The organism is Streptomyces sp. NPDC093600 (assembly GCF_044764755.1).
GTDB lineage: Bacteria > Actinomycetota > Actinomycetes > Streptomycetales > Streptomycetaceae > Streptomyces.
Map to the genome: position 1 here is coordinate 230,687 of NZ_JBIWIU010000007.1, position 114,164 is coordinate 344,850.

Below are 114,164 nucleotides of genomic sequence, written 5' to 3' on the forward strand. Positions count from 1 at the left end.
GCGTCGGGCTGCTGGCTCCCGACCAGGTACGGGCCGGGGTCCACCGCGGCCTGTCCGAGATCGCCATGCGCGCCCTGGTCAACGACGGCGCCACCGCCTCACGCCAAGAGCCTCCCTGCACCACCCCGGACGAACTCGCCAAGGCCGTGGCGGCGATGCCTCGCATCCGCCCGCCGGAGCCGGAGTTCCCCACACCGCCCGAGTACCAGCGCACCACTTACCAGCAGGGCACCTACGGCCGCCCGCAGCAGCGGCCGGGCACCGCGGCCACCCAGCCCGTGGTCGCCCCGCCGGCGCCCCTGGAGAGCCGTACCGGGCGGGCCCTGAAGTGGGCCGTCTCCGCGCTGCTCATCGCCGCCCTGGGACTGGGCAGCTGGCAGATCGCGGACCGGCTGCTCGACCAGCGGAACAAGGACACCGAGACCCCGCAGAACACGCAGCCGCAGAACACCGACGACGACAAGGAGAAGGTGGCGACGGGCAAGCCCATCGCGATCGTCGGTGCCCGCGACTTCGACCCGCTCGGTTCCGGCTCCGAGAAGCCACAGGGCATAAAGAACGCCTACGACGGCGACCCGAGCAGTTACTGGAACACCGACGGGTACTACAGCGCCGACTTCGGTCGGCTCAAGGAAGGCGTAGGCCTCATCCTCGACCTGGGCAAGGCCCAGCAGGTCGGCTCGGTCGAGGTCTCCTTCCTGGGGGACACCTCCGTGCAGCTGCGGACCGCCCCGGCGGACGCCTCGGCCGAGCCGACCACTCCGGGCGGCTTCGCCACCCAGGCGTCGGGCTCCGGCACCAAGGTGTCGCTGAAGCCCAAGAAGCCTGTGACGACGCGCTACGTTCTGGTCTGGCTGACCGAGCTGCCCTCCAGTAACGAGGGCGACTTCCGCGGCAAGGTCGCGGACATCAAGATCACCAGCTGACGGCCGAAGGGAGGGGGGTCACCGTTGGACGATGCGATACACGGCGACATCAGCGACCAGGAACTCCTGACGCGCCATGTGGCCGGTGACCCCGATGCCTTCGGTGAACTCGTGCGGCGCCACCGCGATCGCCTGTGGGCCGTGGCGCTGCGGACGCTGGGGGACCGCGAGGAGGCGGCTGACGCCGTCCAGGACGCCCTCGTCTCCGCCTTCCGCGCCGCCCATACCTTCCGCGGCCAGTCGGCCGTCACCACCTGGCTCCACCGCATCACGGTGAACGCCTGCCTCGACCGGGCCCGCAAGACCGCCTCCCGTAAGACGTCCCCCATGGACGACACCGCGCGCTTCGAGCAGCTCCTCGACCCGGTCGAGTCGGCCGAGGCGCCCGCCGAGCGCCACGATCTCCATCGGGAACTGTTGGCCGCGTTGGCCAAGCTCCCCGGGGACCAGCGGGCGGCCCTCGTCCTGGTCGACATGCAGGGCTACCCGGTCGCCGAGGCCGCCCGCATCCTGGATGTGCCCACCGGGACGGTGAAGAGCCGCTGTGCGCGCGGACGTGCCCGATTGCTGCCGATGCTCATCCATCTGCGCGCGGATACGGGGGGTAACGAGGGCTCCGACCGGGGAAGGAACCGGACGCCGGGGACATCCGTCCCACCGGTGTCGGGGCCAACGGATAACGGATCGAATGGTCCGGCTGCTGTGAAGGGCGGAGGTGGGCGCACGTGACTTCCACGACCGGCAGGGCCGACACAACACAGCACCCGGACGTCTCGGAGATCTCCGACCTCACGGAGGGGCTGCTCTCTCCGTCCCGCACCGCAGCCGTACGACGGCATGTCGACGGCTGCTCCTTGTGCGCTGACGTGCGGTCCTCCCTGGAAGAGATCCGAGGACTGCTGGGGACACTGCCCGGCCCGCCGCGCATGCCCGCCGAGATCGCAGGCCGCATCGACGCCGCTCTGGCAGCGGAAGCGTTGCTCCATGCCACCAGGCCTGAGGCGGACGCTCATGTTTCACGTGAAACAGTGACTGCCCACCGAGACACCCGCCCCTCCACCGCTCCCGAGCCGGCCGTGGACCGGCCCGCCGGCCGCTCCCGCGCCGCCACCGGCCCCGGCCGTCCCGGCAAGAACCACCGGCGCCGCGTCGCAGCCCTCGGCGCCGCCTTCGGGGCCGCCGCTCTGGGGCTCAGCCTGTTCTTCGTCCAAGGCGGCATCCAGACCCTCAGCGGCGACTCGGGGGAGAAGAAGAGCGACACGGCGGTCAGCGGTGCCGCCACGACCCGTTTCGAGGGCGAGACGGTCGAAGCCCGGGTCCAGGCCCTGCTGCACCAGGACGCGCCTCTCAAGGCTCCCAAGGAGAGCAGTCCCGAGTCGATGTCCGCCGAAGGGGGCGACACCCCGAACCGCAGCGTCGCCGAGGTCCTGCCCGCATGCGTCAAGGCCGGTACCGACCGCCCCGACGTGGTCATCGCCTTCCAGAGGGGCGACTACGACGGTCGGCCCGCCTATCTCCTCGTCCTGCCGCACCCCATCGAACGCTCTCAGGTGCAGGCCTATGTGCTGGACGCCTCGTGTGCCGAGCGCGGAGGAAAAGGCAAGGCCGAGGTTCTGCTGACGCTGTCCTACCCTCGCTCCTGACCTCGCTGCCGTGCCGCGCGGCGTTCTCGGGAATGCAGGCCCCGTAGGATCCGTTGGGTGGGGTGAGAGTCATCGACCGACCGCACCGTAGGCAGTAGGCAGTCTGCAGAGACGAGGAAGAAACCCGTGAGCGACGTCCGTAACGTGATCATCATCGGCTCCGGGCCCGCGGGTTACACCGCTGCGCTCTACACAGCGCGAGCGTCGCTGAAGCCGCTGGTCTTCGAGGGGGCGGTCACCGCCGGTGGCGCCCTGATGAACACGACCGACGTGGAGAACTTCCCCGGCTTCCGTGACGGCATCATGGGCCCCGACCTGATGGACAACATGCGCGCCCAGGCCGAGCGCTTCGGCGCCGAGCTGGTTCCGGACGATGTCGTCGCCGTGGACCTGACGGGCGACATCAAGACCGTCACCGACACCGCCGGCACCGTGCACCGCGCCAAGGCCGTCATCGTCACGACCGGCTCCCAGCACCGCAAGCTCGGCCTCCCCAACGAGGACGCGCTCTCCGGCCGCGGTGTCTCCTGGTGCGCCACGTGCGACGGGTTCTTCTTCAAGGACCAGGACATCGCCGTCGTCGGCGGCGGTGACACGGCGATGGAGGAGGCCACGTTCCTCTCCCGCTTCGCCAAGTCGGTCACCATCGTCCACCGTCGTGACACCCTGCGCGCCTCGAAGGCGATGCAGGAGCGCGCCTTCGCCGACCCGAAGATCAAGTTCGCGTGGGACAGCGAGGTCGCCGAGATCCACGGTGACCAGAAGCTCACCGGCCTGACGCTGCGGAACACCAAGACGGGCGAGACCAGCGAGCTTCCCGTCACCGGTCTCTTCATCGCCGTGGGCCACGACCCGCGCACCGAGCTCTTCAAGGGTCAGCTTGAGCTCGATGAGGAGGGCTACCTCAAGGTCGACGCTCCCTCGACGCGGACGAACCTTCCCGGCGTCTTCGGCGCCGGCGACGTGGTCGACCACACCTACCGTCAGGCGATCACCGCCGCCGGCACCGGCTGCTCCTCGGCTCTCGACGCCGAGCGCTTCCTGGCCGCTCTCGCCGACAACGACAAGCTCGCCGAGCCGGAGAAGACCCCCGCGGTCTGACCCACCCGGCATTCCTCACCCCACACCCGCGAAGTTAAGGAGGCCGCCGTGGCCGGCGCCCTGAAGAACGTGACCGACGCTTCCTTCGAGGACGACGTCCTCAAGAGCGACAAGCCCGTCCTGGTGGACTTCTGGGCCGCCTGGTGCGGTCCGTGCCGCCAGATCGCTCCGTCGCTCGAGGCCATCGCCGCCGAGCACGGTGAGATCGAGGTCGTGAAGCTGAACATCGACGAGAACCCGGCCACGGCTGCCAAGTACGGCGTCATGTCGATCCCGACGCTGAACGTGTACCAGAACGGCGAGGTCGTGAAGACCATCGTCGGTGCCAAGCCGAAGGCCGCGATCCTCCGCGACCTTGAGGGCTTCGTCTCCGACGAGGTCGCCAAGGGCTGACCGCCCTGCGCCTTGTTTCACGTGAAACAGCGATGGCCCGCCCCGAAAGAGGCGGGCCATCGTCGTACGGGCTCACACGCTTGAGGTCCGCTAGAGCGGCCGAAGAGCCGGCTCCTTCTGCACCGCGCCGAGGAGGCGATCCAGCGCCAGCTCCACGTCCTCCTTCCAGGAGAGCGTCGTCCTCAGTTCGAGCCTCAGCCGGGGATGCGCGGGGTGGGGCCGAACGGTCTTGAATCCCACCGCCAGCAGATGCTCCGCCGGCAACACACAGGCGGGTTCCTTCCACCGGGCGTCGCCGAACGCCTCGATCGCCTTGAAACCACGCCGCAGCAGATCCTTCGCAACGGTCTGCACCATCGTCCGGCCCAGTCCCTGCCCCTGGTATCCCGGCATGATCCACGCCGTCATCAACTGTACGGCGTCAGCGGAGACCGGACTGGTGGGGAAGGCCATGGAGCGGGGCACATAGGCCGGGGGAGCGTAGAGAACGAAGCCGACGGGCACCTCATCGACATAGACCACCCGACCGCAGGATCCCCATTCCAGGAGCACGGCGGAGATCCATGCCTCTTTCTCCAGCTCCGGTCGTCCTGCCTTCACCGCGGCCTCGCCACTGACCGGGTCGAGCTCCCAGAAGACACAGGAGCGACATCGTTTGGGGAGGTGCGGAAGGTTGTCCAGCGTGAGCGGTACAAGCCGACGCCCCACGGCTCTTCCTCGCTTCCCTCGGCCTACGCAGCACGGATACGCCCTCCCAGAATCGTATCGATGGGGCGATCGGGGCGATACCGTCCACAGCCAAAGGGCGGGCCGTGTCCCGGTCTTCACCGGATCACGGCCCGCCCTGGGGACAGGCAGCGGGGCGGTTCAGCCCTCGGCGTCTTCCTCGCCCTGCTCGGCGTTGCCGAGGTCCATGACGCGCCCCTCTCCGGGCGCCATGGTCGCGAGGATCCGGTCGAGATCCTCCACCGAGGCGAACTCGACGACGATCTTGCCCTTCTTCTGGCCGAGATCGACCTTCACCCGGGTCTCGAAGCGATCCGAGAGCCGGGAGGCCAGGTCGGTGAGCGCCGGAGAGACACGAGTCCCCGCGCGCGGCCCCTTCGGCTTGGTCGTGGAGGTGGGCTCCGAACCCATCAGCGTGACGATCTCCTCGACCGCCCGCACCGAGAGCCCTTCCGCCACGATCCGGTACGCCAGCTTGTCCTGGGTCTCCGGGTCGTCCACGGAGAGCAGGGCGCGGGCGTGTCCGGCCGACAGAACACCGGCGGCGACCCGACGCTGAACCGGGGGCGAGAGCCGCAGCAGACGCAGCGTGTTGGAGACCTGGGGGCGTGAACGCCCGATCCGGTCGGCCAGCTGGTCATGGGTGCAGTTGAAGTCCTTGAGCAGCTGGTCGTAGGCGGCCGCCTCTTCCAGCGGGTTCAACTGAGCCCGGTGCAGGTTCTCCAGGAGAGCGTCCAGCAGAAGCTTCTCGTCGTCCGTGGCGCGAACGATCGCGGGGATCCGCTCCAGACCCGCCTCACGACAGGCCCTCCAGCGACGCTCACCCATGATGAGTTCATAACGCTCGGGGCCCAACTGCCGTACGACGACGGGCTGCAGCAGACCGACCTCCTTGATGGAGGTGACCAGCTCCGCCAGCGCGTCCTCGTCGAAGACCTCACGAGGCTGGCGCGGGTTGGGCGTGATGAACTCCAGCGGCAGCTCGGCGAAGTGCGCCCCGGCGGGGGAGTCCAGCTCGGCAACCGGCTCCGCCTCGGCCGCCGGCGCCGGTACCGGCACTGCGGAGTCCGGGGACTGCGGGCTCTGCGGAAGGGCTGCCACCTTCGCCGCGGCCACGCCTCGATCCGACGGCAGTGCCGGAATGGCACCGGGCGAGGCCGATCCCGACCCCACGCCGACGGCCGGCGCCTGCCGCTCCTGGGGAGCAGCAGGGATCAGCGCACCGAGCCCACGCCCCAATCCCCTACGTCGCTCACTCACTGGATCCCCTCCGACATGCTTCGCTGGCTGTTCTGCTGACCCACATGGGCGTTCTGGGCGTCGTAGTGGATACCGACTCCACGGAACGCGATCTCACGGGCCGCCTCGAGATACGACAGTGAACCACTGGAGCCCGGGTCGTACGTCAGTACGGTCTGCCCGTAGCTCGGCGCCTCCGAGATCCGGACGGACCTCGGAATGCTGGTCCGCAGTACCTCTTCGCCGAAATGACTGCGGACCTCGTCGGCGACCTGGGACGCGAGCCTCGTCCGGCCGTCGTACATGGTGAGCAGAATCGTCGAGACATGGAGCGTGGGGTTGAGGTGCCCCCGCACCAGCTCGACATTCCGCAGGAGCTGGCCCAAGCCCTCCAGCGCGTAGTACTCGCACTGGATCGGGATCAGCACCTCGGCGCCCGCCACCATGGCGTTGACGGTGAGCAGGCCGAGTGAGGGCGGGCAGTCGATCAGGATGTAGTCGAGCGGCTGCTCGTACGCCTGGATCGCTCGCTGCAGTCGGCTTTCGCGCGCCACCAGCGACACCAGCTCGATCTCCGCACCGGCGAGATCGATGGTGGCTGGGGCGCAGAAGAGCCCTTCGACGTCCTGGACGGGCTGCACGACGTCGGAGAGCGGCTTGCTCTCCACCAGGACGTCATAGATCGAGGGGACGTCAGCATGGTGGTCGATGCCCAGCGCCGTCGAGGCGTTGCCCTGGGGGTCGAGGTCGATCACCAGAACCCGTGCGCCATGCAGGGCCAGGGAGGCGGCAAGGTTGACCGTCGTGGTCGTCTTGCCTACTCCGCCCTTCTGGTTGGCAACCACCATCACGCGGGTCTGGGGAGGCCGGGGAAGGCCCTCGCCGGCACGACCCAGCGCCTCTACTGCCAGCTGGGCAGCACGACCAATGGGGGTGTCGTCCATCGGGGGCGGTGTTTCACGTGAAACATCCTCCCCCACCGATTCGGTTCGGGGACCGGGGACCGGATCGGTCATCGGTCCCGCGATGTTGGCGTTGGACCGCAAGGATTCACTCTCCTCGGCTTCAGGCTCGCGATGAACAGAGCGTGCCATGCTTTCGGGGTCGTGAACCAGCGAGGCCCGTGGTTCTGTGGATGAATCCACCTCTGTGGACAAACCCCTCACCCTCGCGGGGGGCTTCACAGGCGGTTTGCGGTCCCGGGGCGTGGCAGCCGCGCGGCCGCGGCTGATGATCCCCTGCAGCAGTGAGCGACGTTTCACGTGAAACACGATGCACTCGCCGCAGACCCAGGACCGCTCGACACTCCGAAATACGTACGTATGGCAGCTTGTACGGCTCAGTGGTGTGGCGTTGACGGCTCAGCGGCGCCGACGGGTGCGGCTCGGGCGGGCGGCCTTGGCCCGCTTGGCGGCGAACCGCACACCACCCGGGCTCTCTCCGACCTCGACCCGTACGACGGTCGACAGCGGGTCCACGATCCCCTCGCCGACCTGGAGCACCGAGGTCTTCACCACACCGAGCTTGGAGAGCGCGGCACGGGCACCGTTGATCTCTTCCTCGGCGGTGTCGCCCTTGAGCGCCAGCATCTCGCCGTACGGGCGCAGCAGGGGAACGCCCCAGCCGGCCAGCCGATCGAGTGGAGCCACAGCGCGAGCGGTCACCACATGCACGGGGGGCAGCTTGCCCAGCATCTCCTCGGCACGGCCTCGGACCACCGTCACATGGTCGAGCCCCAGCAGCTCCACGACCTCCTGAAGGAAGTTCGTACGGCGAAGCAGCGGCTCCAGGAGCGTGATCTTGAGATCGGGCCGGACCAGGGCCAGCGGGATGCCGGGCAGCCCGGCACCCGAGCCGACGTCGCAGACGGTGACTCCCTCGGGGACCACCTCCGAGAGCACCGCGCAGTTCAGCAGATGGCGCTCCCACAGGCGGGGAACCTCGCGCGGGCCGATCAGCCCGCGCTTGACTCCCGCGTCCGCGAGGAGCTCCGCGTACCGGACGGCCTCCGGGAAGTACTCACCGAATACCGTCTGCGCCTGCTCAGGCGCAGGGGGGAGCTCCGCTGCCTCCGTCACGGGAACCGTCCTTCCGCACCGCACGCATACCGTGCGAGCGCACTGTCGTGGCTGACTATCAGGCTGACAAAGATCGGCCCCGCCTGCGAGCAGACGGGGCCGACACTGCGAGAGGGGTCAGGCAGGGAGGACGACGACGAAGCGCTGCGGCTCCTCGCCCTCGGACTCACTGCGCAGGCCGGCGGCGGCGACCGCGTCGTGCACGACCTTGCGCTCGAACGGGGTCATCGGGTCCAGCTTGACCGGGGCACCGGTGGACTTCACCTCGTCCGCCGCCTTCGCGCCGATCGCGGCGAGCTCTTCGCGCTTCTTGGCGCGGAACCCGGCGATGTCGAGCATCAGCCGACTGCGGTCACCGGTCTCCCGGTGCACAGCCAGGCGGGTCAGCTCCTGGAGAGCCTCCAGCACCTCGCCGTCGCGGCCCACGAGCTTCTGCAGATCGCGGCTGCTGGAGTCGCTGACGATCGAGACCGCGGCCCGGTCGGCCTCGACGTCCATGTCGATATCGCCGTCGAGGTCGGCGATGTCGAGGAGACCCTCGAGGTAGTCGGCCGCGATCTCACCCTCCTGCTCCAGGCGGGTCAGGGTGTCGCCACCCTCTACGGCGGCGGAGGTGGTGCCTTCCGTCACGGGATGGACTCCTTCTACTTCTTGGACGACGGGTGCTTGGGCCGCTGCTGGCCCTTGCGCTGACCGGACTTTGTCTGCCGGGAGGCCCCGGAGTTCGCCCGGCTCGGCCGCCCGGGCTTCTCGCCCTGCGCCGACTCCTTGGCGGAATCCTGAGCCGAACCCTGCGGCTTCTTCTCCAGCGAGGTGGTGGGCTCCTCGGCGGTGTCCTCCTCGGTGCCCTTCACCGTGGACTGCTGGCTCGTGGAAGCCTGGCGCTTCGCCTTGGTCTGACGCTTGGGCTGCTGCCGCTTGGCGGCGGCGCCGCCCTCGGCCTCGGCCGCGACGGTGTCGCTCTTGATCACGGTGCCGTCGGCCTGGGCGGCGAAGCCGGCCTTGGACAGACCCGCGAAGAAGCGGCGCTCGTTCTCGTTGCGGTCGCTGCCCTTGGCGACGATGGCCTTGACGACGCCCTTGCGGCGGCGGCCCCGGACCTCGCCGTGGGAGGTGATGCTCTTCAGCAGTCGCTGGAGGTAGGAGTCCTGCGCCTTGCTGCCCGGGGTCGGGTTCTGGCTGATCACGTACATCTGCTGACCCATGGTCCACACGTTGGTGGTCAGCCAGTAGACGAGAACACCGACGGGGAAGTTGATGCCCATGACGGCGAAGATCACCGGGAAGATGTACATGAGCATCTTCTGCTGCTGCATGTACGGCGTCTTCACGGAGAGGTCGACGTTCTTCATCATCAGCTGTCGCTGCGTGTAGAACTGCGAGGCCGACATCAGGATGATCATGATCGCCGTGACGATGCGGACCGAGGTCAGCGAGGCATCGAGCGCGGCGACGTGCTGAGCGCTGTCGGTGAAGGTCGCGGCCAGCGGAGCGCCGAAGATGTGCGCCTCTCGGGCGCTCTCGAGCAGCGTCCGGTTGATGACGCCGACCTCGTCGCCCTCGGCGATGTTGGAGAGCACGTGGTACAGCGCGAAGAAGAACGGTGACTGCGCCAGGATGGGAAGGCACGAGGAGAGCGGGTTGGTGCCCGTCTCCTTGTACAGCTTCATCATCTCTTCGGACTGACGCTGCTTGTCGCTCTTGTAGCGCTCCTGGATCGCCTTCATCTTCGGCTGGAGCGCCTGCATGTTCCGGGTGGACTTGATCTGCTTGACGAACAGCGGGATCAGACAGATCCGGATCAGCACCACCAGGGACACGATCGACAGGCCCCAGGCCCAGCCCGTGTCAGGACCGAAGATCGCTCCGTACACCTTGTGGAACTGGACGATGACCCACGAGACGGGCCAGGTGATGAAGCTGAAAAAACTGGCAATCGTGTCCACTAATCAGGCTCCTTGAGCATTGGGCGAGGTCTCTGCGGCCGGGCTCGTCTCGGCGGTGGACCCGCCCTTGTCGCCGCGCAGTGCGTTCCGCAGCATTTCGTGCCAGCGAGGACGCTTGCGCGGAGGCACGTGGTCCACGCCGCCGGGCGACCACGGATTGCACCGCAGGATGCGCCAGGCGGTCAGGGCTGTGCCCTTGATCGCGCCATGCCGGTCGATGGCCGTGAATCCGTAGTGGGAACACGACGGGTAGTACCGGCAGACGGGCCCGAGGAGCGGGCTGATCGTCCACTGGTACAGCTTGATGAGAGCCAGCAGCGGGTACTTCATCGCGTGCCCCCTCCCAGGAGCCGCTGAAGAGCGGCGTCCAGGTCTCGGGCCAGCTGAGAGTGGTCGGCGTCGCCGGCTCCGGGCAACGCCCGTACGACCACCAGGCTACCGGGGGGCAGCTCGGACAGCCGTTCGCGGACGAGATGGCGCAGGCGTCGCTTCACCTGGTTGCGTACAACCGCACCGCCTACGGCCTTGCTCACGACGAAACCCGCACGCGTCGGGGGAGCGCTCTCCCCAGGCGCGTGCGGGTCCGTTGCACCGCTGCGTAGGTGGACGACGAGGAGCGGGCGACCGGCCCGGCGCCCTCGGCGTACCGCGGTTGCGAAGTCCTCGCGCCGCCTCAGCCGATTCTCGGTAGGCAGCACGTCATGACCTGTTTGTTTAAGCGGATCAGGCGGACAGGCTCGCGCGACCCTTGGCACGGCGGTTCGCCAGGATGGCGCGACCGGCACGCGTACGCATGCGCAGGCGGAAGCCGTGGGTCTTGGCGCGACGACGGTTGTTCGGCTGGAAGGTGCGCTTGCTCACTCGGGGGCTCCAGAAATGATTCGTGTGGTGGCGGGACATCGCCTGGCTGTCACCGTGCGCCCACGAGTAGCTCGCAATACGCCCGAGTGCACCGCTTCACGATCACAGACCGTGATCTTTGCCCATCGGAGGCAGGCGGCAGCAGCCATCGACAACTCGACCTGGTTACGGTACGCGCGGCTACGCCATCCGGTCAAACCGGCCGATCGCCGGGGTCCATTGTGCACAGGCTGTGGACAACAACTTGAACGAGGTCATCCGCCGCGACTACCGTGGCTGGACTCCTAAATCTTTTTCCGTTCTGTCCTTACCTGTCCTGTCACCTGTTCTGACGGACTTCGACCAACCGTCCCGAGAACCACACATTCGTGGGACCTGCGAGGAAGCGTGCCCTGTGGCTGACGTACCTGCCGATCTTGCCGCAGTGTGGCCACGCGTGCTGGAGCACCTCCTCGGAGAGGGCCAGCAGGGCATCGAGCCCAAGGACAAGCAGTGGATCGAGCGCTGCCAGCCTCTCGCACTGGTGGCCGACACCGCGCTGCTCGCCGTCCCCAACGAGTGGGGCAAGCGCGTCCTCGAAGGCCGCCTGGCGCCGCTGATCAGCGAGACCCTGAGCCGCGAGTGCGGCCGGCCGATCCGGATCGCGATCACCGTCGACGATTCGGTCGGCGAACCCACGCCGCCGGCGCCGCCGATCCACCAGCAGCAGCACCAGCAGCCTCGGTACGACGACCGACCGTCACCGGAGTCGTACGACAAATACGACGGCTACGGGCACCGGCCGATGCAGGACGACGGGCTTCCGACCGCCCGCCCCGCCTATCCGGACTACCAGCAGCAGCGCCCGGACCCGGGTTCCTGGCCGCGCACCCAGGAGGACCTTTCCTGGCAGCAGCCGCGGCTCGGCGGTTTCCAGGAGCGCGACCCCTACGCCGGTCCCCGCAACCAGCAGTCCCAGCAGCCGCGGTACGACGAGCGCCCGTACGAGCAGCCGCAGCGCCCGGAGCGTGCGGACCTTCCCGAGCCGCAGGGCCCGGGCTCCGGCCAGGGGCACCGCCCCGGCGGCCCCGCGGGCCAGGCGGTGGGCGGCCCCGGGGTCGGACGTCCCGGCTCGCCCTCCGGGCAGGGCTCGTCGGCCGCCGCCCCCGGCGAGCAGCACGCGCGGCTGAACCCCCGGTACCTCTTCGACACCTTCGTCATCGGCTCCTCGAACCGCTTCGCGCACGCCGCCGCCGTCGCGGTGGCCGAAGCGCCCGCGAAGGCGTACAACCCCCTGTTCATCTACGGGGAGTCGGGCCTCGGCAAGACGCACCTGCTGCACGCCATCGGGCACTACGCGCGCAATCTCTACCCCGGCACGCGCGTGCGGTACGTGAGCTCGGAGGAGTTCACCAACGAGTTCATCAACTCCATCCGCGACGGCAAGGGCGACACCTTCCGCAAGCGCTACCGCGATGTGGACATCCTGCTGGTCGACGACATCCAGTTCCTCGCGAGCAAGGAGTCGACGCAGGAGGAGTTCTTCCACACCTTCAACACGCTCCACAACGCCAACAAGCAGATCGTGCTCTCCTCGGACCGCCCGCCGAGGCAGCTGGTGACCCTGGAGGACCGGCTCCGCAACCGCTTCGAGTGGGGCCTGACCACCGACGTGCAGCCGCCGGAGCTGGAGACGCGTATCGCGATCCTGCGCAAGAAGGCGGTGCAGGAGCAGCTCAACGCCCCGCCGGAGGTGCTGGAGTTCATCGCGTCCCGCATCTCGCGGAACATCCGTGAGCTGGAGGGCGCGCTGATCCGCGTCACCGCGTTCGCGAGCCTCAACCGCCAGCCGGTGGACCTGGGGCTCACGGAGATCGTCCTGAAGGACCTGATCCCGGGCGGCGAGGACTCGGCTCCGGAGATCACCGCCCCGGCGATCATGGCGTCCACGGCCGACTATTTCGGGCTCACCGTTGAGGACCTCTGCGGGTCCTCGCGCAGCCGGGTCCTGGTGACCGCCCGCCAGATCGCCATGTACCTGTGCCGTGAGCTCACGGACCTGTCGCTGCCGAAGATCGGTGCGCAGTTCGGCGGCCGCGACCACACGACGGTGATGCACGCGGACCGGAAGATCCGCGCGCTGATGGCCGAGCGGCGCTCCATCTACAACCAGGTCACCGAACTCACCAACCGCATCAAGAACGGCTGAGAGAGCCTCTCCGCCTCTGCCGGGCCCGCTGCCCGGCCCTCTGTCAGGCGGCTGTGAAGGGCGCTCCGGGGAACCTCCCGGGGCGCCCTTCGGCGTGCTCGGGCGCCTTCGTGGACGGCTCGGGGCGTGCCTCCGGGCCTTTCCACACGGTTGTGCACACGCGCGCTGTTCGAATACAGGGAGCGGTTGGCCACTTCTCCACAGCTTGGGGGATGATCTTCCGTCCACAGGGTGGGGACTGCGAAGTTATCCGGATCATGTCCACAGGCCCTCCCGGTGGAAGATCATCACACCAGGTCAGGGCCGTGTGGATTTGTTGGCAACCGTGATCCACAGCCTGTGGACGAATCTTTCGTCCACAGGGCCCCGATGGAGTTGTCCACCGGCGACCCACAGGCCACAGGCAGTTGCCCACAGCTTCTCCACACCCCTGTCCACTGTTCGGCAACGAAACGCCCGGCCTCCCCGCTCCGAGTGAAAGCGGTCACACCAAGGGAGACGATTGGCCTGTGGGGAACGTGGGTAAAGCTGGGGACGGCACTGGGGAGAACTCCCGGTTGCCTGTGTACCGGGTGTGCAGAACTTTCGGGCGTCCACAGAACGCCCCGGTTGTCCACGGGCTCCACCCACAGGGCCGGTGGACAAAAAACCGGTGTTGACCTGCGCAGATGACGTTATCCACGGTTTCCACAGGCCCTACTACTACTCCCACATAGAGTTAGCCCGGAATCTGCTTCGAAGTGGGACCTGTGCACAACTCGAGCCCGGACCGTCGGCGACCTCTTGTCGCGACTTGACCCCGAGCCGCACCGAGTGTCGGTGGCGTGCGTCAGACTGGTTCCCGCAGTCGACGAAGAGCCAGCAACAGCAGGAGGCGGTTCCGGTGAAGATCCGGGTGGAGCGCGATGTACTCGCGGAGGCGGTGGCCTGGGTGGCCCGCAGCCTTCCGGCCCGTCCGCCGGCGCCCGTACTCGCGGGCCTTCTGCTGAAGGCCGAGGACGGCGCGCTGAGCTTCTCCAGCTTCGACTACGAGGTCTCGGCCCGGGTCTCCGTCGAGGCGGAGGTCGAGGAGGACGGCACGGTCCTCGTCTCCGGCCGCCTGCTCGCCGACATCTGCCGGGCCCTGCCGAACCGGCCGGTCGAGATCTCCACAGACGGTGTACGGGCGACCGTGGTCTGCGGCACCTCCCGCTTCACCCTCCACACCCTGCCTGTGGAGGAGTACCCGGCGCTGCCGGAGATGCCCACCGCCACCGGCACGGTGCCCGGTGAAGTCTTCGCCTCCGCCGCCGCCCAGGTCGCCATCGCCGCCGGCCGCGACGACACGCTGCCCGTCCTCACCGGTGTGCGCATCGAGATCGAGGGCGACACGGTCACCCTCGCCTCCACCGACCGCTACCGCTTCGCGGTCCGCGAGTTCCTGTGGAAGCCGGAGTCCCCGGACGCCTCGGCCGTCGCCCTGGTGCCCGCCAAGACCCTGCTGGACACCGCCAAGGCGCTCACCAGCGGCGACACCGTCACCCTGGCGCTCTCCGGCTCCGGCAAGGGCGAGGGCCTGATCGGTTTCGAGGGCGCGGGCCGCCGTACGACCACCCGGCTGCTCGAGGGCGACCTGCCGAAGTACCGGACGCTCTTCCCGACAGAGTTCAACTCCATCGCGGTGATCGAGACCGCTCCGTTCGTCGAGGCCGTCAAGCGTGTGGCCCTGGTGGCCGAGCGCAACACCCCGGTCCGGCTCAGCTTCGAGCAGGGCGTACTGATCCTGGAGGCGGGCTCCAGCGACGACGCACAGGCTGTGGAGCGTGTGGACGCGCAGCTGGACGGCGACGACATCTCGATCGCCTTCAACCCGACGTTCCTGCTGGACGGTCTGAGCGCGATCGACTCCCCGGTCGCCCAGCTCTCCTTCACGACCTCCACCAAGCCCGCGCTGCTGAGCGGCAAGCCCGCGGTCGACGCGGAGGCGGACGAGGCGTACAAGTACCTGATCATGCCGGTCCGCCTCAGCGGCTGACCCTCGGCGGACAGCCGTCGAGTGAGCGGTTGACCCCACAGGTGTGCACCCGCGTCCGGGCGTAGGCTCGGACGCGGGTACGAACCGCACACGACGCTTAAGGAATCTCTGATGGAGCTCGGTCTCGTCGGTCTCGGCAAGATGGGCGGCAACATGCGTGAGCGCATCCGCCGCGCAGGCCACACCGTCATCGGATACGACCGCAACCCGGACCTCGCCGATGTCCACAGCCTGGAAGAGCTTGTGGGCAAGCTCAAGGGTCCGCGCGTCGTGTGGGTGATGGTCCCGGCCGGTGCCGCGACCCAGTCCACCATCGACGAGCTGGCCGAACTGCTCTCCCCCGGCGACGTCGTCGTGGACGGCGGCAACTCCCGCTGGACGGACGACGAGAAGCACGCCGAGGAGCTCTCCGCGAAGGGCATCGGCTTCGTCGACTGCGGTGTCTCCGGCGGCGTCTGGGGCCTGGAGAACGGCTACGCGCTGATGTACGGCGGCGACGCCGAGAACGTGGCGAAGGTGCAGCCGATCTTCGACGCGCTCAAGCCCGAGGGCGAGTTCGGTTCCGTCCACGCCGGCAAGGTCGGCGCCGGCCACTTCGCGAAGATGGTCCACAACGGCATCGAGTACGCGATGATGCAGGCGTACGCCGAGGGCTGGGAGCTCCTGGAGAAGGTCGACTCCGTCACCGACGTGCGCGAGGTCTTCCGCTCCTGGCAGGAGGGCACGGTCATCCGCTCCTGGCTGCTCGACCTCGCGGTCAACGCCCTGGACGAGGACGAGCACCTGGACCAGCTGCGAGGTTTCGCACAGGACTCCGGCGAGGGCCGGTGGACCGTGGAGGCCGCCATCGACAACGCCGTGCCGCTGCCCGCGATCACCGCGTCGCTGTTCGCGCGGTTCGCGTCCCGCCAGGACGACTCCCCGCAGATGAAGATGATCGCCGCGCTGCGCAACCAGTTCGGTGGCCACGCGGTCGAGTCCAAGAAGTAATCCACAGGCTGTGCACCCCGCGGTGCACAGCAGCCGGGGGAAGGTCGGCGCACACCATGCATGTCACGCATCTGTCGCTGGCCGACTTCCGCTCCTACGCCCGGGTCGAGGTCCCGCTCGACCCGGGCGTCACCGCTTTCGTCGGAGCGAACGGCCAGGGCAAGACGAATCTCGTCGAGGCCGTCGGCTATCTCGCCACCCTCGGCAGCCACCGCGTCGCGTCGGACGCTCCTCTCGTACGGATGGGGGCGGACCGGGCGATCATCCGGGCCGCCGTCACCCAGGGCGAGCGCTCCCAGCTGATCGAGCTCGAGCTCAACCCCGGCCGTGCCAACCGCGCCCGGATCAACAGGTCCTCGCAGGTCAGACCCCGTGATGTGCTCGGCATCGTACGGACGGTGCTCTTCGCGCCGGAGGACCTCGCCCTGGTCAAGGGCGATCCCGGCGAGCGCCGGCGCTTCCTCGACGAGCTGATCACGGCGCGCGCGCCGCGGATGGCGGGTGTGCGCTCCGACTACGAGCGGGTGCTCAAGCAGCGGAACACGCTCCTGAAGTCCGCGGCGATGGCCCGGCGGCACGGGGGGCGTGGCATGGACCTGTCGACCCTAGACGTATGGGACCAGCACCTGGCCCGGGCGGGCGCCGAGCTGCTCGCCCAGCGGCTGGACCTGATCGGTGTGCTGCAGCCGCTGGCGGACAAGGCGTACGAGCAGCTGGCGCCGGGCGGCGGACCGATTCTGCTGGAGTACCGGCCGTCGGCGCCCGGTCCCGGGCACACGCGCGAGGAGCTCTACGAGCAGCTGACCGCGGCGCTCGGAGAGGTCAGGAAACAGGAGATCGAGCGGGGCGTCACGCTCGTCGGGCCGCACCGGGACGAGCTGCTGCTCAAGCTGGGCGACCTGCCGGCGAAGGGGTACGCGAGCCACGGGGAGTCCTGGTCGTACGCGCTGGCGCTGCGGCTCGCCTCGTACGACCTGCTGCGGGCTGAGGGGAACGAGCCGGTGCTCGTCCTCGACGACGTCTTCGCCGAGCTGGACGCGCGGCGCCGGGAGCGGCTCGCGGAGCTCGTGGCACCGGGCGAGCAGGTCCTGGTGACGGCCGCGGTGGAGGACGATGTGCCCGGCGTGCTCGCGGGGGCCCGGTACGGGGTCGCAGGAGGTTCGGTGGAGCGGCTGTGAGCGAGAACGAGGGCGTCGAGGCGGGTGCCCAGGCCCCGGCGAAGGCGCCGGAGCCCTCCGGGGTCGATCTGGCGCGGGTCGCGCTGCGCGCCGCCAAGGAGCAGGCGCGGGCGCGGGGCGCCGCCGCGCAGCAGAAGAAGCAGGCCCGGCGGGGCGGCGGGCTGCGGTCCGGCGCGCACGCCGACGGCCGGGACCCCATGGCGCTCGGCTCCGCGATCAACAGGTTGATCACCGAGCGCGGCTGGGAGACGCCGGCGGCGGTGGGCGGGGTCATGGGCCGCTGGCCGCAGATCGTGGGCGAGGACCTGGCCAAGCACTGTGAGCCGCTGAAGTACGACGAGGACCCGGAGGAGCGGGTGCTCACCGTGCAGTGCGACTCGACGGCCTGGGCGACGCAGCTGCGGCTGCTCGCGCCGAGGCTGGTCGCCCGGCTGAACGAGGACCTGGGGCACGGGACCGTGCGGGTGATCAAGGTGCTGGGTCCGGGCGGGCCGCGGCGGGGGTACGGGCCGCTCAGGGCGCCCGGGTCCGTGGGGCCCGGGGACACGTACGGCTGACGAGGGCGGCCGGGGGCTGTCGGGGCGACGAGCCTGTCGGGGCGCCCCTCGGGGTGCGTGTGCCTCGGCTGCTCACGATTGCCACAGCTCGTTACAGCCCGAAGCGCTGGGTGGCCGTCAGAGCCCTTTGGAGCCCCTTCCCGGATATGGGGAGTCGGGACGGTCCCGCTCAGGGCGGCACATGCGTACTCAGGTACCGGCAAACCCCCATGACTGTCAGACCTACCGGTAGACTGGGAGGCAATCCCGCCACCCTGCGGAACATGTCGAACGACGCAGCCGCTCCCGTATGCCCGGAGAACGGCCTGTGCTGTGCCAGAAAGGGCGCTTCGTGGCCGATTCCGGCAACCCCAACGAGAACACCCAGTCCGCCAACGCTGCGTCGTACGACGCCAGCGCGATCACCGTGCTCGAGGGTCTGGACGCGGTCCGCAAGCGACCCGGCATGTACATCGGCTCGACCGGTGAGCGTGGTCTGCACCACATGGTGCAGGAGGTCGTCGACAACTCCGTCGACGAGGCCCTGGCCGGTTACGCGGACACCATCCACGTGACGATCCTGGCCGACGGCGGCGTCCGCGTCGTCGACAACGGCCGCGGCATCCCCGTCGGCATCGTCCCGTCCGAGGGCAAGCCGGCCGTCGAGGTCGTGCTGACGGTCCTCCACGCGGGCGGCAAGTTCGGCGGCGGCGGCTACGCGGTCTCCGGCGGTCTGCACGGCGTCGGCGTCTCCGTCGTCAACGCCCTCTCCACCAAGGTCTCGGTGGAGGTCAGGACCGACGGCTACCGCTGGACGCAGGACTACAAGATGGGCGTCCCCACCGCGCCCCTCGCCAAGCACGAGGAGACCGACGAGACCGGCACCTCGGTCACGTTCTGGGCCGACGGCGACATCTTCGAGACGACCGAGTACTCCTTCGAGACGCTCTCGCGCCGCTTCCAGGAGATGGCCTTCCTCAACAAGGGCCTGACGATCACGCTCACCGACGAGCGCGAGTCCGCGAAGGCCACGGTCGGCGCCGACGACCCCGACGCCGAGGCGGCGGAGGAGCTTCCGGCGAGGACGGTGAAGTACCACTACGAAGGCGGCATCGTCGACTTCGTGAAGTACCTCAACTCCCGCAAGGGTGAGCTGATCCACCCCACCGTCATCGACGTCGAGGCCGAGGACAAGGAGCGCATGCTCTCGGTCGAGATCGCGATGCAGTGGAACTCGCAGTACACCGAGGGCGTGTACTCCTTCGCCAACACGATCCACACCCATGAGGGCGGTACGCACGAAGAGGGCTTCCGCGCCGCGCTCACGGGTCTGGTCAACCGGTACGCGCGTGACAAGAAGCTGCTGCGCGAGAAGGACGACAACCTCACCGGTGAGGACATCCGCGAGGGTCTGACGGCGATCATCTCCATCAAGCTGGGCGAGCCGCAGTTCGAGGGCCAGACGAAGACCAAGCTGGGCAACACGGAGGCGAAGACCTTCGTGCAGAAGGTCGTGCACGAGCACCTCAGCGACTGGTTCGACCGCAACCCCAACGAGGCCGCGGACATCATCCGCAAGTCGATCCAGGCGGCCACCGCGCGCGTGGCGGCCCGCAAGGCCCGTGACCTCACCCGTCGCAAGGGACTGCTGGAGTCGGCGTCACTGCCCGGCAAGCTGAGCGACTGCCAGTCGAACGACCCGGCCAAGTGCGAGATCTTCATCGTCGAGGGTGACTCCGCCGGCGGCTCCGCCAAGTCCGGCCGGAACCCGATGTACCAGGCCATCCTGCCGATCCGCGGCAAGATCCTGAACGTCGAGAAGGCCCGGATCGACAAGATCCTGCAGAACACCGAGGTCCAGGCGCTGATCTCGGCCTTCGGCACCGGAGTCCACGAGGACTTCGACATCGAGAAGCTCCGCTATCACAAGATCATTCTGATGGCGGACGCCGACGTCGACGGCCAGCACATCAACACCCTGTTGCTGACCTTCCTCTTCCGCTTCATGCGTCCGCTGGTCGAGGCCGGTCACGTCTACCTCTCCCGCCCGCCGCTCTACAAGATCAAGTGGGGCCGGGACGACTTCGAGTACGCCTACTCGGACCGCGAGCGCGACGCGCTGGTCGAGCTGGGCAAGCAGAACGGCAAGCGGATCAGGGAAGACTCGATCCAGCGCTTCAAGGGTCTGGGCGAGATGAACGCCGAGGAACTGCGCATCACCACCATGGACCAGGACCACCGTGTGCTCGGCCAGGTCACTCTGGACGACGCGGCCCAGGCCGACGACCTGTTCTCGGTGCTGATGGGCGAAGACGTCGAGGCGAGGCGCTCGTTCATCCAGCGCAACGCCAAGGACGTCCGCTTCCTCGACATCTGAGTCGGTCTCAGCTGACCGCACGAAAGGACTGAAGACCAGCAATGGCCGACGAGAACACTCCTGCCACGACCGAAGAAGAAGAGCCGGTCGCCCTCCGTGTCGAGCCCGTCGGGCTCGAGACGGAGATGCAGCGCTCGTACCTCGACTACGCGATGTCCGTCATCGTGTCCCGCGCGCTGCCCGACGTACGGGACGGCCTCAAGCCCGTCCACCGGCGCGTGCTGTACGCGATGTACGACGGCGGATACCGCCCCGAGAAGGGCTTCTACAAGTGCGCCCGCGTCGTCGGTGACGTCATGGGCACGTACCACCCGCACGGCGACTCCTCCATCTACGACGCCCTGGTCCGTCTGGCCCAGCCGTGGTCGATGCGGATGCCGCTCGTCGACTCCAACGGCAACTTCGGTTCCCCGGGCAACGACCCGGCCGCCGCCATGCGGTACACCGAGTGCAAGATGATGCCGCAGTCGATGGAGATGCTCCGGGACATCGACGAGGAGACCGTCGACTTCCAGGACAACTACGACGGCCGCAACCAGGAGCCGACGGTCCTCCCGGCCCGCTTCCCGAACCTGCTGGTCAACGGCAGCGCCGGTATCGCGGTCGGTATGGCGACCAACATCCCGCCGCACAACCTGCGCGAGGTCGCGGCCGGTGCCCAGTGGGCGCTGGAGCACCCCGAGGCCACCCACGAGGAGCTGCTCGACGCACTCATCGAGCGGATCAAGGGCCCGGACTTCCCGACCGGCGCGCTGGTCGTGGGCCGCAAGGGCATCGAGGAGGCGTACCGCACCGGTCGTGGCTCGATCACGATGCGCGCGGTCGTCGAGGTCGAGGAGATCCAGAACCGCCAGTGCCTGGTGGTCACGGAGCTGCCGTACCAGACCAACCCGGACAACCTCGCGCAGAAGATCGCCGACCTGGTCAAGGACGGCAAGATCGGCGGCATCGCCGACGTCCGCGACGAGACCTCCTCCCGTACCGGCCAGCGGCTCGTCATCGTGCTCAAGCGCGACGCCGTCGCCAAGGTCGTGCTCAACAACCTGTACAAGCACACCGACCTGCAGACGAACTTCGGCGCGAACATGCTGGCGCTCGTCGACGGTGTGCCGCGCACCCTCTCCCTGGACGCGTTCATCCGCCACTGGGTGACGCACCAGATCGAGGTCATCGTCCGCCGGACGAAGTTCCGTCTGCGCAAGGCGGAGGAGCGCGCGCACATCCTGCGCGGTCTGCTCAAGGCGCTCGACGCGATCGACGAGGTCATCGCGCTCATCCGGCGCAGCGACACCGTCGACGTCGCGCGCGAGGGCCTGATGGGCCTGCTCCAGATCGACGAGATCCAGGCCAACGCCATCCTCGAGATGCAGCTGCGCCGGCTCGCCGCCCTGGAGCGCCAGAAGATCGTCGCCGAGCACGACGAGCTCCAGGCCAAGATCAACGAGTACAACGCGATCCTCGTCTCCGAGGAGCGCCAGCGCGCCATCGTCAGCGAGGAGCTCGCGCTCCTCGTCGAGAAGTTCGGCGACGACCGCCGCTCCAAGCTGGTGCCCTTCGACGGTGACATGTCCATCGAGGACCTGATCGCCGAGGAGGACATCGTCGTCACCATCACGCGTGGCGGCTATGTGAAGCGTACGAAGACCGAGGACTACCGCTCGCAGAAGCGCGGCGGCAAGGGTGTGCGCGGCACGAAGCTGAAGCAGGACGACATCGTCGACCACTTCTTCGTGTCCACGACCCACCACTGGCTGCTGTTCTTCACCAACAAGGGCCGGGTCTACCGAGCGAAGGCGTACGAGCTTCCGGACGCCGGCCGGGACGCGCGCGGCCAGCACGTGGCCAACCTCCTGGCCTTCCAGCCGGACGAGCAGATCGCCGAGATCCTGGCGATCCGCGACTACGAGGCCGCGCCGTACCTGGTGCTCGCCACCAAGGGCGGCCTGGTCAAGAAGACCGCGCTGAAGGACTACGACTCGCCGCGGTCGGGCGGTGTCATCGCGATCAACCTCAGGGAGACCGAGGACGGCGGCGACGACGAGCTGATCGGCGCCGAGCTGGTGTCGGCGGAGGACGATCTGCTGCTCATCAGCAAGAAGGCGCAGTCGATCAGGTTCACCGCGACGGACGACGCGCTGCGCCCGATGGGGCGTGCCACGTCCGGCGTCAAGGGGATGAGTTTCCGCGAGGGCGACGAGCTGCTCTCGATGAATGTCGTCCGGCCGGGTACGTTCGTCTTCACCGCCACCGACGGTGGGTACGCGAAGCGGACCAACGTCGACGAGTACCGCGTCCAGGGTCGCGGTGGCCTCGGTATCAAGGCCGCCAAGATCGTGGAGGACCGTGGTTCGCTCGTGGGCGCGCTGGTGGTCGAGGAGACGGACGAGATCCTCGCCATCACGCTCTCCGGTGGTGTGATTCGCACGCGAGTCAACGAAGTCAGGGAGACCGGCCGTGACACCATGGGCGTCCAGCTGATCAATCTGGGCAAGCGCGATGCCGTCGTCGGCATCGCACGTAACGCCGAGGCGGGCAGCGAGGCCGAAGAGGTCGTCGAGGCCGAGGACGTCGAAGGCGTCGAGGCCGCGACCGCGGCCGAGGCCGAGGCAGCCGAGGGCATCGAGCCCTCGGCCGGGGAGCACGAGGAGTAGAGCGTGAGTGGAGCCACGGGCGCCGGATCGGCGGCTGCCGGAGCTTCCGCCGATGCTGGAGCGGACGGTGCCCGTGGTTCCGCCACGGACTCCCAGGGGGTTGCGGTGACGGACAGTCGAGGGGCCAAGCCTTCGTACGACACGTACAACGGGCCGCTGCCGGGCGAGCGCGCGGGAGCGCAGCAGCCGGGCGGGCCGTACCACCCACCGCAGGCGTACGGCGCTCAGGCGCCGGCCGCCGGCGGTACGGGTGGCGCGGACGGCCAGAACGCGGCGGCGGTACGCCGGCCGCGTACGGGGGCACGCACCACGCCTCGCACGCGCAAGGCGCGGCTGCGGGTGGCCAAGGCCGATCCGTGGTCGGTGATGAAGGTGAGTTTCCTGCTCTCCATCGCCCTCGGCATCTGCACGGTCGTGGCGGCGGCGGTGCTGTGGATGGTCATGGACGCCATGGGTGTCTTCTCGACCGTCGGCGGCACGATCAGCGAGGCGACGGGCTCGAACGAGTCCAACGGCTTCGATCTGCAGTCGTTCCTCTCGCTGCCGCGGGTGCTCACGTTCACGTCGGTGATCGCGGTCATCGACGTGGTCCTGATGACGGCGCTGGCGACGCTGGGCGCGTTCATCTACAACCTGTCGGCCGGTTTCGTCGGCGGTGTGGAGCTCACGCTGGCGGAGGACGAGTAACCGATTTTGGGACTGGCCCCCACGTGCGCTAATCTTCAGGAGTCAGCGCGCGGGACACCCCGCAAGAGCGCGGCGGGGCTATAGCTCAGTTGGTTAGAGCGCATCCCTGATAAGGATGAGGCCACAGGTTCAAATCCTGTTAGCCCCACAGCGACGATCGGCCCGGACGGATTCTTTATCCGTCCGGGCCGATCGCTTTGTCGTTGGCACACGGCCGGGAAGACCGGGGAGTAGGTCACCGATCGGTATCGGTCGATGTGTAGAGTGGGCGTCAGAAGTCTCCTACGTCAACGAAAGACGAGGTCGCGCGGTGAAGAAGCTTCTCCTGGTCGCACTGGCCGCCATCGGCGGGCTCCTCGTGTACCGCCAGATCCAGGCGGATCGCGCCGAGCAGGATCTGTGGACGGAGGCGACCGACTCCGTGCCCGCAGGTTCGGGTGTGTGAGACGCAGACTGTCTGTGGGCGAAGCCCCGGCCGCGCTTGAGCGGCCGGGGCTTCGTGCTGTTCGGGGGGCGAGAGGGAGCCTCTGAGTTCGCTTACGTGAACTATTGTGTTGCTTTAGCAAATCGTCTGGATCGGAGCGCGTCGCCCGTGATCCGTCACCCGCGGACAGCGGAGTGAGCGGCGCGGCAGGATGGACCGCGCCCCCGCGCCGTGCGGTGCGGCCCGCCCGAGTCCGGCGGCGGCTTCCGACGGAGACGAGGAGAGGCGTGTGAGGACGCAGCGCGGGCGGGGCGTGCTCCGCATACGACGGATGGCGGGAGCCCTGCTCGCGGCGGTGTGCGCCGTCGGCGCGCTTCCCGGCCAGGCGTGGGCGGCCGACGAGAGCCCGTACACCTTCGACGGCACGGCGCAGCGGGTCAAGGGCGCCGTCACCAGCCTGGACGCCGAGCGGCTGGCGGCCGGTCGGACCTACCGGGACACCATCGAGAAGGACGGCAAGCTCTACTACCGCGTCGATCTCGACGCCGAGCAGAACGCGTACGTCTCCGTGGTCGCCGTCCCCAAGCCCGTCCGCGAGCCCGGACGCAAGGCCGAGTACGGCGACGGCATCAAGGTGAGCATGCGGGACGGCTCCAACTCCCCGTGCGGGTACCAGGACACGTCCTTCGGATCCGCCGGGTTCACCCGTCCCCTCACCGCCTACGCCCACCGCACGATCAAAGCCGGCAGCTCCACCTGCCAGCAGGCCGGCACGTATTACGTGCTCGTCGAGCGGACCTCCAAGTCCGCCTCCGCAGCCGAGGACTGGGACCTGGAGATCCGGTACCTCACCGAGCCGGGAGTGCGGCGGACCGGCCCCACCGCGCTGCCGGACGACTGGCCCTCGTCCTCACCCCCGCCGCCCGCGGGCGGCCCCCAGAGGCGGCAGGGCGGCGCCGGCTTCCATGACGCCACCTCGCTGCGCCAGGGCGAGTGGCGCACCGACATCAAGCCCGGCCAGACGCTCTTCTACCGGGTGCCGGTCGACTGGAACCAGCAGATCTTCGCCAGTGCGGAGCTGGGTACCAGCACCTCCGGTGACACGTACATCGGCAACGCGCTCGTGCTGTCGCTCGACAACCCGGCGCGCGGACACGTCGACCAGGACACCGTCAGCTACGCCGGGGACCCCGCGACGGTGGCGCTGGACCCGCACCGGCCGGTGGCCTTCGAGAACCGGTACTCCTCCAACAGCTACACGAACGCCCTCCGGTTCGCCGGCTGGTACTACCTGTCGGCCACGCTCAGCCCCGAGGTCGCCAAGGCGTACGGGGACGAGCCGGTGCCGCTGACGCTCCGGGTGAACGTCACCGGCACGCCGAAGGCCGGGCCCGCGTACGCCGGGGACGCCGGGCCGTTCCAGGTCACCGAGGACGACGAGGACGCGGCGGCCAGCGGTCACAGCGGACCGCAGGCGCAGAGGAGCGACTCCATGCGGCTCGTCGCCGCGGCCGGTATCGGGACCGGCTCCGTACTGGTCCTCGCCCTCGGCGTGTGGACGGTCACGGCGCGACGGCGGGCGGCCCGGGAAGCGCAGGGCGGTCCGGCGCGGCTCGGACCACCGGCGGCCTGGTAGGAAGGCCTTCACGGCCCGGGAGCCCGCGGCCCCCGGTCGTCAGGTCTGGGTGAGCGCCCAGATGCCGACCGCGAAGCAGATCAGCGCCACGATCAGCACCGGGACCGCCACCTTCGGGGGCGGCCCCGGCCGCTTCACCGGAGCGCTCATCGAGCTGTTCACCGGGACGCCGGTGGCCTGAGCGGTGTAGGGACGGGTGGCGGCATGTTCGTACGCGACGGCTTGCGCGGACGGAGCCGGGACCGGAGGCCGTGCGGGGCCGGCGGCGGGCTGACCCGGGGGCAGGGGGAGGTGAAAGCTCCCCGTATCGGACGGACGCGGCACCGGCCTCTCGGGGCCCTTCGGGCCGAAACCGGGCGGCAGCGGCCCGATCTGGTCGAAGACCTCGACCGGCTCCTCGTCCGGGCCCGTCTCGGGCAGCAGCTCGACCGCGGCGGTGAGCGCCTTGCGTACGCCCGTGGCCGTCCGGAACCGCGTCTGCGGATCGGGCTGCAGCAGACCCGCGAGCACCTGCCACAGCGGCTCGGGAATGCCCTGCGGGGCGCCGGGGGTGCCGTGCGCCATGAAGTACTCGATCAGCCCCCGGGAGTCGGGCTTCTGACCCTGCAGCAGATAGAGCGCCACCAGTCCGACCGCGAAAAGGTCGGCCGGGAAGTCCGGTTCCGCGCCCATCATTTGCTCGGGTGCGAAGTAACCGGGAGTGCCCACCACGTAGTTGGTCTCGGTCAGACGGGGTTCACCCTTGCGCATGGAGATGCCGAAATCGGACAGCCGCAGATGCGGCCGCCCGGTTCCGGTCACGTCGAGCAGGATGTTCGCCGGTTTGATGTCACGGTGCACGACCCCCTCGGCATGCACCGCGGCGAGCCCGGACAGCAACTGGTCGAGCAGCGTGCACACGAAGCGCGGCGGCAGCGGGCCGTAGTCGCCGATGAGATGCGCCAGGGAACCGCCGGCCACCAGGTCCATGGTGAACAGCACCTTGTCGTCGTCCGCCGCCCAACTGGCCGGGGCGAGGACATGCGGGTGGTCGATCCTCAGCGCCTGCTCGCGCACGAAGCGGAGCAGTGTGTGGGCGTCGCTCTGCTGGAGGACCTTGGCCGCCACATAGCGACGGCGCCGCTGGTCCCAGGCGCGCCAGACCGCGCCGACGCCACCGCGTCCGATCGGGTCGATCAGCTCGTACCGACCAGCGAAGACCTCACCCATCGCGCCGCGCCCGCTCCCCGTCGTGCCGAATCGGTTCCGCCATGCCGCATCGGTTCGCCGTGCCGAATCGCTCCCCGGCGTGCCGAATCGGTTCCGCCGGGCCCGTCCCGATCGTCGTGGCGGGCGGCCCGGCGGCTCCGCGTCAGTTCTGGTGCGACTCGTAGTGCGCGACCGCGTCCGCGGTGCGCCCGGCGCCGTACACCCGGAGGAACTCTGCCAGTTCCGGATGGGCCGGGGCGAGGGAGTCGGCCGCGTCGATGATGTCGCCGGCGGCCGCCACCGAGCGCAGCAGCGACTGGATCTCGCGGACCACCCGGCGCACCGTCGGCGCACCGGAGCTGTTGGTCGTCTGGCTGGTGCCGGTCAGGACGGATCCCCCCTGCGACTTCTTGATCTCGTCCATCCGGTCCGTGGCCTCGGCCGCGCTGACGCTGCCGTCGGCGACCTGGCTCGCCAGCTCCTGCAGCGCCTGCACCCGCTGCACCACCGCGGGGTTGCCGATCTTGGCCCGCTGGCCGCTCATCAGCTGGGAAAGCATGGGTGCCGACAGTCCGAGCACGGCCGCGAGCCTGGCCTGATTCAGCCCGAGATCGTCGATCAGCCGACGGAAGAGCGCCCCCAGCGGCTCTCCGTACCAACTGCGCTGAAGCTCCCTGGCTCTGGCCGTGGCTTCCTGCTGCGCTGCATCCATTACTTCTCCCCATCCCTGCGGTTCGCCACTGCGAACCTCGGTCAGCATCTTACGGAGCGTGGTCGCTGACCGGGAGTCCCAATCCTTTTGCGAGATCCAGGGGATGACCCGGTACTCTGTTCTCGTTCCGGGGCCTTAGCTCAGTTGGTAGAGCGCTGTCTTTGCATGGCAGATGTCAGGGGTTCGACTCCCCTAGGCTCCACCGGATGAGACCCCTCTGACCTGCCTTAATGCGGTCAGGGGGGCCTTTTTTGCGCTCTGCCCGCAGCCGTACGGGCCGCCCGTCGGCGCCCGCCGCCGCCTGCGGCCGCCTGGGGTGCCGAAGTGGCCCAGGTTCCCCGGCGGTCAATGGACCTGTCGGCCTGGGCCACCCGCTCCTAGCGTCGCCCCTATGGCGAACACCTCCTCCCGGGCTCCCCGAGCCGCCGGAGCGCCGCGAGCGCTCCTCCTCGCGCAGGTGAGCAACGCGATCGGCGACGGGGCCTTCTACGTCTCCTCGGCCCTCTACTTCACCCGGATCGTCGGCCTCTCCGCGCCCCAGATCGGCATCGGGCTCACCCTCGCCTGGGCGATCGGCTCCGTCGCGGGCGTACCGCTCGGGCATCTCGCCGACCGACGGGGGCCGCGCGGCACGGCGGTTCTCCTCGCGCTCACGACCGCGGCCGCCGTCGGCTCCTTCCTCCTCATCCGCTCCTTCGTGCCGTTCCTGATCGCCGCCACCGTCTACGCCACCGCCCAGAGCGGCCTAGCCGCCGCCCGCCAGGCGCTGCTCGCCGGGCTCGTTTCCCCCGCGGCCCGTACGGAGGTGCTTGCCAGGCTCCAGGCCACCCTCAACGGCGGACTCGGCGTCGGCGCGGGGATCGGCGGGCTCGCCCTGCACGCCGGAACCCCCACCGCGTACCTCTCGGTGTTCGCCCTGGACGCGCTGAGCTTCCTCGTCTGCGCGCTCGTGCTCCGCCGGCTGCCGCTCGTGCCCGGCACCCCCGCGACCGGCGGCGGCGAGCCGCGCCTGCTGGTGCTGCGCGACCGTCCGTACGCGCTGCTCACCTTCCTGAACGCGCTGCTGCTCCTGCGGCTGCCGCTGCTCAGCCTCGCCCTGCCGCTGTGGATCGTGGAGCGGACCTCGGCGCCGGGGTGGGTCGTCTCCGCGCTCTTCGTCCTCAACACCGGGGCCGTGATGCTCTTCCAGGTCCGTACGGCCAGGGCGGTGACCGGTCTGGCCGAGGCCACGCGCGCGGTGGGCCGCTCCGGCGTCATCATGCTGGCCGCGTGCGCGGTCTTCGCGGGGACGGCGGCCGGACTCGGGCCGTGGACGACGGTCGCCCTCCTCGTCCTCGCCGCCGGCCTCCAGGTCGCCGCGGAGATGCGTCACTCCGCCGGGTCCTGGCAGATCGGCTTCGACCTGGCGCCGGCCGACCGGATCGGGCAGTACCAGGGGTTCTTCGGCATCGGCGTCCCGGTCGCGCGGACCCTTGGACCGCTGCTGGTCACGACGCTGCTGGTGACCTGGGGCGTACCGGGATGGCTGGTGCTCGGCGGGGTCTTCCTGGCCGCCTCGGCGGCGACCAGGCCCGCCGTGCGGTGGGCCGAGCGAACGCGGGCCCACCCCTCCGGGGAGCGGCGGCACGGCGACCCCGTCGGGGCCCGCTGAGCCGGACGGGTGGTGTTCATCGGAAGAACTGCGCGCCGACGGCGTCGCTCCGTGGAATCCGGGAGTGCGTACACATCATGAGAAAGGTATGTAAAGCGCGCAACCCGAAATGATCCATCCGGGAACGCCAATCCGGGAACGTCACGAAAGCGAGGGGCCATGGCCACCGCCAAGGTCAAGCAGTTCTGGACCGCCTTCATCTCCGTACTCTTCGCGCTGCTCGCCTCCGTCGGCCTGGCGAGCAACGCCACCGCCGCGCAGGCCCCCTCCGTCCAGCAGCCGGAGGAGCCGGCCGCCCCCGGCAGCGCCGCCCACCGCGGCGAGCGTGCCTCGGCCTTCGTACCGGCCCAGCGGACGCATCGGTGGAGCCCGGTGCGTGACCGCTCGCTGCCGCCCACGATCAAGCAGCGCATCAGCGCCGAGGCCCACGGCTCCTCGCCCTCCGTACGCCACCGCCGCGCCGGCTCCCCGAACGAGACGGACACGGCCGACCACTCCGAGCTCTCCGGACTGGCGCTTGCCGCCGCGGCGTAGAGCGCGGGGAGTCACCGCGCTCCCCGCGCTCCACGCCGAGGCCGCTCAGCGACGCTCGTCGCGGTCCGTGGCCTCGGTCTCCTCAGCGGCCGCCGCATCGGCTTCGGCCTGCTTGGCCTCCATCTCGGCGTCGAGAGACCTGCTGCCGTCGACGGACGACAGCGGAACCCCCTCGTCGACCTCGGTGGGAGCGGGCGGTTCGACCAGCCAGTCCGGGTTGGCCTGCTTGTCCCACCACCTCCAGGCGGCGTACGCGCCGCCGGCCAGCACACCGAGGATCGCGAGTCGCTTTCCGAGACGTCCGGCCCTGGTCCGACGCTCGTGCTTCCTCACGATCTTCTGAATCTCCTTCGGCGTCACCTGACCGCGCAGCGCGGCCCAGGCGGCGGTGGAGCGCGATCCGGCCTCGTCGAGAACAGGACCGGTCGCGGCGACCGCGTGCTCGACACGCGGAACGGTGTAGTCGGCCGCCTGACGGGCGGCCTTGCGGGTCCGTACCGCGGCACGATGCGCGGCGGCGTCGACCCGCGGCGGTACATGCGGTGCGACACGGGAGTTGTACTGCACACGAGCTTGAGTACGGGCCTGAAGAGCGGCCTTCGAGACTTTCGGCGCGAGCCGGACGCGTGCCGCGTGCGCGTAGAGCGCGGCGTGGTCCTTGGCCGAGCCGGCATACAGCGCGGCGTGGTCCTTCGCCGTGCCGGCATAGGGCGCCACCACTTCCGCGGCGTGCAGCACGCTGTCCTTGGCCGAATCGGTCGCGGCGCGCACGCTGTCCATCCGGGTCACGGGATCCTCCTACTCGGTGGCGGTGTCGGTTTTTCGCCTTTCCACCCTTTTCGAAATCATGCCTGCCCGATCGCGGTCCGGCATGCGATGCGGGCATCCGGGGCATGCGAGGATCGGACCGCCAGGGGAGACCTCAAAGAAGAACTTCGGAGACGATCTTCGGAGATCACTCGGAGGAGACCCCAGAAGAGATCGAGGGAAGGCGGACCGTGGCCGAGCAGCTTTACGCCACTCTGAAGACCAGTCAGGGCGACATCGAGATCCGGCTGCTGCCGAACCACGCGCCCAAGACGGTCCGGAACTTCGTGGAACTCGCCGAGGGCGAGCGGGAATGGACCCACCCCGCCACCGGCAAGGTCTCCACGGACCGTCTCTACGACGGCACGGTCTTCCACCGCGTCATCAGCGGCTTCATGATCCAGGGTGGCGACCCGCTGGGGAACGGGACGGGCGGGCCGGGGTACGAGTTCCCGGACGAGTTCCACCCCGAGCTGTTCTTCGATCGCCCCTACCTGCTGGCCATGGCCAACGCCGGCCCGGGTACGAACGGCTCGCAGTTCTTCATCACGCTCGGCGCCACGAGCTGGCTCAACCGCAAGCACACCATCTTCGGCGAGGTGGTCGGCGAGGCGAGCAAGAAGGTCGTCGACGCGATCTCCACGACGGAGACCAACCCGCGCACCGAGCGCCCGGTGCAGGACGTGGTCCTGGAGTCCGTCGTGATCGAGAAGCGCCAGAGTTGAGCGCCAGCGCTGAGCAGCAGAGCTGAGCAGCAGAGCCGAGCATTGGAGCCGGCCGCCGGAGCGGCCGGGCACGGGCCCGGCCGAGCGCTTCGGAAACCGCGAAACCCGGTGACCAGGCCCCGGGAACCTTTTCGCCCCGCTCGTCCGTAGGGAGGGCGGGGCGGTGCCGTGCGGCCCTTCCGCCGCGGGTACGCAGACCCCAGCCGCCCCCTGAACCCGGGAGGGACCTCCATGGAGCCGGAGACCGGCCTGCCGCGCTGTTACCGCCACCCGGACGTCGAGACAGGCATCCGCTGCACCCGCTGCGAGAAGCCGATCTGCCCGCAGTGCATGGTCTCCGCGTCCGTCGGCTTCCAATGTCCCGACTGCGTGCGCACCGGATCCGGCACGGGCCACGCGCCCGACGCCAACCAGCCCAGGACCCTCGCGGGCGGCCGGGTGGCGTCCGACGGGCGCTTCATCACCAAGATCCTCATCGCGATCAACCTCGCCCTGTTCATCGCCGTCCAGGTCGCCGGCGACCGGCTCGTGGACGAGCTGTCGCTGATCGGCTACGCGTACAACCCGGTGCTCGGAGAGGTGGTGGGCGTCGCGGACGGCGAGTGGTACCGGCTGGTGACCTCCACCGTCCTGCACCAGGAGATCCCGCACTTCCTCTTCAACATGCTGGGCCTGTGGATCATCGGCGGAATCGTCGAACCGGAGCTCGGGCGGATCCGCTACACCCTGCTCTGCCTGCTCTCCGGGCTCTCCGGCTCCGTGCTGGCGTTCCTGTTCGCCGCACCGAACCAGCCCTCCCTGGGCGCCTCCGGCGTCGTCTTCGGCCTGATCGGCTCGTGGGTGGTGCTGGCCCGCCGGAAGCGGTACGACATGCGGCCGGTCGTCCTGTTCACCGCGCTGTCCCTGCTGCTGACCTTCACCCGCCCGGGGATCTCCTGGGAGGCGCACATCGGTGGCCTCGTCGGCGGCGCCCTGGTCGTCTACGCCCTGGTCCACGCCCCGCGGAAACGGCGGGCCCTGGTGCAGTACACGGCCTGCGGGCTGGTCCTCCTGCTCGACCTGGGGACGGTCATCGCCCGCACGGCCGCGCTCACCTGAGCGGGAGAGGCTGTGGACGAGCTCCTGGGGAAGCTTTCCCCAGAGTTATCCACAGTGCGTGGCGGATCGTGCACCCGTCCTGAGGAACAACTGTGCCCCTCGTCCCTGACCTGGGTCTTTCCAGGAGGGACAAGGGGCGGGCCGCGCCCTCGAAGAGACTGTCGCAGTCACACCGGCGTCAACCGAGCACCGGGTTATCCACAGATCTTCGTAAGTTATCCAGTGCTGTGCACAACGCTGTGGATAACTCGGGCGACCGACCAGGGGCCCAGGCGGGCCGCCGCGCCTCGGGAGGCTACTTCCACTGGGTGGAGACGCCGAACCCGGCCGCGATGAAGCCGAAGCCCACGACGATGTTCCAGTTGTTGAGGGACTTCACCGGCAGCGTGCCGTCGGTGACGTAGAAGACGACGATCCACACCAGCCCGATCAGGAACAGCGCCAGCATCACCGGTGCCACCCAGCTGCGGTTGGTCAGCCTGATGTTGGTGGCCTGCTTGGCGGGCGGAGGCGTGAAGTCGGCCTTCTTGCGGATACGTGACTTCGGCACGAGGGACTCTCCTGTCGATGCGCTGCGTGACCGCGCAGGGAACTGTGGCTGGCGCCGGGATGTGACGTAGGAGGACCACTGCGTCCCCCGGGCGTCCGTTAGCGTAGTGCTTCCGTGGCACCGAAGGGGATCAGGGTACGTTGAGCAATTCCGCCGACTCTCCCACCGGGCCGGGCCGAGCCTTCCGATGGCGGCCCGTCCGGCTCCTCACCGCTGCTGTTTTCGCCCTCGCCGGGCTGATCTTCGTCACCAGTTTCAACACCGCCAAAGGCACCAACATCCGTACGGACGCCTCGCTTTTGAGGCTCTCCGACCTGATCGAGGAGCGCAGCCACAAGAACGCCGGCCTGGACGAGTCCACCGCCGCGGTACGTCGGCAGGTTGACGCACTCGCCGCCCGCGACGACGGCTCCACCAGGGCCGAGGACGAGAGGCTCCGCGCCCTGGAGGCGGCCGCCGGGACCACGGAGACCTCCGGATCCGGGCTGACCGTCACCCTCAATGATGCCCCCGCGAACGCCCAGGCGGCCCCCGGCTACCCCGAACCTCAGGCCAACGACCTCGTGATCCACCAGCAGGACCTCCAGGCCGTCGTGAACGCCCTGTGGAAGGGCGGTGCCAAAGGGATCAAGGTCATGGACCAGAGGCTCATCTCGACCAGCGCGGTGCGCTGCGTGGGCAACACCCTGATCCTCCAGGGCCGGGTCTACTCACCGCCGTACAAGATCACCGCCGTGGGTGACCGCGGCAGGCTCACCAAGGCGCTCGCCGACTCCCCGGCGATCCAGAACTACCAGCTGTACGTGAAGGCGTACGGGCTCGGCTGGAAAGTCGACGAGCACGGGGCGGTGACTCTCCCCGGTTACTCGGGCACAGTGGATCTCCACCACGCGAAGCCTGTGAGCTAGGGCCTCGTAGTCGGAGCCGCGGGGAGGGCCGGGTGGGGCTGTCCGTACGACTGGTCGTGAGGACCCTCAGCGAGCTCTGCCTCACCGCCGGAACGCTGATCGTCCTCTTCGTCGTGTACGTGATCTTCTGGACGGGTGTCCAGGCCGACAGCGCCACCGCCGGCCAGATCGACCTGCTGCGACGGGAGTGGGTCGACCAGCCCCTCCCGGACGCCCCGGAGACCGCACCCGGGCCCGCTCCGGCTCCCCCGTCCCCGCCCGCGGCCGTATCCGCGTCGGACAAGCCGTACACGGCCGGCAAGGGCATCGCCGTCATGTACATCCCCCGCCTCGGCAAGGACTGGGAGTGGCCCGTTCTGGAGGGCACTGCGGCCGCCACCCTGAAGAAGGGCCTCGGCCACTACGCCTCCACCGCACGGCTCGGCGAGACCGGCAACTTCGCCGTGGCCGGCCACCGCCGCACCCACGGAGATCCCTTCAAGGACTTCCCCCGGCTCCGCCCGGGTGACGCGGTGGTCCTCACGGACGGGGCGACCTGGTTCACGTACCGGATCGCGCGCGAGCCGTACCGGACCGTGCCCACCGACATCGGGGTGATCGATCCCGTCCCCTCGCCCCTGCGGAAGAACGCCGCCGCATTCGACGGGCCGGGCCGCTATCTCACCCTCACCACCTGCGAGCCGGAGTGGGGCAGCAGCCACCGGCTGATCGTCTGGGCCCACCTGGACGCCACCCGGCCTGTGACGCAGGGCAAGCCCCCGGCTTTGGACAGTTGACCCCTCGGGAGGACATCGCCCCGTAGTCTGGACCCGTAACGAACGGAAGGGGCAGTGGACGTCATGTACGGCTGGATCTGGCGGCATCTGCCGGGCAACGCGTGGGTGCGAGGCATCCTGTCGCTCGTGCTGGTCCTCGGCGTCGTCTACGCGCTCTTCCAGTATGTGTTCCCCTGGGCGGAGCCTCTGCTTCCGTTCAACGATGTGACGGTGGACGGCCAGTGAGCGCGCGGATTCTCGTCGTCGACAACTACGACAGCTTCGTCTTCAACCTCGTTCAGTACCTCTACCAGCTCGGCGCCGAGTGCGAGGTGGTGCGCAACGACGAGGTCGCACTGAGCCATGCTCAGGACGGCTTCGACGGCGTCCTGCTCTCTCCCGGGCCGGGAGCGCCCGAGCAGGCCGGCGTCTGCATCGACATGGTGCGCCACTGCGCGGCCACCGGCGTGCCCGTCTTCGGCGTCTGCCTGGGCATGCAGTCGATGGCCGTGGCGTACGGCGGTGTGGTGGACCGCGCTCCCGAGCTGCTGCACGGCAAGACCTCCCTCGTCCGCCACGAGGGCAAGGGCGTCTTCGCGGGCCTGCCGTCGCCCTTCACCGCGACCCGCTACCACTCGCTTGCCGCGGAGCCCGCGGACCTCCCCGCCGAGCTGGAGGTCACGGCCCGGACCGAGGACGGCATCATCATGGGGCTTCGCCACCGTGAACGCGCCGTCGAGGGTGTGCAGTTCCACCCGGAGTCGGTGCTCACCGAGCACGGCCACCTGATGCTCGCCAACTGGTTGGAGCAGTGCGGCGACAAGGGGGCGGTCGGGCGGTCGGCGGGGCTCGCGCCGGTGGTGGGCAAGGCCGTCGCGTGACGGCGTCGCCGTGGTTCCGGGCGACGAACCTGGCGGAGGAACCAGAGCCTGTTCCCGCATCGGAGTACGGAGCGCCCGTGCCGCAGTCCGCCCCCCGATCCGTACCGCACACCGTGCCGCCGGCCTCCGCGCCGCACGCGGGGCCCCCGCCCTCCGCTCCGGAGCCCATATCCGCGCCCGGGTACGAGGAGACGGCGTACCAGCCCGCCTACGGGGCCGCGGCGGGGTACGAGCCGGCAGGGGAGCCGCAGGTGCCCCAGGCGCCCCACAGCCCCCGTGAGACGCCCTACGAGGCGCCGCACGAGCCGCACATGCCCCAGGATCCGTACGTGCCGCAGGAGCCGTACGAGCCGTACGACGAGCCGTACGACGAGACGATGGCCCTGCGGTCCGTGGAGCCCACCCCCACGCCCGCCCCCTCGCCCACGCCCGACCTCGGACCCGGCAGGGCCGAGCGCCGGCGTGCCGCCAAGGGCAAGGGCAGGCGCGGAGCGGCCCCCGCGACGTCGGCCGACGCACCCGCCGCCCCCCTGTCACGCGTCGAGGCCCGCCGGGCGGCCCGCGCCCGCAAGGAGAGCGTCGGCGTGGTCGCCAGCCGGGTGGTGGGCGAACTGTTCATCACCTTCGGCGTCGTCATGCTCCTGTTCGTCGCCTACCAGCTGTGGTGGACCAACGTCCGGGCCGGGCAGCAGACCGACAAGGCGAAGGAGCAGATCGAGGACGCCTGGTCGAAGGGCCGCGCACCCGAGGCGTTCGAGCCGGGACAGGGCTTCGGGATCATGTACATCCCCAAGCTCGACGTGGTCGTCCCCATCGGCGAGGGCGTCGACAAGACCAAGGTCCTGGACCGGGGCATGGTGGGCCACTACGCCGAGGGCACGCTGAAGACGGCGATGCCCTCCGACAAGCAGGGCAACTTCGCGCTGGCCGGCCACCGCAACACGCACGGCGAGCCGTTCAGGTACATCAACCAGCTGCAGCCGGGCGATCCCATCGTCGTCGAGACCCAGGACGCGTACTACACCTACGAGATGACGAGGCTCCTGCCGCAGACCCCGCCGTCGAACGTCGCGGTCATCGACGCGGTGCCCAAGGGGTCGGGCTTCACCGGACCGGGGCGGTACATCACGCTGACCACGTGCACCCCCGAATTCACCAGTACCTACCGCATGATCGTGTGGGGCAAGATGGTCGAGGAACGCCCGCGCAGCAAGGGGAAACCGGACGCGCTCGTAGGCTGAGACCTCCACACCTCCAGACGGGACGACGTAGTGGCACGTGTGCGCAACCGGATCGCCGGCATCATCAGCGTCTTCGGCGAACTCCTCATCACCGCGGGCCTGGTGCTCGGTCTCTTCGTCGTCTACTCCCTGTGGTGGACCAACGTCCTCGCCGACCGCGCCGCCGACCAGGACGGCGAGCAGGTCCGCGACCGCTGGGCCGACGGCCCGGGAGCCCTGGACACCAAGGACGGCATCGGCTTCCTGCACGTACCCGCCATGAAGAACGGCGAGATACTGGTCAAGAAGGGCACCGACAGCGACACCCTCAACAACGGCGTCGCCGGCTACTACACCGAGCCGATCAAGTCGGCCCTCCCGCAGGACAAGCAGGGCAACTTCACGCTGGCCGCGCACCGGGACGGGCACGGGGCGAAATTCCACAACATCCACAAGTTGAAGAACGGCGATTCGATCGTCTTCGAGTCCAAGGACACCTGGTTCATCTACAAGGTGTACAAGACCCTGCCGGAGACGACGAAGTACAACGTGGATGTCCTCCAGCCGGTCCCGGAGGAGTCGGGCAAGAAGAAGCCGGGCCGCTACATCACGCTGACGACGTGCACACCGGTGTACACCTCGGACTACCGCTACATCGTCTGGGGCGAACTGGAACGCACGGAGAAGGTCGACCAGGACCGCACGCCGCCGGCGGAACTGCGCGCCCAGTGAGACCGGGCAGGAAAGAGCCCCGGCATCCATGAGGATGCCGGGGCTCTTCCCGTAGTCCGTAGTGCACGCGCGGCGGACCGAGCTCTGCCGGCCCTGTCCGACTGACGGATCAGGGCCGGAGAGGCTCTAGTCGAAGAATCCGTTGCCGTCCTCGCCGCCCGCCGTGTAGACCGTGATCGTCTGGCCCTGGGTGACCGGGCTGCCTTCCGGCGGGTTGGTGCCCAGGACGGTCGCGTTCTTCTTGTCCGAGCCCTGTGCCGCCACGACCAGGCCCAGCGCCTCCAGCTGCTGCTTCACTTCCTCGAACTTCTTCCCGGCGAGGCCGGTCGGGAGCGTCGTCTGCTGCTGCTGCGGGCCCTTGGAGACCTTCAGAGTGATCTGGACGTCCTTGGACTGGTCGGTGTTGGCCCCCGGCGTCTGGCCGATGACCGTGCCGGCGGGCTGGTCCGAGTCCACGTCCTGGCGGGCGATGTTGGTGAAGCCGAGCGTGCTCAGCTGCTGCACCGCCGCGTCGTAGGACTTGTTGGTGACGTCGGGCAGCGGCGTCTGCTTCTTCTTCGACACCGTGATCGTGACCTCGGTGTTCTGCTCCGCCTTCGAGCCGCCGGTCGGGTTCTGACGCAGGACCCTTCCCGGCTCCTCCTCGGACTCCTCCTTTTCGACCTTCACCCGGAAGCCCTTGGCGCGCAGCTGTTCCTCCGCGCGCTCCTGGGACTTCTCGGTGACGTCCGGGACCTCGATCTGCGGCGCGCCCTCGGAGACGACGACCGAGATCGTCTCGTTGACGTTCATCTTCGCCGTACCGTCCGCCACCGGCGTCTGCCGGCAGATCGTGCCCTTCGGCTGGTCGCAGCGCTCCGAGCCCGCCTGCGCGACCTTCACCTGGGCGTTGGCCGCGAGCCCCTCGGCTTCCTGCAGCGTCTTGCCGACGAGCTGCGGCACGGGCACCTGCTCCGTGCCCTTCTTGTTGTCGAAGATCGAGAGGCCGATCAGGATCGCGCCGACGAGCACCAGGATGCCCGCGAGGACGAGCAGGATGGTGGAGGTGTTCGACTTCTTCTGGCGGCGGCGGTCCGGCCGGTCGTCGTAGCCGTAGCCGCCGTCGTCCGGGTTGATCGGAGGCAGCATGGACGTCTGGCCGGCCGGGTCGGCCTGGCGCAGGGCCGTCGTCGGCTGGTCGTCCGGCGGGTAGCCGCCGTAACCGCCGCCGTACGCGGCCGCTCCCATCGCCGCGGCCGCCGCGACCGGCTGACCGTCGAGGCACGCCTCGATGTCGGCGCGCATCTCGTCCGCCGACTGGTAGCGGTAGTCGGGGTCCTTGACCAGCGCCTTCAGGACGATGGCGTCCATCGAGGGCGTGATCTCGGGGTCGAAGTTGCTCGGCGGCTGCGGCTCCTCCCGTACGTGCTGGTAGGCGACCGCGACCGGGGAGTCGCCCACGAAGGGCGGCCGGACGGTCAGCAGCTCGTACAGCAGGCAGCCGGTGGAGTACAGGTCGGAGCGGGCGTCGACCTGCTCACCCTTGGCCTGCTCCGGGGAGAGGTACTGGGCGGTGCCGATGACCGCGGCGGTCTGCGTCATGGTCATGCCGGCGTCGCCCATGGCGCGGGCGATGCCGAAGTCCATGACCTTGACCTGCCCGGTGCGCGTCAGCATGACGTTCGCCGGCTTGATGTCGCGGTGCACGATGCCGGCCCGGTGCGAGTACTCCAGCGCCTGGAGGATGCCGACCGTCATCTCGAGCGTGCGCTCGGGCAGCAGCTTGCGCCCGGAGTGAAGCAGCTCACGCAGGGTGGAGCCGTCGACGTACTCCATCACGATGTACGGGATGGAGACCCCGTCGACGTAGTCCTCGCCGGTGTCGTAGACCGCGACGATCGCCGGGTGGTTGAGCGAGGCGGCGGACTGGGCCTCACGGCGGAACCGGGCCTGGAAGGACGGGTCACGGGCGAGGTCGGCCCGCAGCGTCTTCACGGCGACGGTGCGGCCGAGCCGGGTGTCGTGGGCGAGGTAGACCTCTGCCATGCCACCACGGCCGAGCACCGAGCCCAGCTCGTACCGGCCGCCGAGGCGACGCGGCTCTTCCATAACTGATCCAGCCCTCTCCGTCTGTCCCGACCGCACCCGTGTGTGGTCCGGCGGTGTGCTGTTCGCGCATACGCTACCGGCCTTACGGAAGGCGTTCCGACCGTGACCGGCACCTGATACCTGACCGGTACACGGCCGGTATCCGGCCGGTGCCCGGCCGGCGGGGTCAGCTCTTGTTCTTCAGTACCGCCTTCATCACGGCCTTGGCGATCGGGGCGGCGAGGCCGCCACCGCTGATGTCCTCGCGGGAGGTGCCCGCGGAGTCCTCGACGATGACCGCGACCGCGACCGGGGATCCCTGGTCGGTCTTGGCGTAGGAGATGAACCAGGCGTAGGGGCGCTTGGCGTTCTTCTCGCCGTGCTGGGCCGTACCCGTCTTGCCGCCGACCTTGACGCCGTCCATGTTCAGGTCGGCGTTGCGGCCGGTGCCGTTCTCGACGACGTTCTCCATCATCGTCTGGATCAGCTGGGCGTTCCGCTGCGAGACCGGGCGGCTCATCTCCTCGGGCTCGTTCCGCTTGAGCACGTCGAGGTTGGGGGCGCGCAGCTCCTCGATCATGTACGGCTTCATGAGCTTGCCGTCGTTGGCGATCGCGGCGGTGACCATCGCCATCTGGAGCGGAGTGGTGGCGGTGTTGAACTGGCCGATGGAGGAGAGCGCGTTTCCGCCGCGGTCCATCTTCTTGTCGTAGACGGAGGCGGCCGAGCGGACCGGGGTGAACTGCTCGGCGTTGAAGCCGAACTTCTCGGCCGTCTCGACCATCTTGTCGCGGCTGACCTCGTCACCGAGCTTGGCGAAGACGGAGTTGCAGGAGACTTCCAGCGCCCTGTTCAGGCTGGCGTTCTCGCAGTCCCGGGCGTGGTTGACCATGTTCCTGGTCGAGAGTGGGATCTTGTACGGCTCGGGGGTGTCCGTCGGCGCGTTGATGTCCGTGACCTTGCCGTGCTCCAGCGCTGCGGCCGCCGTGACGACCTTGAAGACGGAGCCGGGCGGGTAGATCTCGCGCAGCGCGCGGTTGAGCTTCGGCTTGTTCTTGTCCTTCTCGAGCGCGATCCACGCCTTCTCGTCCTTGCCGGAGTAGCCGGCGAAGGACGAGGGGTCGTAGGAGGGGGTGGACGCCAGCGCCAGGATCTTGCCCGTACTGGGCTCGATGGCGACGACGGCACCGGTCTTCTTGCCGAGCCCCTCGAAGGCGGCCTTCTGGGCGGCGCCGCTCAGGGTGGTGACGACGTCGCCGCCCTTCTTCTTGTCGCCGGTGAACATCGCCAGCGTGCGGTCGAAGAAGAGCCGGTCGTCGTTGCCGGTGAGGATGCCGTCCTCGATCTTCTCGATCTGGTTGGCGTCGTACGCCTGGGAGGCGTACCCGGTCACCGGGGCCCACATGGGGCCGTCGGTGTAGGTCCGCTTGAACCGGTAGTACGGGTCCTGGGAGTCGACCGAGCCCGTGATCGGCTTGCCGTCCACGATGATGTTGCCGCGGACGTTGGCGTACCGCTCGATCTGCACGCGCTTGTTGCGGGGGTGCGCGTTCAGTTCGTCGGCGCGGACGTACTGGATCCAGTTGTCGCGGATCAGCAGGGCGAGGACCAGCAGGCCGCAGAAGATCGCGACCCGGCGCAGGGGCTTGTTCACGGACGGACCACCTGGGTCATCTCGGCGTCGGGGGACGGGGCGGGGGCGGGCGCCGGGCGGCGCGCGGTGTCGCTGATCCGGATGAGGATGCCGATCAGGGCCCAGTTGGCGATCACGGAGGAACCGCCGTACGCGAGGAACGGCATGGTCATACCGGTCAGCGGGATGAGGCCCATCACACCGCCGGCGACGACGAAGATCTGCAGCGCGAACGCGCCGGACAGGCCCATGGCGAGCAGTTTGCCGAACGGGTCGCGCGCCGCGAGGGAGGTGCGGACACCGCGCTCGATGATCAGGCCGTAGAGGAGGAGGAAGGCCATGACACCGGTCAGTCCGAGCTCCTCGCCGACGGTGGCGAAGATGAAGTCGGAGTTGGCGGCGAAGCCGATCAGGTCGGAGTTGCCCTGGCCAAGGCCGGTGCCGAGGATGCCGCCGGAGCCGAACGACATCATGACCTGGGTCATCTGGTCACAGGCGGGGACCGTCTCGGCGCAGGAGAAGGGGTCCGCCCAGGCGTCGACACGAGCCTGGACGTGACCGGCGAAGGAGGCCACACCCACAGCGCCCGCGACGGACATCAGCAGACCCATGACGATCCAGCTGGTCCGCTCCGTCGCCACGTACAGCATGATCACGAACATGCCGAAGAACAGCAGCGAGGTGCCGAGGTCGTTCTCGAAGATCAGGATGAGGAGGCTGACGGCCCAGATCGTGATGATCGGGCCGAGGTCACGGCCTCGCGGCAGATAGAGCCCCATGAAGCGCCGGCTGGCCAGGGCCAGGGCGTCCCTCTTCACCATGAGATAGCCGGAGAAGAAGACCGCCAGGACGATCTTCGCGAACTCGCCGGGCTGGATGGAGAAGCCGCCGATGCGGATCCAGATCCTGGCACCGAAGACGTCCGCGCCGAGTCCCGGGACCAGCGGCAGGAGCAGCAGGACGAGCGCTGCCACCATCGAGATGTACGTGTAGCGCTGGAGGACCCGGTGGTCCTTCAGGATCAGCAGAACGCCCACGAACATCGCGATGCCGATGGCCGAGTACAGCATCTGGTTGGGGGCGTCAGGGGTGAAGGTCTTGTACCGGGCGATGATGCGCGGCGACTGGTCGAGCCGCCAGATCAGCACCAGACCGAGGCCGTTGAGCAGCGTGGCCAGCGGCAGCAGCAGCGGGTCCGCGTACGGGGCGAACTTCCGCACCACGAGATGCGCGACGCTCGCGAGCAGGCCGAGGCCCAGCCCGTAGCCGAGCATCCCGGAGGGCACCTCGCCGTCGATCGCGAGGCCGACGTTGAGGTACGCGAACACCGGGATGACGACGGCGAACGCGAGCAGCGCCAGCTCGGTGTTGCGGCGGCTCGGCGCCTCGATCGCGCCGATGGTGGTCGTGTTGGTGACAACGCTCATGGTGGTGAAAGGCCCCCCTACGGGTGCTTACTGCTTGCCGCAGTTCGAGGCCAGCTTCTGCTCGTCCTCCGAGAGGGTGGGGCCCGGGGAGGGAGCGGCTGTGGTGGGCTTGGTGTCGGGCGAGGCCGCGCCGTCGGCCGGAGGCTTGCTCGCCTGGTCCGCGGCCTTGTCGGCCGCCGCCCGGCGCTGCTCCTGCTTCTTGCAGGCCGAGGCCTGCAGGGCGAGCTCCTGGATCTTGGTCTTCGCCTTGCCGAGGCTGCCCCCGGCGATCGTGTCCTCGACCTGCTTGCGCTGGTACGGCGGGAGGTACTTGAGTTCGATCTCGGGATGGTCCTTCTCGACCTCCGAGAGCGACAGCCAGGCGAGATCCTGGCTGATGCCCCGGTACAGCGCGACGTGCTCGTCCTTGGAACCGACGTAGTACTGGGTCTGCGTCCAGCGGTAGCCGCTGTACGCGCCGCCCCCGAGCACGGCGAGCGCGAGGAGCAGGAAGAAGCTCCGCTTCAGCCACTTGCGGCCGGTGCGCGGCTTGTCGAAGTCCTCGTCGCTGTACGCCCCGAAGGAGCCCTGCGGAGGCATCCCGCCGTAGCCGTGGTCGTCGCCGCTGCCGGGCGGGCCGAAGCCGCCCGCCGGCGGCTGCTGGGGCGAGGCCGTGCGGCCGAGCCCGGAGGCGCGGCCGGCCGGGGTCTGCATCGCTCCGCCGTCGTGGGGCTGCGCCTGGTTCTCGGCGACCGCGCCGACGATGACGGGGGTGTCGTTGAGCTGACCGGCGAGGGTGTCGCCGCCGTCGACGTCGAGGACGTCGGCGACGATCACCGTGATGTTGTCGGGGCCGCCGCCGCGCAGCGCGAGCTGGATCAGCTCCTGCACGGTCTCCTGCGGGCCCTGGTAGCTGGCGAGGGTGTCCTCCATCGTCTGGTGGGAGACGACTCCGGACAGCCCGTCGGAGCAGATGAGGTAGCGGTCACCGGCGCGGACCTCGCGGATCGACAGATCCGGTTCGACATGGTCGCCGCTGCCCAGCGCGCGCATCAGCAGGGAGCGCTGCGGGTGGGTGGTGGCCTCTTCCTCGGTGATCCGGCCCTCGTCGACGAGCCGCTGCACCCAGGTGTGGTCCTGCGTGATCTGGGTCAGGACGCCGTCGCGCAGCAGATAGGCGCGGGAGTCGCCGACGTGCACCAGGCCGAGGCGCTGGCCGGTCCACAGCAGGGCGGTGAGCGTGGTGCCCATGCCCTCGAGCTGAGGGTCCTCCTCGACCATCATCCGCAGCTGGTCGTTGGCGCGCTGCACCGCGGCACCGAGCGAAGTGAGGATGTCCGAACTGGGGACGTCGTCGTCGAGGGTGACCAGGGTGGAGATCACCTCGGAGGAGGCGACCTCACCGGCGGCCTGGCCGCCCATGCCGTCGGCGATCGCGAGCAGCCGCGGTCCGGCGTAGCCGGAGTCCTCGTTGCCCTCGCGGATCATGCCCTTGTGGGAACCGGCGGCGAAGCGCAGGGACAGACTCATGCGCACCTGCCCTGTCGACGCCGCCTCGGGGTACAGCCGGTCTCGAGCCACACTGCCCACCCTCCGGTCGGGAGCCCGTGCCGGTGCGCGGCCCGGACCTGCCGGTCCGCCGCGCGATCCGTCATGGGGACCGCCTCGGCCCGCTCGCTCCGCTCGCACTCATTCATGACGTAGCACTACTTCCGCAGCTCGATGACGGTCTTGCCGATGCGGATCGGCGCGCCCAGCGGAATCGGCGTGGCCGTGGTGAGGCGGGTCCGGTCGAGATACGTGCCGTTGGTGGACCCGAGATCCTCGACGATCCACTGCCCGTCCCGGTCCGGGTAGATCCTGGCATGCCGGCTGGAGGCGTAGTCGTCGTCCAGCACGATCGTCGAATCGTGGGCCCGGCCGAGCGTGATGGTCTGCCCCTGCAGGGCGACCGTCGTGCCGGTGAGGGTGCCCTCGGAGACGACCAGCTTCGTCGGGGCGCCACGGCGCTGGCGGCCGCCGCCCCCGCTCTGCTGGCCGCGCTGCTGGGGAGGCGCGGCCGCCTGCCGCGCGTTCTGCTGCGGTCTGGCGTCCTGGCGCCGCGAACCGCGCTGTGTGACACGTGTGCCGAACAGATCGCTGCGGATGACCTGGACGGCCACGATGACGAACAGCCACAGAACGGCCAGGAAACCCAACCGCATGACCGTCAGGGTCAGCTCTGACATTGCCCCCGCTTCACCCTTCGGCTTGCCGGTAAACGATGGTGGTGCTGCCCACGACGATCCGCGAGCCGTCGCGGAGCGTAGCGCGGGTGGTGTGCTGCCCGTCCACCACGATGCCGTTGGTGGACCCGAGATCCTGGATCGTCGAGGGCGTTCCGGTCCGGATCTCGCAGTGCCGGCGCGAAACGCCGGGATCGTCGATCCTCACGTCCGCGTCGGTGCTGCGGCCAAGGACCAGGGTCGGGCGGGAGATCTGGTGGCGGGTGCCGTTGATCTCGATCCAACGGCGCACCGGGGCGCCGGAGGAAGGCATCGGGCCGGGCGCACCGGCCGCGGGACGGCCGGCGGCCGGAGCCGTGCGCTGGGGGCTGCCCGGCGGCGGGGCCGCGGGCATCGGCGGAGCGCCGACAGGCGGGTAGCCGTAGCCACCGGGGGCGCGGCCCTGCTGCTGGTGGCCGGCGGCGGGCGGCTGCGGCTGTGACGAACTCGACGCGAGGGTGCGGCTGCGCACCCGGTACAGACCGGTGTCGAGGTCGTCGGCCTTCTCCAGATGGACCTTGATGGGGCCCATGAAGGTGTAGCGCTGCTGCTTGGCGTAGTCGCGGACCAGGCCGGACAGCTCGTCGCCGAGCTGGCCCGAGTAAGGGCTGAGACGTTCGTAGTCGGGCGTGCTCAGCTCGACGATGAAGTCGTTCGGGACGACGGTCCGCTCGCGGTTCCAGATCGTCGCGTTGTTGTCGCACTCGCGCTGGAGAGCGCCCGCGATCTCGACGGGCTGGACCTCGGACTTGAAGACCTTGGCGAAGGTGCCGTTGACCAGACCTTCGAGACGCTGCTCGAACCGCTTCAGGACTCCCATGGGGCACCTCCTCCGTCGTTGCCGTCCTGGTACTGCTTACTGATCGTATCCACGCGTCGGGAAATCGGCTGGTTCCCCTTCTCTGCCCTGTGGACGAGTGTCACCTCTCACACGGATCGTAGAGGCGGCCTGTGGACAGTGTCCCGCACCCGGGGAGCGTCCTGGGAGAGCGGGGCGAAGCGGCGGGGCGGCCGGTGGGCGGTCCGTCCCGTTCCTCCCGGTACTCGAGCCCGGTTCCCGGGCGGTGCTCGTTCGCTTTTCCCGCCTGTGCGCGACCGGCTCGGTCCGGGTCTTCGATCGATCCGTCGGCCCCTCCTTCTACTCCCCGCGCTTCTTCCCGCGTCTTGTCGTGGCCGGTGTCTCTTCCCTCGCTCCTGCTCTCCTCCCTCCCTGTTCACTGGGCGGGCGGCCGAAACAACGGATGTGAATCCACGGTCTGCGGCGTGCTAATCTTCTGATGTCGCCAGGCGCTCGCACCGAAAGGTGAGGGAGCCCGGAGCACACCCAATGCGCGGGTGGCGGAATAGGCAGACGCGCTGGATTCAGGTTCCAGTGCCCGAAAGGGCGTGGGGGTTCAACTCCCCCCTCGCGCACCAGACGGAAGCCCCGTAGGTCATCGACCTACGGGGCTTCCGCGTTGTCCGCGCCGCTCGGCGAGGGGTGGGTGCGACGTTCGTCGCATCAGCGGGCGACAAAAGTCGGACGCGGGCGGGGCGGGCCGCTGCCTAGGGTGCGGGCGTGGACGCGTCTTCGAGGATCAGAGCCGGGATCGGCGCCGGGTGGCGGTGGTTCGCGGCGCCCGGCATGTGGTCACGGCGCAGAGCCGCCGGCGAGGCGGTCCTCGCGGTGGTGATGGCGCTGCTCGCGGCCGGCACCGAGGAGCTGGTCGGCGGCGAGGGATGGCGGCTCGCCTGGGTCGCCCTGACCGCCGCCCTGCTGTCGCTGCTGCGGCGTCGGCTGCCCGCGACGGTACTGATCGCGACCGGGGCGCTCGCGCCGCTCCTGCCGGGGTTCCTGGTGCTGCTGATCCTCGTCGGCTGGTCGGCGGGACGCCATGTGGCCGGTGCGGGACGCGCGCTGACGGCGTACACCGTCTCGTACGTACTGAACGTCGGCACGACTCTGCTGGAGTCCTGGGAGCAGCAGCGGATGCTCAGCATCGTGCTGCTGACGACGCTGTACTACCTGGCGACGACGCTGGCACCCGGGCTCGCCAACCGTTACTGGACCCAGCGCCGGACGCTGCTGCACGCCCTTCAGGAGCGCAACGCCCAACTGCTGCGGGAGCGCGTCATGGTGGCGAGCCAGGCGCGGCTGCGGGAGCGGCAGCGGATCGCCCAGGACATGCACGACAGCCTCGGACACCAGCTGGCGCTGATATCCGTGCACACCGGCGCCCTGGAGGTCGACAAGGAACTGACCGACCGGCAGCGCGAGGCCGTCGGGGTGCTGCGCAACGCGTCGGTGACCGCGATGCACGAACTGCGCGAGGTCGTCGGCATCCTCCGGGACGGGGTCGAGGCGCCGGACACGGTGCCGACCGTACCGGCGCGGGCCGGTGACGAATCGGGACGGGCGGCACGGGGGGCCGCCGGTATCGAGGGGCTCGTGGAGGCGGCACGGGCCGCGGGGAACCAGGTGCAGCTGCGCCGGCTCGGGGGCTCTCAGCCGCTGCCGCCCGCCGCCGACCACGCGGCGTACAGGATCGTCCAGGAGGCGCTGACCAACGCCTACAAGCACGCTCCGGGTGCCCCGATCGAGGTCGAGCTGCGCTACGAACCGGACTCGTTCGTGGTGGAGATCGTCAACGAGGCGGCCGCGGAGCCACCGCGTGACGTGGTGAGCGGCGGCCAGGGGCTGACCGGGCTGCACGAGCGGGCCCGGCTGGTCGGCGGCATGGTCCACGCGGGGCCGGTCGACGGCGGGGGCTTCCGGGTCGCCGGGGTCCTGCCCTACGGCGTCGTGGAGGCAGCGCCTTTGGTCGATGCGGCCGACGACTTCCGGCAGCAGTCGACGGCACCCGTGATCGGCGACGGTGGGCGGGTGTCAGTCGGACCGGCCGACTGGACGTTCACGGAGCGGGAGTTGGCGATGGCGTTGAGCGGGGGCAGGAGCAAGAGTGGCGGGTTCGCGCTGGGATGCGGGATCGCGTTCGCGGCACTGGTGCTGCTGATGGTGGCCGTGGGCTTCGGCATCTACTTCCTGATGGGATCGGTGAAGGAGGGGATGATCGACCCGGGCCAGTACGACGCGGTGAAGGTCGGTACGGCCGAGCAGGAGGTCCGCGACCAGCTCCCCTCCGGCGACACGATCGCCACCACGGGACTGCACGGCAGAGGCCCGGCGGAGCCCGAGGGCTCGAAGTGCCTGGTGCTGATGTCGTCGGAGATAGGGGAAGGGATCGAGACCGAGCCGGTTTTCCGGTTCTGCTTCAAGGACGGCAAGCTGATCGAGAAGAAGTCGTACGAGGTCAAGCGGTAGCGCTGGGCCCGCCCGTATCGGTAGCCGTGGGGGAGTAGCTGTGGCAGGGCAGCGCATCAGGGTCGTGATCGCCGATGACGAACCGTTGATCAGGGCCGGGATCCGGATGATCCTCACCTCGGACGCGGAGATCGAGGTCGTCGCGGAGGCCGCGAACGGCCGTGAGGCGGTCGAGGAGGCGCGGGCGCACGCCGCCGACGTGGTGCTGCTCGACATCCAGATGCCGGTGCTCGACGGACTCTCCGCCCTGCCCGAGCTGCGCAGGGCCGCGCCGGCGGCGCGGGTGATCGTGCTGACGACCTTCGGCGAGCGGGAGAACGTACTGCGGGCGCTGGAACACGGCGGCGCCGGATTCCTGCTCAAGGACACGGCACCGGCCGAGCTGATCCGGGCGGTGCGGGCCGCGGCGGCCGGGGACGCGTATCTCTCACCGGCCGCAACCCGGCACGTGGTCGAGCGTCTGGCCTCCGGGCGGGAGGCGGCCCGTGCGGAGGAGGCCCGCGGCCGGGTGGCGTCGCTGAGCGAACGGGAGCGTGAGGTGCTCGCCCTGCTGGGGGAGGGACTCTCCAACGCGGACGCGGGGAAGCGACTGCATATGAGCGAGGCGACGGTGAAGACGTATGTGAGCCGGATCCTGGCCAAGCTGGGCTGCGAGAACCGGGTGCAGGCGGCGCTGCTGGCCCGGGACGCGGGGCTGTAGCGGGCCGGGGCGGGGCCGCGGGGCGTCGAGTGACGTCGTCGTGGCGGGGCGGTGGTCAGCGGAGGGCGTCGGGGATGCCGGCGGTGCCCGCGGCGTTGTAGCGGAGCAGGTACGCGGCGAACTGGGCGAGGTCCTCGGCCGACCAGTCCTTGAGGCGTTCCTGGTAAGCGGCCAGACGGCTCGCCTGGGTGGAGGAGAGGACGGCGGCGCCCGCCTCCGTCGGGTGCAGGACCTGTACGCGGTGGTCGGCCGGGTCCGGGCGGCGCTCCACCAGACCCAGCTTCTCCAGACCCGCCACCTGCCGACTGACCGTCGACTTGTCCAGCAGGTAGTGCGCGGCGAGATCCGTGGCGCGGCAGCCCTGCTGGTCGACGATGTGCGCGAGCAGCGTGTACGAGACGAGCGGCAGCTCGGGGTGGAGCCGTGCCGCAGCCGCGCGCGCCCGGCGGGCGAACGCCGTCAGCTCCCGCTGGATGATGTCGACGGATGACTCGCGCGCGCCGTCGGTCATGGTGCGCTCCTTCGCTGTGGGTCGCGGACCGTCCCGCTTCAGTTGTATAGTACAACGGTTGCTTAGTTGTAAAAGCCAACCATGGAGGTCCGCTCGTGCCCGCCCGACCCGCCCCCACAGGAACGAACGCCCCGGGCGCGCTGCGGCACGTCCTCGGGCACCTGCTCACCCCGCTCCTGATGTGCGTCGGCATGGGACTCGCCTACCTCGGCGCCTTCCACGCCCCCCACCCCCACGACCTGCGCGTCGACGTCATCGGCTCCGGACCCAGCGCCCAGGTCCTGGCCCAGACCCTCCACGACAAGGGCGACGGCGCCCTCGACGTCCGTACCGTCACCGACCGGGACGCCGCCGTCTCCGCCCTGCGCGAGCGGACCAGCTTCGGCGCCTACATCCCCGGCCCGCGCCCCGAACTGCTCGTGGCCTCCGCATCCTCGGACACCAGCGCCATGGCGGTGGAGAAGGTCTTCACCAAGGTCGCCGCCGGACAGGGCGCGCCGCTCACGGTGACCGACGTCGCCCCCGTCTCCGACGGAGACCCCACCGGACAGGGCATCTTCTTCCTGCTCGTCGCCCTCAGCATCGGCTCGTACGCCTCCGTCGCCGTGATCGGCGGCGCCGGCGCGGCCCTGCCCCCGCGGATCCGGGCACTGCTCGCCGCCGGCATGTCACTCGTCGTCAGCCTCATCGGCACTGTCTTCGCCGGACCGCTGTTCCACCTCGTCGACCAGGGCCTCGCCGGCGTCTGGGCCATGTCCTGGCTGTACTCGGCCGGCATCCTGCTGATCGGCGTCGGACTCCACACCTTCCTGCGCCGCTGGACCACCCTCGGCGTGATGGTGCTCTTCGTGATGCTCAACTTCACCAGCTCCGGCGGCATCTACCGGCCCGAACTCCAGCCCGGCTTCTTCGGCGCCCTGCACGCCTTCTGGAACGGCGCCGGCTTCGTCGAGGGCGTCCGCAGCCATGTGTACTTCGACGGCCACGCGCTCGGCGGACACCTCCTGGTCCTCGCGCTGTGGTTCCTCGCCGGAGTCGCCATGACCGCCCTCGCCGGACTGACCGAAGCACGCCGCCGGCCGCCCCGTGCCGCGTCCACCGACGCCCCCGCCGAGACCGAGGAGGAGATGGAAGAGGCCGTCGGCGTGTAGGCGTACCCCCCGCAGGTGAGTGAGTTGTCCACAACGCATGGGTTGTCCACAGGGGGGAAGACGGCCCGAACAGCCCGGCGGTACGGTCATGTTCGCTTGATGGCGATGTCGGACATCGCATCGGACAGGCGCGACAACGGGGGAGGACGTCCCATGGGCGAGAACCAGGCAGCGGTACCCGGACAGCGGAGCACGGGCAGCGAGCGCATCCCGCATGTACCAGGATTCGCGGCGCGCACCGCCACAGGAGCCACAGACTCCCCCAAGCAACAGGGCAAGCGACTGCGTGAACGCGTCCCGCGCTCCGCCCACAAGGAACTGTCGCTGCCGGCCGACCGACCCGACGCCGTCCGCGCCGTTGAGGAGTCGAGCCGCGACCGCGTACCGGAACTCGCACCGATACGCGTCGGCAGAATGGCCGCGAGCCCCTTCGCCTTCCTGCGCGGCGCCGCCGGACTGATGGCCCACGACCTCACCGGCTCACCCGTCACCGGCATCGCCGCCCAGATATGCGGCGACGCCCACGCGGCCAACTTCGGCCTCTACGGCGACGCCCGCGGCGGACTCGTCATCGACCTCAACGACTTCGACGAGACCGTCGTCGGCCCCTGGGAATGGGACCTCAAGCGGCTGGCCACCTCCCTCGTCCTCGCCGGACGAGAGGTGGGCGCGAGCGAGGAAACCTGCCGGGCCGCCGCCTTCGACACCGCCGGCGCCTACCGCCGCACCATGCGACTGCTGGCCCGACTCCCCGCCCTCGACGCCTGGAACGCGATCGCCGACGAGGAACTCGTCTCCCACACCGACGCCCGAGACCTGATCGGCACCCTCGAACGGGTCTCCGAGAAGGCCAGGAACAACACCAGCGCACGGTTCGCCGCCAAGGCCACCGAGACCGTCACCCCCGAGGAAGGCGGCGGCCGGCGGTTCGTGGACGCCCCGCCGGTGCTACGCCGGGTCCCCGACACGGAAGCGGCCGAGGTCGCCGCCTCCCTCGGCCCCTACCTCGAAACCGTCTCCGAGGACCGGCTGCCGCTCCTCGCCCGCTACGCCGTCCACGACGTCGCGTTCCGGGTCGTCGGCACCGGCAGCGTCGGCACCCGCTCCTACGTGGTGCTGCTGCTCGACCACCGGGGCGAGGCGCTCGTCCTCCAGGTGAAGGAAGCACGGCCCTCCGCCCTGCTCCCCCACCTCCCGGCCGTCGGCTTCACGGTCGACGACCCGGCGCACGAGGGACGGCGCGTGGTGCTCGGACAGAAAAGGATGCAGGTCGTCAGCGACATCCTCCTCGGCTGGACCACCGTGCGGGGGCGCCCCTTCCAGGTACGCCAGTTCCGCAACCGCAAGGGCAGTGTCGACCCGGCCGCCCTCACCCCGGACCAGCTCGACGACTACGGCCGCATGACCGGCGCGCTGCTGGCCCGAGCCCACGCACACAGCGCCGACCCACGACTGATAGCCGGCTACTGCGGCAAGAACGAGGAGCTGGACGAGGCGATCACGGCGTTCGCCGTGGCGTACGCCGACCGCACCACGGCGGACCACGCCGAACTGGTGACGGCGGTGAACGACGGCCGTATCGCGGCCGAGCTCGGCGTGTGATGGCTGCTGGGCTGCCCGACGCGGGCGCCCGAGGCCAACCACCGACGATCGGCTGAGCCGACCACCGACGACCGCCGACGACCGGCGACGCGGGACAAGGGGTGGGGAGGGGCGGGGGAGGGAGGGGGGGAGGGAGGGGGGGAGGGGCCCCCGGTGACCGTAGGCTGGTGGGGTGACGAGCCGGAACGAGGACGTGGACGTGGACCGACACACGGACCCAGCCGTGGACCCAGCCGCCGGGCAGGGCCCCGACGAGCGCCCCGGCCAGGTCTTGGCCGAGGACGCCGTCCACGGCACGGACGGCCCTGGGGCCGAGGATGCCGGCCAGGTCCCTGACGGGGGCGCGGCCGGGAGCGCCGGCCAGGTCCCGCCCGCGGGTGCCGGCCAGGGCCCGTCCGAGGGCTCCGGCCAGGGCCCTGAGCAGGGGGCGGGGGCGGAGCGGCCCGAGGCGCGGCTGGAGAAGGCTGTGCGGGTGGCCGAGCAGGCGCTGATCGAGTTCGAGATCGCCGTCGAGACGTTCCGGGTGGAGGTCGAGAACTTCTCCCGGCTGCACCATCAGAAGCTCGGTCCGATGTACGCGCGGCTCGACGAGCTGGACGCGCGGATCGCCGAGGCGCGGGCGGCCAGGACCGGGGATCCGGAGGATCTGCGGCTGGCGCAGGAGGCGCGGGCGGCCGTCATGCCGATGCCCGGTGTGGAGGAGCTCTTCCACGACTGGATGGACTCCGACGGACTGTCCGCCGAGGCCGCCGCGATGCTCACCGAGCAGCCGGTGCAGCCGCCGAAGCGGGTCAGGCCGGGTGAGGAGGCCCGCAAGCTGTATCGCGAGCTGGCCCGCAAGGCTCACCCCGACCTGGCGCGGGAGGACGACGAGCGCAAGCGGCGCGAGGAGTTCATCACCCGCGTGAACGCGGCGTACGCCCGTGGTGACGCGGCGCTGCTCCGCGAGCTGTCCGAGGAGTGGGCGGCCGGTCCGGCGCCCGCCGCGGAGCGGCTGAGCGAGAGCGAGGAGCTGTACGCGCGTCTCGAGTGGCTGTCGCAGCGCAAGGAGCTGTTGAGCGTGGTCGCGCGTGAGCTGGAGGAGAGCGCGATCGGCGCGATGCTGCGGATGGCGCCCGACGACCCGGACCGGCTCCTGGAGGAGATCGCCGAGCAGCTGCTCGCGCAGGTGTCGGAGCGTGAGGCGGAGCTGGCCGGCCTGGTGCAGTAGTTTTTCAAGGAAGTTTTCAAGAAGCTCGAAGGTCGTTCGAGCGGCTGAGACGAGAGAAGGCAAGTCCCATGAATTTCGCCCCGCTGCCCTCGGTGGACGCTGCCTCTGTGCCGGCCGATGCCCTGGTGCTGGATGTCCGGGAGGACGACGAGTGGGCGGCCGGTCATGTCGAGGGCGCCCTGCACGTTCCGATGAGCGATTTCGTGGCGCGCTTCGGTGAGGTGACGGAGGCGGTGGCCGATGGGCGCCGCGCGTATGTGATGTGCCGGGTGGGTGGTCGGTCGGCGCAGGTCACGCAGTATCTGGTGCAGCAGGGGATCGACGCGGTGAACGTCGACGGCGGCATGCTCGCCTGGGACGGTGCCGGGCGTCCGATGGTGACGGACAGCGGCAGTCCGGCGTTCGTCCTCTGAGCGGTCCGGTGGTCTCTCCCCTGAGTGGTCCGCGGGTTTCGCACGGGCGTTTCAGGTGAGGGGGTGGGCGGCCAGGAGGTCGCCCAGGGCCTCCTCGTGGGCGGCGGCGGGGCCGAGGGAGAGTTCCAGCTGCTTGGCCCAGGCGTGGTAGCGGTGCAGGGGGTAGTCGGTGTCGGCGCCGATGCCGCCGTGCAGGTGCTGGGCGGTCTGCACCACGCGGCGTACGCCTTCGGAGGCCCAGATCTTGGCGACGGCGATGTCGGCGTCCACGGGCAGGGGCCCGCCGGCCGAGGTGGTGATCCGCCAGGCGGCCTGCCAGAGGGTCGCCTCCATGGCGCGTAGGTCGATGTAGCGGTCGGCGGCCTGGACGGCGACGGCCTGGAAGGTGGCCACGGGGTGGCCGAACTGTTCCCGCTTGCCGGTGTACCGGCTCGTCATGGCGAGCACGGCTTCGCCGAGGCCGAGGGCGAGCGCGCAGGTGCCGGTGGCGAGGACGCTTCGCAGCTGTTCCCAGGCGCCGTCGGTGTCGATGACGGAGTCGGCGTCGAGGCGGACGGAGTCGAGGTGGAGTTCGGCGAGGAGTTCTCCGCTGGTGGAGTACTGGTCGGCGAGGGTGAGACCGTCGTGGGCGGGGGGCAGCAGGGCGAGGATGGTGCGGCCTTCGGCGGTGTGGGCGGGGACGGCGATGAGGTCGGCGCCGTGCGCCCAGGGGACGGCGCTCTGGAGGCCGTCGAGGATCCAGTGGGTGCCGTTGTGGCGGGCGGTGACGGCGAGTTCGGCGGGGTCGTGGCCGCTGCGGCCGTTGGAGGCGGCGGTGAGGACGAGTTCGCCGCGGCCGACGCGGGGCAGGAGGTCGGCGGCCGTGCGGCCGGTGGCGTACCTCTCGATGGTCATGGCGACGGCGCTGGTTTCCAGCAGGGGGACGCGGGCGAGGACCCGGGCGGATTCGCGCAGGACGAGGCAGAGTGCGATGGTGTCGAGGCCCGCGCCGCCGTGTACGGGGTCGAGGACGAGGCTGAGGAGATCGGCGGCGGCGAGGCGGGACCAGAGCGGCCGGTCGAAGTCCTCGGCGACGGCGCCCGGGGCGAGGGCGGGGCTTGGTACTCCGTCGGGTGTGACGTCCGAGAAGACCGCTCTGGCCGCTTCGACGGCCGCCTGCTGTTCCTCGGTGAAGGTGAAGTCCACAGCTTTCCCTTCCGTTCGCCCGCGCGGGTTCGTGACGGCCCGTCTCCTGACGGGCCGTCAACATAGAACAGGTTCTAGGCGATGGGAAGGGCCGCGCCTGGAAGGGCGGCGTACGGCGGTGTCAGCGGTCGAAGTCCAGCTCGACTTCCGCGGTGGCCGGGTGGGACTGGCACGCCAGGACGTATCCGGCTTCGGTCTCCTCCGGCTCCAGCGCGAAGTTGCGGTCCATCCGCACCTCGCCGCCGACCAGGAAGGCGCGGCAGGTGCCGCACACCCCGCCCTTGCAGGCGTACGGGGCGTCGGCGCGGGCCCGCAGCACGGTGTCGAGGAGGGTCTCCCCCTCCTGCACGGGCCAGTTGCCGGAACGGCCGTGCAGGGTGGCCGTCAGCGTGGCGTGGACGGGCGCGTCGGCGGTCGGTGGCGAGGCGGGCGCCGAGCCGTCGTCGACGTGGAAGATCTCCTGGTGGATCCGTCCGCGGTCCACGCCGAGTCCGCGCAGGGCGCGCTCGGCGCCCTGGACGAGGCCGAAGGGACCGCACAGGAACCAGCCGTCGATCTCGTCGACCGGCAGCAGGGCCGGCAGCAGAGCCGTGAGCCGGTCCTTGTCGAGCCGCCCGGACGGCAGACCGGACTGCTGCTCCTCGCGGGAGAGGACGGTGACGAGCTGGAAGCGGTCGGGGAAGCGGTCCTTGAGGTCGGCGACCTCGTCGAGGAACATCGTGGAGGACGCGGTGCGGTCGCTCCGGATGAGGCAGAACCGGGCTTCCGGCTCCTGGGCGAGGAGGGTGGCGGCCATGGAGAGGACCGGGGTGATGCCGCTGCCGCCGACGATGGCGGCGAAGTGCCCGGGCCGGGGGGCGAGGAGGAAGCGGCCCATCGGCTCCATGACCTCGACGGTGTCGCCGACGGCCAGTTCCTTGAGCGCGTACGTGGAGAACTCGCCGCCGTCGACCAGTCGGATGCCCACGCGCAGCACGGGATCCTGTCCGGCCGGGGCGGCCGGTGTGCAGATCGAGTACGTGCGGCGGATCTCCTCGCCGTTCGACGCGATGCGGCGCAGGGCGAGGTGCTGGCCGGGGATGTGGCGGTAGGTCTCGCGCAGTTCGGGCGGGACCGCGAAGGTGACGGCCACCGAGTCGTCCGTGAGCTGCTCGACGTCGCTCACCCGGAGCGGATGGAACCCAGCCCGTCCGGCGCTTGAGGGCACCATCTACAACTCCTTGAAGTGGTCGAACGGTTCGCGGCAGGCGACGCACCGGCGCAGCGCCTTGCAGGCGGTGGAGGAGAAGCGGCTCAGCAGCTCGGTGTCGGTGGAGCCGCAGTGCGGGCAGCGGATCGCGAGGGTGAGCGCCACCGGTCCTCCGGCGGGGCCCTGGGGGCGGGGCGGCGCGATGCCGAAGTCGGCGAGTTTGCGCCGGCCTTCCTCGCTGATGTCGTCCGTCGACCAGGCGGGGGCCAGGACGGTGACGACGGAGACCTCCGGGATGCCGTGGTCGTGGAGCGCGCGCTCGATGTCCGAGGACATCGTCTCGATGGCGGGGCAGCCGGTGTACGTGGGGGTCAGCGCGATCTCGACCTTGCCGGGGCCGAGGAGGCGGGCCCCTCGCAGGACGCCGAGCTCCTCCAGGGTGAGGACGGGCAGCTCCGGGTCGGGAACGGCGCCGGCGATCCGGCTGAGCTCCTCCTCCAGGGCTGTCATGGTCACCATGTCGCCCCCGGGTGGCTGCGGTGCAGGTGCTGCATCTCGGCGAGCATCCTTCCGAAGGACTCGGTGTGGAGTCCTTGCCGGCCGGCGCCAGCGCTCCAGGCGCCGCCGCGCGGCCCGTCGGGGAGGGTGAGGGTGGCGCGGTCGAGGACGGCGGTGACCGAGGCCAGCCAGGCGGTCTCCATGGCCTCGTGGTCGACGTCGAGTCCTTCGACGGGCTGGAACAGTTCGCCGGTGTAGCGCCACAGGGCGTCGCAGGCGCGCTGCATCCGGTCGTGGCTCTCGGCGGTGCCGTCGCCGAGGCGCAGGGTCCAGTGCTCGGCGTGGTCCTGGTGGTAGGCGACTTCCTTGACGGCCTTGGCGGCGAGGCCGGCCAGGGGGCTGTCGCCGGTCGCCAGCCGGGCGTAGAGGAGCCGCTGGTAGGTGGAGAAGTAGAGCTGGCGGGCGATGGTGTGGGCGAAGTCGCCGTTCGGCTGCTCGACGAGCTGGACGTTGCGGAAGGCTCGTTCCTCGCGGAGGTAGGCCAGTTCGTCCTCGTCTCCGACGAGGGAGAGCAGGACCCGGGCCTGGCCGAGGAGGTCGAGGGCGATGTTGGCGAGGGCGACGTCCTCTTCCAGGACGGGGGCGTTGCCCGCCCACTCCCCCAGGCGCTGGGAGAGCACCAGGGCGTCGTCGCCGAGGGCGAGGGCGGCGTCCGTGATCAGCGCGGTGTCGCTCACAGGTGCTTCACCCCCTCCGGGATGTCGTAGAACGTCGGGTGCCGGTAGGGCTTGTCCGCCGACGGTTCGAAGAAGGGGTCCTTCTCGTCGGGGGAGGAGGCGGTGATCGCGGTGGAGGGGACCACCCAGATCGACACGCCTTCGTTGCGGCGGGTGTAGAGGTCGCGGGCGTTGCGCAGGGCCATCTCCGCGTCGGGCGCGTGCAGGCTGCCCGCGTGGGTGTGGGACAGTCCGCGGCGCGATCGCACGAACACCTCCCACAGGGGCCATCCGTCGGTGGTCATGCCCGTGCCTCCCCGTCCCGCTGGTCCGTGCGCGTGCCGCGCTCGGCGTGCTCGGTGTTCGTGTCGTCCTCGGTGTTCTTGTCGTGCGCGGCGTGGCTGCCGTGCCCGTCGTGCCGGTCGCGCTTCTCGTGCTTCTCGGCGTAGGCCGCGGCGGCCTGCCTGACCCAGGTGCCGTCCTCGTGGGCCTGGCGCCGCCTGCTGAGCCGCTGTTCGTTGCAGGGGCCGTTGCCCTTGAGGACTTCCCAGAACTCGGTCCAGTCGATCGGCCCGAAGTCGTAGTGGCCGCGCTCCTCGTTCCACCGCAGGTCCGGGTCGGGGAGGGTGAGTCCGAGCGCCTCGGCCTGGGGGACTGCGATGTCGACGAACCGCTGGCGCAGTTCGTCGTTGGAGTGCCGCTTGATCTTCCAGGCCATCGACTGCGCGGAGTGGGCCGACTCGTCGTCGGGCGGGCCGAACATCATCAGCGAGGGCCACCACCAGCGGTTGACGGCGTCCTGCGCCATCGCGTGCTGGGCCTCGGTGCCCTGGGAGAGGGCGAGCAGCGCTTCGTACCCCTGCCGCTGGTGGAAGGACTCCTCCTTGCAGATCCGGACCATCGCGCGGGCGTACGGGCCGTAGGAGCAGCGGCAGAGCGGGACCTGGTTGGTGATGGCCGCGCCGTCGACCAGCCAGCCGATGGCGCCGACGTCGGCCCAGGTCAGCGTGGGGTAGTTGAAGATCGAGGAGTACTTCTGGCGGCCGGAGTGGAGCTTGTCGAGGAGCTCGTCGCGGCTGGTGCCGAGCGTTTCGGCGGCGCTGTAGAGATACAGGCCGTGGCCGGCTTCGTCCTGCACCTTCGCCATGAGGATCGCCTTGCGCCGCAGTGAGGGCGCGCGGGTGATCCAGTTGGCTTCCGGCTGCATGCCGATGATCTCGGAGTGGGCGTGCTGGGCGATCTGGCGGACGAGGGAGGCGCGGTAGGCGTCGGGCATCCAGTCGCGCGGTTCGATGCGCTCGTCGGCGGCTACGGCGGCGTCGAACACCGCTTCGTAGGCGGCCTGGGTCGCCGCCGTGGCCACGGTCGTGGCTTGGCCCTGTCCGGCCCGCGCGTCCTGTGCGTCCGCGGTCGCTGTTGTCGCTGCCGTCCCTGCCGTCATCTGATCCCCTACCGACCGATCGTTCGGTTGAATGACTTCAATGGTGGGTCGGCGGCCCGTATGGTGTCAACCCTGTGGATAACGCGGTGGGCCGATCGGGATCGGGGCGGGATGGACGCGTACGACGACGAGGATGTGCGTGAGGAGCCCCGCGCGGGCGCCGGCATCGCCTCACTGTCGCTGCCGTACCAGGTCGTCGCCGCCGTCGCCCTGGCCGTGATCGGGGTCTTCGCCTGCGTCCACCTCGCGATGGTGTTTCTGCACGTCGCGCCCTCGAACACGCTGACCAAGCAGCACGGCGAGGCGGTCGACGGCTGGGTCTACCCCGAGTTCGAGCAGAACTGGAAGCTGTTCGCGCCCAACCCGCTCCAGCAGAACGTCGCCGTACAGGTGCGCGCCGAGGTCGCCGGCGACGACGGTGGCCGGCGCACCACCGGCTGGATCGACCTGTCGGCCCAGGACGCGGAGGCGATCCGCGGCAGCCTGCTGCCCAGCCACGTCGACCAGAACGTGCTCCGCCGGGCCTGGGACTTCTACCTCAACTCCCACACCGACGACCACCGGCCCAACGGTCTGCGCGGCCGGCTCTCCGAGGGCTACATGCGGCGGATCGTGATGCTCCGGCTCGATGAGCGGGATCTCGGGGGCACGGTGGAGCGGATACAGCTCCGCTCCTCGGTCCGCCCGATCCCGGCCCCGGTGTGGAGCACCGAGAAGACCGACACCAAACCGGTGTACCGGGAGGTCCCCTGGTGGACGGTGAGCACGGCCGATCTGCCCGGCAGGACGCGGGCCGAGCGTACGGAGGCCGGCCGGTGAACCGACCAGCAGGAGGCGCGGCGCGCGGCCGCGACGCCCGTGAGCCGTTCGACCGCCGGCTCGCCCGGGCCGTCCAGCGCGTCACCGCCTCGGCCCTCGGCCCGTACCAGACCGCGATCGTCCGGATCGGCTTCGCGCTCACCTGGCTGCTCTTCCTGCTGCGCGAGCTGCCCCACCGCCATGAGCTCTACGGGCCGGACGGCCCCTGGTCGTGGGAGATGGGACGGCAGCTGATCGCCGACAACAGTGCCTTCACGGCGCTGATGTGGTCGGACGGCCGGCTCTGGTTCGAGATCGTCTACGGACTCGCCGTGCTCTCGGCCGTCCTGCTGCTCCTGGGCTGGCACACCCGCGCCGTGTCGGTGGTCTTCATGGCCGGGGTGCTGTCGCTGCAGAATCGCTCCATCTTCGTGGGGGACGGCGGCGACAACGTCGTGCACCTCGCCGCGATCTATCTCGTCCTGACCCGCTGCGGCCAGGTCTGGTCCCTGGACGCCCGCCGCGCCGCACGGCAGGAGCGCGAGGCCCGTGAGGCCCGTGACGCCCATGAGGCTGCGGAAATCAGTGAGGCGCCCGCGGCGCCTGAGGCCGGCCACCCGCCGCCCCCGCCGCCATCGCGCCAGCGGCGCGATGTCGTGGGACCGCTGCTGTGGACCGTGCTCGGCGGCTTTCTGCTCGCCGCCACCGCCTTCTCCGGGGTCACGGGCGAGCCCTGGCTGCTGGTGCTGCTGTGGGTGCTGTGGCTGGGTCATGCGCTGTGGTGGCTGGTGTGCCGCCTCGCGCCCGGTGAGCCGCGCACGCTCCTCGATGTGCTGGCCAACCTCGCCCACAACGCCACGCTCGTCGTGATCATGGCCGAGGTCTGTCTGATCTACGCCACGGCCGGCTGGTACAAGATCCAGGGCTCGCGCTGGCAGGACGGCACCGCGCTGTACTACCCGCTGGAGCTGGACTACTTCACCCCCTGGCCCGGCCTCTCAGACCTGCTGGGGTCCAGCGGGGTGATGGTGATGGTGCTGACCTACGGCACCGTCCTCGTCCAGGTCGCCTTCCCCTTCACGCTCTTCAACCGCAAGGTCAAGAACGTCCTTCTGGTCGCCATGATGCTGGAGCACGCGGGGATCGCCGTGCTCCTGGGGCTTCCCGTCTTCTCGCTGGCGATGATCTCCGCGGACGCGGTGTTCCTGCCGACGGCGTTCCTGGTCGGGCTCGGCGCGGCGGTGGGGCGCGGCCGGGACCGGTTGCTGTCGCGGCTGCCCGGCGGTGCGGTGCCGAAGCAGCGCCGTACGGGTGAGGAGCCGGCCCCCCGTACCCTCGTCGGGTGAGCACCACCGACGAGAACCCCGAGGCCGGCGGGCCGACCGAGCCGATCCAGTACGACGACGGGTACGCGCCCGAGGTCGGTGTCGGTCCGCACCCGTCGCCCTGGCCTCAGGGTGAGCGCTACGACCCGGAGCTGCTGGCCGGCGGGGACCGGCGCAATGTCGTCGACCGCTACCGCTACTGGACACGCGAGGCGATCGTCGCCGACCTGGACAGCCGGCGTCACGACTTCCATGTGGCGGTGGAGAACTGGGGCCACGACTTCAACATCGGTTCGGTGGTGCGGACCGCCAACGCCTTTCTGGCGAAGGAGATCCACATCGTGGGGCGGCGGCGCTGGAACCGGCGCGGCGCGATGGTGACCGACCGCTACCAGCATGTGCGCCACCACCCGGACACCGAGTCGCTGACGGCCTGGGCGGCGGCCGAGGACCTGCCGATCATCGGGATCGACAACCTGCCGGGAGCGGTGCCCCTGGAGCGGACGGTGCTGCCGCGCCGCTGTGTGCTGCTCTTCGGCCAGGAGGGGCCGGGGCTCACGGAGGAGGCCCGCAAGCACGCGCTGATGGTGTGCTCGATCGCCCAGTTCGGTTCGACCCGGTCGATCAACGCGGGGGCGGCGGCCGCGATCGCCATGCACGCGTGGGTGCAGCGGTACGCCGAGATCACCGGCGACGGCGGGACCGGCGCGGAGGCCCCGTAGGGCCCCCGCGCGCGTGCCTCAGGCCTGGCGGCGGACCTCCACCACGCGGAAGCGGTTGGAGACGAACGCTCCGTCGCACAGGGCCGCGTTCGCGGCCGGGTTGCCGCCGGAGCCGTGGAAGTCGGAGAACGCGGCGGTCTGGTTGACGTAGACCCCGCCCGTCAGATTCAGCGAGAGCTGGGCCGACTCCTCCAGGCAGACCTCCTCAACCGCGCGCTCGGTGTCGACGGAGGTGGTGTACGCGCCGACCGTCATCGCGCCCTTCTCGCGGACCGTGCGGCGCAGCAGCTCCAGGGCGTCGGCGGTCGAGTCGACCGAGACGGCGAAGGAGACCGGTCCGAAGCACTCCGAGAAGTACGCCGCCTCCGCGTCCGGCTTGGAGCCGTCCAGCTTCACGATGACGGGCGTACGGACGACGGCGTCCGGGAAGTCCGGGTTGGGCACCTCGCGGGAGGCGAGCGCCACCTCGCCGAGCTCCGCCGCGGCCTCCAGGCGCGCCTTCACGTCGGGGTTGACCAGGGCGCCGAGCAGGGCGTTCGCCCGGGCGTCGTCACCGAGGAGGCCGCCGACCGCCGCCGCGAGGTCGGTGACGACCTCGTCGTACGACTTGGGGCCCGCGTCGGTGGTGATGCCGTCCCGGGGGATCAGCAGGTTCTGCGGGGTGGTGCACATCTGGCCGCTGTACAGCGAGAGGGAGAACGCCAGGTTGGACAGCATGCCCTTGTAGTCGTCCGTGGAGTCGACGACGACCGTGTTGACGCCCGCCTTCTCGGTGTAGACCTGCGCCTGGCGGGCGTGGGTCTCCAGCCACTCGCCGAAGGCGGTGGAGCCGGTGTAGTCGATGATCCGGATCTCGGGGCGGACGGCCAGGGTCTTGGCGATGCCCTCGCCGGGCCGCTCCACGGCCAGTGCGACCAGGTTCGGGTCGAAGCCGGTCTCGGCGAGGACCTCACGGGCCACGCGGACGGTGAGGGCCAGCGGGAGGACGGCGCGCGGGTGCGGCTTGACCAGGACGGGGTTGCCGGTCGCGAGGGAGGCGAACAGGCCGGGGTAGCCGTTCCACGTCGGGAAGGTGTTGCAGCCGATCATCAGCGCGATGCCGCGTGGGACGGGGGTGAACTCCTTGGTCAGCTCCAGCGGGTCCCGCTTGCCCTGCGGCTTGGACCAGTCGGCGTTGCCGGGGGTGCGGGTCTGCTCCGCGTACGCGTACGCGACCGCTTCGAGGCCGCGGTCCTGGGCGTGCGGGCCGCCGGCCTGGAACGCCATCATGAACGCCTGGCCGCTGGTGTGCATGACGGCGTGCGCGAACTCATGGGTGCGGGCGGAGATCCGGGCGAGGATCTCCAGGCAGACCAGGGCGCGGACCTCGGGCCCGGCGTCGCGCCAGGCGGCCATGCCGGCGCGCATGGCGGGCAGCAGGACGTCGATGTCGGCGTGCGGGTACTCCACCCCGAGCGCGGGGCCGTACGGCGAGACCTCCCCGCCGGTCCAGCCGTCCGTGCCGGGCTGGTCCAGCTCGAAGCGGCTGTTCAGCAGCGCCTGGTATGCGGCGAGGCCGGCGGCCGCGTCCAGCGAGCCGTTCTCGCCGTACGCCTTGGGGTGCTCGGGGTGCGGCGACCAGTAGGCGCGGGTGCGGATGGTGTCGAGAGCCTGGTCCAGTGTGGACCGGTGCGTCGCGGCCAGGTGGTCGGTGGTCAGCTGAGCGGCGGCCATGGGCGCAACTCCTCGTCGAGCTGTGCAGGGGCAGGCGGACAGAGTTAGAGTAACCGAACGATCGGTCGGGACAAGGGGGTCTGTCGAAGCTGTGGACAACCCATCGGGGAGGATCAGTCGTATGACCGCCAATGTGAGCGACGCCGGGCCGGACGCCTTCCCGGACAGCGCCCCGGACACCCGGACCGACGCCCTCGACCGGAGCCGTACCGTCGCCGTCGTCGGCACCGGCACCATGGGCCAGGGGATCGCCCAGGTCGCGCTGGTCGCGGGCCATCCCGTACGGCTCTACGACAGCGCTCCCGGCCGGGCCGAGGCGGCCGTGACGGCGCTCGCCGCCCGTCTGGACCGGCTGGTCGAGAAGGGCCGGCTGGACCCGGCCGAGCGGGACGGCGCGATCGCCCGGCTGCACGCGGCGGCCGATCTGGCGGAGCTGGCCGACGCCGCGCTCGTCGTCGAGGCGATCGTCGAGGAACTCGCGGTCAAGCAGGGACTCTTCACCGAGCTGGAGAAGATCGTCGGCGACGACGCGCTGCTCGCCACCAACACCTCCTCCCTCTCGGTCACCGCCATCGCCGGAGTGCTGCGACTGCCCGGCCGGTTCGTCGGTCTGCACTTCTTCAACCCGGCCCCGCTGCTCCCGCTGGTCGAGGTCGTCAGCGGCTTCGCCACCGACCCGGCCGCCGCCACGCGCGCGTACGCCACGGCGAAGAGCTGGGGCAAGACGCCGGTGCGCTGCGCCGACACCCCCGGCTTCATCGTCAACCGCATAGCCCGGCCCTTCTACGCGGAGGCGTTCGCGGTCCAGGAGGACCGGGGCGCCGACCCCGCCACGATCGACGCCGTCCTGCGCGAGTCGGGCGGCTTCCGCATGGGCGCCTTCGAGTTGACCGACCTGATCGGCCACGACGTCAACGAGGCCGTCACCCACTCCGTGTGGGAGGCCTTCTTCCGGGACCCCAAGTTCCGTCCCTCGCTCGCCCAGCGGCGCCTCGTCGAGTCCGGGATGCTCGGCCGCAAGACGGGCCGCGGCTGGTACACGTACGAGGAAGGCGCCCACCGGCCCGAACCGCACACCGCCGGTCCGGCCGAACCGCCTGCCTACGTCATCGCCGAGGGTGACCTCGGACCGGTCGGCGCCCAGCTGCTCGGCATGATCCGCGAGGCCGGGATCACGGTGCGTGAGGAGGACGAGGACAAGGGCACCCGGCTGGTGCTGCCCAGCGGGGGCCAGGTCGTCCCCGCGGACGGACAGACATCGGTCGAGTTCCGCGACGTCGTCTACTTCGACCTGGCGCTCGACTACCGCGAGGCGACCCGGATCGCCCTCTCCGCCGGGCCGGACACGCTGCCCGAGACGCTCGTCCAGGCGACCGGGCTCTTCCAGGCGCTCGGCAAGAAGGTCAGCGTCATCGGTGATGTTCCCGGCATGATCGTGGCCCGGACCGTGGCACGCCTCATCGACCTGGCGCACGACGCCGTCGCCAAGGGCGTGGCCACCGAGGAGGACATCGACACGGCGATGCGGCTGGGCGTCAACTACCCGGTCGGCCCCCTGGAATGGAGCCGTCGGCTCGGCAAGAACTGGGCCTTCAGCCTCCTGGAGGAGCTGCACAGGCGCGACCCGAGCGGACGGTACGCGCCCTCCCTGGCGCTCTTCCGCCATTCGTACGCCGACGGGGAGTCGGAGGGCGGCCGATGACCACCGTGAAGCGTGACACGTACACGCCCGAGACGCTGCTCTCCGTCGCCGTGCGGGTCTTCAACGAGCGCGGCTACGACGGCACGTCCATGGAGCACCTGTCCAAGGCCGCCGGCATCTCCAAGTCCTCGATCTACCACCACGTCACGGGCAAGGAGGAGCTGCTGCGGCGCGCCGTCAGCCGCGCGCTCGACGGGCTCTTCGCGATCCTGGACGAGCCGGGTGCCGGGCAGGGCCGGGCCATCGAGCGGGTCGAGTACGTCACCCGGCGCACCGTCGAAGTGCTGACGGCGGAGCTGCCGTACGTCACGCTGCTGCTGCGGGTCCGCGGCAACACCAGGACCGAGCGGTGGGCGCTGGAACGGCGCCGCGAGTTCGACCAGAAGGTGGCCGAGCTGCTGAAGGCGGCGGTGGCCGACGGCGATCTGCGGGCCGACGTGGACATCAAGCTCGCCACCCGGCTCCTCTTCGGCATGATCAACTCGCTGGTGGAGTGGTACCGGCCGCACCCGGGCGGGAACGCGGACCGCGAACTGCTCGCCGACACCGTCGTCCACCTCGCCTTCGACGGGCTGCGCACGGCGCGCTGAGCCCTACTGGCTCAGCGCGGGTGGTCGGGATCGAGATCCGTCTCCTCGAAGACCAGCAGCGTGCGCGTGGAGAGCACTTCCGGAATCGACTGGATCCTGGTGAGGACGAGCTCCCGCAGGGTCCGGTTGTCCGGCGTGTGCACAAGCAGCAGGACGTCGAAATCACCGCTGACCAGGGCGATGTGGGCCGCTCCCGGCAGCGCCTGGAGCTGTTCGCGGACGGTGCGCCAGGAGTTCTGGACGATCTTCAGCGTGATGTAGGCGGAGGCGCCGTGGCCCGCCCGCTCGTGGTTCAGCCGGGCGCTGAAGCCGCGGATCACCCCGTCGTCGATCAGCCGGTTGATCCGGGCGTAGGCGTTGGCCCGGGAGACATGGACCCGCTCGGCGACGGAGCGTATCGACGCGCGACCGTCCGTCTGCAGGATGCGCAGGATGGACCGGTCGATGGCGTCCAGCGGCCGCGCTGTCTGCCCTCGCTCCCCGTCGTCGGCCATTTGTTCATCCGCCATGTCCCCCCGCCTCTCTCCCATGGACGACCTGCCTCTATCCCAGGCTGTGGAGAACCGATTGTCCACAGGCTGAGGGCGCCTGTAGCCAAAATGCCTCCACGACCGAACAATCGGTAGGTGAGGCGCGCCACACTCGCGCCACCCGCCTTCGGGTCTTATGCCCGCTCCCACGAGGAGGTGGACTCGTTGCAACAGCGCAGTTCGACAGTCCAAGAGCCGCCCGCCGCCGCCCCCGCCTACCGGCCCACCCCGCCTCCGGCGTGGAAGCCGCGCACGGACCCTGCTCCGCTGCTGCCGGACGCCGAGCCGTTCCGGATCCTCGGCACGGACGCGGTGGCCGACGCCGACCCGGAGCTGCTGCGGCGGCTCTACGCGGAGCTGGTGCGCGGACGGCGGTACAACGCGCAGGCCACGGCCCTGACCAAGCAGGGCCGGCTCGCCGTCTACCCGTCGACCACCGGCCAGGAGGCGAGCGAGGTGGCCGCCGCCCTGGCGCTGGAGGACCGCGACTGGCTCTTCCCCTCGTACCGCGACACCCTGGCGGCCGTCGCCCGCGGCCTCGACCCCGTGGAGGCGCTGACGCTGCTGCGCGGGGACTGGCACACCGGCTACGACCCGCGTGAGCACCGGATCGCCCCGCTCTGCACCCCGCTCGCCACCCAGCTTCCGCACGCGGTGGGCCTGGCCCACGCGGCCCGGCTCAAGGGCGACGACGTGGTCGCGCTCGCCATGGTCGGCGACGGCGGCACCAGCGAGGGCGACTTCCACGAGGCGCTGAACTTCGCGGCCGTCTGGCAGGCACCGGTGGTGTTCCTGGTGCAGAACAACGGCTTCGCGATCTCCGTACCGCTCGCCAAGCAGACGGCCGCGCCGTCCCTGGCCCACAAGGCCGTCGGTTACGGGATGCCGGGCCGGCTCGTCGACGGCAACGACGCCGTCGCCGTCCACCAGGTGCTGACCGAGGCCGTGGCCCGCGCGCGGCGGGGCGGTGGACCGACGCTGGTCGAGGCAGTCACGTACCGCATCGACGCCCACACCAACGCCGACGACGCCACCCGCTATCGCGGTGACAGCGAGGTCGAGGCCTGGCGGGCGCACGACCCGATCCTGCTGCTTGAGCGGGAACTGACGGAGCGCGGCATGCTCGACGAGGACGGGAAGCGGGCCGCGGCGGACGCCGCCGAGGCGATGGCGGCGGCGCTGCGCGAGCGGATGAACGCCGACCCGGTGCTGGACCCGATGGACCTGTTCGCGCACGTGTACGCCGAGCAGACGACACAGCTGCGCGAGCAGGCGGCGCAGCTGCGGGCCGAACTCGACGCCGAGAGCGAGGCGTGATGACCACCGCGCAGAAGACGGCGGGCCGGGCGGCGACCAAGCCCGCCACCATGGCGCAGGCCCTGCAGCGGGCCATGCGCGACGCGATGGCCGAGGACCCGACGGTCCACGTCCTCGGGGAGGACGTCGGCACGCTCGGCGGGGTCTTCCGGGTCACCGACGGCCTCGCCAAGGAGTTCGGCGAGGACCGGTGCACGGACACCCCGCTGGCCGAGGCGGGCATCCTCGGCACGGCGGTCGGCATGGCGATGTACGGGCTGCGGCCGGTCGTCGAGATGCAGTTCGACGCCTTCGCCTACCCGGCGTTCGAGCAGCTGATCAGCCATGTGTCGCGGATGCGGAACCGTACGCGCGGTGCGATGCCGATGCCGCTGGTGGTCCGGGTGCCGTACGGCGGTGGCATCGGCGGCGTCGAGCACCACAGCGACTCCTCCGAGGCGTACTACATGGCGACTCCGGGGCTCCATGTCGTCACGCCGGCCACGGTGGAGGACGCCTACGGGCTGCTGCGGGCGGCCATCGCCTCCGACGACCCCGTGGTCTTCCTGGAGCCCAAGCGGCTCTACTGGTCCAAGTCCGACTGGTCGCCCGAGGCGCCGGCGGCCGTGGAGCCGATCGGCCGGGCGGTGGTGCGGCGCAGTGGCCGCAGCGCCACGCTGATCACGTACGGGCCGTCCGTGCCGGTCTGTCTCGAGGCGGCGGAGGCCGCGCGGGCGGAGGGATGGGACCTGGAAGTGGTCGATCTGCGTTCGCTGGTGCCCTTCGACGACGAGACGGTCTGCGCGTCGGTGCGGCGCACGGGGCGGGCGGTCGTGGTGCACGAGTCGGCCGGGTTCGGCGGGCCCGGCGGCGAGATCGCGGCCCGCGTGACCGAGCGGTGCTTCCACCACCTGGAGGCGCCGGTGCTGCGGGTCGCCGGATTCGACATCCCCTACCCGCCGCCGATGCTGGAGCGGCACCATCTGCCGGGTGTGGACCGGGTCCTCGACGCGGTGGCGCGGCTGCAGTGGGAGGCGGGGAGCTGATGGCCCAGGTGCTCGAATTCAAGCTGCCCGACCTCGGTGAGGGACTGACCGAGGCGGAGATCGTGCGCTGGCTGGTGAACGTAGGCGACGTCGTCGCCATCGACCAGCCGGTCGTCGAGGTGGAGACCGCCAAGGCGATGGTGGAGGTGCCGTGCCCGTACGGCGGTGTGGTGACGGCCCGGTTCGGTGACGAGGGCACGGAACTGCCGGTCGGGGCCCCGCTGCTGACGGTCGCGGTGGGGGGCGCGGAGGGCTCGGGCGCGCCGGGTCCGAGCGCGACGTCCACCGGTACGCACGCCTCCACCGGCTCGGCCGCTTCTGCCGGCTCGGCCGCCGACGCCGAGTCGTCGGAGTACTCCGGCAATGTCCTCGTCGGCTACGGCACGGCAGGCCCCACGGCCCGGCGCCGCCGGGTCCGCCGCGACGACCCCGCCGTAGCGACGACGACTCCGGCCGGAACGAAGCCCGTACGGACCGCCGGCGCGCAGCCGGGCACCTCGGCCTCCCCCGCGTCCCTCGCGTCCCCTGCCTCCTCTGCCGGTTCGGTGCGTGGCAACGGCGCCTCCCCCGCGGCCGGTGGCCACGAGGGGCCCGTGCCGGTCATCTCACCCCTCGTCCGCAAGCTGGCCCGGGAGCGCGGGCTCGATCTTCGGAAGGTGCGCGGTTCGGGGCCGGAAGGGCTGATCCTGCGGGCGGACGTGGAGAGCGCCCTCGCGGCCGCCACGACCGGGGCGGGCGTCGACGCGGCCCCGGCCGCCGCGCCGCCGGTCACCGCCGTCGGCGGTGAGCGGATCCCGCTGCGCGGGGTCAGGGGGGCCGTCGCCGACAAGCTCAGCCGGAGCCGTACGGAGATCCCCGACGCGACCTGCTGGGTCGACGCCGACGCGACCGAGCTCATGGCGGCCCGGGCGGCGATGAACGCGGCGGGCGGCCCCAAGATCTCGCTGCTCGCGCTCCTCGCCCGGATCTGCGTGCACGCGCTCGCCCGCTTCCCCGAGCTCAACTCCACCGTGGACACGGCGGCCCGGGAGATCGTGCGGCTGCCGTCCGTGCACCTCGGCTTCGCGGCCCAGACCCCCCGCGGTCTGGTCGTCCCCGTGGTCAGGGACGCGGGCACGCGCACCGCGGAGTCGCTGACGGAGGAGTTCGCGCGGCTGACCGAGTCGGCCCGGCAGGGGACGCTGACACCGGCGGACCTGACCGGTGGGACGTTCACGCTGAACAACTACGGGGTGTTCGGGGTCGACGGTTCCACCCCGATCATCAACCACCCCGAGGCGGCGATGCTCGGAGTGGGCCGGATCATCCCGAAGCCATGGGTGCACCAGGGCGAGCTGGCCGTCCGCCAGGTCGTCCAGCTGTCGCTCACCTTCGACCACCGGGTCTGCGACGGCGGCACGGCGGGCGGCTTCCTCCGCTACGTCGCGGACTGCGTGGAACAGCCCGCGGTCCTGCTTCGCACCGTCTGACCCCTGGGCGCGGGGCGGGTCCCACGGCCCGTCCCGCCCGCACGGCGCCTCCACCGGCCGGGCCCGGACGTCTCCGTCCTTGAGACGTCGCCGATCATCCGGCTCCAAGCGGGCGGGCGCGGCTCATACTGCTGGGATGACGACCGCGTATGACGCCATCGTGCTGGCCGGAGGGGCGGCCAGACGGCTGGGCGGGGTGGACAAGCCCCAGGTGCGGGTCGGCGGCCGGGCACTGCTCGACCGGGTGCTCGGCGGCTGCCGGGGAGCCGGGCGGACGGTCGTCGTCGGCAGCCGACGGGAGACCGTACGGCCTGTGGAGTGGACCAGGGAGGACCCGCCCGGCGGCGGGCCGCTGGCCGCGCTGGGCGCCGGGGCACGAGGGGTGTCGGCCGGTACGGTGCTCGTCCTCTCGGCCGATCTCCCCTTCCTGGACGAGAAGACCGGCCACCGTCTCCTGGACGCCTTGGCCGAGGGCCCGGCCCCGGGGATTCCCGAATCCGGAGCGGCCCTCCACGCCGGACCGGCCGAAGCCGCCGTGCTGGTCGACAGCGAAGGGCGGGACCAGCCGCTGGTCGCCGCCTATCGCACCGAGCCGCTCCGGCGTGAGCTCGCTCTCATCGCCGCCGAGCACGGCACCCTCACCGGCCTCCCGCTGCGTCTGCTCACGCGAAGGCTCCGCACCGTCCGGGTCACCGCGGAGCCCCTGGCCTCCTTCGACTGCGACACCTGGGAGGACATTGCCACGGCCCGGGCCCGGATCAGGGAGCATGGGAACGTGCTGGACGAATGGATCACCGCAGTCAAGGACGAGCTGGGTCTCGAGATCGACGTCGACACCGGCGTGCTGCTCGACCTCGCCCGTGACGCCGCCCATGGGGTCGCCCGCCCCGCCGCGCCGCTGACCACGTTCCTGGTCGGCTACGCGGCGGCCCAGGCCGCGGCCGGCGGCGAAGGGGGATCCCAGGCCGTCGCCGAGGCGGCCCGCAAGGCCGCCGCGCTCGCCCGCCGGTGGGCCGCCGAGGCGGAGCAGGACGCGGCCGGATGACCCCGCAGGAACGCGCCACACCCGTCTCCCAGGACGCCACCCAGCCCGGCAGGGACACCGAGCCCCAGCACCGTCCCGAGTCCGACGGCGACGGCGTCGACGAGGCGCTCGCCCTCGTCGCCCGGCCCCGGCCCCGGCCCGCGGAGTCCCACCGCGCCACCCCCTGGTCCGACGCACGCGCCGTAGCCGCCCGCGCCGGAGCGGCGGCCGGTGCCGGCCGCGCGGCGCGAAGCGTCCCCCTCGGGCAGGCGCTCGGACAGGTGCTCGCCGAGCCGCTGCGCGCCCTCACCGATCTGCCGTCCTTCGACACCTCCGCCATGGACGGATGGGCGGTCGCGGGCCCCGGCCCCTGGGAGATCCGCGAGACGGAAGCCGTACTCGCGGGCCAGACGCCCGCCGCCGCGCTCGCCGACGGCACGGCGGTACGGATCGCCACCGGCGCCCGGATCCCGGCCGAGACGACGGCGGTCCTCCGCAGCGAGCACTCCCGTACCGACTCCGGCGGCCATCTGCACGCCGTGCGTCCGGTCGTCCAAGGCCAGGACATCCGTCCCCGGGGCCAGGAGTGCCGTTCCGGGGACCAGCTGCTGCCCGCCGGTACGACGGTCTCTCCGGCGGTCCTCGGCCTCGCCGCGGCCGCCGGATACGACGAACTGCGCACACTGCTCCGGCCTCGCGTGGAGATCCTGGTCCTGGGCGACGAGCTGCTCACCGCCGGGCGCCCCCACGACGGCCTGATCCGTGACGCCCTCGGTCCCATGCTCGGCCCCTGGCTGAGCGCGCTGGGCGCCGAGGTCCTCGCCACCCGCCGGATCGGCGATGACGCCGACGCCCTCCACGCCGCCGTCACCGGCTCCGAGGCCGACCTGGTCATCACCACCGGAGGCACGGCCGCCGGCCCCGTCGACCACGTCCACCCCGTTCTGGCCAAGGCGGGAGCCGCCCTGCTCGTGGACGGCGTGAAGGTCCGCCCCGGTCACCCCATGCTCCTCGCCCGCCTCGACCCCGGCCCTTCGGGCGGGCAAGGCAGCCAGGGTGGAGAAGGCCGGCCGGTCAGGCATGTGGTCGGGCTGCCCGGGAACCCGCTGGCCGCCGTCTCCGGCCTCCTCACACTCGCCGAGCCCTTGCTCCGCGCGCTGGCGGGCGCCCCGGTCCCCCCGCCGTACCGCGTGCCCGTACGCGACGAGGTGCACGGCCACCCCCATGACACCCGGCTCGTCCCGATCGTCCACCACGGAGACCGGGCGGTGCCGCTTCACTACAACGGCCCGGCGATGCTTCGTGGCATCGCGGCGGCGGACGGCATGGCCGTCGTGCCTCCCCGCGGTGCGCGGCCCGGTGACGCCCTGGAGATCCTCGACCTCCCCTGGACGGTGGCCCCGGCCCAGGACGCGTCCCAAGGAGTGTGTTTCACGTGAAACTTCCCAGCCGGGACATCATGGCGCGCCATGTCGACGAGAAGGTGGCTCCGTCCCGTATCCGGATGCCCCGGCAGATCGTCGAGCGGCCCCTGCGCCAGGTGGGCAAGCGGCTGCTGATGGCGCTGGCGGTGCTGGTCGTGACGGTCGTCATCGTCTACGTCGACCGGGAGGGGTATCACGACAACGCCAACGAGACCGTCGACTTCCTCGACGCCGTCTACTACGCGACCGTCACGCTCTCGACCACGGGATACGGCGACATCGTCCCGCACAGCGACTCGGCGCGGCTCGTCAACGTCCTGCTGGTCACGCCCCTGCGCGTGCTTTTCCTGATCATTCTGGTCGGCACCACTCTCGAGGTCCTCACCGAACGGACCCGGGAGGAGTGGCGGCTGAACCGCTGGAGGTCCACCTTGCGCGATCACACCGTCATCGTCGGCTTCGGGACCAAGGGACGCTCGGCGATCCAGACCCTCTGCGCGACAGGACTGCGCAAGGACCACATCGTCATCGTCGACCCGTCGGACAAGGTGATCGAGACGGCGAACTCCGACGGCTTCGTCGGTGTGATCGGCGACGCGACCCGCAGCGATGTGCTGCTCCGTGCCGAGGTGCAGAAGGCCCGACAGATCGTCATCGCGACCCAGCGCGACGACACCGCAGTGCTGGTCGCCCTCACGGCCCGGCAGCTCAACCGGGGAGCGAAGATCGTCGCCGCGGTACGGGAGGAGGAGAACGCGCCGCTGCTGCGCCAGTCCGGCGCCGACGCCGTGATCACCAGCGCCAGCGCGGCCGGGCGGCTCCTCGGTCTTTCGGTGCTCAGCCCCAGCGCGGGCACGGTGATGGAGGATCTGATCCAGCAGGGCTCGGGACTCGACCTCATCGAACGGCCGGTCATAAAGGCCGAGGTGGGCAAGAGCGTGCGCGAGACCGAGGACCTGGTGGTCAGCGTCTTGCGAGGCCACCGGCTGCTCAGTTACGACGATCCGGCCGCGAGTCCGCTGCAGTTGACGGACCGTGTGATCACGATCGTGCGCGCGGCGCCCGTCACTCCTCTGTCCACTCCTCCGGAGTAGCCTCGCCGCCATGCATGCGATCACGATTCCGGAACCCGGTGGTCCCGAGGCGCTGGTCTGGGCCGAGGTGCCCGATCCCGTGCCCGCCGAGGGCGAGGTCCTCGTCGAGGTGGTGGCGAGCGCCGTCAACCGTGCCGATCTGCTTCAGCGCCAGGGCTTCTACGACCCGCCGCCCGGCACCTCTCCGTACCCGGGTCTGGAGTGCTCGGGCCGGATCGCCGCGCTCGGCCCCGGGGTGTCCGGCTGGTCGGTCGGCGACGAGGTGTGCGCCCTGCTCGTGGGCGGCGGTTACGCGGAGAAGGTGGCCGTCCCCGTGGGCCAGCTGCTGCCGGTCCCCGACGGCGTGGACCTGGTCACGGCGGCCGCGCTGCCCGAGGTCACCAGCACGGTCTGGTCGAACGTCTTCATGATCGCCCATCTGCGGCCGGGGGAGACGCTCCTGGTGCACGGCGGCGCCAGCGGCATCGGCACGATGGCGATCCAGCTCGCCAAGGCGGTCGGGGCCCGGGTCGCGGTCACGGCCGGGGGCCCGGAGAAGCTGGCGCGCTGCGCCGAGCTGGGCGCGGACATCCTCATCGACTACCGCGAACAGGACTTCGTGGAGGAGCTGCGCAAGGCGACGGACGGGGCGGGCGCGGACGTCATCCTCGACATCGTCGGAGCGAAGTACCTCGACCGGAACGTGAAGGCGCTCGCGGTCAACGGGCGCCTCGCCATCATTGGTATGCAGGGCGGAGTGAAGGGCGAGTTGAACCTGGGCGCCCTGATGGCCAAGCGCGCCGCGATCACGGCGACCACGCTGCGCGCCCGCCCGCTGGAGGAGAAGGCGGCGATCGTCGCCGCGGTCCGCGAGCATGTCTGGCCGCTGATCGGTGCCGGCACGATCCGTCCGGTCGTCGACCGCACACTGCCGATGCCGGATGCCGCCGAGGCCCACCGCGCCCTGGACTCCGGCACCCACGTGGGCAAGGTCCTGCTGCTCGCGCCCCAGATCTGACGTACAAGAACCGTCCGTACAAGAACCGGCCGCACAAAGGCCGTACGTACGAAAGCGCGCACGAAAGCACATACGAAAGCGAGGGGCCCGGTGCACGCGCGTGCGCCGGACCCCTCGCCTGGTTCGTGCCTAGAGGTACGGGCCCGAGCGGACCGGGTGGCCGGGGCCCTGGTCCTCGTCGTCGTGGCCGGCACCCGGCGGCAGGGCCCGGCGCATCTGCTCCAACTGGGCGCGGGCCGCCATCTGCTGGGCGAACAGCGCCGTCTGGATGCCGTGGAAGAGACCCTCCAGCCAGCCCACCAACTGGGCCTGCGCGATCCGCAGTTCCGCCTCGGAGGGAATGGCCTCGTCCGTGAACGGCAGGGAGAGACGCTCCAGTTCCTCGACCAGCTCGGGCGCGAGCCCGTCCTCCAGCTCCTTGACCGAGCTGGCGTGGATCTCCTTGAGCCTGACCCGGCTGGCCTCGTCGAGAGGTGCCGCGCGTACTTCCTCCAGAAGCTGCTTGATCATGCTGCCGATGCGCATGACCTTCGCAGGCTGCTCGACCATTTCCGTCACCGGGACCTCGCGGGATTCGTCGTCACCCTGAGTGCCGCCGAGCGCCATTCCGTCCTGTCCCACGATGAGGACCTGGGGGCTCTCCTGCGACCGTTCATTCCTCGGCATCTCCATGCCGCCATTCTCTCGTACGCGTGCCTCACCACACGGTGTGCCCCTGTACGAGGGTGATCCACCCTCGTACAGGGGCACAGGAAGGCAACGAACCGGTCAGGTCGCGGCCCGGCGGGCCAGTGCTCCGCGCGAGCGCGTCACCAGCGCGGCCAGCAGAGCGGCGCCGAGGGGCACGAGGATCAGCAGGGCGAGAAGCGTCTCCCAGGGGACGACGACCGGGACGTACGGAGGCGTGGTGCTGCCGCCCCAGCCCTGTGCGAGGGCCTCCTCGTAGAACCGCGTCTGCGCGCGTTCCTCGGTGAGCCGGAGCCCGATCGCCGGCAGCACACCGGCCACCGACCCGAGGATCACGCCCATCGCGGCGACCACCCCGCACTGGAATCCGCTCAGCGTGCGGCGGACCCGGGGCGGCGCGCCGACCGCGGAGAGCGTCTTGAGGTCGGCCTCGGCGTCGGCCTGAGCCAGGCCGGTGGCGATACCGGCCGCACCGATGGTGACCAGACCGGCGAAGACGGTCAGCGCCAGGAGCACGATGCTGCTGTCGCCGACGAACCCCTCCTCCAGATGCAGGTCGACATCGCTGCCGATCTTGGCGAGCTCGCCGTCGAGCTTCTGCCGCGCTTCGGTGGTCGGCATCCGGTCGGTGGAGAAGAACGAGCCGAGCGGCACCGTGGACAGGCCGGCGGTCTTGGCCGTGGCCGGGGTGATGAGCCCCTGGACGCCGTACGCCTTCTGTCCCTCGGGCACCAGGTAGGCGGGGAGGCTCTTGACCTCGCCCGGTACCGGCTTGCCCTCCTCCGCGGCCTGGTCGGCCTTCGCCTGGTCGGCGATCAGCTTGATGTCGACCGTGCCGTCCCGGTCGACCTGGGGCTTGGCGAAGGAGACGATCTTTCCTTCGGCGAGGGCCTTCTCGGCACCGGCGTCCTTGATGCCGAGCACCTTCAGAAGCTTGGCGTCACCGATCAGCAGGCCGCCTTCGACATTGACGCCGCCGTCGTCGCCCTGCTTGCAGCGCCAGTCCTTGGCCAGCTTCTCCCGCTCCTGCCGGGAGAACTTCGCCGCCGGGTCCTCGCCGTCGACGGAAGGGGCCCACAGCGGGCACTCGTTGGCCTTCGGGATGACGATCTCGTAGCGTCCGCAGCCCGGTCCGCCGTACGGCGAACAGTTGGCCTTGCCGACCTGCACCCGGTCGACGTCCGCGCGGGTGTCGACCGGCAGCAGGCGCTGCACGGCGTCACGGACCGCCGGCACGTCCCGGCCGCCCTCCTCCGCGACGAGCGCGGAGACCGCCCCGTACGGGAGCCTGGCCTGGTACTCGGCCTCGGCCTGGGCGTCCCGGCTCGCCGCGTACGTGGAGACGGCGACGGTCCCGGCGACCGCGGCTAGCACGGCGGCGACGGCGGGGGCCGTACGGCCCCGGTTGCGTACGGCGTCCCGCAGGGCGAGGCGCGGGGAGAGCGGCAGCCAGCGGCCGGTCCGGCCGAACAGGCCCACCAGGGCGGGGGTCAGCGCGACCACGCCCAGCTCGGCGATGGCGCTGCCGCCCGCGACGATGACGAACTGGTCCGAGACGACCGATCCGTAGAGCGCGATCGCCCCGCCGAGCAGCACGGCGGCCAGGCCGATCAGGGGCAGCACCCGGCTGCTGCGGCGGACACCGCGACGGCCGGTGAGCGAGGCGAGCACCGTCTGCCGCGACGAGGTGATGGCCGGGACGATCGCGGCCATCAGGCCGGTCAGCACGGCGATCAGCGCGATGCCGAGCAGTTCCAGCGGGCGGATGTCGAAGCTGCCGAACCGCTGCCCCATGTATTCCTCCAGGAGCGGCTGGAGCGCGAAGGTCAGGATCAGGGCGAGGATCGTGCCGACGATGGCGGCGGCGACGCCGATGACCAGGCCACCGCTCAGCACGATGGCCCGGATGTGGCTGCGGTCGCCGCCGTTGGCCCCGACCAGACCCAACTGGCGGCGCGAGCGGCGGGCGCCGACGGCGAACGCGGGACCGGCGAGAAGGCAGATCTCCAGCATCGCCAGGCCGACGACGGTCCCGAGCGCGGCGAGCTCGGCGGCTGGGACGCCGCTGCCCATCCGGTAGTTGCCCCAGTTCTCCTTCTGGTACAGCGGCACCTCGGAGTCGGCGGGCGGGTCCATCAGCACGGCGCGTGAGACGACCACGACACCCTTGGTGTTGATCTGCTGGACCATGTTCCACGTGAAACCACCGGACAGCTTCACCAGATACCTGGTGGAGTGCTCGGGCTTCGTCAGCCCGGCGCGCTCGGCGGCCTTCGCGTACGGGGCGAGGAAGGCGCCGGGCAGGGCGTTGACCTGGTCGGCCTTCAGTTCGTTGGGGAGCTCGTAGGCGCCGACGATCCGGTACGGACGGTCGTAACCGCGCGCGGAGAGGGTGGAGCCGATCGTCAGGCCGCTGGCCTCCAGGAAGTGCGTGGTCGCGGCGACCTCGTCCGCCTTCTCCGGGAAGCGTCCCTCCTGGAGGGTCATGATGCCCCGGGCCATCGGGTCGGTGGCCTTGAGCTCACGGATCTCCGTCTGGAGCAGTCCGTGGACGGTCGTCAGTTTGCCGCTGCCGGAGGTGTCGGTGAGGACGGTCGAGCCGGCCGGGAAGGTCTTGGTGACGTCGGTCGGACCGCTCGGCCACGACTGGTCGCCGTAGTCCTTGGCCGGCGTGTTCATCTCGCCGTCCGGAGACTGCAGGATCGGGACACCGCCGTAGTCGCTGTCGTCGAACCAGGCGTCGGCGGCGCCGATGGTCCGGCTCAGCCGCTCCTCGGTGGAGAGTTCGGAGCTGCGCAGGGTCAGGTCGGCGGCGCTCACACCCAGGATGGGCAGGGCGATCATCGCGAGGACCAGGAAGCTGCGGCCCTTGTAGCGCCAGGCGTCACGGCGGGCTATACGGATCGCGGCGCGCCAGGAGTGGAACCATGTGTTCACCGTTCGGCCGCCTGGCCGGACAGGAGCGAGTCGGCCTCGCTGCGCACGGTCTGGTCGACGACGGCGCCGTCCCGCAGGAAGACGACCCGGTCGGCCCAGGCGGCGAACCGGGGCTCGTGGGTGACCAGGACGCCCGCCGCACCGGCGTCGCAGCGGGTGCGCAGCAGGGCGAGGACGGACTCGCCGGTCTCGGAGTCGAGGGCTCCGGTCGGCTCGTCGGCGAGGACGAGACGCCGGTCGCCGACCAGGGCGCGGGCGATGGCGACGCGCTGCTGCTGGCCGCCGGACATCTCGTCGGGGAAGCGGTCGGCGAGGTGGCCGAGCTCCATCTCCTCCAGGGCGGCGACGGCTTCGGCACGGGCCTTGCGGGCGGAGACGCCGTCCAGCTCGCGGGGGAGGGCCACGTTCTCGGCGGCGGTGAGTGCCGGTATGAGGTTGTAGTCCTGGAAGACGTAACCGATGCTGCGGCGGCGCAGGGCGGCGAGCGCCTTGCGGTCGGCGGTGGTGATGTCGGTGTCCTCGACGATCACCTGGCCGGAGGTAGGGGTGTCGAGGCCGCCCGCGATGGTGAGCAGGGTGGACTTGCCCGAGCCGGACGGGCCCATGACGGCGACGAGTTCACCGGGGTAGACGGCGAGGTCGATGCCGCGCAGGGCGTGCACCTCGGTGGCTCCCGAGCCGTGGACACGGGTCAGGTTCTTCAGTTGCAGCACGGGCTGCTGTGTGGACATGGAGATCCCCCTTGGACGTACGCGGCCGGAGGTCCGGGTGGCGGACGCTCGTGGTCGCGCACGGAGCGGTTGATGAGGTGGTACGGGTCATGGGGCCGCGAGCAGGCGCGGCGGCGGAGCGGTTCCGGCCAGGTCCAGTCCGGTCCGGTCTCGTACGGTCCGATCTGGTCCGGTCCGGTCGGCGCGGTGGTGCCGGGGTCAGCGCAGCGGTGCCGGGCGCACGGTCTCGGCGGACCGGGGCGCGGTCTCGGGTGGCTGGGCCGGCTTCTCGCCGGAGGCGGCTCCGGTGGTGGCGCCGGCGGCGGCCGAAAGGCGGATGAGCCGGGCCTCGCAGTGGTCCAGCCAGCGCGCCTCGGCCTCGGTCTGGAAGATGAGCTGCTCCAGGACGAGCAGCCAGGCCACGTCGTCGCGCTCCTGGGCCCCACCGCTTTCGAGGGCGGTGAGAGCCTGGGCCTTCAGCCGGGTGTAGTCCTGCATCGCCTTCACGGTGTGGCGGCGCTGCGCCTGGATGACGGCCCGGATGTCGACCCCCGGCGCCCCGACGGCCATGGCGAGTTTGATGGAGAGCTCGTCACGGGCGGGGCTGGTGCGGTCGACGGGCTTCTCGAACCAGGTCATGAGCTCGGCACGACCGCGGTCGGTGATCGTGTAGAGCGCGTGCCCGGCCTCGTCCTCGCCGCCCTGGGCGACCATGCCGTCGCGTTCGAGACGGCTGAGGGTCGTATAGACCTGGCCCACGTTGAGCGGCCAGGTCGAGCCGGTGCGGGACTCGAACTCTGTGCGGAGCTGCGAGCCGTACCGAGGACCCTGTTCGAGGAGGGCGAGAAGCCCGTGGCGGATCGACATACTCAGTATGTATACCGAGTATGTCGGCGCCGACAACCGACCTGAGGCGGAACCGCGGCGTCCGTCTCAAGGGGGACGCGGCGGGTCAGCGGCGTCGCATCCGGATGCCGAGGAAGCCGATCCCGAGGCCCACGAGTGCGAGGCCGGCTCCCAGGGTGAGGACGGGAACCTGCTGGTCAGCGCTGGTGGGGCCGGTTTCGGCGCCGGCCCGGTGGGCTGCGGCGGGCCGGCTCGCGGGTGGCCCGGAAGGGGGTGCCGCGTCCGCCGGGGGTACCGCCTGGAGGTCCTCGTCCGGCTCGTCCCACGGGTCAGGGCGCTCATCGGTTGTTGCCGTACTGGTACGGGAGGAGTCGTCCGGCTCGCCGGGCGGGACCGGTGCCAGGGACGAGGCCGGTCGGCCCGGGCGCTCGCGGCCCTCTCCGGCGGGGCGCCCGGCGAGGGAGGCGGAGCGGCTGGGTCCGACGGGTTCGGTGGGCCCCGGCGTCATCGAGGGTGCGGCGGGGGCGGCTGGGGCGCCCGAGGCGCCGGGGGTGGGGCGGGCGGTGGCGCTCGCGCCGGCGGTCGGGCGGGGGTCAGTGCCCTTCCCCGGGCCAGTGCTCTTGCCCGGGCCCGTGACCTTCCCCGGGGGCGTGCCCGTCGCCTGGCCGGAGCCCTTCACGGGCGCCGTCGTTCCCGGAAGGCTCCCGGGCTTCGTCCCCGGCTTCGTCCCGGGCGCCTGGCCCGGGTCCTTCGCAGGGGCCGGCTCAGGGTCTTTCCCAGGGTCTTCCCCGGGGCCGTTCGCCGGGGCCTTCTCGTGGTTTCTCCCGGAAGTCTTCCCCGGGGCGGTTCCGGCGCCGGCACTTGAGGACGGACCGGCCGCCGGTGTCGGGTCCGCCACGGAGCGCACGACGGACCCGGCCGTCGCCCTCGCCGCCGAGCCCGCCATCGCAGCGCCCACCGTGCCCGCCGCCGTGCCCGCCGAAGTGCTCGGAGGCCGGGGAGAGGACGTGCCCTGCGCTCCGTAAGCGACCGGCACCGCGCCCGCCGCGAGCCAGCACGCGAACACCGGACCGAGGGCCCGTGTCCCTGCCCTGCGGAGTCCTGGAGTCACCGCGTGACCCCCCTCCCGTACCGAGCCGCCGAGGTTTCGACTCAGCGTCACATGACGGGACACATCCGGCATCCCGGACATGTGAGGGGGGTGAGGCCGGCCGCGCGACCGGTGCGGGCGGCGGCGGTTACTGCGGCGGGTTGCCCGTCGAGACCTTCAGCGTGAACTCCGCGTTCTCCTTGGTCGCGTCCTCGCCCGCGGGCGGGTACTGCTCCAGGACGGTGCCCTCGCCGTAGGTGGCCTCGTCGACCGGTGTCTGCGTGATGATCTTCCAGCCGGCGGCCTGGACGCATGCCTTCACGGACTGGATGTTCTTGTAGGTGAAGTTCGGGATCTCGAACTTCGCGGGGTCGTCGCGCGACTCGGCGGGCTCCGTGCACTTCTTCGGGTCGATGGTCTTGGTGAGGTCCGGACCCTTGTGCCCGGGCGCGGCCGTCTGGCCCTGGCTCGGGTCGTCACCGCCCGCCTTGGTGTTCGGGTCGTCCTCCTTGAGGGAGAGCGCCATGATCACACCGCCGACCGCGATCAGCGCCACGACGATCGCGCCGACGATCATCGGCATGTTCCGCCGGGACCCGCCGGCCCCGCTGGACCCCCCGCTCACCGACGACGGCGAGGGCTGGGGCGACATCGTGTACGGCCCCGGGGTGGGCGTCTGATAGGCGGGGGCGGGCGTGTGGGCCTGCTGCGGGTAGCCGTAGGAGGGCGTGGGGGCCGGCGTCGGCGCCCCGTACGGGCCCGGCTGCGGTGTCGGGGCCTGGTACGGCTGCTGGACACCGTGCGTGGACGGCGGCGGGGTCTGGCCGACCGGCGGGAAGACCGCCGAGCCCACGCCCGCACCGCTGCTCACCGGACCGCCGGCGACGATCACCGGCGCGCTCGTCTGCCCCGCCGACAGCACCCGCAGGCACTCGTCCTGCATCGCGGCAGCGCTCGGGAAACGCTCGTTCGGGTTCTTCTTCAGCGCGCGCGCGACGAGCGCGTCCATCGCCGGAGTCACCGAGCGGTTGATGGAGGAGGGAGCGACCGGCTCCTCCTGCACGTGCGCGTACGCGATGGCCAGCGGCGAGTCCGCGTCGAACGGAAGACGGCCGGTGAGCAGCTGGAACAGCATGATGCCGACCGAGTACAGGTCGGAGCGGGCGTCCACCGCGCGGCCGAGGGCCTGCTCGGGGGAGAGGTACTGCGGGGTGCCGACGACCATGCCGGTCTGCGTCATCGAGGTGACGCCGGACTGCATGGCGCGCGCGATGCCGAAGTCCATGACCTTGACGACGCCGCGCTTGGTCATCATCACGTTGCCCGGCTTGATGTCGCGGTGGACCAGGCCCATCTCGTGGCTGGTCTCCAGCGCGGCCAGCACGTCGGCCGTCACCTTCAGCGCCTTGTCGGCCGGCATCGCGCCGTGCTGCCGCACGTCGGAGGCGAGCACCGAGCCGAGCGGCTGCCCCTCCACGTACTCCATGACGATGTACGGCATGACGGCGCCGTCGAGGGTGTCCTCGCCGGTGTCGAAGACCGAGACGATGTTGGTGTGCGACAGCTTGGCAACAGCCTGCGCCTCACGCCGGAACCGCTCGCGGAACGACTGTTCCCGGCCGAGTTCGGTGTGCAGGGTCTTGATGGCGACCTGGCGGTCGAGGGCGCTGTCGTAGGCCAGGTACACCGACGCCATACCGCCCTCGCCGAGCAGGTCGCGAAGCTGGTAGCGGCCGCCCGCGACCGAACCGCCCGCGTAGCGGCCTTGTGCGCCGTCCTGGCTCATTCGTGCTTCCCCCTACGCGCGCGCGGCGGCGCTGATCCGGAATTTCCTGGCCAAGTCTGCCCCAGGGCACCGACACGTCAAGCCAGGTGCCCGTTCCGTGACCCTCAGCACAAGAAGCGTCTCGGAAGCGTTACAGGAACCGCATGGAATTTGCGCCCGTATACACGGAAGGGGTTGGATGGCCGGTCCATCTCGGACCGCGCTGTCTGACGAAGCCTGTAGCGTGACGGGAAAGACGTGACGGCAAGGCACGGCAAGAGATATGACGGCGAGGACTGATGGCACCCGAATCCGAAGCAGGCGGTGGCGGTGTGTCGGACGCCGGTGCGGAGTCCTGGGGCGTCGGCGGAGTGGTCGGTGACGGGCGCTACCGCCTGACCCACCGTCTGGGCCGCGGCGGCATGGCCGAGGTGTTCGCCGCCGAGGACGTCCGCCTGGGCCGTACGGTCGCCGTCAAGCTGCTCCGCGCCGACCTCGCCGAGGACCCGGTCTCCAAGGCCCGCTTCACGCGCGAGGCGCAGTCGGTCGCCGGGCTCAACCACCATGCCATCGTCGCGGTGTACGACTCCGGCGAGGACGTCGTCGGCGGCCAGTCCGTTCCGTACATCGTGATGGAGCTGGTCGAGGGCCGCACCATCCGGGACCTGCTGATCAGCGCCGAGGCGCCGGGGCCCGAGCAGGCACTGATCATCGTCTCCGGCGTGCTCGAAGCGCTCGCCTACTCCCATCAGCACGGCATCGTGCACCGGGACATCAAGCCCGCCAACGTCATCATCACGCACAGCGGCGCCGTGAAGGTCATGGACTTCGGCATCGCGCGCGCCCTGCACGGCGCGCAGTCGACGATGACCCAGACCGGCATGGTGATGGGCACCCCGCAGTACCTCTCCCCCGAGCAGGCGCTCGGCAAGGCCGTGGACCACCGTTCGGACCTGTACGCCACGGGCTGCCTGCTCTACGAACTGCTCGCGCTGCGGCCTCCGTTCACCGGCGAGACGCCGCTCTCGGTGGTGTACCAGCATGTTCAGGACATGCCGGTGCCGCCGTCGGACGTGACCCAGGCGTCGCCACCGGAGCTCGACGGTCTGGTGATGCGTTCGCTGGCGAAGGACCCGGACGACCGGTTCCAGAGCGCCGAGGAGATGCGCGCCCTCATCCAGTACGGCCTGCAGATGCTTCAGCAGCAGGGCGGGCACACCGGCACGTGGAGCACGGGCCCGGTGGAGGTGCACGAGGGCGGTCACACGCCCGTCGGCGGCGTCGCGGCGACGGCCGCGCTCGGCCACCCGACGCACCACGAGACCTCGCAGGGTCCGATCCTGCCGCCGATGAACCCGGACGACGGCGGGTACGACGGCGGCCATGGCGGGGCCTACGCCCACGGGGCCGGTGGCAGGCCCGGTCGCGGCAAGATGTGGCTGTTCGTCGCGCTCGCGCTGATCGCGATCGTGGCCGGTGTCGCCTACGCCGTGGACAAGGCGGGCGGCAACGGCGGCGGTACGACGAACAAGCCGACCGTCACCAACTCCCCGTCCACGGTCTCGGACTCGCCGACGCCGTCGCAGGAGCCCACGCCGGAGACGCGGGAGCCGGACACCTCCACGGGCGGCGGCCAGGACACCTGGGCGCCCCCGACCAAGCCGTCTTACCGGCCGTCGACGCCGAGCACCCCGTCGGGTGATCCGTCGACCCCGCCGACCGATCCGACCGACGGCGGCACCGACGACGGCGGGACGACGGAGGGCAACACCGACCAGGGCACGACGGAGGGCAACACCGACCAGGGCACGTCGACGGGCACCTCCAGCGGCACGACGACCGGCAACACCAACACCGGTACGTCGACGGGCACCTCCAGCGGCACGACGACCGGCAACACCAACACCGGTACGACCACGGGCACATCGACCGGCACGACGGCGGGCACCACGTCCTGACGGAGCGCCTCACCCCGTGAACGCGTCGCGCACCGCCTCGTATTCGCGGGTCCACCACACCACCAGGGCCGACGCCGCGGGGAACTGCGGGTCGGCCCTTCGGTCGTGGAGCTGGTAGCGCCAGCGCAGTATCCAGAAGTCGTTGAGCCGCTCCCACCACACCCGGTGCACCGCGGCCGCCAGTTCGGCACCGTCCGCACCCGCCGCCCGCCGGTAGGCCCGCGCGTACGCCCGTACCTTCCCGAGCGCCAGCTCGCCCGCCGGCCGTACGAAGAAGATGGCGGCGGCCCGGACCGCCTCCTCGGCCCGCGGCTGGACGCCGAGGCGGTCCCAGTCGACGATCGCGGCCGGCTCCGCGCCCCGGTAGAGCAGGTTCAGGGGGTGGAAGTCGCCGTGCACCCAGCCGGCCGCCGCGGCGGGCGGTGGGCGGCGGTGGGCGTGCTCGGCGAGGAGGACACGGCGCTCGAGGAGTCGGTGCTCGGCGAGTTCGTCGAAGCCGTCGCGGGGGTGCCGGGCGCGGGTGAGGCGGAGCAGTTCGTCGATGACCCGGAAAGTGTCGGCGGGGCGGGCGCTCTCGTACTCCTCCCCCGGTGGCGGGGACTCCATCACCTGCTCCAGGCAGGTGTGGACGTGTCCGAGGAGGGCGCCCAGGCGGCGGGAGCCGGCGGTGGAGAGCTGGGCGCCGTCGCGGTGGCGGCCTTCGACCCAGGGGTGCAGGGCGTAGCAGCGTCCGCCGATCACGGCGACGGTACGGCCCGCGGAGTCGGCGAGCGGCGGGGCGACCGGCAGGCCGAGGGCGTGCAGGCGCTGCGTGGCCCGGTGCTGGCGGCTGATCGTGTCCCGGTCGGCGGTCGGGGCGTCGAGATGCTGCTTGAGGAAGTAGGCGCCCCGGGTGGTGGCGAGGCGGTAGCCGCGGTTGAGGAGGCCCTGGGAGACGGGTTCGCAGGAGAGCGGCTCGCCGGCGTCGCGGTAGCGGCGCAGCAGGGCACCCAGGGGTGGAGCGAGCGTTTCAGATGAGCGCGGCACTCACCAGATGTTAGATCACGGTACGTGGTGGACCGGTCGCGCTATGGAAGGCCTGACGACCGGTGCGGGGCCTCGGCCGTGCAGTCGATCGCGTGCACGGTCACGAACCGCGGCTCGACACGCATGTAGACCGGCTCGAAGGGCGCGCCGTCCACGGTCCTCGGCGGCGGACCGAAGGCCGCCAGCTGCTCGTCGGTCGGCTCGACGACCTCGGCGGTGCCGGTGAACTGCACGGACCAGAGGTGGTCGGCCCCGAAGTTGAGGTTGTCCGCGCCGTAGGCGACGACGCCGCCGTGGCAGGCCCGGTGGTAGCCGAGCCCCCGGTGCAGCCGGAAGAGCACGCGGCCGTCGGCGACGATGTGCCGGGCCGGTGCGACGAACGGCATCGCCCGCATGCTCGTCGTCACCCGCCCGTACGACACGCGCCGCAGCAGCTCGATGGCGCGGCTCTCCTCGGTGGGCATGGACCCCACTCTCCGCCACCGGCGCCGCGCCGCGAAAGAGGCACCTTGCCCCACCGGTTCGGGCCCTTGGTCCCGAACCGGTCAGTGGCGCCCCGAGTCGGCCGTCGGCGCCCCGAGTCGGCCGTGGCGGTCCGAACCGGTCAGTCGCGGTCCGAACCGGTCAGTGGCGTTCGGCCTGCATGCGGGCCACGTACGCCGCGGCCTGCGAACGCCGCTCCATGCCCAGCTTGGACAGCAGGCTGGAGACGTAGTTCTTGATCGTCTTCTCGGCGAGGTGGAGCCGCTCGCCGATGGCCCGGTTGGTCATGCCCTCGCCGATCAGGTCCAGGATCCTGCGCTCCTGTTCCGTCAGGTTGGCGAGCCGGTCGTCACCCTTGGGGCTGTTTCCGTCACGCAGCCGTTCCAGCACGCGGGCGGTGGCCACCGGGTCGAGCAGGGACTTGCCGGCCGCCACGTCCCGTACCGCCGAGATGAGTTCGTTGCCGCGGATCGCCTTGAGGACATAGCCCGAGGCACCGGCCATGATCGCGTCGAAGAGCGCCTCGTCGTCGGCGTACGAGGTGAGCATGAGGCATTTGATGTCGTCGTTCCCCGACCGGACCTCGCGGCAGACCTCGACCCCGCTGCCGTCCGGCAGCCGCACGTCGAGCACGGCCACGTCGGGGCGGGTCGCGGGGATCCTGACCAGGGCGTCAGCCGCCGTACCGGCCTCGCCGACGACCTCGATGTCGCCCTCCACCGAGAGCAGCTCATGGACCCCGCGCCGGACCACTTCGTGGTCGTCCAGCAGAAATACCCGGATTTTTCCGTCTTCGCGCACGGGGTCAGTCTCACATATTGGCTCTTCCCGTGCCCGGGGTGGCCGGGATAACGTGCCGGTGTTCCGGCGGCCCTCAAGGCTGTTGCCAACGCGCTGACCAGCTACTGCTCCCCTTTTTCGCGACCTTTTCGAGATTTACTTGGAAATCCAAGCAAAATCGCAGGTCAAATGGGGTTTCGCAGGAATGCGGCGCACTGGGTAACGTGCCTATGACAGGGCGCTCGCCGGGGCACCTGTCACGCCCGACCCCGGCCGAGTCGCACCCCACCCCGTGCGCGGGCACGGAGAAGGCGAGCCGCACTGGCTGCCCGGCGAACCCGGGGGCCGGACCGACGGAGGAGCACGCACGTGACCGTGGAGAGCACTGCCGCGCGCAAGACGACGCGCCGCAGCAGCGGCACCAAGCGCACTGCCAGCGCGAGCGTCAAGAAGGGGCAGGGCGCCGAGCCCGAGCTCGTTCAGCTGCTGACGCCCGAAGGGGAGCGCGTCCAGCACCCCGAGTACGACATCGACCTGAGCGCCGACGAGCTGCGCGGCCTGTACCGGGACATGGTCCTCACCCGCCGCTTCGACGCGGAGGCCACGGCCCTGCAGCGTCAGGGCGAGCTGGGCCTGTGGGCGTCGCTGCTCGGCCAGGAGGCGGCGCAGATCGGCTCCGGGCGGGCGCTGCGCGACGACGACTATGTCTTCCCGACCTATCGCGAGCACGGTGTCGCCTGGTGCCGCGGGGTCGACCCGACCAACCTGCTGGGCATGTTCCGCGGTGTGAACCACGGAGGCTGGGACCCCAACAGCAACAACTTCCACCTGTACACGATCGTCATCGGCTCGCAGACCCTGCACGCCACCGGCTACGCCATGGGGGTCGCCAAGGACGGCGCCGACTCCGCCGTGATCGCGTACTTCGGCGACGGAGCGTCCAGCCAGGGCGACGTGGCCGAGTCCTTCACCTTCTCGGCGGTCTACAACGCCCCGGTCGTGTTCTTCTGCCAGAACAACCAGTGGGCGATCTCCGAGCCCACCGAGCGGCAGACCCGCGTCCCGCTCTACCAGCGCGCGCGGGGCTACGGCTTCCCCGGCGTCCGCGTCGACGGCAACGACGTCCTCGCCTGCCTGGCCGTGACCCGCTCCGCCCTGGAGCGCGCCCGCCGCGGGGAGGGCCCGACCCTGGTCGAGGCGTTCACCTACCGCATGGGCGCGCACACCACCTCCGACGACCCGACCAAGTACCGGGCCGACGAGGAGCGCGAGGCCTGGGAGGCGAAGGACCCGATCCTGCGGCTCAAGGCGTACCTGGAGAAGGCCGGCCACGCCGACGCCGCCTTCTTCGAGGAGCTGGAGACGGAGAGCGAGGCGCTCGGCAAGCGCGTCCGCGAGGCCGTCCGTGCCATGCCCGACCCGGACCACATGGCGATCTTCGAGAATGTCTACGCCGACGGGCACGCGCTCGTCGACGAGGAGCGCGCGCAGTTCGCCGCCTACCAGGCGTCCTTCGCGGACGGAGGGGCCGAGTAATCATGGCTGTACAGAAGCTTCCCCTGGCCAAGGCGCTCAACGAGTCGCTCCGCACGGCCCTGGAGACCGACCCCAAGGTCCTCATCATGGGCGAGGACGTCGGAAAGCTCGGCGGTGTCTTCCGGGTCACCGACGGGCTGCAGAAGGACTTCGGCGAGGACCGGGTCATCGACACCCCGCTCGCCGAGTCCGGCATCGTCGGCACCGCGATCGGCCTGGCCCTGCGCGGCTACCGGCCCGTCGTCGAGATCCAGTTCGACGGCTTCGTCTTCCCCGCGTACGACCAGATCGTCACGCAGCTCGCCAAGATGCACGCCCGCGCCCTCGGCAAGATCAAGCTGCCGGTCGTCATCCGCATCCCGTACGGCGGCGGCATCGGCGCGGTCGAGCACCACTCCGAGTCGCCCGAGGCGCTCTTCGCGCACGTGGCCGGCCTGAAGGTCGTCTCGCCGTCGAACTCCTCCGACGCGTACTGGATGCTCCAGCAGGCCATCCAGAGCGACGACCCGGTGATCTTCTTCGAGCCGAAGCGCCGCTACTGGGACAAGGGCGAGGTCGACACCGAAGCCATCCCCGGTGAGCTGCACAAGGCCAAGGTGGCCCGCCAGGGCACCGACCTCACGCTCGCCGCGTACGGTCCGATGGTGAAGGTCTGCCTGGAGGCCGCCGCGGCCGCCCAGGAGGAGGGCAAGTCGGTGGAGGTCCTGGACCTGCGCTCGATGTCCCCGATCGACTTCGACGCCATCCAGACCTCGGTCGAGAAGACCCGCCGCCTGGTCGTGGTCCACGAGGCCCCGGTCTTCTACGGCTCCGGCGCGGAGATCGCCGCCCGGATCACCGAGCGCTGCTTCTACCACCTGGAGGCCCCCGTCCTGCGGGTCGGCGGCTACCACGCGCCGTATCCGCCGGCGCGCCTGGAGGAGGAGTACCTGCCGGGCCTGGACCGCGTGCTCGACGCCGTCGACCGCTCGCTGGCGTACTGAGGAGAGCATCGTGACGATCCGCGAATTCAAGATGCCCGACGTGGGCGAGGGCCTCACCGAGGCCGAGATCCTCAAGTGGTACGTCCAGCCCGGTGACACGGTCACCGACGGGCAGGTCGTCTGCGAGGTCGAGACGGCCAAGGCGGCGGTCGAGCTGCCGTGCCCCTTCGACGGTGTGGTGCACGAGCTGCGCTTCCCCGAGGGGACGACGGTCGACGTCGGCGAGGTGATCATCTCGGTGAACGTCGGCGGCGGTACGGCGGAGGCCGAGGCCCCCGCCCAGGCGCCGGTCGAGACCCCCGCCGCCGAGGAGCCGGCCGAGGACGAGCCCCAGGGCCGTCAGCCGGTCCTGGTCGGCTACGGCGTGGCCGCGACCTCCACCAAGCGCCGCGCCCGCAAGGGCGCGCCCACGGCAGCCGCCGCTTCCGCACCGGCCGCTGACACCACACCCGCACCGGCCGCCGCCGCCGCGCCCGTCTCCGTACCGGAGCAGCTCAACGGGCACGGGGGCCACGCCGCCACCCGCCCGCTGGCCAAGCCGCCGGTGCGCAAGCTGGCCAAGGACCTCGGGGTCGACCTGGCGACGGTCAAGCCGACCGGTCCGGACGGGATCATCACCCGCGAGGACGTCCACGCGGCCGCCGCCCCGGCCCCGGCCGTCACGGCACCCGCCGTCGAGGCCCCGGCAGCGGCTCCGGCCCCCGCGCCCGCCGCCGTCTCCGCGGCGTCGGCGGACGCGCGGGAGACCCGTGTGCCCATCAAGGGCGTACGGAAGGCGACGGCGGCGGCGATGGTCGGCTCGGCCTTCACCGCGCCGCACGTCACCGAGTTCGTGACCTTCGACATCACGCGCACGATGAAGCTGGTCGAGGAGCTCAAGTCCGACAAGGACATGGCGGGCCTGCGGGTCAACCCGCTCCTCCTCGTCGCCAAGGCCGTCCTGGTCGCGGTCAAGCGCAACCCGGAGATCAACGCGGCCTGGGACGAGGCGAACCAGGAGATCGTGCTCAAGCACTACGTCAACCTGGGTATCGCCGCGGCCACCCCGCGCGGCCTGATCGTGCCGAACATCAAGGACGCGCACGCCCAGACCCTGCCGGAGCTGTCCCGCTCCCTCAGCGAGCTGGTCGCCACCGCCCGCGAGGGCAAGACGACCCCGGCGGCCATGCAGGGCGGCACGTTCACCATCACCAACGTCGGCGTCTTCGGCGTCGACACCGGTACGCCCATCATCAACCCGGGCGAGTCGGCGATCCTCGCGGTCGGTGCGATCAAGCTCCAGCCGTGGATCCACAAGGGCAAGGTGAAGCCGCGTCAGGTCACCACGCTCGCGCTCTCCTTCGACCACCGACTGGTCGACGGCGAGCTCGGCTCCAAGTTCCTGGCGGATGTCGCCGCGATCCTGGAGCAGCCCAAGCGGTTGATCACCTGGGCGTGATGGCCTCGCCGGTCTGTTTCACGTGAAACGGCCGACCGAGCCGGTCGACGAGGGGCCCGGACGCCTATGGGTGTCCGGGCCCCTGCCTCGGCCGGGCCGTCGGGGGACGGCGCGCAGTCCGAGCGCGAATCCGAGTGCGAAGCGGCTGGTGCAGCCGTACTCCTCCATGAGTTGGCGCACTCGTCGCTGCACCGTGCGTTGGCTCAGGACAAGCGTGCGCGAGATGCGTTCGTCGCTCCAGCCACGCACCAGTAACTCGATGATGTGTTGATTGTCCACCGTGTCATGCACGCCTCGTCTCCTCCTGCTCGCGCAGTCCCCCGGGTCTTGGCGATCGCCGCCACGGTAATCGCTTTCGCGACTCCCCTGCACAGGGCCTTTCGGCCAGTTGTCCGAATCCGCTGTGACTGGCGGGAAGACGACAGGTTGCCGGTACGGGACCGCTGGGGGACCGAGTTCGTCGTTAGCGTTCCGAATCGCAAGGAAGTTCCGCCCCCTGTCACATGGAGGAAAGACCTTGAAGATTCGATACGCGGCCGCGGCCACCGTGGCGGGATTCGTCGGCGTCATCGGGCTGGCCGCCCCCGCTCAGGCCGCCGACGCCGATGTCCAGGTGGCACAGCCCACGGCGGTCTCCGCGCAGGCCGACTACACGCTGTGCGGGACCGTCTACACCAACGGCACCGCCGCGGGCCGGGGCTGCTTCCAGTCGTACGGCGACAAGTTCGTGATGGACGACTACAAGGCGGACGGCCTGCGGGTGGTCGCCGAGTGGTACACGGACTACGGGCGCAGCGGCGAGTGCCACTTCACCGCCGGCGCGGACGGGGGCCAGGGCGTGTGCAACTACGACATGCGCGAGGACGGCCGTATCAACTTCCGCGTCGTGGTGCGCAACGGCTCCGACGGCGCCAACCAGGCGGCGACCAGCTGGTCCGGCTACGTGCCGATCGGCGGCTGACCCGGCGGCTGACCCGGCGGCTGATCCGGTGACTGCCCAGGTGACTGCCCCGGCGCGGGCCTGTGCCGGGGCCTGCGCCGGCCGTGCGCGGTCCGGCAGGAATGCGACGGGGCTTTGACACCGGCCACGGGGGTTGCCGGCCCGGACGCGACGGCGCGTCCGGGCCTTGCCCCCGTTCGGTTCGGTACCCGCCCAGTGCGTCTCCCGCATCCCGTCCGCGATGCGGACAGCGCTCCCTGTTGTACCCCTGTTGTATCTAAGCTGTGCGCATGCCTTCCGCCCCCGCAGCAGCCGACCGTGTCTACACGCACGTCAAGCAGGCCGTCCTCGATCGCCGTTACGAGGGCGGGACCCTGCTCACCGAGGGGGAGCTGGCCCTCGCCGTCGGGGTGTCCCGGACGCCCGTGCGCGAGGCGCTGCTCAAACTGGAGATGGAAGGGCTGCTCAAGCTCTACCCCAAGAAGGGCGCCCTGGTGCTCGCCGTCTCCGCCCAGGAGATCGCCGACGTCGTGGAGACCCGGCTGCTGGTCGAGGAGTTCGCCGTGCGCCGGGCCGTGCCCGCCTCGCCGGCGCTGATCGCCCGGCTCGAAGAGCTCCTGGAGGAGCAGAAGCGGCGGGCCGAGGTGGGGGACCTCGCCGAGGTCGCCGGCACCGACCGCTCCTTCCACGCCGAGATCGTCAAGCACGCCGGGAACCAGATCCTCGCCCGCCTCTACGACCAGCTGCGCGACCGTCAGCTCCGCATGGGCGTCGCCGTGATGCAGTCGCACCCGGACCGTATCGCCAAGAACATCACCGAACACGCCGAGATCCTGGAGCGGATCCGGGCGGGCGACGTCGAGGGCGCCGCCGCCTGCGTCCGGCAGCACCTGAGCTGGGTCAAGGTCCTGGTCCGGGGTGAGGCGCGGTGAGCGGACGTGGCTTCGGATCCGCCGTCACCCTCCCCGGTGACCCGCCCGGCGGCAGGCGCGCCGCCCTCGTCTGGGGCGTCGGCGTCGCCGTCTACTTCGTCGCCGTCATCTTCCGTACGTCACTGGGCGTCGCCGGCCTCGACGCCGCCGACCGCTTCGACGTCAACGCCTCCGCCCTCTCCACCTTCTCGATCCTCCAGCTCCTCGTCTACGCGGGCATGCAGATACCCGTCGGCCTGATGGTCGACCGGCTCGGCACCAAGAAGGTGCTGACGCTCGGCGTCGTCCTCTTCACCGTCGGGCAGCTGGGCTTCGCGCTCTCCCCCTCGTACGGCATGGCGCTGGCCTCCCGCGCGCTGCTCGGCTGCGGTGACGCGATGACCTTCATCAGCGTGCTGCGGCTCGGCGGCCGCTGGTTCCCCGCCCGGCGCGGACCGCTGATCGCCCAGCTCGCCGGGCTCGTCGGGATGGCGGGCAACCTCGTCTCCACCCTCGTCATCGCCCGGCTCCTGCACGGTGTCGGCTGGACCGCCGCCTTCGCGGGCAGCGCCGTCGCCGGCCTGGTGGTCCTCGTCCTGCTGCTGCTCTTCCTCAAGGACCACCCCGAGGGCCACGAGCCCGCGCCGGTCGCGCACGCCGGTGCCACGTACGTCCGCCGGCAGATCGCCGAGTCCTGGCGGGAGCCCGGCACCCGGCTCGGCCTGTGGGTGCACTTCACGACCCAGTTCCCGGCCATGGTGTTCCTGCTGCTGTGGGGGCTTCCGTTCCTCGTCGAGGCGCAGGGCCTCTCCCCGGAGACGGCCGGGGGGCTGCTCACCCTGGTGGTGGCCTCCAACATGGTCGTGGGGCTGGTCTACGGCCAGATCATCGCCCGCCACCACGCCGCCCGCGCACCGCTGGCGCTCGGCACCATCACCGTGACCGCCGCCCTGTGGGCGACCACCCTCGCCTACCCCGGCGACCGCGCCCCCATGTGGCTGCTGATCACCCTCTGCGCGGTCCTCGGCGCCTGCGGACCGGCGTCGATGATCGGCTTCGACTTCGCCCGCCCGGCCAACCCGCCGGAGCGTCAGGGCACGGCCTCGGGAATCGTCAACATGGGTGGTTTCGTCGCCTCGATGACGACGCTGCTCGCGGTCGGCGTCCTCCTCGACGCCACCGGCGGCAACTACCGGATCGCGTTCTCCTCCGTCTTCGTCCTGGAGGCCCTGGGCTTCGTGCAGATCCTGCGCCTGAAGGCCCGTACGGCGAAGCGCGAGCGCGAACGGCTGGTCGCCAGCCGGGTGGAGGCCGTGCACGTCCCCGTCTGAACAGGCCGCCCCCCGGGGTGGCTACCGGGGCGTCACCGTGAAGTGGTCCAGGATCGCCGCCGCGAGGTCCAGGTCGCCCTCGGTCTTGACCCGGTCGGCCACGTCGGCCGGCCGGACCCGGCCGCACGCCAGACGGACGTACGTCTCCCAGTCCATCGCCAGCGTCGCCGCGGGCCCCAGGGACGGCGCGCCGTCGACCGAACCGCGGCCCTCCGCGTCCACCCGTACGGTCCGCAGGAACTCCACGGGCCCGTGCACGTCGAAGACGACCGCCGAGTTCGTGGGCGCGCCCGCGTCCTTGGCGACCACCTTCGGCAGCGCTTCGAGCAGGACGTCACGGGTGACCAGCGCGCCGGGGGAGTCGAGGTTGCCCGGCCGGCCCAGCGCGGTGCGCAGATCCTGCTCGTGCACCCACACGTCGAAGGCGCGCAAGCGGTAGGCCAGTTCCAGGGTCTGCTCGGCGCCCAGCGGGGCGCGGATGAGCTGGTCCGGCTTCCGGTTCTCGTTGCGGAGCATCCGCGCCCGGCGGATCAGAACGTACTCGAGCTCCGAGGTCATCTCGGGCGCGGTGTGGTGCCGGCGCACATCGACCTGCATCTCCATGTAGCGCGCGAAGTCGCTGCGTACGTGGTAGAGGTCGCGGGGCAGGGAGTGGATGGGGCGTGGGTCGCCCAGCATCTCGCACTCCATGCCGATGACATGGGACACGATGTCCCGCACCGACCAGCCCGGGCACGGTGTGGCGCGGTTCCATTCGCCTTCCACGAGCGGCTGTACCAGCTCGGATATCGCTTCGATGGAGTGGGTCCAGGCGTCGGCGTAGGTCTGAAGGCTGGGATGGACGGTCACGGGACCCCTCGGCGGTTCTGCGGTGCGCGGGCTGAAAACAAGACTGCTTGGGAGGCTCGGACGCTAAGTTACGCTGCCCGAAGGCACCCCGGCAGTGCTTTCGTGTGACGATCGTAGGCCCGTGTTGACGACTCGAATGCCAGGACGGTGGTAGTGTGCGCGCCTCGCTGATCCAGATCGCAGTAAACCCGGATGAACCGGTTGAATCCCGCCGTGCGCGGGTGGCCGGACTGGTACGGGCGGAACGCGGCGCGGACCTCGTCGTGCTGCCGGAGCTATGGCCCACGGGGGCGTTCGCGTACGAGTCCTTCGCGGCGGAATCGGAGCCGCTGAAGGGGCCGACGTACGAGGCGATGGCGGCCGCCGCCCGGGACGCGGGGGTCTGGCTGCACGCCGGGTCGGTCGTCGAGGCGGTGGGCGGCGCGCTCTACAACACCTCGCTCGTGCTCACCCCGGAGGGCGAACTCGCCGCGAGCTATCGCAAGATCCACCGTTTCGGCTTCGACAAGGGCGAGGCCGTGCTGATGGCGGCGGGCGAGGAGCCGGTGACGGTCGCCCTGCCCGGCCTGACGGCCGGTGTCGCCACCTGTTACGACCTGCGCTTCCCCGAGCTCTTCCGGGGCCTGGTCGACGCGGGCGCGCAGGCGTTCGTCGTCCCGGCCGGCTGGCCGGCCCGCCGCCGCGATCACTGGACCGTGCTGGCGCGGGCGCGGGCCGTGGAGAACCAGGCGTACATGCTGGCCTGCGGCACGGCCGGCACCCACGCGGGCGTGGAGCAGGCCGGTCACTCGATCGTGGTCGACCCCTGGGGCGAGGTCCTGGCGGAGGCGGGCCCGGACGAGGAGATCCTGCGGGTGGAGCTGGACCCGGCGAAGGTGACGACGACGCGGGACCAGTTCCCGGCCCTGAAGGACCGGGTCCTGGGGGTGGCGAAGCCGGAGCGGCGGTGAGCGGCTGAGGGGGAGCGCCGGAGCGGGCCGGGGCCCTGAGCGGGTGTCCCCGTCGCCGGGCCGGGGGCCGAGAGGCGGGGCTCTGAGCCGCTGAGGGGGGTGCCCGCCGCCGGGGCGGGCCGCGGGCACGGGGCCCTGAGACGCTGGCGGGCGTCTGCCGTGGGGCCAGGGGCCTGGCGCCCTGTGCCCTGACCGGCGTCTGATCCCCCGTGCAGCGTTCCCCTCCCCCGCACCCCCGCCCTCAGACCGCGATCGCGTTCAGGGTCGCCGGGGACGGTTCCGCCGTGGCGGCGCCGGGGGCGTACTCGTGCCAGGCCGTCGCCAGTCTGCGGACCGCCTCCGCCAGGACGTGCGGGGCCAGCAGGAAGTGCAGGCGCAGATGGCCGGTGCTGCCGCCCAGCGCGTCCATCGTGGCGCCCGGCAGGACGGCCACCCCGTGGCGCAGCGCGACCTGGGCGAAGGCCACGCCGTCGCCGTACGGGAGGCGTACCCACAGCGTCTGGCCACCGGTGGCCGGAGCGCAGGTCCACGACGGCAGCCGCCGGGCCAGCTCCGCCCGCAGCCGGTCGTGGCCCGCGCGCAGGGTCCGTACCCGGTCGGACACGATCGCGTCGAAGTCGTCGAGCAGCCGCGTGGCGACCAGTTGCGCCGGTACGTCGGACCCCAGGTCGTGGATGGCCTTGAGCCGGGCCAGCCGTGCGATCAGCCCCGCCGGCCCCCGTACCCAGCCGATCCGCAGCCCGGCCCACACCACCTTGCTCAGCGAGCCGACCCCCACGACCTCACCGAACGACGACAACGGCAGCGGCGCCCGCCCGGGCTCGAACGCGAGATCGGCGAGCACCTCGTCGTCGACCAGCGGCACCCCGAGCGCGTTCGCCGCCTCGACGAGACGACGGCCGGGCAGCTGCGGAAGAACGGACCCGGTCGGATTCTGGAAACGCGGCACCACATACGCGAGCGCCGGGCGGTGACGCTCCATCAGCCGGATCGCCTCCGCCACGTCCACCCCGTCCGGCCCCACCGCCACCGGGTACGGCACCGCCGCCGCCTCACGGAACAGGTCGAGCGCCCCCGGATACGTCGGCGCCTCGACAAGGACCCCGTCGCCGGGCGCCACGAGCAGCCGGGTCAGCAGCGAGAGCGCCTGCTGCGCCCCCGTCGTGACCAGGATCTGCCCCGGATCGGTCGGCACGCCCCGTTCCGCGTACCGCCGTGCGATCGCCGCCCGCAGCCCGGGGAGCCCCGCCGGGTGATAGCCGAGGTCGTCGTCCGGCAGGGCGAGCGAGGCGTACGCCCGCGCCAGCTCCGGCGGCGGACCCACCGGCGCCGCGCAGCTCAGCAGGATCACGTCGTCCGGCGTCTCCAGCAGGTGCAGGAAGAGCGGGTTCGACGTCTCCCGGACCCGGGGTCCGGGAGCGAGCGCGGCCGACGCCACCCGCGTGCCGCTGCCCTGCCGCCGCACGAGCCGCCCCTCCTGCCGCAGCGTGTCGTACGCGGCGACCACCGTCGTACGGCCCACCGCGAGCGCGGCCGCGAGCCGCCGGTCCGGCGGCAGCGGCGCACCCGCCGGAAGCAGCCCTTCGTCGATCAACTGCCGGAAACGGGCCGCGAGGAGGAGATACAGCGGCCCCCGCCCGGCGGACCAGCGGCCGAGCCGGGCGACGAGGTCGTCCACGGAGAGAGAGATTGGTTCCATCGGCAGACCAATCTGCCGTGATTGGTCCTGTGGCGGCAAGGGGATCGTCCACAGACTGGCGATCATGATCGACGACACCGCGGCACTCCGCCCCGAAACCCTCGCCGTCCACCCGCCGCAGCCGCTCATCAGCGGCAGCACGCCACTGGGCGTCCCCCTCCACCAAGGGCACGTCTTCGCCTTCGACAGCGCCGAGGCGATGGCCGACGCCATCCACACCCCAGGCACCTTCCTCTACAGCCGCCTCGGCAACCCCACCGTCCGCGCCCTGGAGGACGCCGTCGCCCGCCTGGAGGGCGGCGCCGCCGGCCTCTCCTTCGCCTCCGGCATGGGCGCCATCAACGCGGTCCTGCTCGGACTGCTCTCCTCCGGCGGCCATGTCGTCGCGCAGAGCTGCCTGTACGGCGGTACGTACGCGGTCCTCAGCGACCTCGCCGAGCGCTGGGGCGTCGATGTCACCTACGTCTCCGGGACGGACCCGGACGAGGTCCGCCGCGCCCTGCGGCCCGAGACCCGGCTGCTCTACCTGGAGACCATCGCCAACCCGACGACCCGGGTCGCCGACCTCCCCTCCCTGATCGCCGTCGCGGCGGAGGCGGGCGTCCCGACCGCCGTCGACAACACCTTCGCCTCGCCGCTGCTCTGCCGGCCGATCGAGTTCGGCGCGGACGTCGTCATCCACTCCGCGACCAAGTACCTCGCCGGGCACGCGGACGTCCTCGGCGGAATGGCCGTCTTCCGGGACGCCGAGCTGTACGGCCGTATCCGCGCCTACGCGGTCGAACAGGGCGCCTCCACCGACCCGTTCGCGGCCTGGCTGACGCTGCGAGGCATGCAGACGCTGCCCCTGCGCATCGAGAGGCAGTGCGCCACGGCCCTCGACCTCGCGGAGCGGCTCGCGGACCACCCGGCGGTCGCCGCCGTACGCCACCCGGCGCTGGCCGGGCACCCTGACCGGAAGGTCGCCCGCCGCCTGCTCCCGAACGGCGGCGGCGGGGTCATCTCCTTCGACCTCGCGGGCGGCCGCGAGGCGGGCGGTGCGTTCGTCGGCGCGGTACGAGTGGCTTCGCTGAGCCTGTCCCTGGGCGACGTGAAGACCCTCGTCATGCACCCCGCCTCCACCTCTCACCGCCAACTGGACGCGGGGGCCCTCGACGCGGCGGGCATCGGGCCGGGGACGGTACGGGTGTCGGTCGGAATCGAGCACGTCGAGGACCTGTGGGCGGACCTGGAGCAGGCGCTGGAACGGGCGGCGAGCGGGGCGGCCTGAGCGGCCCGCTCCCGGGGGCCTTGCTCCCCGGCGTCCTCCTGCCGGGCGTCCTGCTGCCGGGCGTTCTGCTCGGTGGGGCCCCTACCCTTCCCGCTCGCGTTCGGACATCCGGATCACGCACACCGCCACCGCGATCAGCAGCGCCGCGTCGGCGTCCTCGCGGACCACGTTCACGGCGTACGTGTCCCGGACGTGGAACCACTGCCGGGAGACGTGGGCGAGGAGTTCACCGTCGTGCTCGACGGTGAACTCCCGGTCCAGGATCCTGCCGCTGACGTCCAGCTCCGTGCCCTCGGACAGCGTGACGCGGTAGTGGTTGCGGAGCAGCGAGAGACGCTTCCTGCGGATGGTGGCGAGCGGTCGGCCGTCCCTTTCGAGCGTCATCGCGTCGCGCAGGCTGAACACCTTCTGCCGCAGCGTGACCAGGACTTGTCCGTGAGGGTCCTTCAGCTCCAGGGTGTCGCGCAGCCGCAGGGCCTTGCCGTCGACGAGGAAGGCGTGGTGGCCGTTCTCGTCCTCGATCCAGTAGTCGTCCCCGATGGCGAAGATTTTGTCCCGTACGAGATATTTCATGCCGTCAGGGGTTCCCCGTCGGGCTCCGCTTCACGCAGGACCGAAGTAGCGGGTGAAGGGATCGGCGGTGGCGCCGAGCACCGCGCCGAAGGGCGCGTTCAGCTGGTGGATCAGGAGCACCGTGAAGGCGATGAAGCCGGCCAGGCCCATCACCATCACCACATGGGTGGCATTGCGCTGGACGCCGAACAGGAACATGAAGGCCAGCGTCAGCACACCGCCGATGAGCAGGCCCGCCCACAGGACCGGTGACAGGCGTTCCTGGGCCGACGCCTCCCGGCCGCGCCGGGCGTCGTCCACGTAGCTGAGCTGGGCGACCAGCTCCTGGGCGGCGATCTGCTCGGACGTCGAAGCCGTTTTGTCCACTTCGCCGGCGGCGCGGAGCCGGTCGAGCAGGTTCCAGCCCTCCGAGCCCAGGGGGTGGCCCTCGGCCATCAGCGGCCATTCGACGTCGACGACGTGGGTGGCGTACGAGTGGGCCGCGGCGCGGACGGGGCCGCGCCGGTCCTCCGGGAGCGAGCCGGCCAGCAGATAGGTCTGGTGCAGGGCGCTCGCCTCGACCTGGACGTGGTCGGCGGCGGCGGATCGGTTGTCCCAGACGGAGACGAGGCACAGGCCGAGCACGACGGCGTAGAGCACCGAGACCATCATCGCGATGTACTCGGCCACGTCCTCGCGAGGCTCCTCGTCGTCCGCGACCGGGAACAGCTTCGTCTTGACGACCACGGCGAGGGCGGCGAGCAGCGCCACACCGAGCACGATGGCGATCGTTTCGAGCAGGACCATGGTGTTCTCCCGTGGGCGGCGAGGTCAGCGGGGGCGGGAGCCGAGCAGGGCGGCCGCGACCGCGGCGGGGATCAGGAGCAGCAGGAGGAACATCACGGTCCCCATCTCGGGCAGCTCACGGGACCGGCGGCGGAGCCGGGGGAGGAGCCCTTCGTCGTCGGCGGGGACGGGGACGCGGGTGCTGGGGACGGGGACCTGCCCCGGGATCTCACCGATCCGCCCGGGAACCCGTGGCGGGACCTCGGCCGGGGGACGAGCGCCCGGTACGTCCCCGGGGGCGCGGCCGACCCCTGGGACCGCTGGCCCAGCCGGGACCGCCGGGCCTGCTGGTGCGGCCGCGGCCGCGGCCGCGGCGTGGGCGGCGGCCGGTGCTCCTGGGACGGCCCCGGGCCCCGCCAAGCCGCCTGCGGCGGCCCCGGCACCGGCGGCCCCGGCGCCTGCAGCCGCACCCGCAGTCGTACCGGCAGCCGCGGCGGCAGCGGCGGCAGCGGCAGCAGCGGCGCCTGGCGCACCCGCAGCACCCGCCGCACCGGCAGTCCCAGCAGCAGCACCTGCCGCCCCCGCCGCACCGGCCGCAACAGCACCGGTCGCAGCCGCTCCCGCCGCTCCCGGCACCCCACTCCCGACCGCCCCCGGCGCACCTGGCACCCCCGGCTGCGCTGCAGCCCCGGGCGGAGCCGGCACGCCAGGAGGAACCGCCACGCCAGGCGCCCCCGGCGCGCCAGGAGGAGCCACCCCTCCCCCCGTACTCCGCTCCGCCGCCCGCAGGATGAAGACGGCCGAGGCGCGGGCGGTCAGCAGTGGTGGGGGCACCGGGCCCCCGTCGGGGCCCACCGTCGTGACCCGGTCGCTGCCGGAGACCACGCCCGTGCTGCGGTGCGTGCCCGGTGGCCGGTGGACGGTCACGGAGCAGCGGGCCGACGCCCCGGGAGCGAGCACCGGCACGGTGCCGGGTCCCCCCGCGCAGCGGATGCGTACCGCGTCCCGCCCCAGTGCGGGGTCGGTGAGCCGGATCCCGTGCACGGGCCGGTTGCCCGGGTTGGTGACGGTGTACTCGATGTCCGCCGCGAGCTGCGGCGGAGGCCGGGTGCGGGCCGTCTCCGTCAGCGTCAGGGCCCCGCTGATCCCCGTGTAAGCGGAACGCGCGGTGGTCGTGAGCCGCTTCCGCAGCGAGGGAACGGAGCCCACCGCCTTCGCCGTACCGCCGTGGTGGCCCGCCAGGGCGGGGAATCTGGCCGTACAGACCATGGTCCGCAGGGCCGCCAGGGGGCCGGCCGGGCAGTGGATCGACCCGGCCGGCGCGCCGGGGTCGGTGATCCGGACGTGGTGGAGATCGGCCTCGCCGCGGTTGGCCAGGTGGTACCGCTTCACCACCACACCCCCGACCCGGACGGCCGGGGGCCGCGCCCAGGTGTCGTGCCAGGTGTTGACGGTGATGGTCAGCCGCAGGGCGGCGTCCCCCACCCCGCCGGCGCGCGCCGCCGGGAGCGGAAGGAGCGGCAGCGGAAGGAGGAGGACCACGGCCAGGAGCGACAGCCCGGCTCGCCGACGCCGCATGACACCTCACCCACCGCTCTCAGCCGGGAGGACGAAAAATCGGATGATCTGATCGCCATGGTGGCCAGTCCATCGGCACATGCCACAGGCAAGACACGCACACGCTCCCCACCCGGCCCTCTCTTTCACCCGTACGGCACCCTGGAGCCATGAACGACTCCGCGTCTGCCCCCCACCGCGCCCGCGCCCGTGTCCGCGCCCCCGAGCTCGTCGGCAAGGGCGGCTGGCTGAACACCGGCGGAGACGATCTCACCCTCGCCGACATGCGCGGGAAGATCGTTCTTCTCGATTTCTGGACCTTTTGCTGCATTAACTGCCTCCACGTCCTCGACGAGCTGCGCGAGCTGGAGGAGCAGCACCGGGACACCCTCGTGATCGTCGGCGTCCACTCGCCCAAGTTCGTGCACGAGGCCGACCACCAGGCCGTCGTCGACGCCGTCGAGCGCTACGAGGTGCACCACCCGGTCCTCGACGACCCGGAGCTCGCGACCTGGAAGCAGTACGCCGTACGGGCCTGGCCGACGCTCGTCGTCATCGACCCCGAGGGGTATGTCGTCGCCCAGCACGCCGGCGAGGGGCACGCCAACGCGATCCGCACCCTCGTGGAGGAGCTGGAGGCCGAGCACGGCGCCAAGGGGACGCTGCGGCGCGGAGACGGGCCGTACGTGCCGCCGGAGCCGGTCGCCACCGATCTGCGGTTCCCCGGCAAGGCGGTCGTCCTGCCCTCCGGGAACCTCCTCGTCTCCGACACCACCCGCCACCAGCTCGTGGAGCTGGCACCGGACGGCGAGAGCGTCGTACGGCGGATCGGGGACAAGGAGTTCCGTGAACCGCAGGGTCTCGCCCTGCTCCCCGACGGCAAGGTCGTCGTCGCCGACACCGTCCACCACGCGCTGCGCACCTTCGACCCTCAGACCGGTGCGATCGAGCTGATCGCCGGAACCGGCCGCCAGTGGTGGCAGGGCTCCCCCACCTCGGGACCGGCGCTCGACGTCGACCTGTCCTCGCCGTGGGACGTGGCCTGGTGGCGCGGAAAGGTGTGGATCGCCATGGCCGGTGTCCACCAGCTGTGGACGTACGACCCCGAGACCGGGACGGTCGAGGTCGCGGCCGGTACGACCAACGAGGGACTGGTCGACGGACCGGCCGCCGAGGCGTGGTTCGCCCAGCCGTCCGGTCTCGCCGCCACCGAGGAGCGGCTGTGGATCGCCGACTCGGAGACCAGCGCCCTGCGCTGGATCGACACCGAGGACGTCGTGCACACGGCCGTCGGCACCGGGCTCTTCGACTTCGGCCACCGTGACGGCCCCGCCGGCCAGGCCCTTTTCCAGCACCCGCTGGGCGTCACCGCCCTGCCCGACGGGTCCGTCGCCGTGAGCGACACGTACAACCACGCGCTGCGCCGCTACGACCCGGCGACCGGCGAGGTCACCACCCTCGCCACCGATCTGCGCGAGCCGAGCGACGCCGTGCTTGTGGGGGACGACATCGTCGTCGTGGAGTCGGCCCGGCACCGGTTGACGCGGCTGCGGCTGCCGGAGGAGGCCGTGCGGGTGGAGTCGGTCGCCCACCGCACCCGGCGCGAGGCCACCGAGATCGCTCCCGGCCGGCTCCGCCTCGATGTCGTCTTCCAGGCGCCGACGGGGCAGAAGCTGGACGAGCGGTACGGTCCCTCGACCCGGCTCCTCGTCTCCTCCACCCCGCCCGAGCTGCTGCTCGCCGGTGAGGGCACGGGCACGGACCTCTTCCGGGAGCTGGACCTCAACCCCGAGATCGGCGAAGGCGTCCTGCACGTCTCGGCGATGGCGGCGTCCTGCGACGACGACCCGGCCAACGAGTACCCGGCCTGCCATGTCCACCAGCAGGACTGGGGTGTTCCGGTGACGGTGACGGAGAGCGGCGCCGCCCGGCTGCCGTTGATCCTCGCGGGCATGGACGCCTGACGCATTACGCCTGACGCGCGCACGGGACCGGGCCGGCTAGTGCAGCATGCCCTGGTTCGTGGACGGGCGGCCCGCCGCGCCGTCCAGGCAGCCGGCCACCCACGCCTCCGGGGCGTGGACGGCCCGGTCGCCGCCCATGCCGCGGCGCTCCATGGCCACGCATTCGCCGGCCAGCAGGGCGCGGGTCCGCTCCCCCGTCATGTCGTACTTCCGGATGCGGACGGCCTGGAGATAGCCGCCCTCGTACGCGATGTCCGTGCCCCACGGCGGGCGTTCGTCGTACTCCGTGACGACGTACGCCGCCACCCCCGTGCCGAGCAGCACGGCGGTGGCGGCGCATGCGATGAACTTCCGCAGGGGTGGGCCCTCGTGACGAACCATGGGAACCACGGTGTCAGCGAGGGCCTTTCCCGGATGTTTCGCGGACCTCCGGTCCTTGACCCGTCGTCAGTAGCGGCGCGTGTCGTCGTCCACCACGGTGGGGGCGACCGGTGGTACGACGGCCCGCCGGCGCCGCGCGATGCTGGTGAAGGTCGCCGTGCCGATGAGACCGACCGCCATCATGATCAGTCCCACCAGGTCGAGGTTGACGCCGTCGAGTTCCCAGTCCGTGGCGAACGTGAGAATCGCGCCCACGGCGATGAGGATGATGCAGCCTCCAAGGCCCATGGATCCCGCCTCCTAGTGGGGTTGTCGGAATCGGGTACCCGGGTCGGCCGCCTCTATCCCTCCCCGGCCTATCCCTCCAGGAAGGCCACCAGCGCGTTCGCGAGCAGGAACGGGTCGTCGGCGCCGCACAGTTCACGCGCGCTGTGCATGGAGAGGATGGCGACGCCGATGTCGACGGTCGTGATGCCGTGGCGGGCGGCGGTGATCGGACCGATCGTCGTGCCGCAGGGCATGTCGTTGCTGGAGACGAACGTCTGCGACGGAACGCCGGCCTTCTCGCAGGCCGCGGCGAACACCGCGCGGCCGCTGCCGTCGGTTGCGTACCGCTGGTTGACGTTGACCTTGAGGATCGGGCCGCCGTTGGCGCGCGGGTGGTGCGTCGGGTCGTGGCGCTCGGCGTAGTTGGGGTGGACGGCGTGGCCGGTGTCGGAGGAGAGGCAGACCGTGCCGGCGAAGGCGCGTGCCTTGTCCTCGTACGCGCCGCCGCGGGCGAAGACCGAGCGTTCGAGGACGGAGCCGAGCAGCGGGCCCTGGGCGCCGGTGTCGGACTCGGAGCCGTTCTCCTCGTGGTCGAAGGCGGCCAGGACGGGGATGTACGGGAGGTCGCCGCGGCCCGCGACGGCCGCCAGCGCGGCGACGCCGGCGTGGACCGAGATGAGGTTGTCCATGCGGGGGCCGGCGACGAGTTCGCGGTCGCGGCCGAGGTAGGAGGGTGCCTCGATGGAGTGGACCATCAGGTCCCAGCCGGTGACGTCCTCGGCGTCGACGCCCGCCTCTTCGGCGACGAAGGAGATCAGGTCGCCCTCGTGGACGTCGCCGAGGCCCCAGATCGGTTGCATGTGGCGCTGCCGGTCCAGCTTCAGGCCCTCGTTGGCCTGGCGGTCGAGGTGGATGGCGAGCTGCGGGACGCGCAGCACGGCCCGGTCGATGTTCACCAGGTGGTTGCTGCCGTCCCGCAGGGTGATCCGGCCGGCGAGGCCGAGGTCGCGGTCGAGCCAGGTGTTGAGCAGCGTGCCGCCGTAGATCTCGACCGCGACCTGCCGCCAGCCCTGGGTGCCCATGTCGGGCCGCGGCTTGACGCGCAGGTTGGGGGAGTCGGTGTGCGCGCCGATGATGCGGTACGGGGTGTGGGGGGCGGCGCCCTCCGGTACGTACCAGGCGATGATCGCGCCGCCGCGGATCACGTACTTCCCGCCCGACGTACCGTCCCAGGCCGCGGTCTCCTCGACCTGCCGGAAGCCGGCCTTCTCCAGGCGCTCGGCGGCGTTGGCCACGGCGTGGTACGGCGACGGGGAGGCCGCCAGGAAGGTCATGAGGTCATCGGTGTGGCCACGGTCGAACGGCTGCGACGGGCGGGAGGGTGCGCTACTCATGCGCTCACCTTACGCACGGTCCGAAAGCCGTCGAGGGGACCCCGGAAAACGGGCGGGCGCGGAAAACGGAACCGTGGGGGAGGGCGGCGGGGGCCGGAGAACGGAGTGGCCGGGAAGCGGGAATCGGTGCGGTGGGACGAGTCGCGGCCGGGGAGGCGGAGGCGCTGCGGTGAGCGGAACGGCTGCGGTGAACGGAACCGCTGGGGCGAGCCGGCACCGCCGCCGCGCGGCCCGGGAAGCGGAACGGCCCGCCCCCCTCCCCGGGGACGAGCCGTTCCTGTATGGACGAAGTGCGTACCAGTGCGTACTAGAACGCGGCCTCGTCCAGGTCCATCAGCGAGCCGTCGACGGCCTCGGCCAGCGCGCGCTCGGTGGAGACGCCCGGCAGGACGTTGGCGGCGAAGAACTTCGCGGCCGCGATCTTGCCGGTGTAGAACGCCTTGTCCTTGGCGGAGGCGGTCTCCAGCTTCTCGGCGGCGACGGCCGCGCCCTTCAGCAGGAGGTAGCCGACGACGACGTCGCCGGAGGCCATCAGCAGGCGGGTGGTGTTGAGGCCGACCTTGTAGATGTTCTTGACGTCCTCGCCGGTCGCGGTGAGGTCGGTGAGCATCTTGCCGACGATGCCCTCCAGGTCCACGGCGGCCTTGGCGAGCGCGTCGCGGGCGTCGGCCAGCTCCTCGCCGCCGGTGCCGACCGCGAGGAACTTCTTGATCTCCTCGGCCAGCGCGTTCAGGGACGCGCCCTGGTCGCGGACGATCTTGCGGAAGAAGAAGTCCTGGCCCTGGATGGCCGTGGTGCCCTCGTAGAGGGTGTCGATCTTGGCGTCCCGGATGTACTGCTCGATCGGGTACTCCTGCAGGAAGCCGGAGCCGCCGAAGGTCTGGAGCGACTGCGCGAGCTGCTCGTAACCCTTCTCGGAGCCGTAGCCCTTCACGATCGGGAGCAGCAGGTCGTTCAGGCCGTGGAGGGCCTTGGCGTCCTCGCCGGCCGCCTCCTTGACCTGGATCGCGTCCTGCACGGAGGCCGTGTAGAGGACGAGGGAGCGCATGCCCTCGGCGTACGCCTTCTGCGTCATGAGCGAGCGGCGGACGTCGGGGTGGTGCGTGATGGTGACCTTGGGCGCGGCCTTGTCCATGAAGTTCGCCAGGTCGGTGCCCTGGACGCGCTCCTTGGCGTACTCGAGGGCGTTGAGGTAGCCCGTCGAGAGGGTGGAGATCGCCTTCGTGCCGACCATCATGCGGGCGAACTCGATGATGAGGAACATCTGGCGGATGCCGTCGTGCTTGTCGCCGATCAGCCAGCCCTTGGCGGGGTGCTGGTCGCCGAAGGTCATCTCGCACGTGTTGGAGGCCTTGAGGCCCATCTTGTGCTCGACGTTGGTGGCGTAGACGCCGTTGCGCTCGCCCAGCTCGCCGGTCTCCCAGTCGAAGTGGTACTTCGGCACGAGGAAGAGGGAGAGGCCCTTGGTGCCGGGGCCGGCGCCCTCGGGGCGGGCGAGGACGTAGTGGAGGATGTTCTCCGACATGTCGTGCTCGCCGGACGTGATGAAGCGCTTCACGCCCTCGATGTGCCAGGAGCCGTCCTCCTGCTGGACGGCCTTGGTGCGGCCGGCGCCGACGTCCGAGCCCGCGTCGGGCTCGGTGAGGACCATGGTGGAGCCCCACTGCTTCTCGACGGCGATCTGGGCGATCTTCTTCTGCGCCTCGTTGCCCTCCTCGAAGAGGACGCCGGCGAACGCGGGGCCGGAGGAGTACATCCAGACGGCCGGGTTCGAGCCGAGCAGCAGCTCCGCGTAGGCCCAGATCAGGGAGCGCGGGGAGGTGGTGCCGCCGATCTCCTCGGGCAGGCCGAGGCGCCAGTACTCGGAGTCCATGAAGGCCTGGTACGACTTCTTGAAGCTGGCCGGGACCGGGGCGGTGTTGGTGGCGGGGTCGAAGACCGGCGGGTTGCGGTCGGCGTCGGCGAAGGACTCGGCGATCTCGTTCTCCGCGAGGCGCTGGATCTCCTCCAGGACGCTCTTGGCGGTCTCGACGTCCATCTCCTCGAACGGACCGGTGCCGTACACCTTGTCGCGCCCGAGGACCTCGAAGAGGTTGAACTCGATGTCGCGGAGATTCGACTTGTAGTGCCCCATGGCGACGGCTCCGTAAAGGCTCGGGGAGGCGGATGTCCTGGTGGGCGTGCTCGTGGCAGGACGTACTACCGGTGAGTAGCCCACGTTCTCTACGATGATGCTACCCACCGGTAATAAGAGCAACCCCTGTCCGGACATCTGTGACGCGAGCCGCATGTCCCGTAGCTGGACGCCCAAGACCCGGGGGCTCTCACCCCCCGGGCCCTGCCACCTTCCGTAATGAGCTCAGTACAGGCCGTTGAGGTCCGTGCCCTCCGGCGCGCGGAAGCAGCCGGAGACGACGTTGACGAGGATCAGATTCTTCTTCTTCGGGTCCGTGCTGCCCACCCACAGTTCGGCGTTTACGGAGAAGCGCTCCTCCTCGGAGTCCGCCGTGAGTTCGAGGGACTTGGCCTTGCTGTTGTTCGGGCCGTACGAGACGACCTTCCAGCCCTTGGTGGGCAGCGCCTGCCGGAGCCGTTCGAAGCCCTGCTTCAGCTCTTCCTCGGAGACGTCGTACACCGACCAGGGGTGGCGGATCTTGAAGAGGTGCTCGCGGTCCTCCTCGCACGTGGAGGCACTGGCGCCGCCCGGGGTCGTCTTTGCCCGCGGCAGCCCGATCATGTCGAAGATCTCGCTGGAGACCTCCTTGGTGCGCGTCCTTGCCCGCTCCACCTCGAGAGTCGTCGGGGTGTAGCCGAGGTCGTCGGTGTCGTCGGTGCCGTTCATGGAGCATCCCGTCGCGAGGGTCGTGAGGCAGAGGAGGAGGGCGCCGAGCGCCGCTCCGCGAACTCTGGTGCGGTGGTTGCCGGTGTTCATCAGTCCTCGTTCACCTTGTCGTACTCGCCGACCACGACTTTCGCCTGGTTCTTGAGACTCTCGGAATCCGGGGTCCAGTAGTCACTGTGGCCGCTCGTGTCCACATTCATGCGGTGCGCGCCGAACAACTCGTCGGACGGCACGGTCTGCACGAATCCGGCGCTGTACGGAATGCCGTTCCAGGTCTGCACGCCCCACGTCTGGCCGCCGAGTCCCGCCACTTTTCCACCTGCCGGCACCACGTCGTTCCACGCCGCCTCGGACCAGACGTGGTCCTTGCCGACGTCCAGGTCCTCGGCCCTGCCGGTCAGCATGCCGGGGCTACCGACGGCCACGATGTCGTCGGCGGCGAGATCGCCCCGGTTGGAGGCATCACCGACGACCGTCGAGCCGTAGCTGTGTCCGACGACCGTGGTGTGGCTCTTGTCGGCGCCGCCCTGCACGGTCTCCAGGCCGTCCATGAACTGGAGGAGGATGGGGGAGCCGTTGTGCGCCCAGCTCTTCTGCATGGCGTCGGGGGCGATGGACTGCGGTGCCTCGTAACCGAACCAGGTGATGGTGGAGACGTTCGAGCCGGGAGCCTGCGCCTGTGTCTCCATCCACAGATTGGTCATCCGCGAGATGTTGCCGTCGAAGTCTTTCAGATTCGTCGTCGTGCCCGGCACGTAGACGGCAGTGTGGTCGGCGGCGTCGGGGTTGCCGTTGGCGATGATCGCCCGGCCGATGCCGTCGTTGTCGTAGCCGAGGAGATACGCCTCGGGGAGGCCCTCCTTGCCGGTGGCGTCGAACCGGGCCTGGATCGAGTTGATGCCTTTCAGCTGGTCCTTCAGCCTCTCCTGGTCCTTCTGCCACTGCTTGTACTCGGGGCTCAGGACGACGGCCGGGTAGGTGCCGTTCGGGTTCGGAATGTACTGGTTCGGCGCGGGCTTGTTCAGCTCCGTCTGGATCTGTGCCCGGGTCTCCGCCAGCACCATCCGGTTCGCGTCGTCGCGGACCGGCGACGGCAGGCCGTCCAGGGCGCCGATCGAGGCGGGGTAGAGCGTCGCGTACTCGTCGCGCTGTTCCTGGGTGAGGCCGTTCCACCAGTCGGCGTTCTCCTTGGGGGATTTGCCGTGGGGGATCGCCGCGTCGTCGGCGTACTTGCCGGCCGCGTCCTGGAGGGCCTTCGTGTCGGCCGCGGCGTCGGCGAGGGCGGCGTCGTCGACGGTGAGGCCCGGCGGGGCCTTGAGCTTGCGCAGGACGGCGGCGTAGCGGCTGTCGATCTCGGCGGCCTCGCGGACCGCGTCGCCGATGCGTTGGGCGATGTCCTCGGCCTTGCCCTTGTTGGCGTCGGCGCTGCCGATGCCCTCGGCCGCCCCCGGCGCGTACGGGACGGGCGCGCCGTGCTGGGCGGTGTTGGTGCCGGGGGCGAGGACGGCGGACTTCATCGGGTACTCGACCGAGCCGTCCGGCTTGACCGTGAACTTCAGGTTCTCGGCGTCCTCCAACGCCTGCTTCAGCTTCTTCTGCGGGGCGGCGAGTTCGGAGGCCAGGCCGTTGAGCGCGGTGCGGATCAGCCCGCACTCGGTGTGCAGGTACTGGTAGTTGCGGCTGAGCTGACGGACGTCCTCGGCCGCGCGGGTGGCGGTCTCACCCTTCTGCGTGTCGTGGATCTTGGCGAACATGCCGTTGTCGACACGGTCCTTGTCGGCGTTGGAGCGGGAGCTGACCTTGCCCCACCCGTCCGCCGCGTCCGTGTACTCGTTCAGCTTCACGTCGCGCAACTGCTGCCAGGTGGGCACGGCGGCCTCAGCCCTCCTTCTTCGGCGCGGGGACGGGAGCCTCGGCGGCGATCTTGCGCTGGGTGTCGGTCTCCCGCTCGCCGAAGTCGCGCCCGGCGCTCTTGAGGGCGGATTCCAGCCGTCCGCACTCGTCGCGTACGGAGGTGATGCGCGACTTCCAGGTGCCGAGGATCTCGGTGAGTGCGGCGGAGGAGTCGAATCCGGCCGTTGCGCCTGTGACGCCTTCGTTCGCCGAGTCGAGGTCGGTGAGCGAGGTCGAGGTGCTGGTGCGCAGCTCGCCCGCGGTGTTGCCGGCGGAGTGCCAGGGGCCCTCGTCCGCCTTCAGGTTCGGACCGCCGCTGCCGCCCCCGCCTTCTTGTCCCGGGACCCCCGCCAGCGTCATCGAGGCGGGCCGTTCCGGTGGTCCGCTCGCGCCGAACAGCTCTTCCCATTGTGCGTTGAGTGCCATGCTCCACCCCCGTGGCGACCGGATTGCTCACGCGAACCTAGCAAGAGACGGTGAGCGGGCGAAAGAAAGTGCGAAGAACGGTCCGGTGGTGGGGGCGGGCGGTGTCCGGGTCCGGTCCCGGGCTGCCGTATCCGATCGGGGCGTGTGGTCCGCTCGATAGGCTGGGGCCATGTACGGATACGGCCAGCACGCAGACGGTAGTGCCGCCCAGCAGCAGTACGCCCCGCCGCAGCAGCAGCCGATGCAGGGCATGCCCGGCGGGATGCAGGGGGGCGGGTACGGGCAGCAGGCGCCGCTGTACCCCGAGCCGTCGCCGCCCTCGCTCGCCGACGCCGTACGGGCCTTCACGACCGGGTCGCTGGCGGCCGAGGACTTCCAGCAGATCTTCGCGACCTCGAAGGTCTACTGCCCCCGGGGCGACAATCCCGGCTTCCTCGCTCTGCACAACACCCAGCAGCCGGTCATCCCGATGTTCACCTCGCTGAAGGAGCTGCGGCGGTACGCGGGCAAGGAGTCGAAGTACTTCGTGATCACCGGCGCCGAGGTGATCGACCTGCTGCCGACGGGCTACGGCTTCGTCCTCGACATGGAGGGTGACCACCGCATGGTCTTCGACGCGAAGGCCGTGGAGCAGATGGTCGACTTCGCGATGCGGCGGATGTACGGCTGACCGACGCCGGCAGGCGGGAGAGCGCCCGGGGGGAATTCCTCCCGGGCGTTCCGCGTTCCGGGTGGCGGGAAGTTCAGTATTCAACTAAAGTGGTCGCACAAGGAGGTCCCGCCATGCCCGCCGTGACTGTCGAGAACCCGCTCACCCTGCCGCGCGTCGCCGCCCCGGCCGACGCCACCCCCCGCCCCGTGCTCGCCGTGACCACGGCTCCCTCGGGCTTCGAGGGCGAGGGTTTCCCGGTGCGCCGCGCGTTCGCCGGGATCAACTACCAGTACCTCGACCCGTTCATCATGATGGACCAGATGGGAGAGGTGGAGTACGCCCCCGGCGAGCCCAAGGGAACGCCCTGGCACCCCCACCGCGGCTTCGAGACCGTCACGTACATCATCGACGGGATCTTCGACCACCAGGACTCCAACGGCGGTGGCGGCACCATCACCAACGGTGACACCCAGTGGATGACCGCCGGCTCCGGGCTCCTCCACATCGAGGCCCCGCCGGAGTCCCTCGTCGTCAGCGGCGGACTCTTCCACGGGCTCCAGCTCTGGGTGAACCTGCCCGCGAGCGACAAGATGATGGCCCCCCGCTACCAGGACATCCGCGGCGGCCAGGTGCAGCTGCTGGCCTCGCCCGACGGCGGCGCGCTGCTCCGCGTCATCGCCGGCGAGCTCGACGGCCACGCCGGCCCGGGCATCACGCACACCCCGATCACGATGATCCACGCGACGATCCGGCCCGGCGCGGAGATGACCCTGCCCTGGCGGGAGGACTTCAACGGACTCGTGTACGTACTGGCCGGGCGCGGGTCCGTCGGTACGGAGCGGCGGCCGGTTCACATGGGCCAGACCGCGGTCTTCGGCAAGGGCGGCGCGCTCACCGTCCGCGCGGACGACAGGCAGGACGGCCACACGCCGGACCTGGAGGTCGTCGTCCTCGGCGGCCGGCCGATCCGCGAACCGATGGCGCACTACGGTCCGTTCGTCATGAACAGCCAGGCGGAGCTGCGCCAGGCCTTCGAGGACTTCCAGGCGGGCCGGCTCGGCAGGATCCCGGCGGTCCACGGCATGGGCGAGTAGGACGGTCGCCTCCGGTACGCGGTCGCATCCCGTAGACGCCCGCCTCCGGTGCACGGTCGTCTCCGGTACGCGGTCGTCTGCGGTACGCGTACGTGTACGCGCCCGCCTTCCGTACGAAGCCCGGTACAGCGCCGGGTGAGGGTCCGCCTCGCCCGGCGCCTCCGTGTGACGAGGCGTCACCCGTGCGGACCCGTACCGCAGGACGGCACGCGGAGGCCGTGGTCGGCTGGGGCTCGTGCAGACGCAGAAGCCGCAGCCGGCGCCGGGACCGCGACCTCTCCTTCCCGACGCCGCGCGACGGGTCGCCGCCTGGTGCGTCGTCGCGCTGCTGGTGACCGGCGTCGCCGCCGTCGGCGTATGGCTGTGCGTCGTGTTCAAGACGGCCGTGACGCCCGTCCTGCTCGCCCTCCTCGGGACGGCCCTCCTCGGCCCGCTCCACCGGCGGCTGCTGCGCATGAAGGTGCAGCGGTCGCTCGCCGCCGCGATCACCTGTGTCGCCGTGGTCGCCGTCGTCGGCGGCGCCACCTACATCGTCGTCAGCGCGCTCATCGAGACCGGCGACCAGATCATCACCTCCCTGCGCCGGGCCGCCACGGACCTCGCCGAGCACCTCGGCGCCGCCGGGACCTCCCTCGACGACCTCGCCGCGAACTCCAAGGAGCTCCTGCAGAAGTTCGGCGGCACCGCCGCCTCCGGGGTGATCAGCGGCCTCAGCGTCGTCGGCCAGATGATCGCCGTCGCCGTCCTCGCCCTGTTCCTCGTCTTCTTCTTCCTCCGCGACTCCGACAAGGCCGTGGGCACCCTGCGGTCCCTCGCCCCGCGCGCCACCGGCGACACGGTCGAGGCGATCGGCCGCCGCGCGTTCGAGGCGGTCGAGGGGTTCATGCGCGGCACCACCTTCATCGCCCTGATCGACGCCCTCCTCATCACCATCGGGCTGCTGATCCTGCGGGTGCCCGGCGCCGTCGGCCTCGGCGCGCTCGTCTTCGTCGGCGCCTACATCCCGTACCTCGGCGCCTTCATCTCCGGCGCCGTCGCCATCCTCGTGGCCCTCGCCGACCGGGGTTTCGTCATCGCGCTGTGGGCGCTCGGCGTCGTCCTGGCCGTACAGGTCCTGGAAGGCCACATCCTCCAGCCCGTGATCCAGAGCCGGACCGTCCAGATGCACCCGGCCGTGGTCATGCTGACGATCACGGCCGGGGCGTCGGTCGCCGGAATTCTGGGCATGCTGCTCGCCGTACCGCTGACCGCCGCCGCGTTCGGGGTGATCGGCGAGCTGCGCAGCCGGTACGGGGAGCAGGCCGGGTAGATCCGAGGGGGCCGACGGCCCGGTGGATCGGTCGCTTCAGCGGGTCACGTCGCCGTGGGGATGCCGCCCGGCTCGAAGCTGGCCAGCATCTGTTCGAGCGCCGCCTGGTCCGGGCCCACGAACGGGTCCGAGTCCGGCGCCATCGCGATCGTCTCGGTCATCCTGTCCGTCATCCGCACGGCGGGCGGCAGATGCGTGCTGAGCAGGATCTCCGGGTTCATCGCGCGGATCGGATCGATCGTCGCCCGGTACTTCGCCGCGTCCACGACATGCACCCACGGGCTGTCCAGCGTCGCCCACAGCAGCTGGGCGGCCCGCAGTTCGTCAGGCTTCAGATCGCTCGCGTGCCCGCTCTCCGCGAGCTCGGCGGTCGGCATCGGCCCGCCGAAGCAGTCGGAGCTGAAGCAGATCCGGGTCCTGTCGTCGTAGAAGCCGACGGTGGCCGGATTGTCGAAGAGCGGCGGCCTGAAGGCGTGCAGGGAACGG

At 70.8% G+C, this 114,164-nt stretch carries 107 protein-coding genes and 3 tRNA genes (2 of these 110 running past the window's edge); 59 read left to right on the forward strand and 51 right to left on the reverse strand.

The features are described from left to right. From ACIRB4_RS19400 to trxA, 5 genes are all read left to right on the forward strand, one after another. Positions 1-926 carry the 3' portion of a protein kinase family protein gene (locus ACIRB4_RS19400; protein ID WP_403292728.1) on the forward strand. Its footprint begins 787 nt before the window's first position, so the window shows 926 of its 1,713 coding nt (coding positions 788-1,713); its start codon lies beyond the left edge, outside the window; it ends in the stop codon at positions 924-926. Positions 927-950: 24 nt separating this feature from the next. Next, complete coding sequence (gene sigM / locus ACIRB4_RS19405) at positions 951-1,655, forward strand: RNA polymerase sigma factor SigM (RefSeq protein ID WP_403292729.1); 705 nt, start codon at positions 951-953, stop codon at positions 1,653-1,655. A gap of 299 nt (positions 1,656-1,954) precedes the next feature. Beyond that, entirely contained in the window at positions 1,955-2,569 is a 615-nt protein-coding gene (locus ACIRB4_RS19410) for a hypothetical protein (RefSeq protein ID WP_403292731.1), read from the forward strand. A 126-nt stretch (positions 2,570-2,695) separates the two neighbouring features. Then, complete coding sequence (gene trxB / locus ACIRB4_RS19415; protein ID WP_403292732.1) at positions 2,696-3,670, forward strand: thioredoxin-disulfide reductase; 975 nt, start codon at positions 2,696-2,698, stop codon at positions 3,668-3,670. 48 nt (positions 3,671-3,718) lie between these two features. Further along, positions 3,719-4,063 carry a thioredoxin gene (gene trxA / locus ACIRB4_RS19420; RefSeq protein ID WP_356887253.1) on the forward strand — a complete coding sequence of 115 codons (345 nt, stop codon included), beginning with the start codon at positions 3,719-3,721 and terminating at the stop codon, positions 4,061-4,063. A gap of 90 nt (positions 4,064-4,153) precedes the next feature. Here trxA and ACIRB4_RS19425 read toward each other — a convergent pair whose 3' ends face one another. The 9 genes from ACIRB4_RS19425 to rpmH form a co-directional block, all read right to left on the reverse strand. Beyond that, positions 4,154-4,771, reverse strand: coding sequence for a GNAT family N-acetyltransferase (locus tag ACIRB4_RS19425; RefSeq protein WP_403292734.1), 618 nt, complete (start codon positions 4,769-4,771; stop codon positions 4,154-4,156). 159 nt (positions 4,772-4,930) lie between these two features. Then, positions 4,931-6,049 (reverse strand): ParB/RepB/Spo0J family partition protein, encoded by a 1,119-nt coding sequence (locus tag ACIRB4_RS19430; RefSeq protein WP_403292736.1) that lies wholly within the window; start codon positions 6,047-6,049, stop codon positions 4,931-4,933. Further along, positions 6,046-7,122, reverse strand: a complete 1,077-nt coding sequence (locus ACIRB4_RS19435) for an AAA family ATPase (protein ID WP_403292738.1) — start codon at positions 7,120-7,122, stop codon at positions 6,046-6,048. Before ACIRB4_RS19435 ends, ACIRB4_RS19430 begins: the two co-directional genes overlap by 4 nt. A 267-nt stretch (positions 7,123-7,389) precedes the next feature. Further along, positions 7,390-8,106, reverse strand: a complete 717-nt coding sequence (rsmG, locus tag ACIRB4_RS19440) for a 16S rRNA (guanine(527)-N(7))-methyltransferase RsmG (protein WP_403292739.1) — start codon at positions 8,104-8,106, stop codon at positions 7,390-7,392. Between the two features lie 117 nt (positions 8,107-8,223). Continuing rightward, positions 8,224-8,736, reverse strand: a complete 513-nt coding sequence (locus ACIRB4_RS19445; RefSeq protein WP_403292740.1) for a protein jag — start codon at positions 8,734-8,736, stop codon at positions 8,224-8,226. Between the two features lie 14 nt (positions 8,737-8,750). Then, on the reverse strand, positions 8,751-10,052 hold the full coding sequence (gene yidC, locus ACIRB4_RS19450; RefSeq protein WP_403292742.1) for a membrane protein insertase YidC: 1,302 nt from the start codon (positions 10,050-10,052) through the stop codon (positions 8,751-8,753). Positions 10,053-10,055: 3 nt separating this feature from the next. Then, complete coding sequence (yidD, locus tag ACIRB4_RS19455; protein ID WP_015034858.1) at positions 10,056-10,382, reverse strand: membrane protein insertion efficiency factor YidD; 327 nt, start codon at positions 10,380-10,382, stop codon at positions 10,056-10,058. Further along, the gene (gene rnpA / locus ACIRB4_RS19460; protein ID WP_356887239.1) at positions 10,379-10,750 is read right to left on the reverse strand and encodes a ribonuclease P protein component; all 372 of its coding nucleotides are present in this window, start codon (positions 10,748-10,750) and stop codon (positions 10,379-10,381) included. The genes yidD and rnpA overlap by 4 nt, the downstream gene beginning before the upstream one ends. Before the next feature lie 25 nt (positions 10,751-10,775). Continuing rightward, on the reverse strand, positions 10,776-10,913 hold the full coding sequence (rpmH, locus tag ACIRB4_RS19465; RefSeq protein ID WP_015659252.1) for a 50S ribosomal protein L34: 138 nt from the start codon (positions 10,911-10,913) through the stop codon (positions 10,776-10,778). 394 nt (positions 10,914-11,307) lie between these two features. Here rpmH and dnaA point away from each other — a divergent pair, with 394 nt between their 5' ends. The 11 genes from dnaA (at position 11,308) to ACIRB4_RS19520 (ending at position 25,594) form a co-directional block, all read left to right on the forward strand. Beyond that, positions 11,308-13,101, forward strand: coding sequence for a chromosomal replication initiator protein DnaA (gene dnaA, locus ACIRB4_RS19470; protein WP_403292745.1), 1,794 nt, complete (start codon positions 11,308-11,310; stop codon positions 13,099-13,101). A gap of 883 nt (positions 13,102-13,984) precedes the next feature. Continuing rightward, positions 13,985-15,115, forward strand: coding sequence for a DNA polymerase III subunit beta (dnaN, locus tag ACIRB4_RS19475; protein WP_403292747.1), 1,131 nt, complete (start codon positions 13,985-13,987; stop codon positions 15,113-15,115). 111 nt (positions 15,116-15,226) lie between these two features. Beyond that, complete coding sequence (gnd, locus tag ACIRB4_RS19480; protein WP_403292749.1) at positions 15,227-16,105, forward strand: phosphogluconate dehydrogenase (NAD(+)-dependent, decarboxylating); 879 nt, start codon at positions 15,227-15,229, stop codon at positions 16,103-16,105. 56 nt (positions 16,106-16,161) lie between these two features. Further along, positions 16,162-17,283, forward strand: coding sequence for a DNA replication/repair protein RecF (recF, locus tag ACIRB4_RS19485; protein ID WP_403292751.1), 1,122 nt, complete (start codon positions 16,162-16,164; stop codon positions 17,281-17,283). Beyond that, positions 17,280-17,840: a DUF721 domain-containing protein gene (locus ACIRB4_RS19490; protein ID WP_403292753.1), complete on the forward strand. Its 561-nt coding sequence runs from the start codon at positions 17,280-17,282 to the stop codon at positions 17,838-17,840. Before recF ends, ACIRB4_RS19490 begins: the two co-directional genes overlap by 4 nt. A 307-nt stretch (positions 17,841-18,147) precedes the next feature. Next, positions 18,148-20,196: a DNA topoisomerase (ATP-hydrolyzing) subunit B gene (gyrB, locus tag ACIRB4_RS19495; RefSeq protein ID WP_403292755.1), complete on the forward strand. Its 2,049-nt coding sequence runs from the start codon at positions 18,148-18,150 to the stop codon at positions 20,194-20,196. Between the two features lie 41 nt (positions 20,197-20,237). Further along, on the forward strand, positions 20,238-22,847 hold the full coding sequence (gene gyrA / locus ACIRB4_RS19500) for a DNA gyrase subunit A (RefSeq protein ID WP_403292757.1): 2,610 nt from the start codon (positions 20,238-20,240) through the stop codon (positions 22,845-22,847). A 105-nt stretch (positions 22,848-22,952) separates the two neighbouring features. After that, on the forward strand, positions 22,953-23,534 hold the full coding sequence (locus ACIRB4_RS19505; protein WP_403292758.1) for a DUF3566 domain-containing protein: 582 nt from the start codon (positions 22,953-22,955) through the stop codon (positions 23,532-23,534). Positions 23,535-23,608: 74 nt separating this feature from the next. Then, positions 23,609-23,682, forward strand: a tRNA-Ile gene (locus ACIRB4_RS19510). Between the two features lie 162 nt (positions 23,683-23,844). Then, positions 23,845-23,979, forward strand: coding sequence for a DLW-39 family protein (locus tag ACIRB4_RS19515; RefSeq protein WP_003958712.1), 135 nt, complete (start codon positions 23,845-23,847; stop codon positions 23,977-23,979). A 268-nt stretch (positions 23,980-24,247) separates the two neighbouring features. Then, positions 24,248-25,594: a hypothetical protein gene (locus ACIRB4_RS19520; protein ID WP_403292760.1), complete on the forward strand. Its 1,347-nt coding sequence runs from the start codon at positions 24,248-24,250 to the stop codon at positions 25,592-25,594. A 39-nt stretch (positions 25,595-25,633) separates the two neighbouring features. Here ACIRB4_RS19520 and ACIRB4_RS19525 read toward each other — a convergent pair whose 3' ends face one another. Then, entirely contained in the window at positions 25,634-26,803 is a 1,170-nt protein-coding gene (locus ACIRB4_RS19525; protein ID WP_403292761.1) for a protein kinase, read from the reverse strand. Positions 26,804-26,945: 142 nt separating this feature from the next. Further along, entirely contained in the window at positions 26,946-27,494 is a 549-nt protein-coding gene (locus tag ACIRB4_RS19530; protein ID WP_356887217.1) for a DNA-binding protein, read from the reverse strand. Between the two features lie 129 nt (positions 27,495-27,623). Here ACIRB4_RS19530 and ACIRB4_RS19535 point away from each other — a divergent pair. The 3 genes from ACIRB4_RS19535 (at position 27,624) to ACIRB4_RS19545 (ending at position 29,679) form a co-directional block, all read left to right on the forward strand. Next, positions 27,624-27,696: transfer RNA gene (locus ACIRB4_RS19535), tRNA-Ala, on the forward strand. 189 nt (positions 27,697-27,885) lie between these two features. Then, positions 27,886-29,145 (forward strand): MFS transporter, encoded by a 1,260-nt coding sequence (locus ACIRB4_RS19540; protein ID WP_403292763.1) that lies wholly within the window; start codon positions 27,886-27,888, stop codon positions 29,143-29,145. Positions 29,146-29,304: 159 nt separating this feature from the next. Continuing rightward, positions 29,305-29,679 carry a DUF6344 domain-containing protein gene (locus ACIRB4_RS19545; RefSeq protein ID WP_403292765.1) on the forward strand — a complete coding sequence of 125 codons (375 nt, stop codon included), beginning with the start codon at positions 29,305-29,307 and terminating at the stop codon, positions 29,677-29,679. Positions 29,680-29,724: 45 nt separating this feature from the next. Here ACIRB4_RS19545 and ACIRB4_RS19550 read toward each other — a convergent pair whose 3' ends face one another. Continuing rightward, a complete protein-coding gene (locus ACIRB4_RS19550; RefSeq protein ID WP_403292767.1) occupies positions 29,725-30,468 on the reverse strand; it encodes a DUF5324 family protein in 744 nt (247 codons plus the stop codon). A gap of 209 nt (positions 30,469-30,677) precedes the next feature. On the opposite strand from ACIRB4_RS19550, the gene ACIRB4_RS19555 reads away from it, so the two are divergent. Next, a complete protein-coding gene (locus ACIRB4_RS19555) occupies positions 30,678-31,211 on the forward strand; it encodes a peptidylprolyl isomerase (RefSeq protein WP_403292768.1) in 534 nt (177 codons plus the stop codon). A gap of 231 nt (positions 31,212-31,442) precedes the next feature. After that, positions 31,443-32,309 carry a rhomboid family intramembrane serine protease gene (locus ACIRB4_RS19560; RefSeq protein WP_403292770.1) on the forward strand — a complete coding sequence of 289 codons (867 nt, stop codon included), beginning with the start codon at positions 31,443-31,445 and terminating at the stop codon, positions 32,307-32,309. Positions 32,310-32,604: 295 nt separating this feature from the next. Here ACIRB4_RS19560 and crgA read toward each other — a convergent pair whose 3' ends face one another. Continuing rightward, the gene (gene crgA / locus ACIRB4_RS19565; protein ID WP_403292771.1) at positions 32,605-32,859 is read right to left on the reverse strand and encodes a cell division protein CrgA; all 255 of its coding nucleotides are present in this window, start codon (positions 32,857-32,859) and stop codon (positions 32,605-32,607) included. Positions 32,860-32,999: 140 nt separating this feature from the next. Here crgA and ACIRB4_RS19570 point away from each other — a divergent pair, with 140 nt between their 5' ends. The 6 genes from ACIRB4_RS19570 to ACIRB4_RS19595 are packed head-to-tail and all read left to right on the forward strand — an operon-like array spanning position 33,000 to position 37,355. After that, positions 33,000-33,767, forward strand: a complete 768-nt coding sequence (locus ACIRB4_RS19570; protein WP_403292773.1) for a DUF881 domain-containing protein — start codon at positions 33,000-33,002, stop codon at positions 33,765-33,767. A gap of 38 nt (positions 33,768-33,805) precedes the next feature. Beyond that, entirely contained in the window at positions 33,806-34,543 is a 738-nt protein-coding gene (locus ACIRB4_RS19575) for a class E sortase (RefSeq protein ID WP_403292952.1), read from the forward strand. Between the two features lie 54 nt (positions 34,544-34,597). After that, positions 34,598-34,768, forward strand: coding sequence for a hypothetical protein (locus tag ACIRB4_RS19580; RefSeq protein WP_403292965.1), 171 nt, complete (start codon positions 34,598-34,600; stop codon positions 34,766-34,768). Continuing rightward, the gene (locus ACIRB4_RS19585; RefSeq protein ID WP_403292775.1) at positions 34,765-35,403 is read left to right on the forward strand and encodes an aminodeoxychorismate/anthranilate synthase component II; all 639 of its coding nucleotides are present in this window, start codon (positions 34,765-34,767) and stop codon (positions 35,401-35,403) included. Before ACIRB4_RS19580 ends, ACIRB4_RS19585 begins: the two co-directional genes overlap by 4 nt. Beyond that, a complete protein-coding gene (locus ACIRB4_RS19590; protein ID WP_403292776.1) occupies positions 35,400-36,644 on the forward strand; it encodes a class E sortase in 1,245 nt (414 codons plus the stop codon). Before ACIRB4_RS19585 ends, ACIRB4_RS19590 begins: the two co-directional genes overlap by 4 nt. Before the next feature lie 30 nt (positions 36,645-36,674). Then, a complete protein-coding gene (locus ACIRB4_RS19595) occupies positions 36,675-37,355 on the forward strand; it encodes a class E sortase (RefSeq protein WP_403292779.1) in 681 nt (226 codons plus the stop codon). A gap of 126 nt (positions 37,356-37,481) precedes the next feature. On the opposite strand, the gene pknB is transcribed toward ACIRB4_RS19595, so the two are convergent. From pknB to ACIRB4_RS19625, 6 genes are all read right to left on the reverse strand, one after another. Then, positions 37,482-39,443, reverse strand: coding sequence for a Stk1 family PASTA domain-containing Ser/Thr kinase (gene pknB / locus ACIRB4_RS19600; RefSeq protein WP_403292780.1), 1,962 nt, complete (start codon positions 39,441-39,443; stop codon positions 37,482-37,484). A 166-nt stretch (positions 39,444-39,609) separates the two neighbouring features. Continuing rightward, the gene (locus tag ACIRB4_RS19605; RefSeq protein ID WP_403292781.1) at positions 39,610-41,076 is read right to left on the reverse strand and encodes a peptidoglycan D,D-transpeptidase FtsI family protein; all 1,467 of its coding nucleotides are present in this window, start codon (positions 41,074-41,076) and stop codon (positions 39,610-39,612) included. Continuing rightward, positions 41,073-42,482, reverse strand: a complete 1,410-nt coding sequence (locus ACIRB4_RS19610; protein WP_403292783.1) for an FtsW/RodA/SpoVE family cell cycle protein — start codon at positions 42,480-42,482, stop codon at positions 41,073-41,075. The genes ACIRB4_RS19605 and ACIRB4_RS19610 overlap by 4 nt, the downstream gene beginning before the upstream one ends. A gap of 27 nt (positions 42,483-42,509) precedes the next feature. Continuing rightward, positions 42,510-43,991 (reverse strand): Stp1/IreP family PP2C-type Ser/Thr phosphatase, encoded by a 1,482-nt coding sequence (locus tag ACIRB4_RS19615; RefSeq protein WP_403292784.1) that lies wholly within the window; start codon positions 43,989-43,991, stop codon positions 42,510-42,512. A gap of 176 nt (positions 43,992-44,167) precedes the next feature. Continuing rightward, the gene (locus ACIRB4_RS19620) at positions 44,168-44,689 is read right to left on the reverse strand and encodes an FHA domain-containing protein (RefSeq protein ID WP_403292785.1); all 522 of its coding nucleotides are present in this window, start codon (positions 44,687-44,689) and stop codon (positions 44,168-44,170) included. A 10-nt stretch (positions 44,690-44,699) separates the two neighbouring features. Continuing rightward, the gene (locus ACIRB4_RS19625) at positions 44,700-45,545 is read right to left on the reverse strand and encodes an FhaA domain-containing protein (protein WP_403292787.1); all 846 of its coding nucleotides are present in this window, start codon (positions 45,543-45,545) and stop codon (positions 44,700-44,702) included. Between the two features lie 509 nt (positions 45,546-46,054). Between ACIRB4_RS19625 and ACIRB4_RS19630 the strand changes: the two genes are divergently transcribed. The 3 genes from ACIRB4_RS19630 (at position 46,055) to ACIRB4_RS19640 (ending at position 48,726) form a co-directional block, all read left to right on the forward strand. Then, a tRNA-Leu gene (locus tag ACIRB4_RS19630) sits at positions 46,055-46,141 on the forward strand. 142 nt (positions 46,142-46,283) lie between these two features. Beyond that, complete coding sequence (locus tag ACIRB4_RS19635) at positions 46,284-48,026, forward strand: sensor histidine kinase (protein ID WP_403292789.1); 1,743 nt, start codon at positions 46,284-46,286, stop codon at positions 48,024-48,026. A gap of 40 nt (positions 48,027-48,066) precedes the next feature. Next, complete coding sequence (locus ACIRB4_RS19640) at positions 48,067-48,726, forward strand: response regulator (RefSeq protein ID WP_403292791.1); 660 nt, start codon at positions 48,067-48,069, stop codon at positions 48,724-48,726. A gap of 55 nt (positions 48,727-48,781) precedes the next feature. Here ACIRB4_RS19640 and ACIRB4_RS19645 read toward each other — a convergent pair whose 3' ends face one another. After that, on the reverse strand, positions 48,782-49,237 hold the full coding sequence (locus tag ACIRB4_RS19645; RefSeq protein WP_403292793.1) for a MarR family winged helix-turn-helix transcriptional regulator: 456 nt from the start codon (positions 49,235-49,237) through the stop codon (positions 48,782-48,784). Positions 49,238-49,332: 95 nt separating this feature from the next. Between ACIRB4_RS19645 and ACIRB4_RS19650 the strand changes: the two genes are divergently transcribed. The 4 genes from ACIRB4_RS19650 (at position 49,333) to ACIRB4_RS19665 (ending at position 53,613) form a co-directional block, all read left to right on the forward strand. Next, positions 49,333-50,388, forward strand: a complete 1,056-nt coding sequence (locus tag ACIRB4_RS19650) for a hypothetical protein (protein WP_403292795.1) — start codon at positions 49,333-49,335, stop codon at positions 50,386-50,388. Positions 50,389-50,541: 153 nt separating this feature from the next. Beyond that, positions 50,542-51,990, forward strand: a complete 1,449-nt coding sequence (locus ACIRB4_RS19655; RefSeq protein WP_403292796.1) for a DUF2252 domain-containing protein — start codon at positions 50,542-50,544, stop codon at positions 51,988-51,990. A 454-nt stretch (positions 51,991-52,444) separates the two neighbouring features. Then, positions 52,445-53,200 (forward strand): hypothetical protein, encoded by a 756-nt coding sequence (locus ACIRB4_RS19660; protein WP_403292954.1) that lies wholly within the window; start codon positions 52,445-52,447, stop codon positions 53,198-53,200. A 68-nt stretch (positions 53,201-53,268) separates the two neighbouring features. Beyond that, the gene (locus ACIRB4_RS19665) at positions 53,269-53,613 is read left to right on the forward strand and encodes a rhodanese-like domain-containing protein (protein WP_403292797.1); all 345 of its coding nucleotides are present in this window, start codon (positions 53,269-53,271) and stop codon (positions 53,611-53,613) included. Positions 53,614-53,664: 51 nt separating this feature from the next. On the opposite strand, the gene ACIRB4_RS19670 is transcribed toward ACIRB4_RS19665, so the two are convergent. The 6 genes from ACIRB4_RS19670 to paaA all read right to left on the reverse strand — a co-directional run bounded on the left by ACIRB4_RS19670 (position 53,665) and on the right by paaA (position 58,642). Further along, the gene (locus ACIRB4_RS19670) at positions 53,665-54,798 is read right to left on the reverse strand and encodes an acyl-CoA dehydrogenase family protein (RefSeq protein WP_403292798.1); all 1,134 of its coding nucleotides are present in this window, start codon (positions 54,796-54,798) and stop codon (positions 53,665-53,667) included. Between the two features lie 121 nt (positions 54,799-54,919). Then, on the reverse strand, positions 54,920-56,008 hold the full coding sequence (locus ACIRB4_RS19675; RefSeq protein WP_403292799.1) for a 2Fe-2S iron-sulfur cluster-binding protein: 1,089 nt from the start codon (positions 56,006-56,008) through the stop codon (positions 54,920-54,922). Beyond that, complete coding sequence (gene paaD / locus ACIRB4_RS19680; protein ID WP_403292801.1) at positions 56,009-56,506, reverse strand: 1,2-phenylacetyl-CoA epoxidase subunit PaaD; 498 nt, start codon at positions 56,504-56,506, stop codon at positions 56,009-56,011. Continuing rightward, positions 56,500-57,222, reverse strand: a complete 723-nt coding sequence (gene paaC / locus ACIRB4_RS19685) for a 1,2-phenylacetyl-CoA epoxidase subunit PaaC (protein ID WP_403292802.1) — start codon at positions 57,220-57,222, stop codon at positions 56,500-56,502. The genes paaD and paaC overlap by 7 nt, the downstream gene beginning before the upstream one ends. After that, positions 57,219-57,506, reverse strand: coding sequence for a 1,2-phenylacetyl-CoA epoxidase subunit PaaB (gene paaB / locus ACIRB4_RS19690; protein ID WP_356887161.1), 288 nt, complete (start codon positions 57,504-57,506; stop codon positions 57,219-57,221). The genes paaC and paaB overlap by 4 nt, the downstream gene beginning before the upstream one ends. Beyond that, positions 57,503-58,642 (reverse strand): 1,2-phenylacetyl-CoA epoxidase subunit PaaA, encoded by a 1,140-nt coding sequence (paaA, locus tag ACIRB4_RS19695; RefSeq protein WP_403292805.1) that lies wholly within the window; start codon positions 58,640-58,642, stop codon positions 57,503-57,505. The genes paaB and paaA overlap by 4 nt, the downstream gene beginning before the upstream one ends. Before the next feature lie 111 nt (positions 58,643-58,753). On the opposite strand from paaA, the gene ACIRB4_RS19700 reads away from it, so the two are divergent. Genes ACIRB4_RS19700 through ACIRB4_RS19710 form a run of 3 tightly spaced genes read left to right on the forward strand, consistent with a single transcriptional unit; the run spans position 58,754 to position 61,487 of the window. Beyond that, entirely contained in the window at positions 58,754-59,461 is a 708-nt protein-coding gene (locus ACIRB4_RS19700) for a DUF5819 family protein (RefSeq protein WP_403292806.1), read from the forward strand. Next, entirely contained in the window at positions 59,458-60,786 is a 1,329-nt protein-coding gene (locus tag ACIRB4_RS19705) for an HTTM domain-containing protein (RefSeq protein ID WP_403292809.1), read from the forward strand. Before ACIRB4_RS19700 ends, ACIRB4_RS19705 begins: the two co-directional genes overlap by 4 nt. Further along, positions 60,783-61,487 carry a TrmH family RNA methyltransferase gene (locus ACIRB4_RS19710; protein WP_403292810.1) on the forward strand — a complete coding sequence of 235 codons (705 nt, stop codon included), beginning with the start codon at positions 60,783-60,785 and terminating at the stop codon, positions 61,485-61,487. The genes ACIRB4_RS19705 and ACIRB4_RS19710 overlap by 4 nt, the downstream gene beginning before the upstream one ends. An 18-nt stretch (positions 61,488-61,505) precedes the next feature. Here the strand turns inward: ACIRB4_RS19710 and paaN are convergent, their stop codons facing one another. Continuing rightward, on the reverse strand, positions 61,506-63,200 hold the full coding sequence (paaN, locus tag ACIRB4_RS19715) for a phenylacetic acid degradation protein PaaN (protein WP_403292812.1): 1,695 nt from the start codon (positions 63,198-63,200) through the stop codon (positions 61,506-61,508). Between the two features lie 121 nt (positions 63,201-63,321). On the opposite strand from paaN, the gene ACIRB4_RS19720 reads away from it, so the two are divergent. Together ACIRB4_RS19720 and ACIRB4_RS19725 are read left to right on the forward strand one after the other, a co-directional pair. Continuing rightward, positions 63,322-64,902, forward strand: a complete 1,581-nt coding sequence (locus ACIRB4_RS19720; protein WP_403292814.1) for a 3-hydroxyacyl-CoA dehydrogenase — start codon at positions 63,322-63,324, stop codon at positions 64,900-64,902. After that, the gene (locus ACIRB4_RS19725) at positions 64,899-65,492 is read left to right on the forward strand and encodes a TetR/AcrR family transcriptional regulator (protein WP_403292816.1); all 594 of its coding nucleotides are present in this window, start codon (positions 64,899-64,901) and stop codon (positions 65,490-65,492) included. Before ACIRB4_RS19720 ends, ACIRB4_RS19725 begins: the two co-directional genes overlap by 4 nt. Positions 65,493-65,503: 11 nt before the next feature. Here ACIRB4_RS19725 and ACIRB4_RS19730 read toward each other — a convergent pair whose 3' ends face one another. Beyond that, entirely contained in the window at positions 65,504-66,001 is a 498-nt protein-coding gene (locus ACIRB4_RS19730) for an Lrp/AsnC family transcriptional regulator (protein WP_403292817.1), read from the reverse strand. Between the two features lie 177 nt (positions 66,002-66,178). Between ACIRB4_RS19730 and pdhA (ACIRB4_RS19735) the strand changes: the two genes are divergently transcribed. The 7 genes from pdhA (ACIRB4_RS19735) (at position 66,179) to ACIRB4_RS19765 (ending at position 74,372) form a co-directional block, all read left to right on the forward strand. Then, positions 66,179-67,339: a pyruvate dehydrogenase (acetyl-transferring) E1 component subunit alpha gene (gene pdhA / locus ACIRB4_RS19735; protein ID WP_403292956.1), complete on the forward strand. Its 1,161-nt coding sequence runs from the start codon at positions 66,179-66,181 to the stop codon at positions 67,337-67,339. Further along, positions 67,339-68,364 carry an alpha-ketoacid dehydrogenase subunit beta gene (locus ACIRB4_RS19740; protein WP_403292819.1) on the forward strand — a complete coding sequence of 342 codons (1,026 nt, stop codon included), beginning with the start codon at positions 67,339-67,341 and terminating at the stop codon, positions 68,362-68,364. The genes pdhA (ACIRB4_RS19735) and ACIRB4_RS19740 overlap by 1 nt, the downstream gene beginning before the upstream one ends. After that, entirely contained in the window at positions 68,364-69,833 is a 1,470-nt protein-coding gene (locus ACIRB4_RS19745; protein ID WP_403292821.1) for a dihydrolipoamide acetyltransferase family protein, read from the forward strand. Before ACIRB4_RS19740 ends, ACIRB4_RS19745 begins: the two co-directional genes overlap by 1 nt. A gap of 136 nt (positions 69,834-69,969) precedes the next feature. Continuing rightward, entirely contained in the window at positions 69,970-70,878 is a 909-nt protein-coding gene (locus tag ACIRB4_RS19750; RefSeq protein ID WP_403292822.1) for a DUF6457 domain-containing protein, read from the forward strand. Next, a complete protein-coding gene (locus ACIRB4_RS19755; protein ID WP_403292824.1) occupies positions 70,875-72,296 on the forward strand; it encodes a molybdopterin molybdotransferase MoeA in 1,422 nt (473 codons plus the stop codon). The genes ACIRB4_RS19750 and ACIRB4_RS19755 overlap by 4 nt, the downstream gene beginning before the upstream one ends. Positions 72,297-72,316: 20 nt before the next feature. Next, a complete protein-coding gene (locus ACIRB4_RS19760) occupies positions 72,317-73,375 on the forward strand; it encodes a potassium channel family protein (RefSeq protein WP_403292957.1) in 1,059 nt (352 codons plus the stop codon). Between the two features lie 10 nt (positions 73,376-73,385). After that, entirely contained in the window at positions 73,386-74,372 is a 987-nt protein-coding gene (locus tag ACIRB4_RS19765) for an NAD(P)H-quinone oxidoreductase (protein ID WP_403292826.1), read from the forward strand. Between the two features lie 129 nt (positions 74,373-74,501). Here the strand turns inward: ACIRB4_RS19765 and ACIRB4_RS19770 are convergent, their stop codons facing one another. The 6 genes from ACIRB4_RS19770 to ACIRB4_RS19795 all read right to left on the reverse strand — a co-directional run bounded on the left by ACIRB4_RS19770 (position 74,502) and on the right by ACIRB4_RS19795 (position 82,428). Next, entirely contained in the window at positions 74,502-75,044 is a 543-nt protein-coding gene (locus ACIRB4_RS19770; RefSeq protein ID WP_403292828.1) for a bacterial proteasome activator family protein, read from the reverse strand. Positions 75,045-75,140: 96 nt separating this feature from the next. Then, a complete protein-coding gene (locus ACIRB4_RS19775; protein WP_403292830.1) occupies positions 75,141-77,996 on the reverse strand; it encodes an FtsX-like permease family protein in 2,856 nt (951 codons plus the stop codon). Further along, positions 77,993-78,727, reverse strand: coding sequence for an ABC transporter ATP-binding protein (locus ACIRB4_RS19780; RefSeq protein WP_403292832.1), 735 nt, complete (start codon positions 78,725-78,727; stop codon positions 77,993-77,995). The genes ACIRB4_RS19775 and ACIRB4_RS19780 overlap by 4 nt, the downstream gene beginning before the upstream one ends. 198 nt (positions 78,728-78,925) lie before the next feature. Further along, the gene (locus ACIRB4_RS19785) at positions 78,926-79,573 is read right to left on the reverse strand and encodes a PadR family transcriptional regulator (protein ID WP_403292834.1); all 648 of its coding nucleotides are present in this window, start codon (positions 79,571-79,573) and stop codon (positions 78,926-78,928) included. An 85-nt stretch (positions 79,574-79,658) separates the two neighbouring features. Further along, a complete protein-coding gene (locus tag ACIRB4_RS19790) occupies positions 79,659-80,231 on the reverse strand; it encodes a hypothetical protein (RefSeq protein ID WP_403292835.1) in 573 nt (190 codons plus the stop codon). A gap of 559 nt (positions 80,232-80,790) precedes the next feature. Continuing rightward, entirely contained in the window at positions 80,791-82,428 is a 1,638-nt protein-coding gene (locus ACIRB4_RS19795) for a protein kinase (RefSeq protein WP_403292836.1), read from the reverse strand. Between the two features lie 278 nt (positions 82,429-82,706). Here ACIRB4_RS19795 and ACIRB4_RS19800 point away from each other — a divergent pair, with 278 nt between their 5' ends. Continuing rightward, complete coding sequence (locus tag ACIRB4_RS19800) at positions 82,707-84,365, forward strand: protein kinase (protein ID WP_403292838.1); 1,659 nt, start codon at positions 82,707-82,709, stop codon at positions 84,363-84,365. A 9-nt stretch (positions 84,366-84,374) separates the two neighbouring features. On the opposite strand, the gene ACIRB4_RS19805 is transcribed toward ACIRB4_RS19800, so the two are convergent. From ACIRB4_RS19805 to ACIRB4_RS19815, 3 genes are all read right to left on the reverse strand, one after another. After that, positions 84,375-85,391, reverse strand: coding sequence for a phosphotransferase (locus ACIRB4_RS19805; protein ID WP_403292840.1), 1,017 nt, complete (start codon positions 85,389-85,391; stop codon positions 84,375-84,377). Between the two features lie 41 nt (positions 85,392-85,432). Continuing rightward, positions 85,433-85,855 carry a pyridoxamine 5'-phosphate oxidase family protein gene (locus tag ACIRB4_RS19810; protein ID WP_403292843.1) on the reverse strand — a complete coding sequence of 141 codons (423 nt, stop codon included), beginning with the start codon at positions 85,853-85,855 and terminating at the stop codon, positions 85,433-85,435. A 160-nt stretch (positions 85,856-86,015) separates the two neighbouring features. Beyond that, the gene (locus ACIRB4_RS19815) at positions 86,016-86,675 is read right to left on the reverse strand and encodes a response regulator (RefSeq protein WP_403292844.1); all 660 of its coding nucleotides are present in this window, start codon (positions 86,673-86,675) and stop codon (positions 86,016-86,018) included. Between the two features lie 348 nt (positions 86,676-87,023). Between ACIRB4_RS19815 and pdhA (ACIRB4_RS19820) the strand changes: the two genes are divergently transcribed. The 3 genes from pdhA (ACIRB4_RS19820) to ACIRB4_RS19830 are packed head-to-tail and all read left to right on the forward strand — an operon-like array spanning position 87,024 to position 90,611. Further along, the gene (gene pdhA, locus ACIRB4_RS19820; RefSeq protein ID WP_403292846.1) at positions 87,024-88,190 is read left to right on the forward strand and encodes a pyruvate dehydrogenase (acetyl-transferring) E1 component subunit alpha; all 1,167 of its coding nucleotides are present in this window, start codon (positions 87,024-87,026) and stop codon (positions 88,188-88,190) included. Positions 88,191-88,192: 2 nt separating this feature from the next. Next, positions 88,193-89,173 (forward strand): alpha-ketoacid dehydrogenase subunit beta, encoded by a 981-nt coding sequence (locus tag ACIRB4_RS19825; protein WP_403292847.1) that lies wholly within the window; start codon positions 88,193-88,195, stop codon positions 89,171-89,173. A 31-nt stretch (positions 89,174-89,204) separates the two neighbouring features. Next, positions 89,205-90,611 (forward strand): dihydrolipoamide acetyltransferase family protein, encoded by a 1,407-nt coding sequence (locus ACIRB4_RS19830; protein ID WP_403292959.1) that lies wholly within the window; start codon positions 89,205-89,207, stop codon positions 90,609-90,611. An 18-nt stretch (positions 90,612-90,629) separates the two neighbouring features. On the opposite strand, the gene ACIRB4_RS19835 is transcribed toward ACIRB4_RS19830, so the two are convergent. Further along, on the reverse strand, positions 90,630-90,902 hold the full coding sequence (locus ACIRB4_RS19835) for a hypothetical protein (RefSeq protein WP_403292849.1): 273 nt from the start codon (positions 90,900-90,902) through the stop codon (positions 90,630-90,632). Between the two features lie 226 nt (positions 90,903-91,128). Between ACIRB4_RS19835 and ACIRB4_RS19840 the strand changes: the two genes are divergently transcribed. The 3 genes from ACIRB4_RS19840 (at position 91,129) to ACIRB4_RS19850 (ending at position 93,793) form a co-directional block, all read left to right on the forward strand. Continuing rightward, a complete protein-coding gene (locus ACIRB4_RS19840) occupies positions 91,129-91,572 on the forward strand; it encodes a hypothetical protein (RefSeq protein ID WP_403292851.1) in 444 nt (147 codons plus the stop codon). Between the two features lie 269 nt (positions 91,573-91,841). Further along, positions 91,842-92,483 carry a GntR family transcriptional regulator gene (locus ACIRB4_RS19845; RefSeq protein WP_403292853.1) on the forward strand — a complete coding sequence of 214 codons (642 nt, stop codon included), beginning with the start codon at positions 91,842-91,844 and terminating at the stop codon, positions 92,481-92,483. Next, a complete protein-coding gene (locus ACIRB4_RS19850; protein WP_403292855.1) occupies positions 92,480-93,793 on the forward strand; it encodes a nitrate/nitrite transporter in 1,314 nt (437 codons plus the stop codon). The genes ACIRB4_RS19845 and ACIRB4_RS19850 overlap by 4 nt, the downstream gene beginning before the upstream one ends. Positions 93,794-93,814: 21 nt before the next feature. Here ACIRB4_RS19850 and ACIRB4_RS19855 read toward each other — a convergent pair whose 3' ends face one another. Then, positions 93,815-94,642, reverse strand: a complete 828-nt coding sequence (locus ACIRB4_RS19855) for a maleylpyruvate isomerase family mycothiol-dependent enzyme (protein WP_403292857.1) — start codon at positions 94,640-94,642, stop codon at positions 93,815-93,817. A gap of 155 nt (positions 94,643-94,797) precedes the next feature. Here ACIRB4_RS19855 and ACIRB4_RS19860 point away from each other — a divergent pair, with 155 nt between their 5' ends. Beyond that, entirely contained in the window at positions 94,798-95,592 is a 795-nt protein-coding gene (locus ACIRB4_RS19860) for a carbon-nitrogen family hydrolase (protein WP_403292858.1), read from the forward strand. Positions 95,593-95,833: 241 nt separating this feature from the next. On the opposite strand, the gene ACIRB4_RS19865 is transcribed toward ACIRB4_RS19860, so the two are convergent. Next, on the reverse strand, positions 95,834-97,291 hold the full coding sequence (locus ACIRB4_RS19865; RefSeq protein ID WP_403292860.1) for a PLP-dependent aminotransferase family protein: 1,458 nt from the start codon (positions 97,289-97,291) through the stop codon (positions 95,834-95,836). 64 nt (positions 97,292-97,355) lie between these two features. Between ACIRB4_RS19865 and ACIRB4_RS19870 the strand changes: the two genes are divergently transcribed. Next, on the forward strand, positions 97,356-98,561 hold the full coding sequence (locus tag ACIRB4_RS19870) for a trans-sulfuration enzyme family protein (protein ID WP_403292862.1): 1,206 nt from the start codon (positions 97,356-97,358) through the stop codon (positions 98,559-98,561). 81 nt (positions 98,562-98,642) lie between these two features. On the opposite strand, the gene ACIRB4_RS19875 is transcribed toward ACIRB4_RS19870, so the two are convergent. The 3 genes from ACIRB4_RS19875 to ACIRB4_RS19885 are packed head-to-tail and all read right to left on the reverse strand — an operon-like array spanning position 98,643 to position 101,477. After that, positions 98,643-99,134, reverse strand: coding sequence for an LURP-one-related/scramblase family protein (locus tag ACIRB4_RS19875; RefSeq protein WP_403292864.1), 492 nt, complete (start codon positions 99,132-99,134; stop codon positions 98,643-98,645). Between the two features lie 30 nt (positions 99,135-99,164). Further along, a complete protein-coding gene (locus ACIRB4_RS19880) occupies positions 99,165-99,920 on the reverse strand; it encodes a hypothetical protein (RefSeq protein ID WP_403292866.1) in 756 nt (251 codons plus the stop codon). A 24-nt stretch (positions 99,921-99,944) separates the two neighbouring features. After that, positions 99,945-101,477 (reverse strand): hypothetical protein, encoded by a 1,533-nt coding sequence (locus ACIRB4_RS19885; protein ID WP_403292868.1) that lies wholly within the window; start codon positions 101,475-101,477, stop codon positions 99,945-99,947. Positions 101,478-101,626: 149 nt separating this feature from the next. Here ACIRB4_RS19885 and ACIRB4_RS19890 point away from each other — a divergent pair, with 149 nt between their 5' ends. Continuing rightward, positions 101,627-103,420, forward strand: a complete 1,794-nt coding sequence (locus ACIRB4_RS19890; RefSeq protein ID WP_403292870.1) for an NHL domain-containing thioredoxin family protein — start codon at positions 101,627-101,629, stop codon at positions 103,418-103,420. Between the two features lie 36 nt (positions 103,421-103,456). Here the strand turns inward: ACIRB4_RS19890 and ACIRB4_RS19895 are convergent, their stop codons facing one another. From ACIRB4_RS19895 to ACIRB4_RS19925, 7 genes are all read right to left on the reverse strand, one after another. Beyond that, positions 103,457-103,801: a hypothetical protein gene (locus tag ACIRB4_RS19895; protein WP_403292872.1), complete on the reverse strand. Its 345-nt coding sequence runs from the start codon at positions 103,799-103,801 to the stop codon at positions 103,457-103,459. Positions 103,802-103,867: 66 nt separating this feature from the next. Continuing rightward, positions 103,868-104,089 (reverse strand): DUF6458 family protein, encoded by a 222-nt coding sequence (locus ACIRB4_RS19900; protein WP_403292874.1) that lies wholly within the window; start codon positions 104,087-104,089, stop codon positions 103,868-103,870. A gap of 68 nt (positions 104,090-104,157) precedes the next feature. Next, a complete protein-coding gene (locus ACIRB4_RS19905; protein WP_403292875.1) occupies positions 104,158-105,462 on the reverse strand; it encodes a M18 family aminopeptidase in 1,305 nt (434 codons plus the stop codon). Between the two features lie 307 nt (positions 105,463-105,769). Then, positions 105,770-107,596 carry an acyl-CoA dehydrogenase gene (locus ACIRB4_RS19910; protein WP_403292876.1) on the reverse strand — a complete coding sequence of 609 codons (1,827 nt, stop codon included), beginning with the start codon at positions 107,594-107,596 and terminating at the stop codon, positions 105,770-105,772. Positions 107,597-107,821: 225 nt separating this feature from the next. Beyond that, positions 107,822-108,394, reverse strand: coding sequence for a hypothetical protein (locus tag ACIRB4_RS19915; RefSeq protein ID WP_403292878.1), 573 nt, complete (start codon positions 108,392-108,394; stop codon positions 107,822-107,824). Continuing rightward, entirely contained in the window at positions 108,394-110,175 is a 1,782-nt protein-coding gene (locus tag ACIRB4_RS19920) for an alpha/beta hydrolase (protein ID WP_403292879.1), read from the reverse strand. Before ACIRB4_RS19920 ends, ACIRB4_RS19915 begins: the two co-directional genes overlap by 1 nt. A 7-nt stretch (positions 110,176-110,182) precedes the next feature. Continuing rightward, a complete protein-coding gene (locus tag ACIRB4_RS19925; RefSeq protein ID WP_403292880.1) occupies positions 110,183-110,623 on the reverse strand; it encodes a hypothetical protein in 441 nt (146 codons plus the stop codon). A gap of 169 nt (positions 110,624-110,792) precedes the next feature. Between ACIRB4_RS19925 and ACIRB4_RS19930 the strand changes: the two genes are divergently transcribed. From ACIRB4_RS19930 to ACIRB4_RS19940, 3 genes are all read left to right on the forward strand, one after another. Then, complete coding sequence (locus ACIRB4_RS19930; RefSeq protein WP_403292881.1) at positions 110,793-111,293, forward strand: SseB family protein; 501 nt, start codon at positions 110,793-110,795, stop codon at positions 111,291-111,293. A gap of 113 nt (positions 111,294-111,406) precedes the next feature. Further along, entirely contained in the window at positions 111,407-112,369 is a 963-nt protein-coding gene (locus tag ACIRB4_RS19935) for a pirin family protein (RefSeq protein ID WP_403292883.1), read from the forward strand. Positions 112,370-112,604: 235 nt separating this feature from the next. Continuing rightward, positions 112,605-113,678, forward strand: coding sequence for an AI-2E family transporter (locus tag ACIRB4_RS19940; RefSeq protein ID WP_403292884.1), 1,074 nt, complete (start codon positions 112,605-112,607; stop codon positions 113,676-113,678). A gap of 44 nt (positions 113,679-113,722) precedes the next feature. Here the strand turns inward: ACIRB4_RS19940 and ACIRB4_RS19945 are convergent, their stop codons facing one another. After that, positions 113,723-114,164: the 3' portion of an MBL fold metallo-hydrolase gene (locus tag ACIRB4_RS19945; RefSeq protein WP_403292887.1), read on the reverse strand. 377 nt of this gene lie beyond the right edge of the window; 442 of the gene's 819 nt are visible here — the last part of the coding sequence; the start codon falls outside the window, past its right edge — the gene reads right to left on this strand; it ends in the stop codon at positions 113,723-113,725.

Excerpts from the sequence above, each read along its gene's own strand:
- ACIRB4_RS19890 (WP_403292870.1), top strand. The coding sequence starts at position 101,627 with ATGAACGACTCCGCGTCTGCCCCCCACCGCGCCCGCGCCCGTGTCCGC.
- paaB (WP_356887161.1), bottom strand. The coding sequence starts at position 57,506 with ATGACCACCGACGGATGGCCCCTGTGGGAGGTGTTCGTGCGATCGCGC.
- ACIRB4_RS19435 (WP_403292738.1), bottom strand. The coding sequence starts at position 7,122 with ATGGCACGCTCTGTTCATCGCGAGCCTGAAGCCGAGGAGAGTGAATCC.
- ACIRB4_RS19625 (WP_403292787.1), bottom strand. The coding sequence starts at position 45,545 with ATGGGAGTCCTGAAGCGGTTCGAGCAGCGTCTCGAAGGTCTGGTCAAC.
- ACIRB4_RS19900 (WP_403292874.1), bottom strand. The coding sequence starts at position 104,089 with ATGGGCCTTGGAGGCTGCATCATCCTCATCGCCGTGGGCGCGATTCTC.
- ACIRB4_RS19620 (WP_403292785.1), bottom strand. The coding sequence starts at position 44,689 with ATGTCAGAGCTGACCCTGACGGTCATGCGGTTGGGTTTCCTGGCCGTT.
- ACIRB4_RS19935 (WP_403292883.1), top strand. The coding sequence starts at position 111,407 with ATGCCCGCCGTGACTGTCGAGAACCCGCTCACCCTGCCGCGCGTCGCC.
- ACIRB4_RS19725 (WP_403292816.1), top strand. The coding sequence starts at position 64,899 with ATGACCACCGTGAAGCGTGACACGTACACGCCCGAGACGCTGCTCTCC.
- ACIRB4_RS19610 (WP_403292783.1), bottom strand. The coding sequence starts at position 42,482 with ATGAGCGTTGTCACCAACACGACCACCATCGGCGCGATCGAGGCGCCG.
- ACIRB4_RS19750 (WP_403292822.1), top strand. The coding sequence starts at position 69,970 with ATGACGACCGCGTATGACGCCATCGTGCTGGCCGGAGGGGCGGCCAGA.
- recF (WP_403292751.1), top strand. The coding sequence starts at position 16,162 with ATGCATGTCACGCATCTGTCGCTGGCCGACTTCCGCTCCTACGCCCGG.
- paaD (WP_403292801.1), bottom strand. The coding sequence starts at position 56,506 with ATGGTGACCATGACAGCCCTGGAGGAGGAGCTCAGCCGGATCGCCGGC.
- ACIRB4_RS19865 (WP_403292860.1), bottom strand. The coding sequence starts at position 97,291 with ATGGAACCAATCTCTCTCTCCGTGGACGACCTCGTCGCCCGGCTCGGC.
- ACIRB4_RS19785 (WP_403292834.1), bottom strand. The coding sequence starts at position 79,573 with ATGTCGATCCGCCACGGGCTTCTCGCCCTCCTCGAACAGGGTCCTCGG.
- ACIRB4_RS19795 (WP_403292836.1), bottom strand. The coding sequence starts at position 82,428 with ATGAGCCAGGACGGCGCACAAGGCCGCTACGCGGGCGGTTCGGTCGCG.
- paaN (WP_403292812.1), bottom strand. The coding sequence starts at position 63,200 with ATGGCCGCCGCTCAGCTGACCACCGACCACCTGGCCGCGACGCACCGG.
- ACIRB4_RS19755 (WP_403292824.1), top strand. The coding sequence starts at position 70,875 with ATGACCCCGCAGGAACGCGCCACACCCGTCTCCCAGGACGCCACCCAG.
- ACIRB4_RS19655 (WP_403292796.1), top strand. The coding sequence starts at position 50,542 with ATGGGCGAGAACCAGGCAGCGGTACCCGGACAGCGGAGCACGGGCAGC.
- ACIRB4_RS19540 (WP_403292763.1), top strand. The coding sequence starts at position 27,886 with ATGGCGAACACCTCCTCCCGGGCTCCCCGAGCCGCCGGAGCGCCGCGA.
- ACIRB4_RS19770 (WP_403292828.1), bottom strand. The coding sequence starts at position 75,044 with ATGGAGATGCCGAGGAATGAACGGTCGCAGGAGAGCCCCCAGGTCCTC.
- ACIRB4_RS19645 (WP_403292793.1), bottom strand. The coding sequence starts at position 49,237 with ATGACCGACGGCGCGCGCGAGTCATCCGTCGACATCATCCAGCGGGAG.
- ACIRB4_RS19845 (WP_403292853.1), top strand. The coding sequence starts at position 91,842 with ATGCCTTCCGCCCCCGCAGCAGCCGACCGTGTCTACACGCACGTCAAG.
- ACIRB4_RS19560 (WP_403292770.1), top strand. The coding sequence starts at position 31,443 with ATGGAGCCGGAGACCGGCCTGCCGCGCTGTTACCGCCACCCGGACGTC.
- ACIRB4_RS19905 (WP_403292875.1), bottom strand. The coding sequence starts at position 105,462 with ATGAGTAGCGCACCCTCCCGCCCGTCGCAGCCGTTCGACCGTGGCCAC.
- ACIRB4_RS19810 (WP_403292843.1), bottom strand. The coding sequence starts at position 85,855 with ATGCCCACCGAGGAGAGCCGCGCCATCGAGCTGCTGCGGCGCGTGTCG.
- ACIRB4_RS19740 (WP_403292819.1), top strand. The coding sequence starts at position 67,339 with ATGACCACCGCGCAGAAGACGGCGGGCCGGGCGGCGACCAAGCCCGCC.
- ACIRB4_RS19525 (WP_403292761.1), bottom strand. The coding sequence starts at position 26,803 with ATGGGTGAGGTCTTCGCTGGTCGGTACGAGCTGATCGACCCGATCGGA.
- ACIRB4_RS19875 (WP_403292864.1), bottom strand. The coding sequence starts at position 99,134 with ATGAAATATCTCGTACGGGACAAAATCTTCGCCATCGGGGACGACTAC.
- gyrA (WP_403292757.1), top strand. The coding sequence starts at position 20,238 with ATGGCCGACGAGAACACTCCTGCCACGACCGAAGAAGAAGAGCCGGTC.
- ACIRB4_RS19745 (WP_403292821.1), top strand. The coding sequence starts at position 68,364 with ATGGCCCAGGTGCTCGAATTCAAGCTGCCCGACCTCGGTGAGGGACTG.
- ACIRB4_RS19615 (WP_403292784.1), bottom strand. The coding sequence starts at position 43,991 with ATGAGTCTGTCCCTGCGCTTCGCCGCCGGTTCCCACAAGGGCATGATC.
- ACIRB4_RS19800 (WP_403292838.1), top strand. The coding sequence starts at position 82,707 with ATGGCACCCGAATCCGAAGCAGGCGGTGGCGGTGTGTCGGACGCCGGT.
- ACIRB4_RS19870 (WP_403292862.1), top strand. The coding sequence starts at position 97,356 with ATGATCGACGACACCGCGGCACTCCGCCCCGAAACCCTCGCCGTCCAC.
- ACIRB4_RS19730 (WP_403292817.1), bottom strand. The coding sequence starts at position 66,001 with ATGGCGGATGAACAAATGGCCGACGACGGGGAGCGAGGGCAGACAGCG.
- paaA (WP_403292805.1), bottom strand. The coding sequence starts at position 58,642 with ATGACGGCAGGGACGGCAGCGACAACAGCGACCGCGGACGCACAGGAC.
- ACIRB4_RS19780 (WP_403292832.1), bottom strand. The coding sequence starts at position 78,727 with ATGTCCACACAGCAGCCCGTGCTGCAACTGAAGAACCTGACCCGTGTC.
- ACIRB4_RS19895 (WP_403292872.1), bottom strand. The coding sequence starts at position 103,801 with ATGGTTCGTCACGAGGGCCCACCCCTGCGGAAGTTCATCGCATGCGCC.
- ACIRB4_RS19880 (WP_403292866.1), bottom strand. The coding sequence starts at position 99,920 with ATGGTCCTGCTCGAAACGATCGCCATCGTGCTCGGTGTGGCGCTGCTC.
- ACIRB4_RS19720 (WP_403292814.1), top strand. The coding sequence starts at position 63,322 with ATGACCGCCAATGTGAGCGACGCCGGGCCGGACGCCTTCCCGGACAGC.
- ACIRB4_RS19925 (WP_403292880.1), bottom strand. The coding sequence starts at position 110,623 with ATGGCACTCAACGCACAATGGGAAGAGCTGTTCGGCGCGAGCGGACCA.
- ACIRB4_RS19530 (WP_356887217.1), bottom strand. The coding sequence starts at position 27,494 with ATGGATGCAGCGCAGCAGGAAGCCACGGCCAGAGCCAGGGAGCTTCAG.
- ACIRB4_RS19700 (WP_403292806.1), top strand. The coding sequence starts at position 58,754 with ATGGACGCGTACGACGACGAGGATGTGCGTGAGGAGCCCCGCGCGGGC.
- gnd (WP_403292749.1), top strand. The coding sequence starts at position 15,227 with ATGGAGCTCGGTCTCGTCGGTCTCGGCAAGATGGGCGGCAACATGCGT.
- ACIRB4_RS19675 (WP_403292799.1), bottom strand. The coding sequence starts at position 56,008 with ATGGTGCCCTCAAGCGCCGGACGGGCTGGGTTCCATCCGCTCCGGGTG.
- ACIRB4_RS19765 (WP_403292826.1), top strand. The coding sequence starts at position 73,386 with ATGCATGCGATCACGATTCCGGAACCCGGTGGTCCCGAGGCGCTGGTC.
- ACIRB4_RS19760 (WP_403292957.1), top strand. The coding sequence starts at position 72,317 with ATGGCGCGCCATGTCGACGAGAAGGTGGCTCCGTCCCGTATCCGGATG.
- pknB (WP_403292780.1), bottom strand. The coding sequence starts at position 39,443 with ATGGAAGAGCCGCGTCGCCTCGGCGGCCGGTACGAGCTGGGCTCGGTG.
- ACIRB4_RS19830 (WP_403292959.1), top strand. The coding sequence starts at position 89,205 with ATGCCCGACGTGGGCGAGGGCCTCACCGAGGCCGAGATCCTCAAGTGG.
- ACIRB4_RS19545 (WP_403292765.1), top strand. The coding sequence starts at position 29,305 with ATGGCCACCGCCAAGGTCAAGCAGTTCTGGACCGCCTTCATCTCCGTA.
- yidD (WP_015034858.1), bottom strand. The coding sequence starts at position 10,382 with ATGAAGTACCCGCTGCTGGCTCTCATCAAGCTGTACCAGTGGACGATC.
- ACIRB4_RS19825 (WP_403292847.1), top strand. The coding sequence starts at position 88,193 with ATGGCTGTACAGAAGCTTCCCCTGGCCAAGGCGCTCAACGAGTCGCTC.
- ACIRB4_RS19885 (WP_403292868.1), bottom strand. The coding sequence starts at position 101,477 with ATGCGGCGTCGGCGAGCCGGGCTGTCGCTCCTGGCCGTGGTCCTCCTC.
- ACIRB4_RS19910 (WP_403292876.1), bottom strand. The coding sequence starts at position 107,596 with ATGGGGCACTACAAGTCGAATCTCCGCGACATCGAGTTCAACCTCTTC.
- ACIRB4_RS19665 (WP_403292797.1), top strand. The coding sequence starts at position 53,269 with ATGAATTTCGCCCCGCTGCCCTCGGTGGACGCTGCCTCTGTGCCGGCC.
- ACIRB4_RS19930 (WP_403292881.1), top strand. The coding sequence starts at position 110,793 with ATGTACGGATACGGCCAGCACGCAGACGGTAGTGCCGCCCAGCAGCAG.
- ACIRB4_RS19915 (WP_403292878.1), bottom strand. The coding sequence starts at position 108,394 with ATGAACACCGGCAACCACCGCACCAGAGTTCGCGGAGCGGCGCTCGGC.